General features: G+C 71.7%; 99 protein-coding genes and 1 pseudogene (1 of these 100 running past the window's edge). 36 read left to right on the top strand and 64 right to left on the bottom strand.

The genetic code is table 11. From position 1 onward, the window contains the following. Together PWG71_RS17455 and PWG71_RS17450 are read left to right on the top strand one after the other, a co-directional pair. Nucleotides 1-283: pseudogene (locus PWG71_RS17455) on the top strand (hypothetical protein); the annotation flags it as partial. A 172-nt stretch (nucleotides 284-455) separates the two neighbouring features. Next, the gene (locus PWG71_RS17450) at nucleotides 456-1,133 is read left to right on the top strand and encodes a hypothetical protein (protein WP_274810810.1); all 678 of its coding nucleotides are present in this window, start codon (nucleotides 456-458) and stop codon (nucleotides 1,131-1,133) included. A 189-nt stretch (nucleotides 1,134-1,322) separates the two neighbouring features. Here PWG71_RS17450 and PWG71_RS17445 read toward each other — a convergent pair whose 3' ends face one another. The 3 genes from PWG71_RS17445 to PWG71_RS17435 form a co-directional block, all read right to left on the bottom strand. Then, nucleotides 1,323-1,721 (bottom strand): spore-associated protein A, encoded by a 399-nt coding sequence (locus PWG71_RS17445; protein ID WP_274810809.1) that lies wholly within the window; start codon nucleotides 1,719-1,721, stop codon nucleotides 1,323-1,325. A 47-nt stretch (nucleotides 1,722-1,768) separates the two neighbouring features. Beyond that, a complete protein-coding gene (locus PWG71_RS17440; protein WP_274810808.1) occupies nucleotides 1,769-3,436 on the bottom strand; it encodes a serine/threonine-protein kinase in 1,668 nt (555 codons plus the stop codon). Between the two features lie 525 nt (nucleotides 3,437-3,961). After that, nucleotides 3,962-4,198 carry a hypothetical protein gene (locus tag PWG71_RS17435; protein ID WP_274810807.1) on the bottom strand — a complete coding sequence of 79 codons (237 nt, stop codon included), beginning with the start codon at nucleotides 4,196-4,198 and terminating at the stop codon, nucleotides 3,962-3,964. A gap of 98 nt (nucleotides 4,199-4,296) precedes the next feature. Between PWG71_RS17435 and PWG71_RS17430 the strand changes: the two genes are divergently transcribed. The 6 genes from PWG71_RS17430 (at nucleotide 4,297) to PWG71_RS17405 (ending at nucleotide 10,797) form a co-directional block, all read left to right on the top strand. Next, nucleotides 4,297-4,713 carry a hypothetical protein gene (locus tag PWG71_RS17430; RefSeq protein ID WP_274810806.1) on the top strand — a complete coding sequence of 139 codons (417 nt, stop codon included), beginning with the start codon at nucleotides 4,297-4,299 and terminating at the stop codon, nucleotides 4,711-4,713. 258 nt (nucleotides 4,714-4,971) lie between these two features. Then, nucleotides 4,972-7,290: a protein kinase domain-containing protein gene (locus tag PWG71_RS17425; RefSeq protein WP_274810805.1), complete on the top strand. Its 2,319-nt coding sequence runs from the start codon at nucleotides 4,972-4,974 to the stop codon at nucleotides 7,288-7,290. 813 nt (nucleotides 7,291-8,103) lie between these two features. Then, nucleotides 8,104-8,622 (top strand): hypothetical protein, encoded by a 519-nt coding sequence (locus PWG71_RS17420; protein WP_274810804.1) that lies wholly within the window; start codon nucleotides 8,104-8,106, stop codon nucleotides 8,620-8,622. A gap of 38 nt (nucleotides 8,623-8,660) precedes the next feature. Further along, entirely contained in the window at nucleotides 8,661-9,194 is a 534-nt protein-coding gene (locus PWG71_RS17415) for a hypothetical protein (RefSeq protein WP_274810803.1), read from the top strand. A 43-nt stretch (nucleotides 9,195-9,237) separates the two neighbouring features. Beyond that, nucleotides 9,238-10,227: a hypothetical protein gene (locus PWG71_RS17410; protein WP_274810802.1), complete on the top strand. Its 990-nt coding sequence runs from the start codon at nucleotides 9,238-9,240 to the stop codon at nucleotides 10,225-10,227. Between the two features lie 87 nt (nucleotides 10,228-10,314). Continuing rightward, nucleotides 10,315-10,797, top strand: coding sequence for a hypothetical protein (locus PWG71_RS17405; RefSeq protein WP_274810801.1), 483 nt, complete (start codon nucleotides 10,315-10,317; stop codon nucleotides 10,795-10,797). 75 nt (nucleotides 10,798-10,872) lie between these two features. Here the strand turns inward: PWG71_RS17405 and PWG71_RS17400 are convergent, their stop codons facing one another. Then, entirely contained in the window at nucleotides 10,873-12,627 is a 1,755-nt protein-coding gene (locus PWG71_RS17400; RefSeq protein ID WP_274810800.1) for an NAD+ synthase, read from the bottom strand. Between the two features lie 570 nt (nucleotides 12,628-13,197). Between PWG71_RS17400 and PWG71_RS17395 the strand changes: the two genes are divergently transcribed. Further along, entirely contained in the window at nucleotides 13,198-14,652 is a 1,455-nt protein-coding gene (locus tag PWG71_RS17395; protein ID WP_446725048.1) for an alanine/glycine:cation symporter family protein, read from the top strand. Between the two features lie 123 nt (nucleotides 14,653-14,775). Here the strand turns inward: PWG71_RS17395 and PWG71_RS17390 are convergent, their stop codons facing one another. From PWG71_RS17390 to PWG71_RS17320, 15 genes are all read right to left on the bottom strand, one after another. Further along, the gene (locus PWG71_RS17390) at nucleotides 14,776-15,264 is read right to left on the bottom strand and encodes a hypothetical protein (protein WP_274810798.1); all 489 of its coding nucleotides are present in this window, start codon (nucleotides 15,262-15,264) and stop codon (nucleotides 14,776-14,778) included. Nucleotides 15,265-15,282: 18 nt separating this feature from the next. Then, nucleotides 15,283-16,032 carry a hypothetical protein gene (locus PWG71_RS17385; protein WP_274810797.1) on the bottom strand — a complete coding sequence of 250 codons (750 nt, stop codon included), beginning with the start codon at nucleotides 16,030-16,032 and terminating at the stop codon, nucleotides 15,283-15,285. Further along, complete coding sequence (locus tag PWG71_RS17380; RefSeq protein ID WP_274810796.1) at nucleotides 16,020-16,418, bottom strand: hypothetical protein; 399 nt, start codon at nucleotides 16,416-16,418, stop codon at nucleotides 16,020-16,022. Before PWG71_RS17380 ends, PWG71_RS17385 begins: the two co-directional genes overlap by 13 nt. After that, nucleotides 16,415-16,900: a hypothetical protein gene (locus PWG71_RS17375; protein WP_274810795.1), complete on the bottom strand. Its 486-nt coding sequence runs from the start codon at nucleotides 16,898-16,900 to the stop codon at nucleotides 16,415-16,417. Before PWG71_RS17375 ends, PWG71_RS17380 begins: the two co-directional genes overlap by 4 nt. A 138-nt stretch (nucleotides 16,901-17,038) precedes the next feature. Further along, nucleotides 17,039-17,521 (bottom strand): DUF4913 domain-containing protein, encoded by a 483-nt coding sequence (locus PWG71_RS17370; RefSeq protein WP_274810794.1) that lies wholly within the window; start codon nucleotides 17,519-17,521, stop codon nucleotides 17,039-17,041. Between the two features lie 44 nt (nucleotides 17,522-17,565). Then, complete coding sequence (locus PWG71_RS17365) at nucleotides 17,566-19,155, bottom strand: hypothetical protein (RefSeq protein WP_274810793.1); 1,590 nt, start codon at nucleotides 19,153-19,155, stop codon at nucleotides 17,566-17,568. 34 nt (nucleotides 19,156-19,189) lie between these two features. Next, nucleotides 19,190-20,416, bottom strand: a complete 1,227-nt coding sequence (locus PWG71_RS17360; RefSeq protein ID WP_274810792.1) for a hypothetical protein — start codon at nucleotides 20,414-20,416, stop codon at nucleotides 19,190-19,192. Nucleotides 20,417-20,419: 3 nt separating this feature from the next. Continuing rightward, nucleotides 20,420-22,255, bottom strand: coding sequence for a type IV secretory system conjugative DNA transfer family protein (locus PWG71_RS17355; RefSeq protein WP_274810791.1), 1,836 nt, complete (start codon nucleotides 22,253-22,255; stop codon nucleotides 20,420-20,422). Between the two features lie 3 nt (nucleotides 22,256-22,258). Next, nucleotides 22,259-23,806: a hypothetical protein gene (locus tag PWG71_RS17350; RefSeq protein ID WP_274810790.1), complete on the bottom strand. Its 1,548-nt coding sequence runs from the start codon at nucleotides 23,804-23,806 to the stop codon at nucleotides 22,259-22,261. 10 nt (nucleotides 23,807-23,816) lie between these two features. Beyond that, the gene (locus PWG71_RS17345) at nucleotides 23,817-25,286 is read right to left on the bottom strand and encodes an SCO6880 family protein (protein WP_274810789.1); all 1,470 of its coding nucleotides are present in this window, start codon (nucleotides 25,284-25,286) and stop codon (nucleotides 23,817-23,819) included. After that, complete coding sequence (locus PWG71_RS17340; protein ID WP_274810788.1) at nucleotides 25,287-26,957, bottom strand: hypothetical protein; 1,671 nt, start codon at nucleotides 26,955-26,957, stop codon at nucleotides 25,287-25,289. A gap of 141 nt (nucleotides 26,958-27,098) precedes the next feature. Continuing rightward, nucleotides 27,099-27,503 carry a hypothetical protein gene (locus PWG71_RS17335; protein WP_274810787.1) on the bottom strand — a complete coding sequence of 135 codons (405 nt, stop codon included), beginning with the start codon at nucleotides 27,501-27,503 and terminating at the stop codon, nucleotides 27,099-27,101. 29 nt (nucleotides 27,504-27,532) lie between these two features. Next, nucleotides 27,533-27,874, bottom strand: coding sequence for a hypothetical protein (locus PWG71_RS17330; RefSeq protein WP_274810786.1), 342 nt, complete (start codon nucleotides 27,872-27,874; stop codon nucleotides 27,533-27,535). Continuing rightward, nucleotides 27,874-28,212, bottom strand: coding sequence for a hypothetical protein (locus PWG71_RS17325; RefSeq protein ID WP_274810785.1), 339 nt, complete (start codon nucleotides 28,210-28,212; stop codon nucleotides 27,874-27,876). Before PWG71_RS17325 ends, PWG71_RS17330 begins: the two co-directional genes overlap by 1 nt. A 9-nt stretch (nucleotides 28,213-28,221) precedes the next feature. Further along, a complete protein-coding gene (locus PWG71_RS17320; protein ID WP_274810784.1) occupies nucleotides 28,222-28,740 on the bottom strand; it encodes a hypothetical protein in 519 nt (172 codons plus the stop codon). 486 nt (nucleotides 28,741-29,226) lie between these two features. Here PWG71_RS17320 and PWG71_RS17315 point away from each other — a divergent pair, with 486 nt between their 5' ends. The 7 genes from PWG71_RS17315 to PWG71_RS17285 all read left to right on the top strand — a co-directional run bounded on the left by PWG71_RS17315 (nucleotide 29,227) and on the right by PWG71_RS17285 (nucleotide 38,267). Beyond that, entirely contained in the window at nucleotides 29,227-29,883 is a 657-nt protein-coding gene (locus PWG71_RS17315) for a hypothetical protein (RefSeq protein WP_274810783.1), read from the top strand. Beyond that, a complete protein-coding gene (locus PWG71_RS17310) occupies nucleotides 29,883-31,406 on the top strand; it encodes a C40 family peptidase (RefSeq protein WP_274810782.1) in 1,524 nt (507 codons plus the stop codon). Before PWG71_RS17315 ends, PWG71_RS17310 begins: the two co-directional genes overlap by 1 nt. A gap of 50 nt (nucleotides 31,407-31,456) precedes the next feature. Then, nucleotides 31,457-31,840 carry a hypothetical protein gene (locus PWG71_RS17305; RefSeq protein WP_274810781.1) on the top strand — a complete coding sequence of 128 codons (384 nt, stop codon included), beginning with the start codon at nucleotides 31,457-31,459 and terminating at the stop codon, nucleotides 31,838-31,840. Between the two features lie 117 nt (nucleotides 31,841-31,957). Next, nucleotides 31,958-32,929 carry an AAA family ATPase gene (locus PWG71_RS17300; RefSeq protein ID WP_446725047.1) on the top strand — a complete coding sequence of 324 codons (972 nt, stop codon included), beginning with the start codon at nucleotides 31,958-31,960 and terminating at the stop codon, nucleotides 32,927-32,929. Further along, nucleotides 32,929-34,056: a DUF58 domain-containing protein gene (locus tag PWG71_RS17295; RefSeq protein ID WP_274810779.1), complete on the top strand. Its 1,128-nt coding sequence runs from the start codon at nucleotides 32,929-32,931 to the stop codon at nucleotides 34,054-34,056. Before PWG71_RS17300 ends, PWG71_RS17295 begins: the two co-directional genes overlap by 1 nt. Continuing rightward, nucleotides 34,044-36,308: a DUF3488 and transglutaminase-like domain-containing protein gene (locus PWG71_RS17290; RefSeq protein ID WP_274810778.1), complete on the top strand. Its 2,265-nt coding sequence runs from the start codon at nucleotides 34,044-34,046 to the stop codon at nucleotides 36,306-36,308. Before PWG71_RS17295 ends, PWG71_RS17290 begins: the two co-directional genes overlap by 13 nt. Nucleotides 36,309-36,365: 57 nt before the next feature. Beyond that, nucleotides 36,366-38,267 carry a serine/threonine protein kinase gene (locus tag PWG71_RS17285; RefSeq protein ID WP_274810777.1) on the top strand — a complete coding sequence of 634 codons (1,902 nt, stop codon included), beginning with the start codon at nucleotides 36,366-36,368 and terminating at the stop codon, nucleotides 38,265-38,267. A gap of 4 nt (nucleotides 38,268-38,271) precedes the next feature. On the opposite strand, the gene PWG71_RS17280 is transcribed toward PWG71_RS17285, so the two are convergent. The 4 genes from PWG71_RS17280 to PWG71_RS17265 all read right to left on the bottom strand — a co-directional run bounded on the left by PWG71_RS17280 (nucleotide 38,272) and on the right by PWG71_RS17265 (nucleotide 43,295). After that, nucleotides 38,272-38,697, bottom strand: a complete 426-nt coding sequence (locus tag PWG71_RS17280; protein WP_274810776.1) for a spore-associated protein — start codon at nucleotides 38,695-38,697, stop codon at nucleotides 38,272-38,274. Then, nucleotides 38,694-40,952: a fibronectin type III domain-containing protein gene (locus PWG71_RS17275; protein WP_274810775.1), complete on the bottom strand. Its 2,259-nt coding sequence runs from the start codon at nucleotides 40,950-40,952 to the stop codon at nucleotides 38,694-38,696. The genes PWG71_RS17280 and PWG71_RS17275 overlap by 4 nt, the downstream gene beginning before the upstream one ends. Nucleotides 40,953-41,116: 164 nt before the next feature. Beyond that, a complete protein-coding gene (locus tag PWG71_RS17270; protein WP_274810774.1) occupies nucleotides 41,117-42,565 on the bottom strand; it encodes an outer membrane protein assembly factor BamB family protein in 1,449 nt (482 codons plus the stop codon). Between the two features lie 109 nt (nucleotides 42,566-42,674). Next, entirely contained in the window at nucleotides 42,675-43,295 is a 621-nt protein-coding gene (locus PWG71_RS17265) for a YigZ family protein (protein WP_274810773.1), read from the bottom strand. 92 nt (nucleotides 43,296-43,387) lie between these two features. Between PWG71_RS17265 and PWG71_RS17260 the strand changes: the two genes are divergently transcribed. From PWG71_RS17260 to PWG71_RS17250, 3 genes are all read left to right on the top strand, one after another. After that, a complete protein-coding gene (locus PWG71_RS17260; protein WP_274810772.1) occupies nucleotides 43,388-44,044 on the top strand; it encodes a helix-turn-helix transcriptional regulator in 657 nt (218 codons plus the stop codon). A gap of 33 nt (nucleotides 44,045-44,077) precedes the next feature. Beyond that, a complete protein-coding gene (locus tag PWG71_RS17255) occupies nucleotides 44,078-44,539 on the top strand; it encodes a DUF3291 domain-containing protein (protein ID WP_274810771.1) in 462 nt (153 codons plus the stop codon). A gap of 77 nt (nucleotides 44,540-44,616) precedes the next feature. After that, on the top strand, nucleotides 44,617-45,243 hold the full coding sequence (locus tag PWG71_RS17250) for a superoxide dismutase family protein (protein ID WP_274810770.1): 627 nt from the start codon (nucleotides 44,617-44,619) through the stop codon (nucleotides 45,241-45,243). 15 nt (nucleotides 45,244-45,258) lie between these two features. Here PWG71_RS17250 and PWG71_RS17245 read toward each other — a convergent pair whose 3' ends face one another. Beyond that, on the bottom strand, nucleotides 45,259-45,981 hold the full coding sequence (locus PWG71_RS17245; protein WP_274810769.1) for a YidC/Oxa1 family membrane protein insertase: 723 nt from the start codon (nucleotides 45,979-45,981) through the stop codon (nucleotides 45,259-45,261). A 78-nt stretch (nucleotides 45,982-46,059) separates the two neighbouring features. Beyond that, nucleotides 46,060-46,338 (bottom strand): DUF6412 domain-containing protein, encoded by a 279-nt coding sequence (locus PWG71_RS17240; RefSeq protein WP_446725042.1) that lies wholly within the window; start codon nucleotides 46,336-46,338, stop codon nucleotides 46,060-46,062. A gap of 228 nt (nucleotides 46,339-46,566) precedes the next feature. On the opposite strand from PWG71_RS17240, the gene PWG71_RS17235 reads away from it, so the two are divergent. After that, nucleotides 46,567-46,884: a hypothetical protein gene (locus PWG71_RS17235; RefSeq protein ID WP_274810768.1), complete on the top strand. Its 318-nt coding sequence runs from the start codon at nucleotides 46,567-46,569 to the stop codon at nucleotides 46,882-46,884. On the opposite strand, the gene PWG71_RS17230 is transcribed toward PWG71_RS17235, so the two are convergent. Together PWG71_RS17230 and PWG71_RS17225 are read right to left on the bottom strand one after the other, a co-directional pair. Then, nucleotides 46,874-47,839 (bottom strand): sugar kinase, encoded by a 966-nt coding sequence (locus PWG71_RS17230; RefSeq protein ID WP_274810767.1) that lies wholly within the window; start codon nucleotides 47,837-47,839, stop codon nucleotides 46,874-46,876. The genes PWG71_RS17235 and PWG71_RS17230 overlap by 11 nt on opposite strands. Beyond that, nucleotides 47,836-49,458, bottom strand: a complete 1,623-nt coding sequence (locus tag PWG71_RS17225) for an N-acyl-D-amino-acid deacylase family protein (protein ID WP_274810766.1) — start codon at nucleotides 49,456-49,458, stop codon at nucleotides 47,836-47,838. Before PWG71_RS17225 ends, PWG71_RS17230 begins: the two co-directional genes overlap by 4 nt. Nucleotides 49,459-49,706: 248 nt before the next feature. Here PWG71_RS17225 and PWG71_RS17220 point away from each other — a divergent pair, with 248 nt between their 5' ends. Continuing rightward, entirely contained in the window at nucleotides 49,707-50,087 is a 381-nt protein-coding gene (locus PWG71_RS17220; protein WP_274810765.1) for a RidA family protein, read from the top strand. Between the two features lie 332 nt (nucleotides 50,088-50,419). Here PWG71_RS17220 and PWG71_RS17215 read toward each other — a convergent pair whose 3' ends face one another. Together PWG71_RS17215 and PWG71_RS17210 are read right to left on the bottom strand one after the other, a co-directional pair. After that, nucleotides 50,420-51,076, bottom strand: coding sequence for a class I SAM-dependent methyltransferase (locus PWG71_RS17215; RefSeq protein ID WP_274810764.1), 657 nt, complete (start codon nucleotides 51,074-51,076; stop codon nucleotides 50,420-50,422). Nucleotides 51,077-51,169: 93 nt separating this feature from the next. Then, nucleotides 51,170-51,766 carry a TetR/AcrR family transcriptional regulator gene (locus PWG71_RS17210; RefSeq protein WP_274810763.1) on the bottom strand — a complete coding sequence of 199 codons (597 nt, stop codon included), beginning with the start codon at nucleotides 51,764-51,766 and terminating at the stop codon, nucleotides 51,170-51,172. 310 nt (nucleotides 51,767-52,076) lie between these two features. Here PWG71_RS17210 and PWG71_RS17205 point away from each other — a divergent pair, with 310 nt between their 5' ends. Further along, nucleotides 52,077-53,627: an MDR family MFS transporter gene (locus PWG71_RS17205; RefSeq protein ID WP_274810817.1), complete on the top strand. Its 1,551-nt coding sequence runs from the start codon at nucleotides 52,077-52,079 to the stop codon at nucleotides 53,625-53,627. Here the strand turns inward: PWG71_RS17205 and PWG71_RS17200 are convergent. Both PWG71_RS17200 and PWG71_RS17195 read right to left on the bottom strand, forming a co-directional pair. After that, a complete protein-coding gene (locus PWG71_RS17200; protein ID WP_274810762.1) occupies nucleotides 53,618-54,067 on the bottom strand; it encodes a GNAT family N-acetyltransferase in 450 nt (149 codons plus the stop codon). The two genes, PWG71_RS17205 and PWG71_RS17200, sit on opposite strands and share 10 nt — an antisense overlap. A 115-nt stretch (nucleotides 54,068-54,182) precedes the next feature. Beyond that, on the bottom strand, nucleotides 54,183-55,391 hold the full coding sequence (locus PWG71_RS17195; protein ID WP_274810816.1) for a cell division protein DivIVA: 1,209 nt from the start codon (nucleotides 55,389-55,391) through the stop codon (nucleotides 54,183-54,185). A 393-nt stretch (nucleotides 55,392-55,784) separates the two neighbouring features. Between PWG71_RS17195 and PWG71_RS17190 the strand changes: the two genes are divergently transcribed. Together PWG71_RS17190 and PWG71_RS17185 are read left to right on the top strand one after the other, a co-directional pair. Further along, nucleotides 55,785-56,342 (top strand): gamma carbonic anhydrase family protein, encoded by a 558-nt coding sequence (locus PWG71_RS17190; protein ID WP_274810761.1) that lies wholly within the window; start codon nucleotides 55,785-55,787, stop codon nucleotides 56,340-56,342. A 727-nt stretch (nucleotides 56,343-57,069) separates the two neighbouring features. Further along, entirely contained in the window at nucleotides 57,070-57,231 is a 162-nt protein-coding gene (locus tag PWG71_RS17185; RefSeq protein ID WP_274810760.1) for a hypothetical protein, read from the top strand. A 14-nt stretch (nucleotides 57,232-57,245) separates the two neighbouring features. On the opposite strand, the gene PWG71_RS17180 is transcribed toward PWG71_RS17185, so the two are convergent. The 4 genes from PWG71_RS17180 to PWG71_RS17165 all read right to left on the bottom strand — a co-directional run bounded on the left by PWG71_RS17180 (nucleotide 57,246) and on the right by PWG71_RS17165 (nucleotide 61,601). Continuing rightward, nucleotides 57,246-58,442 carry a sensor histidine kinase gene (locus PWG71_RS17180; protein WP_274810759.1) on the bottom strand — a complete coding sequence of 399 codons (1,197 nt, stop codon included), beginning with the start codon at nucleotides 58,440-58,442 and terminating at the stop codon, nucleotides 57,246-57,248. Then, the gene (locus tag PWG71_RS17175) at nucleotides 58,439-59,629 is read right to left on the bottom strand and encodes a sensor histidine kinase (RefSeq protein ID WP_274810758.1); all 1,191 of its coding nucleotides are present in this window, start codon (nucleotides 59,627-59,629) and stop codon (nucleotides 58,439-58,441) included. The genes PWG71_RS17180 and PWG71_RS17175 overlap by 4 nt, the downstream gene beginning before the upstream one ends. Before the next feature lie 87 nt (nucleotides 59,630-59,716). Next, nucleotides 59,717-60,565 (bottom strand): ABC transporter permease, encoded by an 849-nt coding sequence (locus PWG71_RS17170; RefSeq protein ID WP_274810757.1) that lies wholly within the window; start codon nucleotides 60,563-60,565, stop codon nucleotides 59,717-59,719. Between the two features lie 46 nt (nucleotides 60,566-60,611). Continuing rightward, complete coding sequence (locus PWG71_RS17165; protein ID WP_274810756.1) at nucleotides 60,612-61,601, bottom strand: ABC transporter ATP-binding protein; 990 nt, start codon at nucleotides 61,599-61,601, stop codon at nucleotides 60,612-60,614. A 609-nt stretch (nucleotides 61,602-62,210) separates the two neighbouring features. Here PWG71_RS17165 and PWG71_RS17160 point away from each other — a divergent pair. Next, a complete protein-coding gene (locus PWG71_RS17160; RefSeq protein ID WP_274810755.1) occupies nucleotides 62,211-62,876 on the top strand; it encodes a DUF998 domain-containing protein in 666 nt (221 codons plus the stop codon). A gap of 39 nt (nucleotides 62,877-62,915) precedes the next feature. Here the strand turns inward: PWG71_RS17160 and PWG71_RS17155 are convergent, their stop codons facing one another. Then, nucleotides 62,916-65,117, bottom strand: a complete 2,202-nt coding sequence (locus PWG71_RS17155; RefSeq protein ID WP_274810754.1) for a (Fe-S)-binding protein — start codon at nucleotides 65,115-65,117, stop codon at nucleotides 62,916-62,918. An 841-nt stretch (nucleotides 65,118-65,958) separates the two neighbouring features. On the opposite strand from PWG71_RS17155, the gene dnaK reads away from it, so the two are divergent. The 5 genes from dnaK to clpB all read left to right on the top strand — a co-directional run bounded on the left by dnaK (nucleotide 65,959) and on the right by clpB (nucleotide 73,062). Next, nucleotides 65,959-67,815 (top strand): molecular chaperone DnaK, encoded by a 1,857-nt coding sequence (dnaK, locus tag PWG71_RS17150; protein ID WP_274810753.1) that lies wholly within the window; start codon nucleotides 65,959-65,961, stop codon nucleotides 67,813-67,815. A 35-nt stretch (nucleotides 67,816-67,850) separates the two neighbouring features. Beyond that, a complete protein-coding gene (gene grpE / locus PWG71_RS17145) occupies nucleotides 67,851-68,579 on the top strand; it encodes a nucleotide exchange factor GrpE (RefSeq protein ID WP_274810752.1) in 729 nt (242 codons plus the stop codon). 129 nt (nucleotides 68,580-68,708) lie between these two features. After that, nucleotides 68,709-69,866, top strand: coding sequence for a molecular chaperone DnaJ (gene dnaJ / locus PWG71_RS17140; RefSeq protein ID WP_274810751.1), 1,158 nt, complete (start codon nucleotides 68,709-68,711; stop codon nucleotides 69,864-69,866). Between the two features lie 5 nt (nucleotides 69,867-69,871). Next, nucleotides 69,872-70,360, top strand: coding sequence for a heat shock protein transcriptional repressor HspR (locus tag PWG71_RS17135; protein ID WP_274810750.1), 489 nt, complete (start codon nucleotides 69,872-69,874; stop codon nucleotides 70,358-70,360). Between the two features lie 95 nt (nucleotides 70,361-70,455). Continuing rightward, entirely contained in the window at nucleotides 70,456-73,062 is a 2,607-nt protein-coding gene (gene clpB, locus PWG71_RS17130) for an ATP-dependent chaperone ClpB (RefSeq protein WP_274810749.1), read from the top strand. Between the two features lie 126 nt (nucleotides 73,063-73,188). Here clpB and PWG71_RS17125 read toward each other — a convergent pair whose 3' ends face one another. From PWG71_RS17125 to PWG71_RS17020, 22 genes are all read right to left on the bottom strand, one after another. Further along, the gene (locus tag PWG71_RS17125) at nucleotides 73,189-73,413 is read right to left on the bottom strand and encodes a DUF2283 domain-containing protein (RefSeq protein WP_274810748.1); all 225 of its coding nucleotides are present in this window, start codon (nucleotides 73,411-73,413) and stop codon (nucleotides 73,189-73,191) included. Between the two features lie 440 nt (nucleotides 73,414-73,853). Then, nucleotides 73,854-74,615 carry a DedA family protein gene (locus tag PWG71_RS17120; protein WP_274810747.1) on the bottom strand — a complete coding sequence of 254 codons (762 nt, stop codon included), beginning with the start codon at nucleotides 74,613-74,615 and terminating at the stop codon, nucleotides 73,854-73,856. 16 nt (nucleotides 74,616-74,631) lie between these two features. Then, nucleotides 74,632-75,972, bottom strand: coding sequence for an AAA family ATPase (locus PWG71_RS17115; RefSeq protein ID WP_274810746.1), 1,341 nt, complete (start codon nucleotides 75,970-75,972; stop codon nucleotides 74,632-74,634). Nucleotides 75,973-76,031: 59 nt separating this feature from the next. After that, nucleotides 76,032-76,805 carry an ABC transporter permease gene (locus tag PWG71_RS17110; protein ID WP_274810745.1) on the bottom strand — a complete coding sequence of 258 codons (774 nt, stop codon included), beginning with the start codon at nucleotides 76,803-76,805 and terminating at the stop codon, nucleotides 76,032-76,034. After that, on the bottom strand, nucleotides 76,802-77,539 hold the full coding sequence (locus PWG71_RS17105; protein WP_274810744.1) for an ABC transporter ATP-binding protein: 738 nt from the start codon (nucleotides 77,537-77,539) through the stop codon (nucleotides 76,802-76,804). Before PWG71_RS17105 ends, PWG71_RS17110 begins: the two co-directional genes overlap by 4 nt. Before the next feature lie 56 nt (nucleotides 77,540-77,595). After that, nucleotides 77,596-77,739, bottom strand: a complete 144-nt coding sequence (locus tag PWG71_RS17100; RefSeq protein WP_274810743.1) for a hypothetical protein — start codon at nucleotides 77,737-77,739, stop codon at nucleotides 77,596-77,598. A gap of 187 nt (nucleotides 77,740-77,926) precedes the next feature. Continuing rightward, on the bottom strand, nucleotides 77,927-78,094 hold the full coding sequence (locus tag PWG71_RS17095) for a hypothetical protein (RefSeq protein ID WP_274810742.1): 168 nt from the start codon (nucleotides 78,092-78,094) through the stop codon (nucleotides 77,927-77,929). A 37-nt stretch (nucleotides 78,095-78,131) separates the two neighbouring features. After that, nucleotides 78,132-78,875, bottom strand: coding sequence for a class I SAM-dependent methyltransferase (locus tag PWG71_RS17090; RefSeq protein ID WP_274810741.1), 744 nt, complete (start codon nucleotides 78,873-78,875; stop codon nucleotides 78,132-78,134). Between the two features lie 57 nt (nucleotides 78,876-78,932). Further along, a complete protein-coding gene (locus PWG71_RS17085) occupies nucleotides 78,933-81,467 on the bottom strand; it encodes a M16 family metallopeptidase (RefSeq protein ID WP_274810740.1) in 2,535 nt (844 codons plus the stop codon). After that, a complete protein-coding gene (locus tag PWG71_RS17080; protein WP_274810739.1) occupies nucleotides 81,464-82,372 on the bottom strand; it encodes a phosphotransferase in 909 nt (302 codons plus the stop codon). The genes PWG71_RS17085 and PWG71_RS17080 overlap by 4 nt, the downstream gene beginning before the upstream one ends. Next, on the bottom strand, nucleotides 82,369-83,064 hold the full coding sequence (locus PWG71_RS17075; protein WP_274810738.1) for a flavoprotein: 696 nt from the start codon (nucleotides 83,062-83,064) through the stop codon (nucleotides 82,369-82,371). Before PWG71_RS17075 ends, PWG71_RS17080 begins: the two co-directional genes overlap by 4 nt. Further along, entirely contained in the window at nucleotides 83,061-84,023 is a 963-nt protein-coding gene (locus PWG71_RS17070; RefSeq protein ID WP_274810737.1) for an LLM class flavin-dependent oxidoreductase, read from the bottom strand. The genes PWG71_RS17075 and PWG71_RS17070 overlap by 4 nt, the downstream gene beginning before the upstream one ends. 10 nt (nucleotides 84,024-84,033) lie before the next feature. Beyond that, complete coding sequence (locus PWG71_RS17065) at nucleotides 84,034-85,788, bottom strand: ABC transporter ATP-binding protein (RefSeq protein ID WP_274810736.1); 1,755 nt, start codon at nucleotides 85,786-85,788, stop codon at nucleotides 84,034-84,036. A gap of 108 nt (nucleotides 85,789-85,896) precedes the next feature. Continuing rightward, nucleotides 85,897-86,067: a hypothetical protein gene (locus PWG71_RS17060; RefSeq protein ID WP_274810735.1), complete on the bottom strand. Its 171-nt coding sequence runs from the start codon at nucleotides 86,065-86,067 to the stop codon at nucleotides 85,897-85,899. Between the two features lie 29 nt (nucleotides 86,068-86,096). Beyond that, nucleotides 86,097-86,267 (bottom strand): hypothetical protein, encoded by a 171-nt coding sequence (locus tag PWG71_RS17055; protein WP_274810734.1) that lies wholly within the window; start codon nucleotides 86,265-86,267, stop codon nucleotides 86,097-86,099. A 114-nt stretch (nucleotides 86,268-86,381) separates the two neighbouring features. Then, on the bottom strand, nucleotides 86,382-86,582 hold the full coding sequence (locus PWG71_RS17050) for a hypothetical protein (RefSeq protein ID WP_274810733.1): 201 nt from the start codon (nucleotides 86,580-86,582) through the stop codon (nucleotides 86,382-86,384). A gap of 105 nt (nucleotides 86,583-86,687) precedes the next feature. Next, nucleotides 86,688-87,632, bottom strand: a complete 945-nt coding sequence (locus tag PWG71_RS17045; RefSeq protein ID WP_274810732.1) for a T3SS effector HopA1 family protein — start codon at nucleotides 87,630-87,632, stop codon at nucleotides 86,688-86,690. Beyond that, nucleotides 87,629-88,747 carry a class V lanthionine synthetase subunit LxmK gene (gene lxmK, locus PWG71_RS17040; RefSeq protein WP_274810731.1) on the bottom strand — a complete coding sequence of 373 codons (1,119 nt, stop codon included), beginning with the start codon at nucleotides 88,745-88,747 and terminating at the stop codon, nucleotides 87,629-87,631. The genes PWG71_RS17045 and lxmK overlap by 4 nt, the downstream gene beginning before the upstream one ends. 275 nt (nucleotides 88,748-89,022) lie before the next feature. After that, a complete protein-coding gene (locus PWG71_RS17035) occupies nucleotides 89,023-90,012 on the bottom strand; it encodes an NAD-dependent epimerase/dehydratase family protein (RefSeq protein ID WP_274810730.1) in 990 nt (329 codons plus the stop codon). Nucleotides 90,013-90,334: 322 nt separating this feature from the next. Further along, the gene (locus PWG71_RS17030) at nucleotides 90,335-91,669 is read right to left on the bottom strand and encodes an RNA polymerase sigma factor (protein WP_274810729.1); all 1,335 of its coding nucleotides are present in this window, start codon (nucleotides 91,667-91,669) and stop codon (nucleotides 90,335-90,337) included. 178 nt (nucleotides 91,670-91,847) lie between these two features. Next, on the bottom strand, nucleotides 91,848-92,291 hold the full coding sequence (locus tag PWG71_RS17025) for a YciI family protein (protein ID WP_274810728.1): 444 nt from the start codon (nucleotides 92,289-92,291) through the stop codon (nucleotides 91,848-91,850). A 338-nt stretch (nucleotides 92,292-92,629) separates the two neighbouring features. Further along, complete coding sequence (locus PWG71_RS17020) at nucleotides 92,630-93,250, bottom strand: hypothetical protein (RefSeq protein ID WP_274810727.1); 621 nt, start codon at nucleotides 93,248-93,250, stop codon at nucleotides 92,630-92,632. Nucleotides 93,251-93,414: 164 nt separating this feature from the next. On the opposite strand from PWG71_RS17020, the gene PWG71_RS17015 reads away from it, so the two are divergent. Continuing rightward, a complete protein-coding gene (locus PWG71_RS17015; RefSeq protein ID WP_274810726.1) occupies nucleotides 93,415-96,132 on the top strand; it encodes a DUF4135 domain-containing protein in 2,718 nt (905 codons plus the stop codon). Nucleotides 96,133-96,142: 10 nt separating this feature from the next. Here the strand turns inward: PWG71_RS17015 and PWG71_RS17010 are convergent, their stop codons facing one another. Continuing rightward, on the bottom strand, nucleotides 96,143-96,682 hold the full coding sequence (locus tag PWG71_RS17010; protein WP_274810725.1) for a BTAD domain-containing putative transcriptional regulator: 540 nt from the start codon (nucleotides 96,680-96,682) through the stop codon (nucleotides 96,143-96,145). Nucleotides 96,683-96,948: 266 nt separating this feature from the next. Here PWG71_RS17010 and PWG71_RS17005 point away from each other — a divergent pair, with 266 nt between their 5' ends. Beyond that, nucleotides 96,949-97,167, top strand: coding sequence for a hypothetical protein (locus PWG71_RS17005; RefSeq protein ID WP_274810724.1), 219 nt, complete (start codon nucleotides 96,949-96,951; stop codon nucleotides 97,165-97,167). A gap of 29 nt (nucleotides 97,168-97,196) precedes the next feature. Here PWG71_RS17005 and PWG71_RS17000 read toward each other — a convergent pair whose 3' ends face one another. Both PWG71_RS17000 and PWG71_RS16995 read right to left on the bottom strand, forming a co-directional pair. Further along, nucleotides 97,197-100,055, bottom strand: coding sequence for an AfsR/SARP family transcriptional regulator (locus tag PWG71_RS17000; RefSeq protein WP_274810723.1), 2,859 nt, complete (start codon nucleotides 100,053-100,055; stop codon nucleotides 97,197-97,199). Nucleotides 100,056-100,471: 416 nt separating this feature from the next. Then, nucleotides 100,472-102,766 carry an AfsR/SARP family transcriptional regulator gene (locus PWG71_RS16995; RefSeq protein ID WP_274810722.1) on the bottom strand — a complete coding sequence of 765 codons (2,295 nt, stop codon included), beginning with the start codon at nucleotides 102,764-102,766 and terminating at the stop codon, nucleotides 100,472-100,474. A gap of 289 nt (nucleotides 102,767-103,055) precedes the next feature. Between PWG71_RS16995 and PWG71_RS16990 the strand changes: the two genes are divergently transcribed. Beyond that, nucleotides 103,056-103,433, top strand: a complete 378-nt coding sequence (locus PWG71_RS16990) for a nuclear transport factor 2 family protein (protein WP_274810721.1) — start codon at nucleotides 103,056-103,058, stop codon at nucleotides 103,431-103,433. A 257-nt stretch (nucleotides 103,434-103,690) separates the two neighbouring features. Continuing rightward, complete coding sequence (locus PWG71_RS16985) at nucleotides 103,691-104,332, top strand: OB-fold-containig protein (protein WP_274810720.1); 642 nt, start codon at nucleotides 103,691-103,693, stop codon at nucleotides 104,330-104,332. A gap of 27 nt (nucleotides 104,333-104,359) precedes the next feature. Here the strand turns inward: PWG71_RS16985 and PWG71_RS16980 are convergent, their stop codons facing one another. From PWG71_RS16980 to PWG71_RS16970, 3 genes are all read right to left on the bottom strand, one after another. Next, nucleotides 104,360-105,283 (bottom strand): hypothetical protein, encoded by a 924-nt coding sequence (locus PWG71_RS16980; RefSeq protein WP_274810719.1) that lies wholly within the window; start codon nucleotides 105,281-105,283, stop codon nucleotides 104,360-104,362. A gap of 344 nt (nucleotides 105,284-105,627) precedes the next feature. Continuing rightward, the gene (locus PWG71_RS16975; protein ID WP_274810718.1) at nucleotides 105,628-106,095 is read right to left on the bottom strand and encodes a hypothetical protein; all 468 of its coding nucleotides are present in this window, start codon (nucleotides 106,093-106,095) and stop codon (nucleotides 105,628-105,630) included. Beyond that, nucleotides 106,092-106,709, bottom strand: coding sequence for a hypothetical protein (locus PWG71_RS16970; RefSeq protein WP_274810717.1), 618 nt, complete (start codon nucleotides 106,707-106,709; stop codon nucleotides 106,092-106,094). Before PWG71_RS16970 ends, PWG71_RS16975 begins: the two co-directional genes overlap by 4 nt. Nucleotides 106,710-107,023: 314 nt before the next feature. On the opposite strand from PWG71_RS16970, the gene PWG71_RS16965 reads away from it, so the two are divergent. Together PWG71_RS16965 and PWG71_RS16960 are read left to right on the top strand one after the other, a co-directional pair. Further along, nucleotides 107,024-109,105 (top strand): flotillin family protein, encoded by a 2,082-nt coding sequence (locus tag PWG71_RS16965; protein ID WP_274810716.1) that lies wholly within the window; start codon nucleotides 107,024-107,026, stop codon nucleotides 109,103-109,105. An 11-nt stretch (nucleotides 109,106-109,116) separates the two neighbouring features. Beyond that, nucleotides 109,117-109,477, top strand: the 5' portion of a protein-coding gene (locus tag PWG71_RS16960; protein ID WP_274810715.1) for a DNA repair ATPase. It continues 4,658 nt past the right edge of the window; only the first 361 of its 5,019 coding nucleotides appear in the window; the start codon lies at nucleotides 109,117-109,119; its stop codon lies off the right edge, out of view.

Below are 109,477 nucleotides of genomic sequence, written 5' to 3'. Positions count from 1 at the left end.
GCCCTACTACACCGCCCACGAACAGGCCCGCGTCCAGGCCCGTGTCCAGGCCGAGGCGACCGCCCGCCTGCACCGGTGGAGCGCGCCCCGCACCCCCAAGGCCCCCGCCCCCGAGATGCGCCCGGCCGGACCGCTCGTCTCCGGACCGCGTCCGCCCGAACCGAGGCTCCCCGAGGGGGATCTGCTCGCGCCCACCCCGCCCCCGGTCACCTTCGAGGACCTGGCCGCACTCACCCGCGTGTGGATCGCCCAGCAGGGAAGCAAGGCGGGGGTGGGGGTATGAGGCCCACCCGTGTCCGGAGCGGCCGGCGGGAAGGCCGAATCGGGCACAAAGTGACCCGGGTCACAATTATCTCGTGGAGAGAACCAGGGACACGACGGCGGACACCAACCACATGGCCCCCTTCCCTCACGAGGAGGGCCCCTATCCCCTGTCATCACAGCCCGAGGTACACATGTTGAACTCCGTACGAGCCCACCGCACCGCCCTCGGCCTGGCCGCCGTCGGATCCGCACTGGCCCTGGCGGCCTGCGGAGGCCCCGCCCCCGCCGACGAGCCCGAGTCCACGGCGGACACCATCGAAGCGGAGGTGGAGGAGGAGCCCGCAGACGTCGACACCGGCGACTTCAACCAGGGCCCCATACCGAGCGAGAAGCCCGAACTCAACGAGAGCGACCTGCCACCGGAACCGGACAACTCGGCCCCCCTCGGCGAACGGATCGCGTGGGAGGCCCTGGAGCAGGTCTCCACCTTCGCCTCCATGACCGACCCGGACGCCACCTACCAGTGCCCGGACATCGCCGGCGAGGAGGGGGAGTCCGTGACCTGCACGGTGAACTTCCTGGGTGAGGAGTTCGAGTACAACATCGACATCCAGTCCTCCGGCATCCTCATCTCCTACGAGCAGGACCTGCCGGAGGGGCCGCTGGTGCGCGAGATGGTCGAGGACACCCTCCGTTGGGACGCCGAGACCGAGTACGTGCTCTGCGACATGGAATCAGACCTGGTCCGCGGCCGGACCAGCGAGGACGCGCCGTTCACCTGCCAGGCCCTGGACGAGGAGACGGGTGACGTAAGCGAATACACCCTGAGCATCTCCATGTACGGGGCGTACACCTTCTACCCGGCCTGATCACCCCGAACGGCCCCGCTCCGGCGGGGCCGTTCCCGTTCACGCAGGTGATCGGTGGCCGACCGTCCCGTTCGCCGACCGGCCCGCCACCGGCTCGGGTGGTCGGGCCGCGCGCCCCACGGTCCTCCGGACCGCCCCCGGCGCGGAGCGCGTTCGCGACTCGCGAACGCTCCCGCCGGCCGGACGCGGTCAGCCGCAGTTGGTGCCGTTCCGTACGATCCAGTCGTCGCCGATCCTGCCGCCCCAGTCCACGCAGTGGCCCGCCGCCGACAGGTACACCGGGCCCGCGTACTCGGTCCAGTCGCCCGGGTCGGTCTGCCAGGAGGTGGTGTCGCTGCGCTTGAGCGCGGCGTCCATGGACACGCGCGCCCCCGGGTCGGACCGCACCACCACGACGCAGTTCTTGCCGTTGGAGTTGTTGTAGGTCAGGAAGACCGTGCCGCCCGGGATGGCCGCCTCGTTGACCTTCCCGTACCCGCCGCCGCACTGGCCGCCGTAGACGACCGCGCCCACCGGGGCCGGGTTCGCGATCGTGACGATCAGGGCCAGTCCCAGCGCCGCCGCGACCCGGCCGGTGATCCTCTTCATCACGCTTCCCTCTCTTCGTTCGCCGTCCGTCGTCGTGTCCACCCCGGTCACCACGGCGGGGTCCCGGTGCCGCTGGTGCGGTGGTACTCGACCAGGCGGGTGATGGTCACCGTGCCGTCGGCCGCCGTCGTGTAGGTGACCTCGGCCTTCACGGTCCGGCTCCCCTGGTTCGCGTACCCGGTGAGCGCCGACGGGCTGGAGGACACCGAGCCCGCGCCGCCGTTGCCCACGCCGCCGCCCTGGCTCTGGCAGAAGCTCCAGGCGCAGACCACGGTGGCGCCGTCCAGCTTCGCGTACACCCCCGAGCCGCCGTCGGGTCGGAACGCGATGACGTGGTCGCCCGACGGCCTCGAACCCGACGCGCTCACGCCCGCTCCGACCAGTCCGGAGGCCGTGGCGGTCGTGCCCTCGTCACCGCCCCCGCCGTCGGAACCGCCGGCCTCGCCCTCGTCGGTCCCGTCCTCCTCGGACGGACCGTCCGAGGGTCCGTCCGACGCTTCGGTCTCCTCTGGGTTCCTCGCGCTCTTGGCGGAACCGTCCCCTTCGTCACCGGCGGCGCTCTCCACCGGGAGCGATGTCCCATCGTCATCGGACCGGTTCCCGATCAGCGATGCGTCGAGATGGCCGGAGAACACGGCTCCGCCCAGCCCGACGACCGCGAGCAAGAGCAGAGCGGCCGCCGTCACCACGAGCGCCGTCCAAGGTCTGGAACGCACCCGTTCCGCGACGTCCCGGGCCGGTGGAGGCACCACATCGAAGTGGCGTTCCTCCGGCAGACGCACACTCACCCAGGTGTTCTGGAGACTTCCCCCGACGACCTGTCCCACCCCGTCGGTTCCGCTGAACGACGCGACCGTCGCGCCCGGAGGGCTCGATGCCCGAAGTACTCCGGTCACCAACTCCAGAGCGGTGGGCCGCAGCTCGGCCTCCTTGGCCAGAGCACGGCGCACGAGGTCCGAGAGGGGTCCGGTGAACCCCTCCAGGTCGGGGTCGCCGCTCAGCACCCGGTGGGCGACCCCCGCCGGGTCACCCGTGCCGAAGGGGGGACGGCCCGTGGCCGCGTAGGCCACCAACGCCCCCCAGGCGAAGACGTCGTCGGCGGTGCTGATCCCCTCGCCCCGGTAGTGGGCCGGGCTGATCCAGCCGGGAGAACCCAGTAGCGAACCGGTGCGGGTCAGAGCGGTCTGGTCCAGGGCCCGGGCGATCCCGAAGTCGAGGACCCGCGGCCCCTCCGGGGAGATGACGATGTTGGCCGGTTTGAGGTCACGGTGGACCACACCGGCGGCGTGGATCTGGGTGAGCGCTTCGGCGACCCCGAGGGCGAGTCCGTACACGAGGGAGGCGGGCAGGGGCCCCTCGTTCTGGCGGACGTAGGTTCCCAGGTTGAAGCCGCGAACGAGGGGCATGGCCAGCCACGGCCGCTCCGCCCCGGTGTCGGCCGCGAGCAGGGGGACCGCGCAGGCGCCGCCCACCCGGGAGAGCGTCTCGACCTCACGGGCGAAGCGGCTGCGGAACTCGGCGTCGGCGGCGTATTCGGGATGGATCACCTTGACCGCGGCCAACGCCCCATGGGGGTCCACGGCGGCGTAGACCACTCCCATCCCGCCCGCGCCCAAGCGTTTGAGCGGTCGGTAGGGACCGATCACCGCCGGATCGGCGGAGGTCAGGTCGGTGGCGGTGACGGGCAGGGAGGCGGAGGTCTGTGCGGGGCGCATGGGATCCACGGGTGAAGGGGCAGGGGGCCGCGTCCCTCGCGGGCACCGGGAACATGGGATCACCGGGGGACGTACGGACACCGCATCCTAGCGACCGGACTCGACTCGAACGGTAACGAGTACACATGAACCGGACATGGGAACCGCCGTGACCGATACCGGTCACGGCGGTCGGGTCCGCGTTCGGAGAAGCGGTCACCGGCACTTCGGGGCGGGCGCCCGGGTTCCGCCGGAAGGGACGGGACCACACTGCCGTCGCCCTCCCTTCGAGGGGGCGTGAACGGAACCTTCGACCGCGTTCCCGGCCACGTGGTCGTCCACGTCCTGCCGGGGCGCGGGCGAGGTCGGCCCCGGGAGCCTCTCTAGGGCGTGTTCCGTGGATGCCGCCCGTCGCGAGCGCCGTCCCGGTGCGGCTCTCGCAAGGCCGAAGAAGGAGTCATCCCGGTGTGGCTGTCGACTGATGAGAACGCGGCGAGAGCTGTGCCGGGGCGTCGCGCAGCAGGGTGAGTATCCGCGGAACACGCCTTAGGAGGGGCTGTTCCCGTTGCGCTTCTCCTTCGCCCTGAAGGCCCTGCTGCGCTCGGCCTGGCGCCGGGCGTTCGGGTCGACGTCGGCGTTCGCGTGTCTTGTGAACCCGCGCAACGGGAAGTCCTCGCTCACCACACGGCGGCCGGATCTCGGATAGATGACCGACGTCGGGGCGTCGCCCAGGTCCTCCGCGCCCTTGTCCTCGTTCTCGCCACCGCGCTTGCCTCGTGCCATTTCACCGTCGCCTTCCTCCGCGAATCCGACAGGAACGGGTGCCGGATGTCATGCGAGCACCCCCACGTTCATCAAAGGCGAATTCCCACAACATCGCAATGATGAAGATCCAGCATTGGATTTCGCCATACGGGAGGGGCTTTCCGGCCTTCTCCCGGCACGTCCCTCAGTGCTACGCTCCGAGCCTCGTACGCGCCATCGCGCGCCCGTACGTGATCGGTGGCCCCGCAAGGCCCCGTCGGCTCCCCTGCCCCGTCGAGCCGGAGAAGACCGGAGATCACTCCGAACCCCGGGAAAACGAAGGTGAGTGGAACATGGCCCGCAAAGGCAAGTGGCAAGAGATCAAGGACGAGCTCAAGCGGAACCAGGAATCGCAGAAACCCACCAGCCTGACAGAAGCGATGAAGAAGTCGCGCGAGAGCACTCAGTCCACCAATCTCCTCTCGTCCGCCCGCAGGGCGCAGAAGAGCCAGCAAGGAGGAGGGCTGTTCGGACGGAAGGGCAAGAGCGCCTGACCTTCCCCGCCGGCATCGGGCCGGGGCGTGCCCCGCTTTCGGGGTGTGTACTAGGCTCGGCGCAGCGTTGTCGGGCACCGTGCCCCGACCCGGCAGCGGCCCCGGACCCACCTCCCCCTCCCGCCCGCGGAGCGCTCTCGGCCCCCGCAGGCGTCGCCTCGGACCGTGCCGGTCGACCCGATCCCCTCCGCGCGCCGGCGGGCCGTCCGTGCCGTCGGCCGACCGGGCGGAGGGACCCGCTGTGCCAGAAGGGACCCCATGATCCGGCAGGGTCGTCGCCGCGCCTCGTCGCAGCCCGTGATCTCGGGCATGCGTTCCCTGACGACTTTGTACCTCGGCGATCACTCGCTCCTGTACCGAGCCGAGCCCGAGTCGGGCGAGGCCCCCTTCGCGGTGAAGCTGCTGCGTCCGTCGACCGGTGCGGGGCGACCGGACGAGGCGGGCCTGTGGGAGGAGTTCTCAGCCACCGAGGGCGTGCAGCCACTGCTGTTCTCCGGCGTCACCGACGAGGGCCGCCCCTACGCGGTGACCGAGTACCGGCCCGAGGGCGACTACGGCGAAATCCTGGCGCGCGGCGAGCGCCTCTCCGTGGACGAGGTGCTCGCCGTGGGCGCGGCGGTGGCCGGGGCCCTGGCGGCGATCCACGCGGCGGGCTTCCTGCACCACGCGGTGCGCCCGGCCGACATCCTGCGCGGGGAGACCGGCCCGGCCCTGATCGACTTCGGTTCGGCTCTTCCGCTGGACCACCCGTTCCCACCGGTCTACTACACGCGGCGGGACCTGGACCACACGCCGCCCGAGGAACTGCGGGGCGGGGCCCCCTCCCCCGCCTCGGACGTGTACCGCCTCGCCTCCACGATGTGGGCGCTCCTGGCGGGGCACGCCCCGTTCGACGAGGTGCGGGAGGAGGCCGCCCCGCTGGCGGAGTACCGCGCCCGCATCCTCGGATCCGCCGTTCCCGCGCTCCGGCGGGAGGACGTGCCGGAGTGGCTGCGCGCGGTCCTGCGCCGGGCCCTGAAAGCCGACCCCGACCGCCGGACGTCCACGGCGGAGGAGTTCGCGGCGGCGCTGGCGGCGCGTCGGTCCCCGCCCGAGGGGACCGACGACCTCGAAGAGGGCCGGGCGGCCGTACCGCTCACCCAGGAGGGGACGGGGGTGGAACCGTCGACCCCCGCGGCCGACGACGACGGCTACACGGACGGGCCCGAAAGGGTCGTGACGCCGGGGGCCATCGGCACCGGGGAGCCCGCGCGATCGGCAGCGGGCGAGGCGGAGCCGCAGACGGAAGCTGCGGCCGACCCTTACCTCGATGACGGGTACGCGGACGAGCCCGAGGAGGAAGCGGGGACGGCGGCCGTTCTCGGGGAGTCCCCGTGGTGGGAGGCGGACGGCCGGGAGGCGACGGAGGAGACTCCTGGGCCGCCCGCACCGATCGTCGACGCCGGGCCGGAACCCGACACCCGTACCGATGACGGCTACCCGGACGACGGGTACCTCGACGACGGGTACCCCGATGAGGACGCCGACGCGGAGGTCCACGGGGGCCGTCCCGGCACACCGCTCCCCGGGGAGGGAGACCTCCCCGCGGTAGGACTCCCCCGCGCCCTCCGGACACCCCGGACGGACCCCCCGGACGCCGACGACGCCGAAGCAGCCGCCGAGGGCGGCGGTGCGCAGGTCGGTCCTTCGGAGCCCGAGAACGCCGCGACGCCTTCCGGCGCCGCCCCGAGCGTGGACACGGCCCGGACGCCCCGCACCGCCCCACTCCCCGAACCGGCTCCCGAGCGGACGCCCGCTCCCGCCGCTGTGACGCACGCAGCCCCCGCACGGCCGTCCCCGGCACCGGGCGTCCGACCGGGCGAGGCGGCGGGTTCCGGAGTCGGCACGCCCCCACCCGCGTCGTTCCCACCGGCGTGGAACGCGACGGGCGCGCCGGTGCCACCGGCAGCGGAGACGGCCGGCGCCCCGGCGGTGCCGCACCGACCCCAGCCGACCCCCCGACCCGCCCCTTCTCCCCCTTTCGACACCACCGATCGGAATCGCGTCACGCAGCCGTACTCCGACTGGGGCGGGCCCCCGGAGCGCGAGCGCGGGATCGGTGCCCTCGTCGGCCCGATCCTCATCGGCCTGCTGGTCGTCGTGGTGGTGGGAGCGGGCCTCGCCGTGCTCGTCAGGGGACTGGGCGGGCCGGATTCCCCGGCCGCGTCTCCGGAGGCGAGTGGAACCGGGGACACCCCGGGAAGAACGGAGTCCGGGGCCGCGGAACCGCCGGCGGTCGCCGACCCGGTCGCGGAACTGGCCCCCACGGACATCGGGCTCACCGACGACCTCGTGGCCGTGTCACTGACCTGGACGGACAACACCGGCGGCGAGAGTTCGCACGTCGTGGTCGGCGGCCCCGCCGACGCGCGGGGGACGTCGATGGCCCGTACCGAGGCGGGCGAGTCCTCGGTGGACGTCTCGGGGCTCAACCCCGAGGTGGAGTACTGCTTCCAGGTGGTCGCCGTCCATTCGACCGACGTGCTGGCCCCGTCCGAGGAGATCTGCACCGACCGGGGCGCGTCCGACGCCAACTGACGGCCGCGCCCCACCGGTCGGGTCTTCGGTCGAGGCGGCACCGGTGGCAGACCGGGCACACCATGGCGTGTCCGACCGGATGCCACCCGCTCCGCTGCTACCGGCCTTCGCGGGTATCACCCGCACGCCGATCTGCCATCACCGACTCACCAGATGGGACGAGCTCTCAGGCCTTGACCGCTCCCCAGGGGGTCGGCGGGGTCCAAGGACTCACAAAGACCGCTTCACCGCCCGTGAAGGGGGTCGAACCCGAACCGCCGGACCTCACGGGCCGCGGCCTCCGCACCGTTCCCGAATCCGGCTGCTCCGCGCCCGTCGGCCGGCTTCCGGATGCGGCACCGCCCGGGCGCCATGCCGACGGCCATCCGCGCGTACCGCACACCAGGGGCGTTACCCGTCTCCGCGAGCACACCCTCCTGCACCACGGCGTACGGATCGGATGGTTCGAGGGGCGAAACCGTGATGGCCCCCAGGTGGAGACGGGGTTGGGGCAGGTACCGCTGCTCTCGGCCACCGACGATGGCGAGCGGAAAGGGCTCCGGAAATCCGGGGTCGCGATGTGCTCTTCCCCCTTGGCCCGATCGAGCGAAAACATCCATCCGACCATGGGAAAGAAGACCTGAAGGGTCTATGATGTAGCCCGCTCTGCCACTTTGTCACCTATTCAACCAAGTTTCCCTTGGTGGACACCTCCCCGTGGCAACAGGGATCCCATGCCCCGGCCCCTTCCAACGGGACCGCCCGCTGCCTCGGCCGCAGGCGGGCAGGGCAGTCGCATGTCAGCAGACCGACGCGAAAGGAAGGGGTCCGTTCGTGGAACGACTACTGGCCGTCTTGGGGGAGACATTCTCGAACATCTTGACGATGGCCTCGTCGACACCGATCTACATGGGCATCGTAGGCGGTGCCCTGGCCCTCGTGTACTGGCAGTCGCACCGAGAGGCCAGGATCGAGAAGAACAATTACAAGGAACACCTGATATCAGGCCTGACGGACGAAGCGACCAGGGCGGCCAGGAGTGAGAAAGCAAAGAACACTCCCGCCTTCCTCAGAGTCGCCGATCTGAATAACATCTACCTTCAGAATGTCCTACAGGCCGCCACGACCATACGAAATGCAGTGGACAACAACGGACAGCGGCTGGCCAATTTGTGGTCCATACCTTTCCATCGAAAAGGAATGCAGAATTTCCTCGACCAGAAAGAGGGGCGCTCCAGAGTCGAGATTTTCAGACAGGGGCATGAAGAGGTTGCGAGACGTCATGGGGTAGCCTTGGGAGGAAAATCGGTCAGCACACGCTCCGACCCAGAAAACCGAAGGACAAAAATGTAAAGAAGACTACATTCCAGTGTGACTGAGAAACATTCCGGTTGGACTACTCGAAGATGATCTCGATGCTTTCTTTGATGTTCGCATGCGCACTGACCCTCTACCTTTTCCGGTTTCTGGCAACAGAATTCATGGCGAAGTCCGGGGCCCATCCCCGAAGGCTGGATGAATTCAGCGCGACCTTGACTGAACTCCGCCTCAAGAATCACCGTGAGAACGCCATCGTTTTTGGGACGAGTGCCGCCGACGAGAAGTACCTGATACTGGACAACATGCTTGCGTTGATCAATTTTCGAAGGCACACGGGCCCCTCCGAAACCGCCTCCGGCCTCTCCGGCGACGCCGATCGGAGGTTCTCCGAGTACGCGGGCATGCTCGACCGGCTCAATCAGGAGATCGCGAGGTCGGTCCCCGGCGCACGAACCCCCGCCCCGGACCACTACGCCATCCGGGATGACTCCGCTGGGAGCGTCCACGGCACCGATGCGATGAGAGTTCGGCTGATCCGCCTCACCCACATCGTCCTCATGGTGGCACTGGGACTTTTGGCCGCCGCTACCGCCGTCATCGGATAAGGGGCTTCGGCAGCTCTCAACGCCACTTCCATGGGAGAAAGTCTTGGCCGAACTACTGTCGAACATGAACTCATTGCTCACCGGAGGGGCCAGCACCTTAACGGCGATCCTGTCAAACCTCTTTTTCGCAGGCTTCGCCGCGTTCGTTGCGATAAGAGGAAAGAAATATCTGACATCCAAGGTGAAGAAGTCGGACCATTCCCTCCATGAGATCAACAGCGAAGCGCTGGTGCAGATCGAGGAGATCGCACGCCAGATCAACTCGGAGGTCTGGAACAGGCAGGAGTTCCCTCTCACCGAGCAGAACCTAAGGCAGGAGGGTGATTCGATCACTCTGGAGGCCGGCACCAATCTCCTCATTCTAGAGCGGCAACTGGCCCTGGTGGAGGATCGGGTCAAGGATCTCCAGAGCGCGGGTGCGACGAACCAGTCCTTCGAGGAGATGATGCACCCTGACAGCACCTTGGTGATCAATCCGGTGGCACAGGGAAGCCGGACGCTGTCTCAGGATGAAGCGACACGCACCGCACAGAGTATCGGGGCGGTGCGCGACAATCTCGTCCAGGTCGACATGTCCCTCAAGGAGTCCTACAAAATACTCGGATTCGATCTCAACGTCAGTGCACGAGATGCCATCAAGGAAGGAAAGCTTCCTGATTTCAGGCAATGGGTCGATGCTATTCTGGAGGACTATCCGAAGGTCGTAACCGATCTTGTGAAGAACAACGGTTTGGCGGCCGCGCACGCCGCCCTCGCCCTGGTGAAGGAGACCGGGCACTCCCCTCTGTCCGGGCAGGCGAGGAAAGAGGCGGTCGCGGAGATCATCGATGAGAGGCGGAGAGACGTGAGCGCGCGCGAGGCTCGCGGGCTTCCCCCGGCGGAATCGAATCCACTCGACATCCTGAGCAAACCCTCCAGGAAGGACAGGGCCAAGGACTCGACTGCCGCCCTGGGCACCTCCCTCTCCAGCGCTGTCAGGCGGGCCCGCTCCCGTATCGGTGGCGGGAACGGTGGCAATCGGGGCCGCAGCTGACGGGAGCGTGTCACCCACTGGTTTTCGGGTGCGTCAGCACGTCGACTGGCGCACCACTTCCGCAGACCCGCTCGGAGGAGCCCTGGAATGGATGTCAACCAATTCGCCTTTTACGTGTTCTTCTTGGTCACGGCCACCGTCGCCGGGAACGCCGTCCTGAGGATCCGCCAACGCGGCCTGTACGACCCGGGTCAGGCGATCGAGAATGGGAGGATGGCGAGGAAGCAGGCGGTCTCCTCGGCCGCGCTCCTGGAGAAGGTGGGGATCGCCGACCGCAAGCAACAGATCATCGAGGCACTCGCGGGTGACCGGACCGCATCCACCAGCGCCGAGGCGATCGCCGAGGAGGACCACGGACGTCGGGAACTGGTGTCCTTGCGGAAGAGGTTCGATGAACTGGAGTCCCACGTCCTGGCCGAACACGAGCACATCGACCGGGAGTTCGAGGAGGAGGCCGCCCGACACCGCCAACGGCGCCGCCGGGCTCTGAGCACCGAGATCGCCCTCCTGGTGCTGTCGGTGGCCGTGATGCTCGGGCTCGTCATCGCGGCGGCGCCGTACTTCGCATGACGCGCGGGGCCGTTCAGGCGGCGGGTACCACTCGAACGGCCTCCGGACGTGGTGGAACCGGATCGCGATGGTGCGTCAGGCCGGCCAGCGGCTGGTGATGGGCAGGCGCCGGTCCCTTCCCAAGTTGCGCTTGGTGATCTTGGGGCCGGGCGGGTACTGGCGGCGCTTGTGCTCGGCTCTGTCGACCCGGCGGACGACGTGGCGCACCAGATCCGGATCGAAACCCGCCGCTGTCAGCGCCGCGACACCCTGATCCGTGCCGATGTAGGCGTTCAGCAGCCCGTCGAGCACCTCGTACTCCGGTTGCGTGGGGATCTGATCGGCACTTCCCCAGCCATTGACCCGGTTCCGGTCGAGGGAGCGCTCCGGAATGGGCGGTGTGAGCCCGACACGCGTCGCCTCGGTGTTGCGCCAGCGGGCCAGTTCCCGGACCAGTGTCTTCCAGCAGTCCTTGAGCGGTGCGTAGGACCCCACGGCATCGCCGTAATGGGCGCACAGCCCGGTCGCCAATTCGCTCTTGTTGCCCGCCGCCAACACGAGGTGTCCCTCCTCACGCGAGAGGGCCGCGATGAGGGTGCCGCGTGCCTGCGCCAACAGGTTCTCCGCGCCGTCCGCGTTGGAGGCGACGATCGTCGACTCCAACGCGTCGACCAGGTGGTTCACCGGGTAGACGCGGTTGACGAGGCCCAGCTCCTTGATCAGCTTTCCCGCGTCCGCCATGGCCTCCGTACTGGATCCCTTCGCTGGCATGACCAGGGCGTGCACGTTCTCCGCACCCACGGCGTCCGCCGCGATCGTGGCCGTCAGTGAGGAATCGAGACCCCCGGAGACGCCCACCAGGACCGAGGAGAAGGCGTTCTTGCGAACGTGGTCGCGTACCCCCGTGACGAGAGCCGTGTAGACCTCGCCGAGATCGCTCAAGGGGTTGCGCCGGGGCGTCAGCACCGGTGGGCGCGACTCGTAGGGCACGAGCGGCTGCGTGGAGGCCGTGTACCGCACGATCCGGAAACCGCCCGATTCCGCCGGTGGTTCCGATGGGGCCGCGGTTCGGGGAAGGGACACATCGGTGACCAGGAGCGCCTCCTCGAATTGTGGAGCCCGGGAGACGAGGTCTCCCTCCGCGTCGACGATGAGGGAGTCGCCCTCGAACACCAGGTCGTCCTGACCGCCGATCATGTTGACGTAGCCGATGGCGGCTCCGATCTCACGTGCGCGCCGCTGGCACAGTGCGAGCCGCACGTCGTCCTTGTGCCGCTCGTACGGTGACCCGTTCAGAGTGATGAGCATCCCCACCCCGAGGACGGCCGCCGCCGCAACGGGCCCCCCGTCCTGCCACAGGTCCTCGCAAATGGCGAAAGCGATGTCGACGCCGTGCAGTCGCATTACCGGAAGCGTGTCTCCAGGGACGAAGTACCGGAATTCGTCGAAGACCCCGTAGTTGGGCAGGTGGTGCTTCGCCGAAACGAGCTGGATCCGGCCTTGGTGCAGCACCGCCAGCGAGTTCTGCGGCGCTCCCGAGGGTTGACCGAACCGGGATCCTCCGCCCTCTCGTCTGTTCAGGAAGCCGATGACCACCGGGAGGTGTCCGAGACCTTCGTCGGACAATCGGCTGGCGAGTGTGTGAGTGGTTTTTATGGAAGCGGAAACAAAACCGTCCCGCAGGGCGAGATCCTCTACCGAGTATCCCGTGACGACCATCTCGGGAAATACGACGAGATGGGCTCCAGCGTCGCTCGCCTGACGAGCGTAAGCGACGACGCTGTCGCAATTACCTTCCAGATCACCCACAGTCGGGTTGATCTGGGCCAGAGCTATACGAAGTTGTACCACAGGTGCGATCGTAGCGAATTAGTTAACATGGACGCAACATGTAACTTTTTTATAACATTGCGACCTGGCGCCGTCTCCGGCCATCCGTGAAAAACATCGATTATTTCACCATCCCTGGTGTGAGTGAGATAAGTCACAGGGGCTGTGGCCTCTGGAGCCCCCGCCCGAAGCCATTCCACCCCTCCCCCACGCGCAGCCCATCAGACCGAAATCGCAGCTCATGAGGCCTCCATGAAACTCAGGCCACCGCCCCATCGGACGAGGACGCTCCGGAGCGCGCCCAGGCGGGCGCTTCCGCCGTCACAGGAACAAGGTCATGCCGAAGTGTGATGAATCTTGCGGTTCGGGAGAGTTTCTTGTTATCTGTTCCACGGCCCGCACACCCTCATGGCGGCCTGGGCGGTTCAGTCGGTGATGATCTCGCCGAAAATGTGACCCCGCGCGTTCAGGAAGTAACAAAAAACACATATCGGCAAGACACCGCCCTGACCACTGCGGGAACTGAATCAGTCGCGGAGCGAGACAACGACGTCTCCGCCGACGACGAAGGGAAGTCCCCCTGTGGAAGCCATGAACATCGGCATCACCACTTTCAACGATGCCTTCTGGGCCTATCTGATCATTCCCGTCCTCATCATTCTGAGCGTGTACTTCACCGTGCGCTCCGTTGGTGTGCAGTTCCGAATGATCCCCGAGATGATCCGCTCGATGGGAGGAAAAACGGGACTGGCGGAGGACGGCCGCAAACCGATCTCCGCCTTCCAGGCCTTCACGGTCTCCGCCGGTGCGCGCGTCGGTACCGGCAACATCGCCGGCGTCGCCACGGCGATCGCGCTCGGTGGTCCCGGCGCGGTTTTCTGGATGTGGGTCATGGCACTGATGGTCGGCGCGGCGAGCTTCATCGAGTCGACGCTCGCACAGCTGTACAAGGTCCGCGACAAGGAGGGGTTCCACGGCGGGCCGGCCTATTACATGGAGTACGGGCTCAAGTCCCGCTGGATGGGCGTTCTCTTCGCCGTGATCATCACGGTGACCTTCGGAATCGTGTTCACGAGCGTGCAGAGCAACACGATCTCCGCCGCCATTTCCAACTCGGTCTCCACCGTGTCCGGTGGTGAGGGCTCGCCGTGGACCCCCTACGTGGTCGGTGCGGTGCTCGCCGTGTTCACCGCTGTGATCATCTTCGGCGGGGCCCGGCGCATCGCCCACGCGTCGACGATGCTCGTGCCGTTCATGGCGGGCATCTACATCCTCCTGGGCATGGCCGTCGTCGCTCTGAACGTCGACCAGATCCCGGCGGTGATGGTCGAGATCGTCACGCACGCTTTCGGAATCCAGGAGATCGCCGCAGGCGGCATCGGTACCGCGATCGTGCAGGGCATGCGACGCGGCATGTTCTCCAACGAGGCCGGCCTGGGCTCGGCTCCCAACGCGGCCGCCAGCGCCGCTGTGAGCCACCCCGTCAAACAGGGCCTCGTTCAGACTCTGGGCGTCTACTTCGACACCCTCGTCGTGTGTTCGACCACGGCCTTCATCATCTTGGTGTCCAACCCGACCTACACGGAGGAGGCCGGTCCGACACTGACCCAGAACGCGCTGGAGACCAACCTCGGGCCCTGGGCGCTCCACGTGCTCACGCTGGTCATCCTCTTGCTGGCCTTCACCTCGGTGCTCGGCAACACCTTCTACGGCGAGTCCAACATCGGCTACCTGACCAAGAAGCCGGCGGCCGTCACCGGCTTCCGGGTGCTCGTCGTCCTGGTGACCTTCCTTGGGGCGATCGGCTCGGGCGGCCTGGTCTGGAGCCTGGCGGACACGACCATGGGGGTCATGGCCCTGGTCAACCTCGCGGCGCTGGCCCTGCTGGCACCGATCGCGTGTCGCCTGCTGACCGACTACGTCAAGCAGCGCAAGGAAGGTAGGGACCCCGAGTTCACCAAGGACAGCATGCCCGACCTCACCGGTGTGCAGTGCTGGGAGCAGGAGGATCTGGACCGGCTCAAGGGGAACGTCGCGAAGGTCTGATCTCCACGGGACACGCCTTCCACCTCTCCGAGGGTGTGGTGCCGATACCGGTACCACACCCTCGTTCTCGTGTGCCGCCGGAGAGACGGACTCCCTGGTGTACCCGCCCCCGGGTCGACGCGGTCACAGTACCGCCGCCACCGCCGCGCCGACCGCGACTCCCGCCAGGAGCACGGCCGCTCCGGCGCACACGACGTCCAGCCACCAGGCGGTGGACCGCGCCCGCTCCGCGCGTGCCCGACGTTCGGTGAAGTCCGCACGCGTCCGCGCCAGCAGTCGCTCCTCCTCGGCGTCCAGTCCCGCCAGGTCCCTGTCGAGGTCCGCCACGAGTCGCACGGGATCGCCGCGCTCTCCGGCTCCGGCTCCTCCCAGACCGGTGCTCTCGCGCACCCTCGCCCCGGCCGTGTCCAGCAGCGCGTACCGGCGCTCCAAGAGGCCGTGTCGGATCTCGTACACCTTCCGCCGCTCGTCCGCGTCGATCCGCTCCGTCGGAGGGCCGGACCGATGCCCCAGCGCACGCCGGACGGATTCCGGTCCGACCCGGTAGCAGACCGCCACCGCCATGACGGCGACCAACAGTGTGATCACGTCACCCGCGCCCAGCAGACCCATGACCGCCCCCTCCACGTCTCATCGCTTCCGCCCCACGTTCTGCTCGCCCGCCCCGCGGACCGGTGCCGGAGCGTCCCGCCGGAACAACCTCTTCCGCTTCCGTACCGCCTCGGCCACACTCGTGGGGGGCGTGAGCAGGTCCTGCCCGGCCAGGACCTCACGGGTGCGTTCGTGGATCCGGTCCTCATCGACGCGGTCGGGGCCCAGGCTCACCTTGAGGGAAGCGACGTGCTCACCGCTGAACCCCGGGGCTCGAAGCGGACCGCTGAGCCCGTCCCTCTCACCGTTGGTGCGGTACCACTCCAACTCCTGGAGGTGCCGTCCCACGGAGGCCGCGGCCTCCAACGCGTCGCCACGGAGACGAGTGGTGTCGATCGTGGGTCCCGCCTCCGAGGCGATCAGCAGCCCTGACTCCTCCAGGCGGCGGAGGAGCCCCCGATGCCGCTCCAGAGCGGCGTTGAAGGACTGCGCCGAGCGCCGAGCCCTCGCGTTCGCGGTGCCCTGCTGCGCGTAGAGGTCCTCGGCCGTGCGTTTCAGGGTCCCCGCCATCCTCGCGCTCTTGACCTCCGCACGCAGCCGCGGCAGGTCCGTCTGCGCCTTGCTCAGGCGCTGGTTGGCCGCGGCGCGGATCCGCGCCGCCTCGGCCTCGGTGAGTTCCACCTTGGCCCGGCCGCCGAGGCGTGCCTTCACCAGGCTCCTGCGGAACACGACGGCCGCGGTCGTGACCAGGGTCGCCAGCGCCGTCCCGGCCGGGATCAACCACTCCACGGGGCGCTCCCCCCGGGCCGCGCTCCGGACCGGGCCGGACCGTCGACGTGGCGCGGGCCGAGGTCGGCGAGCGCGTCCCGGATCCTCCCCTCAGCCTCGTCGAACCCGCGTCGGCGGGTGTCGAGACGCGCGGCGGCCCCGTCTTCTCCCGACTCCGTCCGTGCGGCCACGGCGGTGTCGGACAACAGGTCGCGCCAGGCCCAGAGGTTCCCCGCGGCCGTGCCGAGGTCCTTCGCACGCTCCTGCTCCCGATGGGCTTCGGCCCACAGGCCCTCCTCGTCCGGGTCTCGCGGCGGAGAGATCCCGTGGGACGCCTGATGGCGGTTCAGCGCCCAGCGGGCGGTCAGAAGCAGGGCTGTCGCGAGTGCGATCACCAGGGCGATCATGCGCGCGCCCCCTTGCCCGACTCCCTCTTCGAGGTGGGGGCTCCCCCTCGCCGGAGCATCGGGGCGGCGGCGCGACGCGCGCTCCGCAGGGCTCCGCGCACGCCCTGGGGCCGGTTGAGCCGCAACAGCCGGTCCACCGCCCGCTCGGCGTCGCCCAGTGTCTCGAAGTGCGCCTGGACCCGCTTCTCCCGCTCGGCCGCCTCGTTCTCGGCCCGGCTGACCGTCTGGGCCGCCGCCTCCAGGTCCTTGCGCACCGTGGTGTCCGCCGCACGGTAGGCGTCCAGGGCCGCTCGAAGGGCGGTCGCTTCGAGCACGCTCGGGTGCTGCGACACCGCCAGGTCGTAGCGCTTGGCCTGCGCGAGTTTCCCGTCCGACTCGCCCCGGCCCTCCCAGCGTGCGCCGAGCGCGACCGAGGCGACCAAGAGGCTGGTCGCGCCGATGAAGGCGCTGCCGAGCGTCAACGCGACTTGCAGGGGGTCCACCGCCAGGCCTCTCAGGTCCCGCCCCGCCGTACGGTGGGGCGGGACCTGTCTACCGACGCGGCGGTACGAACCCCGTCCCCGCCGGGGTCCGCGCGGTGACGCCCCGGTGAACATCCAAGCGCGGGGCGTGGAGGGGGGTCACCACTCGTCCTCGAACCAGCCCTCGGGGGCGGGGTCGGCGGGCAGGGGGCGCGGTTCCTGGTGGCGCCGCGAGGTGCACTCGCGGAACGGACCGTTGTCACCGAGCAGGATGCCCATCTGGAAGTCCAGGTGGTCCCGGTACCAGATGGCCATGCCGGTGCCCGCCTCCCAGCGCAGCACCTCCCACGCGTGCCACAGCGCCTGGAAGCGCGACACCGCCTCGGCGTGCCGCCACCACTCCTTGCACCACCGGAACTGTCCACCCTCGGGACGGACGTAGACCGGGAGGAACCGCAGGCGCACGAACTCCTCGACGTTCTTGAACACCGGTTCGGGGGCCGGCTCGTCCTCGCCCTCCTCGTCCCCGGGGACGTCCACCCCGTCGAGCACGGAGGCGACGCCGGGAGCGTCACCGGCGGGCCACGCCTCCTCTCCGGGGGTCGCGTTCCCGTCGGTCCGCTCCTGCTGTTCGATGTCCATAGCCGGTGTGGTCCTCTTCGTCGTGGTCGTACGCGGCCGCCGCGTCAGCGGGTGGCGGCCGATCGGCGGTGCGAGGTGGTCGTCGTGTTGCGCTGGCGCCGGTGGACGACGGTCGCCCTCAGGACCGCCGCGTCGGCCTGGGTTCGGGTCCGGGGCAGGCCGACCGTGTCGCGGCGGACCGCGTCCGTGCGTCCCGCCCGGTAGGCGGCCCCCTGTGCGCGGGCCTGCTGGACACGGCCCCGATCCCGCTCACGCCGCTGCGCGAGGTTCCCCTCACGGGCCCGATCCCGCTCACGCCGCTGCACGAGGTTCCCCTCACGGGCCCGTTCCGGTCGGGCGGCCTCGGCACGGGCGACCGCACGACCGTTGGCCTCCACCGCCCGTTCCGTCTGCCCCCGGTTCTGCGGCAGGCGGGAGTCGGCGGTCTCCGGCCTGCGGTCGGCGGTGCCGGACACCGCTCCGGTGCGCAGGCGGGCGGCGTCCTCGTTGCCGGCCCGCACCACGGCGTCCCGACCCCGGGGCGCCTCGTTCACCGGGAGGCCCCTGGCCTTGTCCAGCGCGTAGAGGACGGCGTCCCCCTGGGGGAAACCGCTACCGGTGCCCACTCGGGCCCGGCGCTCGGCGAACGTCAGCCCTTCGCGGTAGCGCTCCTCGAAGCCCGGCAGATGGCGTTTGGCGTTGTCGATCATCGTGGGCACGGAATCCGCCGGGATCTTCCCGTCGAGGGCCGCGGCGAGGATCGACGCGGCGGGGCCGCGCAGCTCGTCGGCCTTGGCACGCGCGTCCTTGAACCAGGGGACGGCCTTGGCCCAGTACTCCTCCATGGTCTCCATGGGGCGGTTGTCGGCCTGCCACACCGCCCCCGCCAGGGCCGTGTTCTTGTCGATCCGGGAGGAGAGCGGGTCGCCCGCGAAGGCCTCGTCCTGGACGATGCCCTGCTCGACGGAGGCCGCGAGCTGGGGGTGCCGCCCGGCCATGGCCTTGGAGATCAGTGCCTCGGACAGGCGCGCCTGTGGTCCGACGGCGTCGCCGGCGCTCACGTAGAGCGCGCCGAGGTCGCGGGGGCGCAGCTTGTTCAGGTCGGAGCCGTCGAGGGCCCGCCGCCAGGACTGCTCGGGCGGTGTCCCCGGGAAGGCCCCCCTCTCCTGGAGGGCGGTGTGCGCGGTCGTTTCGAGACGCCCGCTCGCCAGGTCGTTCTCCAGGACCTTGCCCACGATGGCGTGATCGAGGCGGTCACGGACCTCACGGACCCGCAGCGGGTCCGCTCCGGGCAGCAGGGCGGCCGCGGCCCCCGGATCCGCGCCGCGGGCCAGGTGCACCGCGGCCTGGACGAGCGCCGGGGATCCCGCCACGTGGGTCTCGGGGAAGAACGCCTTCCCACTGCTCTGGAGTCGCCGTTTGCGCAGGTGGCCGTGGAGGGACGCCATGGCGAGCCACCCGGAGTTGGTCATGCCCCCGCGCCCGATCGAGGCTCGCATGGCGGCGGTCAGGAGGGCCTCGACGATGTCGCGCTCGCCGCCGCCGGACTCCGATCCGCTCCCCTCCCCCGGGCCGGTCGGACGTTCCCTGGTGCGGCGCCGGGACTCGGACTCCTCGTCCTTGAACCGGCCGGCACCGCCTGTCCGCTCGCTCATCCCTGGCCTCCCGTTCGGGGGTGTCCGTACCGTGTCATGCCCCGTTCGCCCTCCTGCGCGGCGGGGTTCCCGGGGTCCGCGCCCCGGGGCGACGCCGTGAGGGTGCCGCCGCGGCCTGCGTACCCGGAGCGGCCCCGCGGGCTCTGAGGCCGCGGGCGTGGAGCCGGTGGCCGGGTGGCACGGTCGCGGGGGCCGTGCCGGGCGCCGTACCGGAGACCGGTGCGGGAGCCGGGGCGGAGCCTCGGGCCATCGCGGCGGGTCCGAGCCGCTGTTCGGCCTGGCCTATTCGGTTCTGGAAACGGGTGGCGGCGCTGCTCCCCTGGTGGTGGTCCGCGCGCATCCGAGCACGCAACTGGAGCGGGGGCATCGGACGGCTCCGCAGATCCCGAAGCTCCGTGGAACGCCGGTCGAGATCGGCCAGGTATTCCGTGCGCGCCGCGCCGATCTCCTGCCGGGCGGCGGAGGCGCGTGTCCGGGCCTCCCGGTTGTTCTGGTCTCGCCCGGCACGGGCCCGACCGACCTCGGCGTCACCGGCCGCGCGGGCCCGGCCCACGAGGGCGTTCCCCCGGCGCTCGGCCAGGTCGACACGCCGGTCCCGGGCCTGCTCGGCGGCACGTACGCGCACGGCCGCCCGCGCTGGGGAGAGGGTGCGCGCCTCGAAGCGCGCACGCCGAACGCCCGCCTCTCCGGTTCGGCGCGCCTGGTCGGTGAGCCGGTCGGCACGGCGGCGGGCCGTCTCGACCCGGTCGGCACGGCGCCGCACCGCGTCCCGGACCGAGGCGTCGCCGTTCTCGCGGACGCGGACGACGTCGGCCTCCACTCGGCCCAGTGCCGCCGCGACCGTGCCCTCCGTCCTGCTCCGCTCCGTCTCGATCTCCTGGAGCCGCGCCCTGATCTGCCGGCGTTGCAGCGGACGCACCCTCCTGATCGACCAGCGCAGCGCGAGGAAGGAGAACCGCGCCAGCCGGAACAGCGCCTCTGCCAAGGCCTTGAGTATCGATCCCAGTGCTTCCCTCACCCAGGCGGTGAGCTTTCCCAACGCCCCGAGCGCGGCGACGGTCTCCGGGGCGACCTGGCCGCCGCCGCCCGGGAGCGGCGGCGGTGCCGGGACGCCCCCGCCCGGCCGGGGGGCCAACCCGGCGACCGCGTCCCGTGCCGGGGAGGAGGCCCCACGACGGTCCCTCCGGTCGTGCGGGGGCGGGTTCTCCGGCGACTGCGACGGCGACTGCGACGGCGACTGCGACGTGTCGGTTTCGGCCATGTCCTACTCCTTCTCCGCGACGGCCGCACCGCTACGGCGCCCGCCGTAGCGCTTGCGGGCACCTCCGGTGATGAGCGCCTCGGCCGCCTTGATCTCGGCGGATATCAGGGGGGCGCGGCGGTCCCGGTACCAGGGGAGCATCCGCAGGATGGTCGGTTTGGCGGCGGTGGCGAAGAGCAGGCAGTCGCCCTTGTCGATCCGGCGGATGTCCGAGCCCTGGAGGATCTCCTGCCGCCGCAGCTGCACCGAGTGGTTGCCCTTGCCCTCGCCGTAGCTGAACGACGTGGTGGACACGTCGTGCTGGCCGACGAGCTTGGACAGGGCGTCCACGATCTTGTGGTCGTCGAGTCCGGCGCCGAACACCTTGACCGTGGCGGCGGACCACATCGCCTCCATGCCGTTCTCCGTCCACACCCGAACGCCCTGGCGGTGGCTCTGGAGGATGGTGACCGGCACGATGCCCCGCGACCCCAGGTGGGAGTACATGTCGGGCAGGTCGGCGATCTTGCAGATGTTCGCGGCCTCGTCCAGGACCGCCACCAGCGGCGGGTCCAGGCGTCCGCCCTGCGCCTCGGAGGCCTGTTCACCGGCGAGGAAGATGGCGTCCGTGAGCGCCGCGATGAGGGGGGCGGAGGCCGCCCGGGACTTGCTGAGCAGGTGCAGGGTCTGCCGGGTGGTGACGAAGGAGCGCGGTTCGAACTCCGGGAAGGGATCGCCCTCCTGGGGTGTCACCCACAGCATGATCTCGGGGTCGTCCAGACAGCGGGCGGCGGTGCGCGCGGTGGTGTAGATGCCGTCGCGGGTCTCCGCGACGATGTTCTGCGTCTCGCGCAGGGCCTCCGCGTAGGCGGTGAACCCGTGGTCGAACAGTACGTCCACCGGCTGCGGGAGCTTGGTGTCGTGGAGCCACTCGCCGACCTCCCGCAGCGACCGGCCGTCCAGTGCGGCGGCGAGGATGAGCTGGGAGAGCAGGGCGCGGGCGGCCGGTCCCCACATGTCCTTCTTGGAGTCGTCGTCGATGGTGAGGACGAAGTGCCCGGCGAGCCGGTAGGCGTCCTCGACGCCGCGGACCTCCGCCAGCGGGTTCCACCAGAACTCCTGTTCCTGGTGGGTGATGTGCTGGGGGTCGAACAACCACACGCGTTCGCCCGTGGTCCGCTGCCGGATCGTCGCCGTGGCCGACCAGACGTCGGCCTTGTTGCTGGTGGCCAGCGCGGCTCCGGGCGCGTCCAGGACGTAGGGGATGGCCATGGCGGTGGTCTTGCCCGCTCGGGGTGCCATGAAGGCGAGGACGGTGTCCTCCCACGAGGCGAACAGGCGCTTGCCGACCCGGTCGCCGTCGAGGCGGACGTCCCCGAGCGCCAGCCCCACGTCGGCGTCCTGGAGCGACCGCCCCCGGGATCCGCCGAGGGAGCGCCGCCGCAGACGGACGGCCTTGTCGGCGGCTTCGGGACGGGTCAGCTCCGAGACGGTGTCGTTGTCCTTGTTCAGGGCGGTGACCGCGTCCGCCTGCCCGTACAGGGCGTCGCGCAGGCGGCGCAGGAGCCACCACAGCGCCGTGGCCGCCACGGCGGCCAGGACGGTGAACACCAGGACGACCGGGAGCGAGGGCACGCCCGGCCACACCTGCGCCGTGTCCCACATCAGGAGCGAGAAGGCCCAGAGGGGACCGAAGGGGGGCACCGTCCCGCCCAGCACCGACGCCACGATGCGGGCGGCCAGCCAGAACAGGAAGAACAGGGCGACCACGCCCCAGAGCGCGACCAACACCAGCAGGGGCGGCGCTCCCGCTGCCGCCGCCCCGCCCTTCACCTGGTACTTCGGACGTTCACGGGCCACGGTTCACTCCCTCCGGATCGCCTGGTCGGTGTCGTACAGGAAGAGTTCGTCGCGGGTGAGCGTCATCTGCACCGGGATGCCCAACCGTTCCGCACCCGTCTTGATCAGGTACTTGCCGCGTCCCGGGTGGCGGGCTCCCGGCTGCCAGGAGTCGGGGGAGGACCAGGAGGAGACCAGGCCCTGCTCGGGCGCGGTCATCGGGGTGATGCGGTTGACCGCCGCGAGTTCGCGCGGCGGCAGGCCCGCCAGGACGGTGATGGCGGAGCGGTCCACGAACCCGCGCGCCTTGGCCCGGTCCTCCTCGGTGGCGAGGGCCTCCAGGTCGTTGAGGGAGTGCGTCACCATGACCGAGGCCATGCCCTTGGAGCGGTTGAGCCGGGTCAGGGAGTCGGCGAACTCCACCAGGCCGGGCGCGCCGCGCAGCGCCCGCCACAGCTCGTCCATCACCCCGATGTAGGAGCGGCGCCGGATGACGCCGTGCTCGGCGAGCACCGCGGCCGCGTCCACCATGCCGAAGCCGTAGCTCCACGTGCAGAGCATGGCGGCGGTGAGGAGCTTGTCCCCGGCGGCGCCCACCCGGGAGATGTCGACGCTGATCCCCGGCGCCTCCAGGTCGAGCGGGGTGGTGGTCTCGGCGTCGAAGACCCCCGCCAGGGAACCCGTGCACAGCAGGCGGAGGGTGAAGACGAGGTCGTCGACGCGCTTGTCGTACTGGTCCCGGGTGTCGGCGCGGGCGAACGACCGCAACGAGTCGGGGCCCTCCTCCACGACGTTGAGCACGTCGATGACGGTGGGCTGGCGCCGTCCGGCGAGCCGCTCGTCCAGCAGGTCGATCGCCGCGCCGAGGACGACCTCCTCGGCGTTGGCGATCCGCCCCTCCCGGACCAGGGTGCACAGGGCCATGAGCAGGGAGATCCGGCGCGAGCGCACCTCCCAGCGCAACTTCTCCCGCTCCAGTTCGCTGAGTCGTCCCATGACCGTGCCCAGAGGGCCGGCGTCGAGCGGGTTGATCCGGTCCAGGCCCCGGCCGATGCGCACGACCTGGCCCCCGAGGTGGGCGATGAGGTCGCTGTAGTCGGGTTTGGTGTCGCCCAGGATGATCGCCTGGGAGCCGAACGCCACGGCGCCGGTGACCAGCCGCTTGACGAACGTCGACTTGCCCGTGCCCGGCTGGCCCAGGACGAAGCACCCGGGGTTGGTGATCAGCCCCGCGCGCAGCCACGCCATCGGGTCCAGGCAGACGACCTCTCCCGAGAGCAGGTCGCGGCCGATCGGGGTGCCGATCGCGGGCGGCTTGCTGCTGGTGACGAACGGGAACAGCCCGCACGCCTGCGCGGTGGTGGCCTGGTACTCGACGACGTTGGGGACGTTGGGCGAGGCCCCGCCGCCCCGGTGCCGCCAGCCGAGCAGGGGGGCGACGACCTCGCGCTCCCGCTCCGCCGAACGGTCCGGGACGGCCGCCTCCTCCTGCCGCTTGCGCTTGAGCCTCTTGCGCTCCTCCCGCTGCTGGCGGCGTTCCTGCGCCCGGCTCTGTCGGTCCACGATCGCCATCGGTCTCCTCCTAACCCATACCGCGCTGGACGAGGAACGGCGGGCACACGCCGAGGGGCAGCGTGGTGGCGAACGCGACGTCCTGGCTGCCCCAGGCCCGGCGCAGCCGGATCCGGGAGGTCTCGGCCGCCGACTCCGTGTGCGCGATCGCCTGCTGCATCCTCTGCTCGTCGTCGACGGTGGCCGTCGTGTACAGGCTCACCTGCACCAGCCCCGCGCCGCGCGTCTCCTCCTGGGCCGCCTGCCGGGCGTAGGCCAGGTCCTGCCGGTCCCGGGCGCTCACCCGGTGCCGGACCCGGAAGGACAGTTCGCTCTTGTACTGGGCGGCGGCGTTCTGCGCCTCCAGGGCCCGTGCCGCCGCGGCCGCCGGCCAGGGGCGGAACAGCAGGGTGGTGCGCTTGACCCAGCGGGTCGGCGAGAGCAGTTCGGCGAGCACCGTACTGGTGACGTGGGTGCGCGGCGCCTCCTGCCAGATCCAGGAGACGCTCGTGCCGCTGTCGTGGGTGTAGCGGTCGTGATGGGCCTCGGCCTCGACCGGGGTGGCGTCCGTCCAGTCGACGCTGCCGATGGTCTCGGGGGTCCGCTGCAACAGGGAGCTGAGGTCGTTGAGCGCCGTCGGGTCGTAGGCCGAGCGCACCATGGCGACGAGCTGCTCGGGGGTGGCCCGGCCCAGGACCGAGACACCCGAGCCGGCCAGGGAGGTCTCGATCTGGTTGAGGTACCCGTTGATCTCCACCGCGGCCTGCATGCGGTCCTTGGGTGCGGTCGGGAACCTGCGCGGGTCGTAGGTGATGCTGACGCGGGTCTCCACCTGGGCGCTGACGGTGGGCGCGTTGACGACGAGGTCGTGCATGATCTTGCGGGCGGCCTCGGGGGAGGCCGGGTCGATCTCCGCCTCGACCCGGTGGCGCAGCGTACTGCCCGGATCGGGCCGGGACTCGACCGTCACCGTGACCCACTGGACCCACGGCATGTAGCCGAGGGAGGCCAGCCACTGGTGCCAGCCCGCGACCCAGGTGTCGACGTCGGAGGGCTCGGCGAGCCACACCGAGTTGGACGACACCAGGACCGTCGCGGTCATGTGGCCCAGGCGCCGGTTCCAGGCCAGCCCGAACCGGCCCCCCTTGCCGTCCTCGCAGGAGAGGAGGGTGACGGGGGCCAGGACGCCGGGAAGCTGGAAGGCGCGCGGGTGCTCCACCATGACGCCGGCGCGGTAGCGGGTGTGCCCGAGGACCTTCGCCCACCACCAGCGCAGGCGGGTGAGCAGGAAGGCCAGCAGGGACTCACCCCGCACGGGCACGGCCGCCAGGACGAACGCCACGGCCATGACGGGCAGCATGTACATGGCCAGACGCGGCGCGAACAGGCCGGACAGCATCAGGATGATGAGACCTGCGAAGAGGACGAGGGTGGCGGTGAGACCGAGCCCGAAGAGCCCGATGCTGCGGCGCTTGCGCCACCCCCCGTACGTGCGAACCACTCAGCCCACCCCTCCGCCGACCCCGTCGGGCATCTCGGCGCTCCCAGATCCTCGGGGCCCCTCTGGGGCCCCGTTCTCTCCCGATCCCCCGGTCCCCCCTGTCGAGGAGGTCCCCCCGGTCTCCGGGATCGCCCCGTCGGAGGTGGTCCCCCCGTAGGAGTCGCCGCCTCCGGACGAAGACCCGCCGACGGCCCCGGGTGCGGACCCGCCACCGTCGTCGGCGCCGGTGGCACCGGTCGCCGAGGTGTGGGTCTGTTCCGAACCGGAGACCGTGGAGTCGACCGCTCCCGACGCTCCGGAGGCGGTCGATCCGGACCCGTCGGAGCCCGTGGAGTCCGACGCTCCGGAGGCGGTCGATCCGGACCCGTCGGAGCCCGTGGAGTCCGACGCCCCGGAGGCGGTCGACCCGGACCCGTCGGAGCCCGTGGAGTCCGACGCCCCGGAGGCGGTCGGGTCCCCGCCGCCGGTACCGCCGAGGGTTCCGGGTCCGCCCCCGGGGCCACCGCTCGCATCGCCCGCCCCCGAACCCTGCGTTCCGAGGGCGTCCCGATCGGCGGCACCGCTCGGTGGTCCTCCCTGGGCACCGCCGCCGTCTCCCTCGCCGAGGTTCCGTGACAAGGTGGCGGCGCGTTCGTTGGCACCGGCCGCGGACTGGGAGGAGGGAAAGCCCTGGGTGCCGCCGCCGGCCCCCTCGGACATACCGCCGCCACCACCCGAGGACCCATCGTTCCCACCACCGCCGCCGGTATCACCACCACCGCCGCCGCCACCGCCCAACAGGGAACCGGCGCCGCCGGTGGCGAGCGCCATCATCCACAGGGCCGGGGAGCTCATCAGCTTCATCAGCACGGGCAGCGCACCCGTCGCGAGGAGCATGACCGCCGCGCCCATGAGATAGCGGGGCAGGTCCTCGGTGGCCGAGGTATCGGTTCCGAGGATGACCAGCCCCGCCAGGTAGATCATCAACAGGAACGGTTTGTAGAGCAGGCACGCGAAGAGCCAGCCGATGATCTTCGAGAACATCTGCACGCCGGGGATCATGGTGCTGGCCGCGGCCAGCGGCAGCAGGCAGGCGATCAGGTAGACGACGGCTTCGAGCAGGGAGAGGACGATCATCTGCGTGGTGAGACCGATCATCACCGCCAGGCCGATGAGGAGGGTGACCGCCTGCCGGGCGGGCTCGTTGCCCTCGAAGCCGAGGTCTCCGAGATCGGAGCCCACCCGGATGATGCTGGGATAGACCTCGCGTGCCGTGTACAGGAAGTTGCGCTGCATCCCGTCGTGCCGAAAGGTCACGCTCTCGGTGACCATCCAGGTCAGCCCGTTGCCGAAGTTGACGAAGGCGTACACCAGGGCGAGGCCGCCGAAGGTGGCGACGATGACGGTCAGCAGACCGCGGATCAGGTCCATCATCGGGTCGATCCTGCGGGTCCAGAGCAAACGGATGGCGGCCAGCAGGATGCCCAGTGTCGCCAGGAAGAGGACCAGGGGACTGAAGATGTTCTGTAGGTGCAGAACACCTTGGTCGACGGTGGCGACAGGGCTGGTGGGGCCCGCGTATTCGCCGCGCACCGGTAGGGGTCCTCCACTGTGGATCATGAGACCGAACAGGCGATCGATGACGCCCTGTAGGCCTTCGCTGACCCACTTCTCCAGCGCGTTGCCCTGCATGCCCTCACCTCCTTGGAAGTCGTGGACCGACGCGGCTCGGGTGTCGCTCCGATCGGGTTCTCATCGCTCTGGGCCCGTGGCCGGCCCGGCCGTTGTCACAGGGGCGCTCCGCCCGGGTCACCGCCGCGTCCCGCGCGGACATCAGCACGACTCGACCCTTTTCTCCTCCTCCTCGTCGTCCTCGTCGTCCTCGTCGCCGGAACCGGCGTCGTGTTCCCGTGCGCTCTGTGCGTCGATCATGCAGGAGAAGATCTCTCCGAGGTCCCTCTGCGTCTCGTGCCGGGATCCCTGGAGCAGGGCCGCGGCCACCGCGGCACCCGCGATGAGGAGGACGACCCCGAGGACGACCCAGGGGAGTTCGGCCATACCTCGTGCCGCGATCCAGGGATCGCCCGTGAAGTTCGCGTGGATCATGCGGCCGGCGATGATGATGAGGGCGAGCACACCGAGGAGCGCGCCGAGACCGATCAGGTAACCGAGGACCTCGTTGCCGGAGCGCTCGAAGGACTGCATGGCCGACATGACCGGGTCCGCCTCTGCGGCCATCGCCGAAATCGGACCCCCGATCGGTCCGCTCATACGCCGACCAGGGTGGTCACGATGGGAATGGCGACCAGCATCAGGGAGATCCCCATGATGGTCCAGATGACACCGCTGACGCCCTCGGCCGCCGCCTCGGAGCGGCCGAGCCTGCCGGCCACCATCTTTCCGGCCGAGTAGAGGATGCCGAAGACCCCGATGACGACGACGACCCCTTGGGCCAGGTTGAGGAAGCGCCCGATGGGATCCCCGTCGGGATTCTGGCCGCTCATGCCTCCCCAGCCGGGCAGCCTCGGCTGCGGGTCCCAGGTGATCTCGGCCGGGAGAACCGCGGCCAGGTGGGCGGTGTCCGCGAGGACCGCGAGCGCACCCGCCATCAGCCGCCCCCCACCCCGGCGACGGCCCGGATGACGGGAACGGCGACGAGCATCAGGGAGATGCCCATGATGGTCCAGACCAGCCCGCCGACGCCGTCGGCGGCCAGGTCGGAGCGGCCGAACTTGCCGATGGCCATCTTCCCCGCGGCGAAGAGCACGCCGATGATGCCGATGACGACGATGACGCCCTGACCCCAGTTGATGGCCGTGCCGATCGGGTCGTCGCCGTCGTCGAAGTCGGGCAGTTTCGGGTCGGTCGTCCACCCGAAGTCCATGGGGACCATGGCCAGGTGCTGGGTGATCCCGGTCGCGGCCTGAAGGTATGCGTCCATGCTCATCCGTTCTCGTCAGCCCGCGGGGTGGGGCACGGGGGTCCCGGTCACCATCGTGATCCGCGCCAGGGCACGGGAGGCCTTCCTCGGCAGCGCCACCCTCGCCGCATCGGTCGCGTCGACGTAGCGCAGTCCCGGAACGAAGGGGAAGCGGATCATGCTCCCGACGCGCTCGCCGACCAGGCGCAGCCGCGCCGAGGACTCGGGGGGTTCGGGACCGGAACCGTCGGCCACGACCACCAAGGCCGCGGGGCGCAGCCCGTTGCGCTCCAGAACGTTGAGGACCTCCGCCAACCGCGCCGTCGCGGTGATGCCGTCCCGGGAGACGAGGATCAGGGGGCGGCCGAAGACGGCGATCAGGTCGCGCTCGGGCGTGTAGGACCCGAGGTCCCAGGGGGTGCCGAGCAGGGCGGCCAGGGTGGTCGTCCCCGCACCTCCGTGACAGCCGAGCACCACCGTTTCCCCGACGCGGTCGCCGGAGGCCACGGTGGAGGCGCCGCGCACGTCATCGGCGTCGATGGGTCGCCTCCTCATGTGATCTCCCCAGGTCGCTCGGTCCGCGATATCGGAGGGGCGGAATCCGACAAGATCGGAGAACGTCTCGCCACTCGATACTTCGCGATTCACAACGTCCGAAAACCGGAGTTCGCGGACAGGGGTAACGGACGGTGATGCTGCTGGGCCGGGGCGGGGGTCGCACAGCAGGCCATATATACCGCAATGCCACAAAACACCTCAAGTGACCAAAGTCACATTTGTTACTTTGCGCAATGACTTGTGTGAATCCCATGAAGGCGGCGCGAAAAAGGGACACGCCCCTCGTGGCCACCAAGAGGCATGAAATAACTCCGAAGTGTGATCAGACTTGGTCGATCACCACTCGGCACCAGGAGTTACACCCCGAACCCCTGACCCGCAAACAATGGAGCATTCAAGGGTTTATGCAAAAGTTACGGATTTTCACTCTGGGTCACCACATCCGGTCGCCTTAATCCATTGCCGTGCCGGGACGACCTCTGTATGGATGTACCGGATGTCCAGGAGCGGAACGGCGGGTCCAGCATGAGCGACTTCACCAGCGGCTCACGGGAGAAGGTGATCGTCATCGGGATCATCGCGACCCTGGTCGTCGCCCTCTTCCTCCTGTTCCGGCAGCTCGTGGGGGGCTCGGACACCGAGGAGCCGAGCACGGCCCCGGAGACCGCCATCGACGCCACAGGAGGGTCGGGAGAGGCCGTGGAGGACGTCATGGCACTCGTCCCCCACTCGGAGGAGGAGCTGAGGAGCGCCGCCGAGACCGCGCGGGACTTCGTCGCCGCCTACAGCGAGGTAAGGCCCGAGGAGACCGACGACGAACGCCTCTCCCGTCTCTCCCCGCTCATCGCCCAGGAGTTCTTCGGCACCGTCGAGGATCTCGTCCTCAACGCCCCCACCGGTGCGACCCCGCGCGACACTCCTTCGGAGCTGCGAGCATCGGCGAGGGTCACCGGCATCCGCCTCATCGCCCCCGATTCGGTGATCTTCGAGGTGGAGGTGCGCTTCCTGAGCGAGGCCGGTGACGACGGCGGCAACGATCCCGTGGCGTACGCGGTCACCATGGTCCCCGAAGAGGGCGGCTGGGGGGTCTACGCCTTCCAGGGCGCGGCCGTCGGCAACGAGGGCGAGGGGCGGCTCTGATGGCGGGTGTCCGAGGGATCGTCGGCGATCTGTGGAGACGCGCTCGTGACCTCCTCCTGCCCGAGGCCGGGCGGGACGGCGACCGGGGGTCGGTCACCGTACCCGAGGGAGGGGCCGCCGCCCGCGTGGGCGGCGGGGTGACCGCGCTCGCGGTCATGGGCGGCATCGCCTATGCCGCCACCATGTGCGGTCCCACCGGCGGTGTCTCGGCGAGCGACGTCGACGGAACCGGTTCCACGGGCGGCGTGGTCCAGGCCTCCGCCGTGTCACCGTCGTCGGGCGGCACGATCAAGATCAGCACGTACAAGGGGAATCCCGGAGAGACCATAGAGGTCGTGGTGGCCGTTCCCGAGAACATCCTGCGCATCCACCGCACCGCCGCCGACGCCTACGGCCTCCCCTGGGAGCTGATGGCCGCGATCGGCGCGATCGAGACCCACAACGGCCAATACGTCTCCAGTGATCCCACGTGGCACTCCGGCCTCGTCGAAGGGCAGCGCAACCCCTACGGGGCCGCGGGGATCGTCCAGTTCGGAGTCCAGGACCCGAACACCGGACAGGTCGGAGGACGGCTCGGCAGCGCCGGCAACGCCTGGGGTGGCAAGCCCAAGGAACGGGTCGAGGACCGCCGCTGGCACCACGAGGTCGGCGAGATGCCCGCGAACCCCCGGTACTTCGGCATCGACGGCAACAACGACGGGATCGTCAACGTCTGGGACCCGTGGGACAACATCACCTCCGGGGCGTTCCGGATCGCCTACTACGCCCGCCAGGCCGAGTCGCTCGGCTCGGGTGCGGTCTGCGGGCGGAGCGACCTGAGTGCCATGGAGTGCACGGTCTTCAAGCACAACCCCGCCAAGTGGTACGTCGACCAGGTGATGGCGGTGGCCCGTCACTACCAGAAATCGGGCATCGCCCCGACCTCGCCGTCGCTGAACATCGTCAACGCCTCCATGACCTCCTCGGGTTCGTCCCAGGACTGCGAGGAGCAGGGGGGCACCTCCCAGGCCGCGTTCCTGGGCAACGCGGGGCCCGCGCACCGGACCGCCGTGGAGTTCGCACGGGGCAAGATCGGGACCCCCTACGTGCTGGGGGCGACCGGGCCCAGTGCGTACGACTGCTCCAGCCTCGTGCAGGCGGCCTGGCGGGCGGCGGGTGTCCAGATACCCAGGACCACCTGGCCGCAATGGCTTCCGAACGATCCCGGCCATGTGTACACGGGCGCGACGACCGAGCGGATGGAAGTGGGCTCCCTGCTGGGGGGCACCACCGGGGAGGAGGCGCTGAACCGGTTGAAGGACACTCTGCAACCCGGTGACCTCCTCTTCTTCCACACCATCGCCTCCCAGCCGAGCCCTTCACACGTGGGCATGTACTCCGGAGGAGGGATGATGATCCACGCGCCGGGAACCGGGCGCCATGTCGAGGAGGTGCCCCTCTCCCCCGGCCGCCTGAGCACCTTCGTCGGCGCCCTGAGGATCAACCCGACCTCCTCCGGGGACCCCGACCGTTTCGACGCCTGAGAGCACGACACCCGGAGCACACCGGACTCCACGGAAAGGGATGATCCAGCATGGCCGTCTTCGTACCGTTCCTCGCCATGGCGGGAGGTACCGCCCTGCGGGCCGCCGGCAGCCGCGCCCTGGGCTTCCTCGGGACCCGGGGCGCGACCTGGCTCGCCGCCCGGGGCGGTTGGAAGGGCTTGGCCAAGGGGGTCGGCAAGGGCCTGCCCGGCTTCGCGGGCAATGCCTTCAAGTTCGCCGCCGGCGCGGCGGGCGCGGCCGCGGCCGCCGCGGGCACCGTGCTGGGCGCGGCCGGGGCCGCGCTCAGCGGTGCCACCGGACTGCTCGGCATGCTCGCGGGCGCCTTCGAGGGAGCGGCCTCGGGACAGAGTTACGGCATGTCCGGCCCGTCGTTACGGGGCAAGGGCAAAGCCGCCGGACCGCTCCACGCTTGACCCCGGCCCCGGCACATCCGTGCCGGGGCCGATACCCTCCCCTCCCCTTCCTCACCACCCTCCGGAAACCGCACTGTGAACACGCACGCCGCCACGGCCCCCGCCCTCCCGTTGACCATGGACGACGCGGTCATCCGCGCCGACCGGTTCGACGGCATCGCCGCCTCCGTCGAGACCGCCCTCCTGGGCAAGTCCGAGGTCGTGCGCCTGGCCCTGGTCGCCATGCTGTGCCAGGGGCACGTCCTCCTGGAGGACGTGCCCGGCACCGGGAAGACCACGCTGGCCCGAGCCGTCGCGGCCGTCGCGGGCGGCGAGTGGCGGCGCGTCCAGTTCACCCCCGACCTGCTGCCCTCCGACGTCACCGGCGTCACCATCTTCAACCAGGCCACCCGGGAGTTCGAGTTCCGGCCGGGCCCGGTGTTCGCCAACGTCGTCATCGCCGACGAGATCAACCGGGCCTCCCCCAAGACGCAGTCGGCCCTGCTGGAGGTCATGGAGGAGCAGGCCGTCACGGTGGACGGCGAGAGGTACACGGTGCCCTCTCCGTTCCTGGTCGTGGCCACCCAGAACCCCGTGGAGATGTCGGGCACCTACCGGCTGCCCGAGGCCCAGTTGGACCGTTTCCTCATGCGCCTCTCCCTGGGCTACGCCGACCCCGCCGCGGAGATCGCCATCATGCGCGGGGACGCCCTCACCTCCCCGGAGGACCTGAAGCCGGTCCTGGGCGAGGAGGACACACGGCTGTTGCGCGAGGACGCGCGCCGGGTGTTCGTCCACGACTCCGTCTACGAGTACATCCTGCGCATCGCCCACGCCACCCGTGACCGGGCGGAGCTGAGCGTGGGCCTGTCGACCCGGTCCACGGTGGCGATGGCGCGGACGGCGCGGATGTTCGCGCTCGTCTCCGGGCGCCCCTACGTGGAACCCGAGGACGTCAAGTACCTGGCCCGATCGGTCTGGGCGCACCGGCTGGTCCCCTCTCCGGAGGCGTCGATCGGCGGCCGTGGCGGGGCCGACGTGCTGGAGGAGGTCCTCCGGGACACGCCCGTGCCGCCGCCGGGACGCCCCGTGAGCCCGGTGGCCGGCTGATGCCGACCACTCGGGGCCGGGTCGTCGCCGGTACCGGTGTCCTGCTCCTCCTGATCGGTGTCGTCTCCGAATACCAGGAGTTGGCCCTGCTCGGGGGTGTGGCCGTGGTGGCGGTCGTCCTGGCCGTGGTGGCGGTGGGGCGGCCCGCGACCGTGACCGTGGAGCGGTCCCCCGCCGTGGTCCGCGTGTCCCCGGGCACCGCCGTGGACGTGCGGCTCTCCCTGCGCAACACCGGACGGCGCGCCGTCCGCGCGGTCGACCGCGTGCGCGACCACCGGGACGAGCGCCCGGTCCGGCCGCGGCGTTTGGCGGGCCGGGCCACCGCGGAGATCCACTACCGGATCCGGCCCGCTCGGCGCGGGCTCGTCCGACTGGGCCCGCTGCGCGCCGGCCGCTCCGATCCGCTGGGGCTGGCCTCGGCGCACCGCGACCACGGGGAGACCGACCTGATCTGGGTCCATCCCCGGTGGGAACCCCTCGGTTCGGTGCCGGTCGGGCGGCGGGCCGATCCCGACGGGGAGGCCGACGGCGCGCCCTCCGGGGCCCTGACCTTCCACACCCTGCGCGATCACGTCCCCGGTGACGACCTGCGGCACGTCCACTGGCGCAGTTCGGCCCGGCTGGACCGGCTCGTGGTGCGGGAGTACATCGACGTCTCCCAGCCCCGCCTGCACGTCATCGTCGACGACCGCCCCACCCCGGGCGGCGAGAATCGGTTGGACGAGGTGGCGAGTGTGGCCGCCTCCCTGGTGGGGACCGGTGTGGGCGCGTCGATGCACTGTGAACTGTGGCTGGTGAGCGGTCGGGGTCGGGACTCCGCCGGCGGACTGCCGCCCCTGCTCGACCTGCTCGCCGAGGCGGTCCCCTCACCGGACGCCGACCTGTCCGGGGCCCTGCGGCTGGCCGGGTCCCGGCCTGCGGGGGACACCGCGATCCTGGTCGGAGGCGCGCTCGACACCGCCGACCTGCGGTCCTTCGGCCGGCTGGAGCACCGTTACTCCTCCCTGGTCGCGATCGTCGTCGGCGCGTCGGAGCGGCCGGTCGCCCCGTCGTCGGTGACCCTGCTCTCCGCCGGGGACGCCCGGGGGTTCGCGAAGCGCTGGAACGGGGCGCCATGGTCACGCTGACGCGCGAACGCGCGGGGGTCGCCCCCGGCGAGGCGGACGGGGAACGCCGGGTCCCGCGGCCGTTCCCGGCCGTCGCGGGCCTGGCCCTGGCCGCCTCCGCCGGAGGTGTCGCCCTCGCCCCCGGGTACGCGACGCCGGTACCGGTGCAGGTCGTGCTTCCGGTGTGCGCGCTGCTCGCCGTGGTGGTGACGCTGGCGGCACGGGCACGGCTGCGTCCGTCCCTGGTGGTGCCGGTCGGACTCCCCCTGCCGTTGGCCGCCGTCGTCGTCTGCGCCGCCGTACTCCCCGGCCAGGGGACGGGTGTGGTCGACTCGACGGTGGAGGCGCTGCTGCACTCCGGCGCCCGGATCCTGACGAGCGCCGCGCCCACCCCGCTCAGCGTGGACACGCTCACGGCGCCGCTGCTGGCCACCTGGCTCACCGGGGTCGGCTCGGTGCTGCTCTGGCACGGGCGGCGACCGGCCCTGGCGATCCTGCCGGGACTGCTGTGGCTGGTGGGCGCGGTGGTGCTCAACGGTCCGGTGGCCCCGCCGGGGTTCCCGTCGATCGGGCTCGTGGCGGTCGCCTCGATCCTGCTGATGTCCGCCGTCTCCGACGAACGGTCATCGGCGGCGGTCGGGGGGTCGCCGCCCGCCGATCTGGAGGTCGAGGACGGCGACCCCGGGACGGTGCCGGGCGAACGCGCGGGCCGGATCCTGACGACCGGGCTGGTCACCGTCCTGGCGGCCGCCGTCACGGTGTTCGGCGGGCCGGTGTTGCTCGCGGACTGGGAGACCCGGCCGCACGACCCGCGCGCGTCCGTCACCCCGCCCCTGGCCCCCGAGGACGCCCTCAACCCGCTCGGCCACCTCTCCGAATGGGCGGCCGAACCGGACGTTCCGCTGCTCACGGTCCGTTCCGAGGAACCCGTCGAACTGCGCTGGGTGGCCTTGGCGGACTTCACCGGGACGACGTGGTTGCCGGAGGGGGGTTACCGGGCCGCGGGAGAGGTGCTCCCCGCCCCGGAACCCGCGCCGCCGCACGCCGTCCGGGTCGGTGCGGAGGTGGTCGTCGGCGACGGCCTGCCCGGGGGATGGGTCCCGGTCGTCGGGGCCCCGCACACGATCGACCTGCCCTCCGTGGGCCACGACGCCCGGTCGGGGGTCGTGGTGCTCAGGGAGGGCCGCGTCGCGGGCGCGGAGTACGCGGTCACCGGTGACGTGGGCGACTGGCGGCCGACGGAGCTGACCGTCGCGCACGTCCCGGCGGGCGCCGAGTTCGACCGGTACCGGGAACTGCCCGCCGGGGCTCCTCCGCTCCTGAACGACGTGGTCGCGGCGGTCTCCGGCCAGGGGCCGCCCTACGAGCGGGCCAGGCTCATCGCCGAGTATCTGCGGGAGTCGCACCACTTCTCCCCGGAGACCCCCGGCGGCCACGGGTACGCCCACATCGCGCGGGTCCTGGCGCCGCCCGGGGGGCAGGGCGGCGGGGGCACGTCCGAGCAGTTCGCCAGCGCCTTCGCCCTGCTGGCCCGGGCCGCCGGGCTGCCGAGCCGGGTCGTCGTCGGCTTCGGTCCCGGGGACGACGCCGGGGACGGCGCGCGCACGGTGCGCACCGGCGACGCCGTGGCGTGGGGCGAGGTGTACTTCGAGGGCTTCGGATGGGTGCCCTTCTCGGTGACCCCCGGGGAGGAGGGGGAGGACGCCCCCGAGGAGACGTCCACCGGTTCGGCCGGGGAGGACGACGACGAGGAGGCGGAGCGCCAGGGGGCACAGGGCGGCGGGGCCGACGATTCGGCGGGGCGGTCGCCGGGACGGGAGGACTCGTGGACCCGGCCGGCGCTGTTCGCGGGCGGGGCCCTGATCGTGCTCGCGTCGGCCATCCCCACGGCACGGCTGATACGGCGGTGGCGACGGTTGCGGTCCGGCCCGCCCGAGCGCCGGGTGCTGGGCTCCTGGTGGGAGCTGCGGGACGCCCTGCGCCAGTGCGGGGTTCCGCTCCCCGCCGGTCGGACGGTGGGCGAGACCCTCGCCGCGGCCGGCGACCTGCTTCCCGGGTCCGACCGGGCCGGGACCCGGGACGGACTGCTCCCCTTGGGCCGGGCGGTGAACTGGATCGGGTTCGCCGAGAACGCCAGGGTGAGCCGGGAGGCGGCGGCACAGGCCGCCGGTACGGTGCGGCGTTACTCCTCCGCTCTGCGCCGGACCCGCTCACGGGCACGGCGGGCGCTGTGGTGGTTCGATCCCCGGCCGTTGTTCTGGCGGGCCCGGTGAGGGCCGTCGCGGCATGGAACGTGAAGAGGCACAGGGGATCGTGAGGAGGGGCGGGGGATGGACGGGTCGAGGTCCGGTGGGAGCCTGATCGAGGGGTTCCACTCCTTGGAGGTGCTGCGCCGGAGCGCGAACGCCACCGTCTACCGGGCCGTCCCGGACGACGGCGGCGACCCGGTCGTGCTCAAGGTGGCGCGCACGGGCGGGTCGGCGCGGCCGGAAGTGCCGGACGACGTTCCCGGGGCGGTGCGCGTGCTGGCGGAGGGGAGTACGCGGTCGGGTCGGCCCTTCGTCGCCATGGTCCTGTACGGGGACGGCGACTACGCCGACGTCCTGCGCCGTCGGCACCCGCTTCCCCTGTCGGAGGTCGCGCGGGTCGGGGAGAGCGTGGCCGGGGCGTTGGGGGCGCTCCACGCGGCCGGGCTGGCGCACCACGCCGTGGAACCCTCGCACGTCCTGCTCGGTGACGAGGGGGTCGCGCTCACCGGCCTGGACCGGGTGCGGCCGATGGGAGCCCCCGGAGCGGCGTCGGATGCCGCCGCGCTGCCCTACACCCCGCCCGAGGTGATCGAGGGCCGGGCCCCGACCCCGGCCTCGGACGTGTACCGCCTCGCCGCCACCCTGTGGGAGCTGCTGGCGGGCCGCCCGCCGTTCACCGACGGCCCCACGGACCTGTTCGCGCTCAGGGAGCGGGTGCTCGGCGCCGTGCTCCCACCGCCGCGCGAGGATCTGCCCGGCGCGTGGTGGGCGGTGTTGTCGCGGGCGCTGGAGAAGGATCCCGGTCTGCGCCATCCCGACACGGCCGCGTTCGCCGCGGACCTGGAGACGGCGACGGTCGCGGTCCCTTCGGCGCCCGCGCCGGTGACGGAGGCGCCGTCCGGGCGGGAGACGCCCGCAGGACACCCGCCGTCCGCCGGACCCGCTCCGGAGACGGCCATGACGGAAACGCCCGTCGGTCCCCCGGCCCCGCGAACGGAGCCGCCGGTGCGCCCCGCGCCCCGGCCATCGTTCCCGGAGTCCACGGCGGTACCGGCACCGGACGGGCCCGCTCCCCGCGACCCCCGGCACGGCGTCGGCGAGCGGACCGCCCCGGCCTCACCGGACTCCTCCGGCACGAACGCGACACCACCCGCCCCCTCGGGGACGGGCCCCGACACGGGGGATCCCCGGCCCGGCACCACCGGCCCGACCGCGCCCGGCCCACCCGGCGCGACGGCGTCACCGCTCGTCGGGCCGCGACGGGACGGCGCGGTCCCCGCCGACCCCTGGCACGGCATCGTCGACCACACCGGCACGGCGTCCCCTCCCACGTGGACGGACGCGGCACCCCGCACGGGGCCGAGGCAGAGTGGGGGCGTCCCCCGGGACCCACGACACGATCCGCGACGGACACCGGCCGTACCGGCGCCCCTCGACCCGCCCCGGCGACCGGAGCCGTGGCGACCGGCCGCCGACGCGCCGCACGAGCGGGCGGACGGGTCCGCGCCCCGCTGGGGCGCGGTCCGGATCGCCGTGGCGTCGGCGGCGGTCGTCGTCATCGTCCTGGGCGTGGTGACGTTCCTCAACCCGGGCCCGGTGGCGTCCCTGCTGGGCGCGGTGGGGCTCATGTCCCGGGAGGAGCCGCCCGCCCCTGAGGGAGGCCTACCGGAGGCGTCGGACGTCCCGAACGCCGCCATCGACCCGGAGGCGGCCCCCACGGGGGTGACCCTGGAGGACTCCGGCGACTCGGTGGTCCTGACCTGGACGACGGCCGAGGGGGCGGAGTCGGCGCCCCATCACGTCGTGGGCGGGCCGTCGGGCGACACCCCGGCCTCGCTCGCCGAGGCGGCGGCGGGCACGGCCGAGGCCCGGGTGGAGGGGCTCGACCCCGAGGCGGAGTACTGCTTCATCGTCATCGCCCTCCTGGGAGGGGACACGATCGCCCACTCCGAGGAGGCCTGCACCGATCGCGGCGCGGGCTGAGGACTCAGCCCCCGCAGTTGACCCCGGTGACCAGGGTGGACCGCCCGTTGGCGGAGCCGGTGACGTCGACGCACGCACCCGGGGCCTGGACGTACACCGGACCCGTGGCCCCGTTCCCGGTGCTCCACCTCGCCCCACCGGCGCCGTCCGAACGGCGCAGGCCGACGTCGACGGCGCCGCTGCCGATGGTCACGGCGCAGTTCTGGCCGAGGTTGCCCTCATAGAAGAGGTACATCTGTCCGCCGCCCGGAATGGACCTGGGCCACCCGTCGGCGTTCCGCGTGTAGGTCTGTGCCCCCGCCGCGCTCTGCAAGTTGCAGATGGCGACGGGGTCGGCGGCCTGAACCGCCGAGGTCGGGGACAGCAGCGCCACCGCGACGGCTACCGCCAGGACACCGGCCCACGAGGCCCGGACCTTACGACGCATCATCTGAACTCCTGTTCGCAACGGGAGGGGCCGCTGGTGGAAGACTGCGCGACCGTGCCGTCCCCGGCCACCGCGACCACGGTGAACGCGTAGCAGCGGCCGGACGCTCCGCGCCCCATCGTGTGGGAGAGGGAGCCCCCTCCGGCCGCGTCGCCGGCCACCGTCACCGGTTGGAGCCCGCCGTCACCGCTCGGCGTGATCGTGTACCGGGCCGCGCCCTCCACCAGGGTCCAGGTGACGGTCACGTTGGCTCCGGAGACGCTGTGGCTGACGCTCGCGGGAGCGCCCAGCGCGGCCTCGGGCATCGTGAGCGGCCGGCTGCCGGTGGGGGCGCCGCTCACCCCGCCCTGGGTCCGCGCGGTGACGGTGAAGGTGTAGGTCTCGCCCGGGGTCAGCCCGGAGACGTCCGCGGACGTCCCGGTGGAGGTGCGGTCGCTGGGGTCGGTGCCCGAGGCCGCGTCGATGGTCACGAGGTAGTCGTGGGCCCCGTCCACCGCCGTCCAGGAGACCGTGGCGTTCTCGCTCCCGGTGGCCTGGGCCGTCACGGAGGCGGGGGCGCCCGGTGCCCGTTCGCCGGGGGTGACCTCCATGCTCTGCGCGGCGGGGCCGAGACCGTGGGCGTTGACGGCCCGGACCCGGAACCGGTAGGCGGTGCCGTTGGTCAGGCCGGTGATCTCGACCGTCAGTTCGTCGCCGCCGACGGTCAGCTCACCGTCGTTCCAGGTGATGTGGTACTCCTCCACCGGGGCGTCCGGGGAGTAGGCCTCCGGCCAGCTCAGGGAGGCGGACCCGTCGCCCGCGGTGGCGGACACGGGGGTGGGGGCCCCGGGGGGGCCGCCCTCGGGCTCGGGGTCCTCGGGTACCTCGGGTTCGGGCACCTCGGGCTCACCTTGTCCACCGCCCTGGCCCTCACCGGGCCGGTCTCCGGGCCCGGGGATGCCCGGCACGTCCGCCGGTCCGTTGTCACCGGGAACGGTGGCACTGGGCCCGGGGCCCGGGTCCGTGCCCGGCAGTGGGTCGGGCTCGCCGGTGTCGCCGAGTTCGGGCGCTCCGGGCGCGGGAGCGCCGTCCTCCTCGTCCCCGAGCCCGGGCGGCGGGTCGGACTTGTCGACGATGGTGGCCCGGCCGTCGGGGTCGACCACCGCGGCGACTCCGGTGCGGGGGGAGTTGATGAACAGGCGCCCCTCCCGAACCTCCATCTCCAGGGGTCCCTCCGCCTCGGGCAGGGTGACCGGGGTGAGCTCGACGCCCTCGGCGTCGAAGACCCGTACCAGGCCCTCGTCCGCGAAGGGCACGTAGACACGGCCCTCGTAGGCGACGGCGGTGCCGGCGCCCTCACCGACCGCGAAGTGCGCGGTGCGGACCGCGCCGTGCGGGTCGGTCACCGTGAGGACCTCGCCGGACCCGGGGAGGGTCACGGCGACCAGGTCGCCCCGGGTGCGGGCGGGCATTTCGGCGCCCTCCACCGGCAGCGGGGCGTCGACGGCCTCGGTGTCGCCGTCCGCGCCCAGTGTGACGAGGCGGTCGCCGGACCGATCGACCGCGAACGCCCCCTCGTCGAGGACCGTGAGGGAGAGGTCGGCACCGGGTTCGGCGACGGCGGCCGTCCGCTCGATGACCGCCTCGTCCCCGGGGATCTCCACGCCCACGACGGTGCCCTGCGTGGGCACCCCGAGCCAGAGGGTGCCCTCGTCGTCGAAGGCACCGCCGACCAGCGGGGCCGGGATCCTGAGCGTCTCACCGGTGGGCTGGAGGGTGGCGGGGTCGACCGCCTTCACCTCGCCGGAGGCACGGCCGATCACCACGGCGGCCTCCTCTCCGAGCACGAGGTCGAAGTCGCCCGCGCCCAGTTCGAGCACCCCGGAGAAACCCATCCGGAGCAGGTCCACCGAGGTGACCTTGCCGGTGACGGGATCGTAGAGGAGAAGGTGGTCGTCGTTCTGGACGACGCGGATGTCGGTGCCCGCCGACTCGGGCAGGCCGGCGACCAGGTCGACCTCCCCACTGTTGCCGTTGACGCGGGAGGCCTCACCGAGGGGGCTGGTCCACAGCCACACGGCACCGTCGGACATCTCGTCGGTGCGGCCGAGGGCGCCCGTACCGAGGACGGTGCTGACCAGGGCGGCGGTGAGGAGGACGACCGTCAGACCCGAGGCGTGGGCACGGGCCCGGTTCCGGAGGGAGCCGAACAGGCGGGCCACGGAGGCCTTACGGGAAGGGTGCTTCGGGGTCGCGGGGGATGCGGTGGAGGGGGCCACGTTGCTGCTCTCCCTCTGAGGGGTGGCGCGTGCGGGCGGCGGGCACCGAGAAGGCACCGGAGGGTGGGGGTCGGCGCGGGGCACGGGCCGAGCAGAGGACAGGGAAGTGTCTACCAGTCCCCGGGAAACCCGTCAATGCGGATTTTCATTGACGAATCGCACTCTCAGCTCGCTTCGGCGGACGGGCTCTCCGAGGGGTCCTCGGTGGGTTCGTCCGTGTCCTCCTCGTCCTGCGGAGGCGGACCGTAGACGAAGCGCTGGCGGTCCTGGACGAGGATGGCGTGCCCGCCGGCGGTGACCGCCTCGACGTGGGCGGAGAGGTCGTCGGCGACGACGTCCATGTCGAGGGCGTCCAGCACCACCTGGGAGTCGTTCTCGCCGCCCCGGGCGGCCCCGTAGACGTACCCGGCGTGGGTGAAGGCGGGGGAGAACGCGCCGCCCTCCTCCTCCAGCCCCCAGCGCACCTCGCCGGCGGCCAGGTCGATGGCGACCGCGGTGGCCGCACCGCTGGCCTGGGGCAGCAGGAAGGTCCCCGTGGTGGTGTCGTAGAGGCCGCCGGCCGGACCGGCCGGGTCGAAGGGGCCGCCGACGGGGTTGGGCCCGGGCTCCTCCAGGGTCCACAGCAGATCGCCGTCGGCGGGATCGTGGGCGGAGAGCACGGAGGACGCCTCGGTGCCGCTCCAGCGGACCACGAGGACGTCCTCCGGGGCGGCGTCCTCCTCCGGCTCCTCCTCGGGCTCGGGCAGCGGGAAGAGGCCCAGAACGCTGGGTTCGGGCAGGGATCCGGAAGCCGACAGGCCCAGGTCGTCGTCCTCGCCCGCGTCGACGTCCCACAGCTCCGCGCCCGGGTCGTCCGGGTCGAGCGAGCGGGCGTGCAGGGTGCTGTCGCCGGAGGCGAGCAGGACGGTGTCGGCCCAGGCGGCCACGGGGACGCCGAGTGCGGGGGGCTCCTCCGTGTCCTCCGGTTCCTCCTCGTCGGCGCGCTCCGCGTCCTCTTCGGCCTCCGCGTCCTCCTCCTCGGGTTCCTCGGGGGCGGCGAAGTCGTAGGTCCACAGCTCCGTGCCGTCGGCGGCCAGCACGGTGTACTCCCCGTGGGCCTCCTCCGGGGACCACTCCTCGGGGCGGCGCACGCCGACGCCGCCCAGGTAGAGGTCGCCCTCCACGGCGGGTTCCCACAGGGTGGCGCCCTCGGCGTCGAGGACGAAGGGGGAACCGTCGAGGTCGGACATGAGCAGCACGGGCGCGCCGTCGACGTCGGTGCCGAATCCTCGGAACCGCGCCTCGCCCTCCCACAGGTCGGCGCCGGTGGCGGCCTCCTGGAGCAGGTGGTGGTCGGCTCCTCCCGAGCTGATGAGGAAGGCGTCGCCCACGGAACCGATCCGCACCCCGAGCGGGTCGGCGAAGATGGCGTGGGCGTCGGCCTCCTCGCCGTGCAGGAAGCGGAGCACCTCGCCCTCGATCCCGGGCGGGGACTGGCCCTCGAAGGCGGTCGGGATCGGGGCCGGTTCCGCCTCGGGCTCGGGGGCGGGGGGTTCGGGATCACCGCTGCACGAGGTGGCCAGCAGCGCCGCGAGGCCGCAGGTGAGAGCCTGGGGCACCCGTGAGCTGCGCATGAACGGTTTCTCCCCACGAACGATGACGTTTACGGCAAATCCTAAGCCGGACGCCGGGATGCCGATACACACGGCCACCAGTCGTTACGGCGACGTGAACAGCCCCGGTTCAGGGTTCCACGTCGACGACGGTGGTGCCGCGCACCTCCAGGTCGGCCTTTCCCCCGGTGAGCTCGGCGAGGCGGACCTCGAAGTCGGACAGGTCCTCTTCGGGGAGCGCCACCTCGACGCGGACCCGGTCCTCGTAGGCGACGTCGCGGACGTGGAAGCGGGAGTCGCGCAGATCACTCTCCAGTCTGCCGCCGATGACGTAGTCGGTGTGCACGTCCACGACCAGCAGGCGACGGCGTTCCAGGACGCCGAGGGCGTCGATGGCGGTGGAGACGGCGTTGCCGTAGGCGCGGATGAGACCGCCGGCGCCGAGTTTGACGCCGCCGAAGTAGCGGGTGACCACCGCGACGGTGTCGGTCATCGCGCGGTGGCGGAGCACTTCGAGCATGGGGACCCCGGCGGTGCCGGCGGGTTCGCCGTCGTCGCTGGAGCGTTGGACGCCGCCGTCGTCACCGAGGACGTAGGCGGTGCAGTTGTGGCCGGCGTTCCAGTGCTCCTTGCGACGCCGCGCGATGAACTCCCGGGCGGCCTCCTCGTCGGACACCCTGGCCAGGGCGCAGATGAACCGGGAGCGCTTGATCTCCAGTTCGTGCTCGCCGTCGCGTCTGATCGTTCGCATGTCGCCTGTTCGGACGGGGTCTCGTGGGCGTCCCCAGTGTCCCATCCCCTCCGCGGGGCGCCGTTCGGGCGTCCGGCGCCGACAATGGGGTCATGGACGACTCCTCGATCGACGCCGCCGGCGCGCTCGCCGACCCGTTGCGGCGCGGACTGTACGAGTACGTGGTGGAGTCGGGCGGTGAGGTGGGCCGGGCCGAGGCCGCCGAGGCGCTCGGCGTCCAGCGGACGCTGGCGGCGCACCACCTGGACCGGCTGGTCGAGGCCGGTCTGCTGGAGACGGCGAGCAAACGGCTGAACGGCAGGGAGGGGCCGGGCGCGGGCCGGCCGGCGAAGGTGTACCGGCGGGCCGACCGGCAGGTGTCGTTGCACCTGCCGCCGCGCGACTACGAGTTGGCGGCGCACGTGCTGGCGGAGGCGGTGGAGCGGCACGGCGCGGAGGAGGCACTGCACGCGGCGGCGCGCGCGGAGGGGCTGCGGATCGCGCGGGAGTCGTCGGCGGGGTCGGTGGAGGCCCTGCTGCGCGAGCGGGGCTATGAGCCCGAGGCGGACCCGGAGGGGGAGGACGGGCTGCGGTTGCGCAACTGCCCGTTCCACACGTTGGCCCGGGCGTTCCCTCCGTTGGCGTGCGGGCTCAACCTGGAACTGCTGCGGGGGATGTTGGCGGGGGTCGGAGAGGACGGGGAGCGGGCCCGGATGCTGCCGGAGCCGGGCCGGTGCTGTGTCACCATCTCTAAAAACAAAAAAGATTGACATAGAAACCCCGGGCATGGTCCGATACCCCTCATGAGCGACCCCCGTCACCAGTTGGCCCAGTTCAACCTCGGGCTCCTGAAGGCCCCCCTCTCCGACCCCTCCATGGAGGGGTTCACCTCACGGATCGAGCCGATCAACGTACTCGCCGAGAGCGCCCCCGGCTTCGTGTGGCGGCTGATCGAGGAGGGCAAGGAGGACGCGACCGGACTCCGCCCGTTCGGCGAGGCGCACCTGGTCAACTACTCGGTGTGGGAGGACGTGGAGTCGCTGTGGGACTTCACCTACCGGACCGACCACCTGGACCTGTTGCGCGAACGGCGGCACTGGTTCGACCGCATGGAGGGCCCGTCCCTGGTCCTGTGGTGGATTCCGAGCGATAGCATCCCCAGTGTCGAGGAGGCCGGGAGGCGTCTCGACCTGTTGCGCGAACACGGCCCGACCCCCGAGGCCTTCACTCTCAGGACGCATTTCCCTCCCCCCTCGACATCCTGAATCCGCACCCGAGGTCATCGAACGATCGCTTTGGGTAATCTTGCGGACGACCGTCGACATCCACCGGGAGTTCCGTCATGCGCACGTCACCGCTCGCCGTAGGCGCCCTGACCCTGATCGCGATCCTCGCCACCGGGTGCACCGGGGAGGAGGGCGCCGGCGACGGCGACGGCTCCGAAGCGCCGCAGAGCCCGGCCGGGGTCCAGCCGACCGCCGCCCCCAGTGTCACCGCCGGGATCTTCATGCCTCCGGGGGAGAGCCGGGCGGCGATCACCTACGACGAGACCGCCGTGCCCGAGGGCGCCACCTCCGACGTCCAGGTGCGCGTCCAGGACGGCTCGACGTTCGTGCAGTTCAGCGGAACCGGCCTGGAGGCCGACCGCGACTTCGGCGCCCACGTGCACACGCGGCCGTGCGGGGAGGAGCCGGAGGACGCCGGTCCGCACTACCAGAACGAGGAGGACCCGGCCGCCGACGCGGAGACCCCCTCCACCGACCCGGCCTACGCCAACCCCGAGAACGAGGTGTGGCTGGACTTCACCACGGACGGGACCGGTGCCGTCACGGTCAGCGCCACCGTGCCGTGGGAGTTCCGCGAGGGCGGGGCCGCCTCCCTGGTCCTGCACGAACGGCACACCGCGACCGACCACGACGAGGCGGGCACCGCCGGTGACCGCCTCGCCTGCGTCAGCGTCGACTTCTGACCCCCGAGCGCCCTCTCAGGTGCGCGGGAGCGCCTTCGGAGCGGGCTCGGGGACCAGGCGGCGCAGCAGCAGCCGCTCCCCCAGGGCCCACGCCCCCGACGTGAGCAGGTACAGGCCCGCGGCCAACGGCACGAACGCCGCGAAGACCACCGTCAGGAACGGCAGGTAGGAGAGCGGCCCCTCGGCCATGCGGGCCGCCTCCGGGGTGGTGGCGGGCAGCGGCAGGAAACGGCGCGTCCCCCACGCCACGAGCGCCAGCAGCACCAGGAGCAGGCCGAACACGACCGCGCCCGACACCCCCGCCGCCGCCGGAGTGGCGCCCAGCGCCACCCCGGCCAGGGTGTGCGTCAGCAGGTCGGTGTCGGGGCCCTGCCCGATGAACACCCCGTACAGGGCGATGACCACGGGCAGTTGCGCCAGCGACGGCAGGCAGCCGGCCAGGGGCGAGGTGCCCGCCTCGACGTAGACCTTCTGCTGGGCGGCGACCCTCTTCTCCGGGTCCTTCGGGTACCGGGCGGCGATCTCGGCGAGACGGGGGGCGATCCGGGCGCGGACCTTCTCGGCGCGCACCTGCGCGACGCCGAACGGGACGAGCAGCAGCCGGACGGCGATGGTCAGCCCCACCACGGCGAGCGCCGCGGCCGGGGCGCCCACGAGGGGCGCGAACACGGTGGTGAGCACGGTCAGGACCGCGGTGAGCAGGGACATGACGACCGAGATCGGCCATACGGAGTACACGGAAGAGGACCCTTCGTCCAGAGGGAGAACAAGGACGTCGGGCCGTCCGGACGCGACGAGGGTCGGGTCGGGGACGGCCTACGGGGCCGTACCGGGTGCTCTGGGACGCGGTCTGCCCGCCGCGTCGGGATCGCGCAGGGCGGGCACCGCGAGTCGCGCCGAACGGCGGCGCATCGCGTCCGTCCGCCCGGCCGTGGTGTCGCCGACCGGCACCGGGACCGCGCCGTGCGCCAGGTACCAGACCACGGCCGCGCCCACCGCGACGAACAGCAGCGCCAGCGGGGCGGCCGGAAGGGCGTCGGGGGCCGGTCCGATGAAGAGGATCTCGAAGAGGGCGGTGAGCAGCGCGTTGAGCACGTGCCCCTCCCTCCGTCCTCGGTCCGCTTTCCGGAGAAATCCTAGCGATCACCGACATGTCCGTCGAGGCCGCATCCCTGAACAGGAGAAATCCGCCGACACTCCGTCGGGGCTCCCCTCGTTCACCGATCCGGTGTAGGTAAATGACCCCTGTAGCCACGTGACAGAGCGTGATCATGACCTCGCCGGGCGACGTACCGGGCGAGGTCGGCCGTGAAGGGGAACCCCGTGCCGATTCGCCCCGCGAACCTCGCCACCATGTCCGCCACCATCGCCGGAGCCATCGCCGGACTGTCGAACCGGGAGGACCAGGCGCCCCCGGTGCGGATCACCTTCGAGTCCGGCTATCAGCAGACCGTGGAGCACGGCGGGTGCCGCGCCCTGAAGACCGGACAGGGCGGGGTCACCGCGGTCTCCACCGAGGCCAAGGTCAAGTTCGCGCTGTTCTCCGGGACCAGCTGCCAGGGCAGCCGCGCCCTGGCCTCCGGTCACGGCAGCGTCAGTTTCGGCGACCCGGTCCTGGCGGGCGCCATCGTCATCGGCTGACGGTCCCGCCCGCGCGGATGTCGGCGACCTCCTCCGGCGGGCCCTCCAGGGTGTCGGAGCGCGAACGCAGCACCGCGCCCGCCACCGCGTGGCCCAGGCGCAGCCGCCGTTCCGTCGGGAGGCCGTCGAGCAGTCCGGACAGGTAACCGGCGGCGAAGGCGTCGCCGGCGCCCACCGCCTCCACCACCTCGACCTCGGGGGACGGCACGAAGACCGTCTCCTCGGCCGTGAAACAGGTCGCGCCGTGCTCGGCGTCCTTGATCACCAGCACGGGGACCTCCGGCAGCACCGCCCGTACGTCCTCCGCCGTGGGGGTGCCCCACAGGCGTTCGGCCTCGTCACGGCCGACGAACACGATGTCGGCGCGGCGGGCCAGGTCGAGCAGGATCGGGGCGGCCACCCGCGCCGGCCACAGCGCGGGCCGGTGGTTGACGTCGAAGGAGCGCAGGGAGTCGCCTCCGGCGCGCCGGTCCAGCAGGTGTTCGACGAGTGCGGCGGCCCGCACCGACAGGGCGGGCGTGATGCCGGACAGGTGGACGACGCGGGCACCGCGCGACCACACCCGGTCGGCGTCCGCGGCGGACGGTGCCGAGGCGGCCGAACCCGAGCGGTAGTACAGGGCCCCGGCCCCTCCCGGAGCGGTGTCCTTGACGTAGAGGCCGGTGGGGCGTTCGGGGTCGACGACCACGTCGCGCACGTCCACGCCCCGTCCGGCGACGGTGTCGGTGACGATGCGCCCGAAGGGGTCGTCACCGACCCGGCCGACCCAGGCGGCGGTGTGCCCGAGACCGGCCAGGGCGACGGCGACGTTGGATTCGGCGCCGCCGGTGCCCAGGGTGAGCCGCGCCCCGGCGACGAGGGGGTCGGCGGAGTGGAACACCGCCATGGTCTCGCCCACGCAGACGGCGTCGATGCCGGGTTCCGGGGCGGGCCCGGGGCCGGGGGGCGCGCTCATCGGCTGTTCCTCCGGACCGAGCGGCCCGGCAGGCGATCGGTCCGTCGTCCGTCCCGGACGGTGAACTCGCCGGCGACGAGGACGTGTTCGATGCCGACCGGGGTGAGCCGGGGGTCGTCGTAGGTGGCGCGGGCGGCGATGGTGTCGGGATCGAACACCACCAGGTCGGCGACCGCGCCGAGGTGGACCGTGCCCCGGTCGGCGAGGCCGAGGCGGCCGGCGGGCCGGGAGGTGAGGTGACGGACGCACTCCTCCAGTTCGAGGACCCCGAGTTCGCGGACGTAGTGGCCGAGGTAGTGGGGGAAGGTGCCCCAGCCGCGCGGATGGGGCTTGTCGCCGACGAGGATGCCGTCGCTGCCGGCGGTGTGGGAACTGTGCCGCATGATGGTGCGGATGTTCTCCTCGTTGCCGACCTGGAGCAGGCAGCCGCTGCGCAGTTCGTCGGCGACCAGGAGTTCCATGTACAGGTCGCCGGCCTCGCGGCCCCGCCGGGCGGCCAGTTCGGCGATGGACGCGCCGACCGCCCAGGACAGGGAGGGGTCGGCGGTGCCGGTGACGACGATCGCCGTCCAGTCCATGGGGACGCCGTGGTTGCCGTCGGTGCCCTCGACCTCGATCTCGTGGAGGACGCGGGCCCGGGTGGCGGGGTCGCGCAGGCGTCCGAGGGTGTCCGCGGTACCGCCGACCTGCGCCCAGCTCGGAAGCGGGGCGGCGAGGTAGGTGGCGCTGGCCCGGTAGGGGTAGGAGTCGAGGGTGACGTCGAGACCGTGGCGGACGGTGGCCTCGTCGATGGCGTCGAGCACCTCGGGGGCCCGGCCCCGGTTCTGGGGGAAGTTGACGTGGCAGTGCGCGAGGTGCAGGGCCACCTGGGCGCGGCGGGCGACCTCCAGGCACTCCTGGTAGGACTCGACGACCCGGGAGCCGTAGTTGCGGTGGTGGGGGCAGTAGTAGCCGCCGGCCGCGCGCACGGGTTCGAGGAGGGCGACGATCTCGTCGTCGGTGGCGTACATGCCGGGGGTGTAGGTGAGGCCGGTGGACAGCCCGTGGGCGCCGTCGGCCATGCCCTGGGCGACGATGGCCAGCATCCGTTCGAGTTCGTCCTCGGTGGGCGGTCGGTCCTCGCCGCCGAGTACGGCCATGCGGACGTTGCCCTGGGGTACGAGGTGCGCGACGTTGACGGGAGCGCCGGCGTCGACCCTGTCGAGGTAGCCGCCGATGCCGCGCCAGGTGTGATCGAGGTCGGGGGTGCCGTTCCAGCCGGCGAGCTGGGCGCGCAGTTCTTCGACGGTGCCGTCGGTGACGGGCGCGTAGCCGAGCCCGTCCTGTCCGATGACCTCCAGGGTGACGCCCTGGAGGACCTTGGCCTCGTGGCCGGGGTCGGCGAGGACGGCGAGGTCGGAGTGGGAGTGCATGTCCACGAAGCCGGGGGCGAGGACGCGCCCGGTGATGTCGATGACCTTCGCGGGGCCGGTGCCGCCGATGCCGGTCATCCGGCGGCCGGTGCCGGGCGGGACGATGTGGACGATGCGGTCACCCCGCAGGACGACGTCGGCGGAGCGGGAGGGGGCGCCGGTGCCGTCGACCACCCGACCCCCGGTCAATACGGTCTCGGACTGCACTGTTCCTCCGTTCAGGGGTACCGACCGGTCCGGTCCGACGAGCCGTGGGCCGGATATCGGTGTGACCCAAGATACGCTGCCGGGAACAAAATTGATAACTTTGTTGCCAGTAAGTGTGGTCCAGGCCGCCTCGATATTCGGCATGTGCACCAGTTCGCGCATACGCATGTGCATGCGCAAGAACACGGGTACAGGCATTATCGACGAGGCGGGACCACCGCGCGAGACCCGAGAGAAGGAGATCACGGATGTCCAAGAAGGCGGTCCGTACCGACAAGGCCCCCGCACCGGCCGGCGCCTACAGCCAGGGGATCGTGGCGGGCGGGTTCCTGTTCACCGCGGGCTTCGGTCCGCAGGACCCCGAGACCGGCGAGGTCGCCCCGACGGTCGGCGAGCAGACCGCGCAGGTCCTCGCCAACATCTCGGCGGTCCTGGCCGAGCACGGCCTGACCCTCGACGACGTCGTCAAGACCACCGTGCACCTACAGAACCTCAAGAGCGACTTCCCCGAGTACAACGCGGTGTACGAGCAGCACTTCAGCGCGCCCTACCCGGTCCGCACCACGGTCGGCTCCGACCTCGCCGACATCCTGGTGGAGATCGACGTGGTGGCCGAGCTGCGCGGCTAGGAACGCTCTTCCGCGCCCGTGGGCGCGAGGCCGCCCACGGGGTTCTGGAGGCCGGCGGAGTGACCGGCCGAGGCACGAGGACGTTCACGCAGCGGCCGAAGGTTCCCGTTCTCCGGGCGGCCTCGCACGAACCGAAGCGCAGCGGAGGTTCACAGGAGGCACGGCCGCCCACGGGGTTCTGGAGGCCGGCGGAGTGACCGGCCGAGGCACGAGGACGTTCACGCAGCGGCCGAAGGTTCGCCTTCTCCGGGCGGCCTCGCACGAACCGAAGCGCGGGGCCCAAGGAGCACACCCGTCCCGCCGTCCGTTCGGGCGGCGGGGCGGGTCGGGGGTCAGACCCGACGACGGGCGTGGACGACGAGGTCGTGGATGGTGTACTCGACCCCGTCGTAGACGGCCGTTCGCGGTCGCTCCTCCAGCGTGACCATGGCCCACCGCTCCCCCGGCAGCAGGTCCGCCATCTCCTCGGCCGTGTGGAACATCTCCGGCCACGGCGGACGCGGCACCCCGTCGGCGAGGTCGCGCAGCGCGTGGGAGACCAGCAGCAGCGTTCCGTCGGGTGCGACCGCGTCGGCCAGCGCCGGGAAGACCACGGCCCGCACCTTCGGGTGGAAGTGCAGGTAGTGCGCGGTCACCAGGTCGTAGGCGCCCTCGGGCGGCGCCCACACGGTGAGGTCGGCCTGACGCCAGGTGATCCGCGCGGCGGCTTCGGGCGAACGTCCGGCGGCGTGCGCGGCCGCCTTCTCCAGGCCCACCGCCGAGATGTCGATCGCCGTCACCTCCCAGCCGCGTTCGGCCAGCCACAGGGTGTCGGCGCCCTCGCCGCTGCCGACCTCCAGCGCTCGACCGGGCGCCAGGTCGGCCGCCTCGGTGACCAGTGCGGGGTTGGGATTCCCGCTCCAGATCCGCTCGGACGAGGCGTAGCGCCCGTCCCAGTACTCCGCGCCGAACTCCTCGGGCAGGGGTGTCTCGGTGTGCTCATGGGTCATCGTGGACCACCTCCACGACCAGCCTCACCGTCGGGCCGTCCCGCACGCCACTTCTTTGCCGTTCCGGCAAAGGACCGGAGGGGGAGCGGCGGGTCACTCCTCGTGGAAATCCGTCAGGCACAGATCGAGGATCGCCTCGACGCGGCGGGTGAGGTCCTCCCGTTCCTGGGCGCGCAGCGCCGTGGCCCCCTCCACCAGGCGGACCCGGGTGAGGCCGAGCATGACGACGGCGATCAGGGAGGCGTGCGCGCGGGCGTCCGAGCCCCCGCCGAGGTAGGCCTCCAGCGGGTCGATGAGGGCGCTGGTGATGCGGCCCTGGTAGACGGCCTGGAGGTCGGGGTCGCCCGCGGAGTGGTCCAGGGCGCGCTGGAGCGCGGTCCCCTCACCGTGCAGGCGGCTCACCGCGTGTTCGGCCAGCCGGCGGGTGAGGGATCCCCGGTCGCCCTCGATGAGGCCGGGGAAGACGCCGTCCTCGCGCAGGATCTCGGTGAGCAGGCCGCGCTTGGCCCCGAAGTACCGATTGATCAGGGCGACGTTGACCCCGGCGTGCGCGGCGATCTTGCGAGAGGACACCGCCCCGTAGCCCTCGTCGGTGAAGAGCTCCCGGGCACTGGCCAGGATGCGTTCCCTGGTCGCCTCACGGCCACGGGCGGGCCCGGCACCGCTTCCGGTTCCGTCCGTACGGTCCATCTCCACGCCTTCCGGTGGCCCTGCTCCGACTGTGCGGATTCCAGATTGACATTTCCGGTACCCGTTCGCCTACCGGAACGGTGGAGCGATACCGACTTGACAAGGTCAACAGCGTTTACCTATACCAGGAGGAGGACATCTCGCCCCCGGCAGCACGCCGCGGGGCCTTTCGCGTGTCCGGGATGAGGGGTCTTCGTTGGAACAGGCAGTGCACAGGACGACCATCGCCCCCACCCCGGAATCGCCGCCCGTCCCCGCGTTCGATCCCCACGCCCAGACCTTCCCTCCCCGCCGGGTCGTGCGGCGCATCATGGTCGGTCTCGTGCTCGCGATGCTCACATCGATGCTGACCAACTCGATCGTCGGCACCGCGCTGCCGACGATCATGGGCGAACTCGGCGGCCAGGACCGGCTCGCCTGGGTGGCGACCGCCGCCCTGCTCACCATGACCGCCTCCACCCCGGTGTGGGGCAAGCTGTCCGACATCTGGGGGCGCAAGCTCCTCTTCCAGATCTCCCTGGGCATCTTCATCGTCGCCTCGGTCGCCGCCGGGCTCGCCCAGGACATCGACTGGCTCATCGCCGCCCGCGCCCTCCAGGGGCTGGGCATCGGCGGGCTGGCCACGCTGCCCAACATCATCCTGGGCGATGTGGTCTCCCCGCGCGAGCGCGGCCGTTACAGCGGCCTCATCGGCATGGTGTTCGGGGTGTCCACGGTGCTGGGACCGCTGGTCGGCGGCTTCCTGGTGGACAGCCCGCTCGGGTGGCGGTGGTGCTTCCTGATCACCGTGCCGTTGGCGGTGTTCGCGTTCGTGGTCATCCAGTTCATGTTCACCATGCCGTTCGTCCCCCGCCGCGACTCCCCGGTGGACTACACGGGCGCCGCGTTGATCTTCGGAGCGGCGAGCACCGCGATCGTGCTGCTCAGCCTGGGCGGCACCCAGATCGCCTGGACCTCGCCCCTGGCGATCGGCCTGGGGGTCGGCGCGGTGGCGTTGACGGCGGCGGCGGTGCTGGTGGAGCGGCGGGCGCCCGAGGCGATCATCCCGGTCCGGCTGTTCCGCGACCGGACGTTCGTGCTGTCGTCGGCGGCGTCGACGTGCGTGGGCATGATGATGTTCGGCCTGATCATCTACATGCCCCAGTACCTCCAGATGGTGCACGGGATGAGCCCGACCGTGTCGGGGATGATGACCCTGCCGTTGGTGGCGTCGTTCCTGGTCACCTCGATCGGGTCGGGGTACGCGGTGAGCGGCAGCGGCCGCTGGAAGGTGTACCCGGTCGTCGGGATGGTCCTGTGCGTCGTCGGGTTCGTCCTGCTCTCCGTGGCCCACCTGGACCCCGGGCTCACGTCGGTGATCGCCGGTCAGGCCCTGGTGGGGCTGGGTTTCGGGCTGAACATGCAGTTGCTGCTGCTGGCGACCCAGAGCTCGCTGCCCACCGCGGACATGGCGGCGGGGACCGGGGCGGTGGTGTTCTTCCGCAACCTGGGCGGCGCGACGGGCGTGGCCGCGTTCGGCGCCGTGATGGTGGGCAGGCTCAACACCGAACTCGCGGCGGCGCTCGCGGCCGCCCGCGAGCGGGTGGCCGCCGACGCCGCGGCGGGGATCGACTCCGGGGCGGAGGAGACGGCGGCGGAGCTGGCCGGTGCCGCCGAGGCCGCGCAGGGGTCGCCGGAACTGGTGCACTCGCTGCCGGGGCCGGTGCGCGAGATCGTCGTGGGCGCGTTCGATCACGCCATGCAGGGGGTGTTCCTGGCGGGCGTGCCCATCGCCGTGCTGGGGCTGGTCGCGGTGGTGTTCATGCGGGGGGTGCCGCTGCGCGGCGGTCCCCGACCCGAGGCGGAGAAGGCTCAGAGGTAACGGCGGAAACCCGCGGACGAGTCGGCGAAGCCGAGGGTCTTGTAGAACTCGTGGGCCCCGTGCCTGCTCTCGTGGGAGAGCAGCTCGATCTTGTAGCAACCGGCCCGGGAGGCGCGGTCGACCGCGTCCTCCATGAGCGCCCGGCCGATGCCGCGGCGGCGCAGCTCGGGATCGACCACCAGGTTGTCCACCACCGCCCAGGGCTGGGCGTCGTGGGTGAGGTTGGCGATCACCAACAGGTCGAGGGTGCCGATGATCTGACCGCGCTGTTCGGCGACCAGGACGGTGCGGTCGGGGTCGTTCTCCATCCGGGTCCAGGCGCGTACGGCGGCCGAGGACATGCGAACGTGAGCGCTCTGCGTGTGGGCGGTGTCGCCGAGATCGCGAAGGAGACGCAGAATCGCACCGAGGTCGGACCTGATGGCCGCGCGGATAATCATGGCTGTCGGAATCGTAGCCGACCGCCTGCGACAAGGCGGACGTCCCCCTACAACCGGTCACAAAACACCAGGGGTGGGGACCTGGGTCCCCACCCCTGGAATCCCTACGCGAACGCTACGGCTTGCGGATCACCCGCACACCCTCGTCACCCGTGGGCGGCTGGTTCGGGCCGCTCTCCGGACGCCGGTAGATACCGGTGATGCCCGGGTCGCCGCCGGTCTCGGCCGGGTCCTGCGGGGCCTGAGGCGGCTGCTGCCCCTGAGGCGACTGCGGAGCCTCGGGCGCGGGGCCGGTGTAGCGGGCGCCCTGCGGCGGCCGGCCGGGGGCCTCGGCCTTGGGTCCCTGCGGACCCTGAGGCCCCTGGGCGTCGGGGCGCGGGGTGGGCTTGATGCGCACCGTGGCCTCGTCCGGGGCCGGGCCCTCGGGAAGCGAGTTGATCCGGATCGTCGCCTCGTCCGGAGCCGGGGCCTTGGGGGCCTCGGGCTTGGTCGGGTTCGGCTTGAACGACTCCGGGGCCTTCGCCTGCTCCGACGCCTTGGCGGCCTCGGGCTTGGGTCCGGTCGGCGCCCCGGGCCTGACCGGGGCCTTCGCGGGCTCCGGCTTGACCGGGGCGTCCGCCTTGGCCGAGGCCTTGGCGGGCTCCGACGTGGCCTTGGCCGGTGAGACGCTCTCCTCTCGGGTCAGGCCGGTGTCCATCGCGCCCGCCTTGTCCTCGGCGGTGACCAGGTCCGCCAGCGTGGAGTGCATGTCCCGCAGCCTGCGCAACGCCTCGGAGTGCGTCGCGGTCAGCGTGGCGAGCCTGCGGTCCGCCGTGTCGTGGATCTTCTTGGCACGCGACTCGGCCTCGCCCAGTCGGCGGTCGCCCTCCTGCTTGGCCTGCTCGCGGAGCTGGTCGGCCTCCTTCTTGGCGCTGGTGACCATCTCGTTGGACTCGGACCGCGCGGAGGTGATGATGCGCTCGGCGTGCTCCTCCGCGTCCTTGCGGAGCTTGGAGATGTCCTCCTGGGCCCGCTTCTTGGAGTCCTGGACCTCGGAGTCGACCTTGGTGCGGCGCTCCTGGGCCTCTTCCTCCGCGATGCGGAGGATCTCGGCCATGCGCTCGCTGATCTGCTCGTGCTCGGGTTTGGTCTGGGCCTTCTCCCGGGCGATCGCCAGATCGCGCTTGTACTGTTCGAGTTCGTCGTCCATGCGGCGCAGGCGCTCGATCAAGTCCTGCTTCTCGTTGGTCAGACGAACGAAACGCTCGTCGACCGACGCCTTGTCGTAGCCGCCCTTGCGCACCGTCGGGAACATGTCCTGTTGCAGTCCGCCACCCGGCAACATATCGCTCATGTGCCTTTCATGTCTTAGTACACCGTCATTGGCTGCACATCGCAGCAGGTGAGAGTTGCCCCGTACCCAATTGTCCGGTGAACACCCGTAACTTTGCGTAAAGCGTTACATGCAACGAGTGTCCTTTTTCACCACGACCTCGATCGCACGAGGGGAACGATCGAGCGCGGAGCGTCACACTGTGGACGACCGAACGACCACGGTAGGCACACGCCACGATGTCCCGTCAAGGGTCCCCGAGGGGACATCGGTGTGCGGCCTCCGGTCACGTTCTTACTAAGGTATGCGCGATCATCCCCGCGCGGGGGCGGAGCGGTCAACTTCACTCCCTCCCCCGCCGTCACGGGGGTCGACGCACACCCCACAGACAGGGAGGACGACGACATGGGCAGTGGGATCGAAGGCCGGCGGGCGGACGAGGGACCCCGCATCGGTCGGGCCGGGTTCGGCACACCGGAGATCCACCCCGACGCCTGGATCGCCCCGGGCGCCGTCGTGGTGGGCCGCGTCCGCCTGGGCGCCGACAGCGGCGTCTGGTACGGATCGGTGCTGCGCGCCGACACCGAGGACATCATCGTGGGCGAGCGGGTGAACATCCAGGACCAGTGCGGCCTGCACTCCGACCCCGGTCAGCCCGTCGTGCTGCACGACGATGTCAGCCTGGGCCACAGGGCGATGGTGCACGGCGCGATCGTCGAGGAGGGCTCGCTCATCGGCATCGGCGCGATCGTCATGGGCGGGGCCCGGGTCGGCAGGGGCGCCTTCGTCGCCGCCGGCGCACTCGTGCCGCCCGGCAAGACCGTGCCCCCGAACACCCTGTGGGCGGGCGTCCCCGGCAAGGTCGTGCGCGAGCTCAACGACGACGACCGGGCCGTCCTGGAGTACACCCCCGTCCATTACGCGCGCCTGGCCAGGGAACACGCCCGGGTCGACTGGAGCTGACGACGCGCCGAACGCCGATCGGGCCCGATCCGGTCCGGGGTCCGATGACCGCCTCGGGACCGGGGGTCCCGGCGGGAGAAACGGTGGACGGGGAAGGCGAGGACGGCGATCCGGAAGAGCCGCGCCCTCCCCGCCCGGCAGCGCCGCCGCCGTCATCAGGGGATCGGCGGGGAGTCGCTCGGCCGGATGGGCCGTGGGGGTGATGAAGACCACCCCCACGACCGGGCAGGGCGGGGTGACGGGGGAGATCATCGCCCCGTGGATCGCCAACGGGGTGGACGCCGGCCCGGCCGAGGGGGTCCCGCCCGGTTCGCCGGGGTCGAACCCCGGAACCCGTTCGTCACCCACCGAGCGCCTTCGAGCGGGCCGCCGGGACGACGTCGGGCGAAGGCGGACACGGCGGTCACCGCACCGCTCGGCACCTTGCGCGCGGTTCCCCGGCCCCGGGCCGGGGTCCCCGTACGCCCCGCGTTGTCGTCACCGCCTTCGCGCTCCACCTCCACACGAAGGCGAAGAGTGAGCGAGCGGTGACGGGGGTGATGGGTGAGCGGGTGATGGAGGGCCGTCCCCCTGGCCGGATCGGGTGAGCCGCGTGCTGGTCCTCCCGGGTCATGCGGGAGCCGGCGACCCCCGCGTACCCTGGAATCCGGGTACTCCCGACCGGACCGCCATGCCCCGGCGGGCCCCACCGTCCAGGACACCTCGTCGCTCTCGGGGGTGAACGCGCGTGGCCCACGAACCGCATCGGCCCGGTCCGCTCCACGATCACGTCGCACTCGACGAGATCGAGTTGTACGCGGAGGTGCTCATCGCGGCGGCGCGAGCGGACCGCCGGCTCGCCATGGAGGAACTCGACCGCGCCCTCGGGTTGGTCCCCGAGGTCGGCTGACCGGCGTCCCCACCTCACACGGGCAGGACGGCGCGCAGCAGGAACCCACCCTCCCTGGTGCGCGCGGCCGTCAGTCCGCCGCCCACGGCGGACAGCCGTTCGGACAGGCCGGTCAGACCGTTGCCGATGCCGTCGCCGCCCTGGCGGGCCCGGTCGTTGGAGATCTCCACGATCAGGGCTTTGCCCTCGGGCGCGTCCTCGATGAGGGAGAAGTCGATCCGGCACCAGGTGGCGTCGCTGTGCCGCAGCACGTTGGTGCCGCCCTCGCGCACCACCCACGCGGCCAGGGCGGCGATACCGCCGGTCTCCTCCAGGCCGCCCAGGACGTCCAGGCCGGTGACCTCGGTACGGGCGCCGGCCGTCTCGATGACACCGCGCACCGAGGCGACCTCTTCGACCAGATCCAGTTCCCGGTAACCGCTGACCGCCGAGCGCACCTGACGCAGCGCCTCCCGGGCCAGGTCGTGCACCTCGCGCAGTTCCGACTCGGCGCGATCGGGCGCCCGGTCGACGAGCCGGCCCGCCAGTTCGGCCTTGACCGCCAGCGCCGACAGGCTGTGTCCGAGCAGGTCGTGCATGTCCCGGGAGAATCTCAGCCGTTCCTCGGTCACCGCCAGCCGGGCACGGGCGTGCTGGCCCTCGACGGCCTGCCTGGTGATGTCCCACAACCAGATGGTGGCCATGGATCCCGAGGCCAGGAGCAGTGCCCAGACGATGGCGGCGACCCACAGGAACAGGTGGACGACGACGGGGACGCCGTCGTCGGCGATGAGGATCAGCGGCCACGGGGCCGCCGCCAACGCGAGGGTGACGACGACGGTGCGCTCCCGGGGGGCCGTGAACACGCCCACGCCCCACCAGGAGGCGATCAGTCCCATGACCATGATCGGCCCCTGGAGCAACAGCACGGTGGCCGCGAGCAGGACGAGCGATCCCCAGTAGTACCGGGGGTCGGGGATCCGCCGGCCGTCGATCCGATCCCGTAGCAGGATCAGGAGGAGCAGGCTCATGGGCAGGACGGTGGCCTCGGCCGCGAGGGAACGCCACAGGACGTACCCCGGTCCGCCGAGGGCGAGTTCGAGCAGGGGGATGCCCAGCATGACCAGCACCACGATGCCCATCGAGGACATGATCACCAGGCGCACGACGCGCATGCGGCGATCGTTCGCCGTCTCCTCGGAGGGGTCGTCGTGCTCGGCCCGGGGGCTCAACGCGTCTCCTCGGTGTCGGGGGGAAGGTTCGCGCGCAGGAGGAAACCGCCGCCCTCCGTCCGCGCCGACGACAGTGTGCCACCCTCCCGCCGCACCCGGTCGAGCAGCCCGCCACCGGAGACGGGCCCCTCCCCGGTTCCCGCGCCGGCCCGGTCGTTGGTCACCTCCACCACGACTCCCCCCGTGTCCGGGTCCCGGGAGAAGGCGATGCGGCACCGGGTGGCGTCGCTGTGCCGCACCACGTTGGTACCGCCCTCGCGCACCACCCACGCGGCCAGGGAGGCCTCCGCCGGAGAGGGGTCGAGGTCGGCCAGGCCGGTCACGGTGGCCCGGGTTCCGTCGGCCGCCAGCACCGCGGTGACCGAGCGGACCTCCTCGGCCAGGTCCAGTTCCCGGTAGCCGCTGACCGCCGAACGCACCCGCCGCAGCGCGTCCCGGGCCAGCGCGTGGACCTCGGCGGCCTCGTCCTTGGCGAGCCCCGGGGCGTGGGAGACCGCCCGCGCCGCACGCGCGGCCCGGGTGGCGAGCAGGGACAGGTCCTGGCCCAGCAGGTCCTGGAGGTCCCGGGAGAACCGCAGGCGTTCCTCGGACACGGCGAGCCGGGCCTTGGTCTCCCGCGCGGAGACGGCCTCCCGGAGGATGTCCCACAGCCAGAAGGTGACGACGAAGCCCAGGGAGAGGAGTCCTCCGTAGACCACGGCCATCAGCCAGATCACCGGGAACGCCTCGACCGGGGTCTCCCGGTACAGGAACGGCCAGGCGATCCACGGCAGCAGAACGACCCACAGCGTGCCGACGTCCCTGCGCCACCGGTCCCGGTAGAGGTGGAACATCACGGCCCACCACGAGGCCAGGGCCAGCATCGCGTGGCTCTCGACCCGGATGGCCCCCGCACCCGCGCAGGCCAGGACCACGATCACGAGGTACCGGCGCCCACCGGGATCGCCGTGTCCGCGCAGGCGGGCGAGCAGGGGGGACACCGTGGCCGCCGCGACGGCCGCGAAGAGGAGCAGGGAGGTGATCGGCATCCAGAGCGGACGGCCGTTCACGTAGGCGTGGATCAGGTCGATCCCCGGTGACAGGAGGATCACCATCACGGCGGTGAACACGGAGGAAGCGGTGATCAGGCGTGCCCTGCGCAGGTCGCGGCGCCGATCGGCGCCGTGGGTCGCACCGCCCTCGTTCATCTGGTCGGATCTTCCTGATCGGGGAACGCCCGCCCCGGGCGGGGCGGGCGGGTTCCGCGGCGGTGGGTCGGGGCGCCGCCCGTCCGGTCAGGGCTGACGGGGGTCCCAGCGGAAGTAGCGGACCGTCAGCACGAGGAACAGGGCGCTCCAGGCGAGCAGGATACCGATGGTGGGCAGGGCGGCGACCCACAGCTCCAGGATCCCGGCGGGGGTGGCGGACTCGTACCCGGAGAAGACGTCGTAGCCCGTGTAGGAGGCCTGGGCGAGGCGCCCGGCGGCGGCGGTGGGCAGGTAGCCGAGCATGTTGACGACCCGGTCGGGGAACATGCCGGTCGGGATGATGTTGCCACCGGTGAACAGCAGGAACATCATCGGGACCATCGCGGTCATCTGGGCGGATTCCGCGGTGCGCGCCAGCGGGGTGATGAGCAGGCCCAGGAAGCTCATGGAGACGGCGCTGAGCAGGACCGACAGCAGCAGCATGACGGGGTCCTTCGGCAGCGCGCCGGAGACGACGGCCAGCATGACGACGCCCAGGACGGAGATGGCCAGGGACATCAGGACCACCATCAGGGTGATGGACCCGAAGAGCGCGCTCCTCGGTACGCCGCTCACCCGCATCTGCTTGAGCACCAGGGACTCGCGGCGGGCGGTGAACACGTTCGAGGGGTGACCGATGCCGATGATCAGGCCGACGCTGCCCAGCGCCGCGATCAGGGCGAGGTCGGCGGTGGTGATGTCACCGACGACGGGGTCGCCCGGCATGTTCAGCGGCACGAGGAACATGAACACCGCCAGACCGAGGAACATCCAGGCGGTCTTGTACCGCATGAAGAGGGTGAACTCGGTGCGGGTCAGGCGCAGGGTCTGACGTAGCGGGCTCATGACGGGTCGGGCGGCGGCCCGGGTGGTGGGCTCGGTGGTCGCGGTGCTCATGGGGTGCTCCAAGGGGGAAGAAGAGGGTCGGATGGCGGTGGGCGGGTCAGTCCGCGGCCAGGTCGGTGGCGCCGGCGACCTGGAGGAAGACGTCCTCCAGGGAGGCGCCGCGCACCTGGAGGTGGCGTAGGACGACGCCGCGCTCGGCGGCCCAGGCGACGAGGGCGGCGACCACCCGGTGGCCCCGTTCGGCGACGTCCGCCCCGGTGACCGTGTAGGTGGCCCACAGCCGGCCGTCGCGGGTCCGCACACCGACGGTGCTGTCGGGGAACGCGGGAAGGTCGTCGGTGCCGATCTCCTCGGGCATCAGGAACCCGATGCGGTCGCCCCAGGTGGCGAGCACTCCCGCCAGGGTCCCCTCGACCCGGATCTCGCCGCGGTGCATGATGGCGAGCCGGTCGGCGAGCCGCTCGGCCTCCTCCAGGTAGTGCGTGGTGAGCAGGACGGCGACGCCGCGGCTCTTCAGTTCGGAGATGATGCGCCAGGTGGTGTGCCTGGCCTCGGGGTCCATCCCGGTGGTGGGCTCGTCGAGGTAGAGGACCTCGGGCCGGGCGATGAGGCTCTGGGCGAGGATGAGCCGGCGCTTCTGGCCGCCGGAGAGCTGACGGATGGCGATCCCGGCCTTGTCCCCCAGGTCCACCAGGTCCAGGATCTCGTCGACGTCGCGCGGCTCCGCGGTCAGGTCGTGGGTGAGGGTGATGGACTCCCGGACGGTGAGGTCCTCCATGAGGCCGTTGCCCTGGAGGACCGCGCCGGTGCGGCCGCGCAGGGCGGGGGGCTGGTCGTAGGGGTCGGTCCCGAACACCCGCACCGTTCCGGAGGTGGGCCGCCAGAAACCTTCGAGGGTCTCGATGGTGGTGGTCTTGCCGGCCCCGTTGGTACCGAGGAGGGCGAACAGTTCGCCGGGGCGGATGTCGAAGGAGATGCCCTTGACCGCCTCGAAGTCGCCGTAGTGCCGGCGCAGATCGCGGACCACCACCGCCGGCTCGTCGGCGGTGGGACGGTCGCTGGGGAGTTCGGTGTGCGTCGTCGTCATGGCTCCAGATTCGCGGAATCGGAGCTCCGGCCACAGACGCCGTTGTCACCGCTTCGATGTGGGAATCCACCGGTGCCGACGATGACGGATGTCATATGCGCGGGGTGCCGCCCGCACACGCCCCTTCCTCACCGCGTGCGGGCGGCAGCACCCCGAGGAGACGCTCGGCGTCCTCAGGGGGTGCTGGTAAGAGTTCTACACGAAAAGCGGAGACCGCGGGGAGCGAACGCCATTCCCGGAGAAGTTTCATCCAATGGAAGTGTCATCTCGGATGATCTTTTCTCGGGAAGCAACGTCCAAAGGTCGATTTCCCTGGTGAAAACACGTGGGAGGAACACCCGGAAACCCGCTTCCATCCACCCAAAGGGCCGGCTCCGACGTAGCGGCCGCACGGTTTCCGGCCTTTCCCCGACCGCGGATATACGGGCCCGTCGTCCGAGGTCCCGTAAACCGACCGTTATGTGAGGTGACCGGGCTCCACCGCGTTCCGGGCGCCGATGTCCCCCTCACGGGAACGGCGCGTCCGACCGGACCCGGCCACCGGCGACCTTTCCGGGCCCTCCGCGCGGAATCTATCGTTGTCACCACCTACGACGACGAAGGATGTCCATGTCACCCAACCGCGCGCTCCTGTGGTGCGGGGTCGCCGCCGGCCCCCTCTTCCTGGCGGTGGCCACCCTCGCGGGCGCCCTGCGTCCGGGCTACTCCCCCATGCGTCATCCGGTCGACTCGCTGGTGCTCACCGGCGCGGGCGGGGTCCAGGTGACGAACTTCCTGATCACCGGGGCGCTGCTGACGGCGTTCGCGGTCGGCGCGTGGCGGGAGCTGAACCGGACCGGGCGGGCCGGACCCACCCCGTGGTCGCTGGGCCTGTCCGGGATCGGTCTGATCGGCTCCGGACTGTTCCGCGCCGACCCCGTGGGCGGGTACCCCGTGGGGAGCCCGGAGGGATCGGTCCACACCGTGTCGGGCATCCTGCACGACACGGCGTCGACGCTGTTCTTCTTCGGGCTCCCGTTGGCCTGCGTGCTCTTCGCGCTGCGCGCCCTGGGCGACCGCCGGCCGGTCGTGGCGGGGTACTCGGTGCTCACCGCGATCGTGTTCTTCGCCTGTTTCCTGTGGGCGGACGCCGGCTTCCGGCAGAACCCGGAGCTGCTCTTCGTCGGCGGGTTGTACCAGCGGACGGCCCTGCTGGTCGGATTCGTCTGGATCGCGGTACTGGCCCTGCTCCTGCTGCGGTCGGAGAAGGCCGAGGGGCCGGTCACCGCACGGTGACCGGCCCCTCGGGACAGGGTTCCCCCTCGTGGAGGTGGACTAGGCGTCGGCGGGCTCCGCCTTCTGGGGCTTGTCGCCCTTGATGGAGCGCAGCAGCAGCTGGGAGACGTCGACGACCTCCAGGGTCTCCTTCGCCTCGCCCTGCGACTTCTTCTCGTTGATCGCGTCGCCGAGCATGACCTGGCAGAACGGGCACGCGGTGGACACGGTGTCGGGGTTGGTCGTCAGCGCCTCGTCCACCCGCTCGGTGTTGATGCGCTTGCCGATCCGCTCCTCCATCCACATGCGGGCGCCACCGGCGCCACAGCAGAAGCCCCGTTCCTTGTGGCGGTGCATCTCCTGCGTCTTGACGCCGGGCACCTTCGCCATGATGTCGCGCGGAGGCGTGTACACCTTGTTGTGGCGGCCCAGGAAGCAGGGGTCGTGGTAGGTGATGTTCTCGTCGATGGACTCGACGGGGGTCAGCCTGCCCTCGTCCACCAGCTTGGCCAGCAGCTGGCTGTGGTGGACGACCTCGTAGGTACCGCCGAGCTGCGGGTACTCGTTGGCGAGGGTGTTGAAGCAGTGCGGGCAGCCGGCCACGATCTTGGTGACGCCGGCCTCGTTGAGGGTCTCGACGTTCTGCTGGGCCAGCATCTGGAAGACGTACTCCATGCCCAGGCGGCGGGCCGGGTCACCGGTGCACGCCTCCATGCCGCCCAGGACGGCGAACTTGACGCCCGCGATGTCCAGGAGTTCGGCGATGGCCTTGGTGGTCTTCTTGGCGCGGTCCTCCAGGGCGCCGGCGCAACCGACCCAGAACAGGTACTCGGTGTCCGCGTCGAGCTTGTCGTCGACGACCCGCACCTCGACCGGGTTCTCCTGGGAGGCCAGCTCCTCGATCCAGTCCATGCGCTTGTCCTCGGACATGCCCCACGGATTGGCCTTGTTCTCCAGGTTCTTCAGGAGGGTGTTGGCCTCGGACGGGAAGTTGGACTCGACCATGACCTGGTAGCGGCGCATGTCGAGGATGTGGTCGATGTGCTCGATGTCCACCGGGCACTGCTCGACACAGGCGCCGCAGTTGGTGCAGGACCACAGCTCGTCGGGGTGGATGACGCCACCCTCCTCCTCGGTGCCGACCAGCGGCCTCTCCAGGAGGGCGAGGACGTCGACACCGGCGTGGCTCTCGTCGGGCTTCTCCGCGAGGGTCTCGGCGTTGATGCCCTGGAGCAGGTACGGGGCCTTCTCGTAGGCGTGCCGCTGGAGGTCGAGGATGACCTTCTTCGGGGAGAGGGGCTTGCCCGTGTTCCAGGCGGGGCACTGGGACTGGCAGCGACCGCACTCGGTGCAGCTGGTGAAGTCGAGGAGGCCCTTCCAGGTGAAGTCCTCGATCTTGCCGGCGCCGAACGGGTCCTCGTCGGGGTCGGCCTCCTCGAAGTCGAGGGGCGCGGTCACGTCCTTGTTCATCATCTGCTTGGCCGCGCCGAGGGACGGGGTCCCGTCGGCGTTGCGCTTGAGGTAGATGTTGACCGGCGCGATGAAGCGGTGCCAGCCGACGCCCATGGTGAGGTTGCGGGCCAGCACCATGAAGAACGCGTAGCTGATGATCAGCTTGAAGGCGGCGATCAGGGCGATGGCCGGGTCGGCCACGGCCGCGTCACCGGGCAGGACCGCGCCGAGGGCGTGCGAGATCGGGGTGGCCCAGACCGGGAAGGGGAAGGTCTCGGAGGCGACCTTGAATCCGCGGATCGCGAAGATCGCCAGGAGCAGACCGATGATGTACGCCTCGACGTAGTACGCGGTCCAGTGCTTGGAGTGCATGAAGCGGGACTCGCGGCCGATCCGCTTCGGACTGTTGATGATCCGGTAGGCGGTCAGGCCGAGGATGCCGACGAGGCTGGTGCCGGCGATGAACTCGATCGCCAGGCCGTACACGGTCCAGTCGTAGATGATCGGCAGGTGGAAGTGCGGGTCGAAGACCTCGCCCTGCGCCTCGATCACGGTGAAGACCAGCAGGGGGAACGAGACCATCACGAACCAGTGGGCCACACCCACCCAGGGTCGCTTGAGCATCCTGCCGTGGCCGATGATCTCGATGATCGCCATCGTGAGCCGTTGTCCGAACGGCCCCTTGCGATCGGCCTCCACCGGTCGGCCCACACCCACGGTCCGCACGATCTGGCGGATGGCCAGACCGAACATGGTGAAGGCGACCACGGCGAGGACCGAGGTGATGACTCCCAGTGTCAGGTACAACATCGCCCGTGGCCTCCCATCCTGCTGCGTCGGCCGGTGCGCCACACACCGGCGGTCGAGTCTTATGTTACTAGCGGGTAATCGCAAGGCGGCCATCGGCTCTGCGGGGAACCGTGACCACGCAGGGGCAACGCTAGTGACTCCCGTCGCAACAGAACCACGCGGGTCCGTACCAATTCCCTCGTGACACGCGTTCCGGACCCGGCGCACCCCGTGAGCGCCCCCCGACACCGGCCATTCCATCGCCCGCCCGCACCACTCGGCATCGGTCATTCCACCGGTCGCGCATAAAGCACGCTACGCGACATATCGGACATCAGATCGTGCCCGTCGGCCAGAGCCGGCGGGCACGCGGCGGGAGGGGCGGGACGCAGACCCCGAAGAAGGCGCGGGGCGCCTCGCGCGGGGCCGTGTACACGCGCACCCGGGGGTCCTCCGACGACGGCGGGAGGGCACGGCGAGGGGCGGACCGAGCAGAGCGTGACGGGTGTCGGCCATGAGCCGGCCGAAAGGGGTCCGGAGGGCGTTCGCGTCCATGTCCTCGACGCCACGCCGGGGGCCGGGGCGGTCGGGGTCGCGCGCACGCTTCTTCCGGGTGGTGCGCACCACCCCGGTCGGAGGTCGGGGTGCACCCTGAGTCGCGGTCAAGGATGCCCCCGGGTTCACCCGGGCTTCCGTCATCTTCCTCGTGAAACCACCCCACACCGGGAACAACCTCGCCTGGTCGGTCGTTGTCAGGTCGTAGAAAGTAACTTGAGTCCGGTCGACTCAACTGACTTGACATTCTTCGCCGGACGAAGCAAACTTACGCCTGAACGACTCAACTTTGACGGAGGAAGCAACCATGGCTCGTGCGGTCGGAATCGACCTCGGTACGACGAACTCCTGTGTCGCGGTCCTGGAGGGTGGCGAGCCCACGGTCATCACCAACGCCGAGGGTTCCCGCACCACCCCGTCCGTCGTCGCCTTCGCCAAGAACGGCGAGGTGCTCGTCGGCGAGGTGGCCAAGCGCCAGGCGGTCACCAACGTCGACCGGACCATCCGCTCGGTCAAGCGCCACATCGGCACCGACTGGTCGGTGAAGATCGACGACAAGACCTTCAACCCTCAGCAGATCAGCGCCTTCATCCTCCAGAAGCTCAAGCGCGACGCCGAGTCCTACCTCGGCGAGGACGTGGCCGACGCGGTCATCACCGTCCCCGCGTACTTCAGCGACTCCCAGCGCCAGGCCACCAAGGAGGCCGGCACGATCGCGGGCCTCAACGTCCTGCGCATCATCAACGAGCCCACCTCGGCCGCGCTCGCCTACCACCTGGAGAAGGAGGACGAGGCGACGATCCTCGTCTACGACCTCGGTGGCGGCACCTTCGACGTCTCCCTGCTGGAGGTCGGTGACGGCGTCGTGGAGGTCAAGGCCACCAACGGCGACAACCACCTCGGCGGCGACGACTGGGACCAGGCGATCGTCGACTGGCTGGTCGAGAAGTTCAAGAACTCCAACGGCGTCGACCTGTCCAAGGACAAGATGGCGCTCCAGCGTCTGCGCGAGGCCGCGGAGAAGGCCAAGATCGAGCTGTCCAGCTCCAGCGAGACGCAGATCAACCTGCCCTACATCACCGCTTCGGCGGAGGGCCCGCTGCACCTGGACGAGAAGCTCACCCGCGCCGAGTTCCAGCGGCTGACCGCCGACCTGGTCGAGCGGACCAAGATCCCGTTCCAGCAGGTCATCAAGGACGCCGGGATCAGCCTGGACCAGATCCACCACGTGGTCCTGGTCGGCGGCTCCACCCGTATGCCGGCCATCGTCGAGCTCGTCAAGGAGCTGACCGGCGGCAAGGAGCCCAACAAGGGCGTCAACCCGGACGAGGTCGTCGCCATCGGCGCCGCGCTCCAGGCCGGCGTGCTCAAGGGCGAGGTCAAGGACGTCCTGCTGCTCGACGTGACCCCGCTGTCGCTGGGCATCGAGACCAAGGGCGGCGTGTTCACCAAGCTCATCGAGCGCAACACGACCATCCCGACCAAGCGCTCCGAGATCTTCACCACGGCCGACGACAACCAGCCGTCCGTGCAGATCCAGGTCTACCAGGGCGAGCGCGAGATGGCCCGCGACAACAAGAAGCTGGGCGTCTTCGACCTGACCGGTCTGCCCCCGGCGCCGCGCGGCGTCCCGCAGATCGAGGTGGCCTTCGACATCGACGCCAACGGCATCGTCAACGTCACCGCCAAGGACCTGGGCACCGGCAAGGAGCAGTCGGTCACCATCTCCGGTGGTTCGGCCATGTCCAAGGACGACATCGACAAGATGGTCCGCGACGCCGAGCAGTACGCCGAGGAGGACCGCAAGCGCCGCGAGAGCGCCGAGGTCCGCAACAACGCCGAGTCCCTCGTGTTCCAGACCGAGAAGGTCATCAAGGACAACGAGGACAAGATCCCGGCGGACGTGCGCTCGGAGACCGAGGCCGCGCTGGGCGAGCTGAAGACCGCCCTGGAGGGCTCGGACGTCGACGCCATCCGCTCGGCGAGCGAGAAGGTCGCGCTGGCCAGCCAGAAGATCGGTTCGGCGATCTACAGCCAGAACCAGCAGGGCGGCGCCGACGGCGCGGCCGCCGGTGAGTCCTCTGCCTCGGACTCCACCGACGACGCCGATGTCGTGGACGCCGAGATCGTCGACGAGGACAAGGACAAGGGCGACCGGTCCTGACCGTCCGGGCCGAGAGGAAGGAGGGCACGTCGCACATGGCGCTGTCTGACAACACGAACGGCACCACCGGTGACGGCGAGGAGCGCCAGGGCCCGGTGATCCGCGACAACCGTCGCATCGACCCGGAGACCGGGGAGGTGCGCGAGTCCAAGGCGGAGGAGACCGCCGAGGACACCGCGGAGGAGGCCGAGGGGACCGAGGACATCGAGGGCGTCGAGATCCCGGACACCCCCGAGCAGGTGGTGTCCGAGGCGATCAACGCCGACGAGCGTGTCGTGGAACTCACCAACGACATCAAGCGGGTGCAGGCGGAGTACTCCAACTACCGCAAGCGCGTCGAGAGGGACCGGGCGGTCGTCCGCGAGGTCTCCACCGCCCAGGTCCTCGGTGAACTCCTGCCGATCCTGGACGACATCGGCCGGGCTCGTGACCACGACGAGCTCAGCGGCGGGTTCAAGGCGGTGGGCGAGGCGCTGGAGGCCACGGTCACCAAGCTGGGCCTGGAGCGGTTCGCGGAGCAGGGCGACGAGTTCGACCCGAACGTCCACGAGGCGCTGACCCTGATCCCGGTCCCGAACATCGCCGCCCAGACGGTGATGGAGGTCTTCCAGCCGGGGTACCGGTTCGGGGAGAGGATCCTGCGCCCGGCCCGCGTGGTCGTCGGTGACCCGATCGACGGCGGCGAGGCCGCCGAGGCCGGGGAGAAGCCCTCGACCGGGGCGGACGAGACCGCTCCGACCGGGAACGGTGAGAACGGCGAGTAGCGGGGACACCCGTAGGGCTCCGGCCGCATCCGACGGGTGCGGCCGGGAGCCCGGCCCCGGGCCCGCCCGGCCCGGGGCCACCTGGCAACATCGGACGCGACCTGAGCAGCGGGAGAAGGCACCCAGTCGATGAGCACCAAGGACTACCTGGAGAAGGACTACTACAAGGTCCTCGGAGTCTCAAAGACCGCCTCCAAGGACGAGGTCAAGACGTCCTACCGCAAGCTGGCACGCGCGAACCACCCTGACGCCAATACCGGCGACCCCCAGGCGGAAGAGCGCTTCAAGGAGATCTCCGAGGCGTACAACGTCCTGTCGAACGACAAGCGCCGCAAGGAGTACGACGACGCGCGCTCCCTGTTCGGCGGTTCCTACCGACCCGGCGGGACCGGCCCGGGCGGGTTCGACATGAGCGACCTGTTCGGCCAGGGCACGGCCGGTTCGGGGGGTGGCGGCGAACGCCTCAGCGACCTGTTCGGCGGACTGTTCGGCGGCCGGGGGCGCGGCGGGACCGCGACCCGCAGCCGACGCGGCACCGACGTGGAGACCGAGACCGATCTGAGCTTTCGCGAGGCCGCGGAGGGCGTGACGCGCTCCTTCCAGCTGGCCAGCGACGCACCGTGTCCCACCTGTAAGGGGACCGGCGCCAAGGCGGGCACCGCCCCGCGCATGTGTCCCAAGTGCACGGGCACCGGACACGAGAACACCAACCTGGGCGGCTTCTCCCTGTCCGAACCGTGCAGCGAGTGCAAGGGGCGCGGGCTGGTCGTCGACGACCCCTGCGTCACCTGCCACGGCAGCGGCCGGGGCAAGAGCACCCGCACCATCCAGACGCGCATCCCGGCCGGGGTCGCCGACGGGCAGCGCATCCGGATCAAGGGCAAGGGGGCGCCGGGGGAGAACGGCGGCCCGGCGGGCGACCTGTACGTCGTCGTTCACGTGAAGGAGCACCCGGTGTTCGGCAGGAGCGGCGACAACATCACCATCACCGTTCCGGTCAGTTTCCCGGAGGCGGCGCTCGGCGCCGACGTGCGCATCCCGACGATGAGCGGCTTCCCGGTGACGGTGAAGGTGCCGCCGGGGACGCAGAACGGGCACAAACTGCGGGTGCGCGGCAAGGGCGCGACCCGCAAGGACGGCACGACGGGGGACATGATCGTCACCCTGGAGGTCACCGTCCCCAAGAACCTCAACGGTGACGCCCGCGAGGCCCTGGAGAAGTTCCGCGCCGCGACCTCCGACTACGACCCGCGCGACGATCTCGAAGCGCGGGCGAAGGGGGCATAGGACCGATGAACGACTCCTTCGGTGTCGACGCGCCGGTCTACGTGATCTCGGTGGCCGCAGAGTTGGCGGGGATGCACCCGCAGACGCTGCGGCAGTACGACCGGTTGGGGATCGTCTCCCCCGGTCGGACCTCCGGACGCGGCCGGCGCTACTCCATGCGCGACGTGCAGACGTTGCGCGTGGTGCAGCGGCTGTCGCAGGAGGAGGGCATCAATCTGGCCGGGATCAAGCGGATCCTGGAGCTGGAGCACGAGGTGGAACAGCTGCGCGAGCATGTCTTCCACCTCGCCAACGAACTGGAGGCGGCTCGTCGGGCGGTGGCCCGGCGGGCGCGTCCACCCCGCCCCGAGGGCGGTCCCGGAGTGCCCGGCGAGCTGGTCCGGCGCACCCGCGTGACGATCTTCAACACCGCCGAACCCACCGGTGACGGTCCCCGGGGCGACTCCGCGCAGGAGGGCCCCGAGCGGGAACGCACCGGTGACGATGAGGCCTGAGCGGTTCTGACGGGGCTCCGCACAGCGGCACGGGGGCACGTTCGACCGAGCGACATCACTCTTCGTGACACTACTTGTGAAAGGAGTCACCGGACATGAACTACAAGCTCACCCAGAAGAGCCAAGGGGCCCTGTCGGTGGCCATCCGCAGGGCCACCACGGACGGCAACCCCCAGACCGAACCGGTGCACCTGCTGGCCGCGCTGCTGGAGCAGGCCGACGGCATCACCCGTCCCCTCCTCAAGGAGGTGGGCGCGGACCCCCACCTGCTCAAGGACAAGGTGGACGCGGCCATCGACGCGCTGCCCAAGGTGTCGGGGTCCACGACCGCGTCACCGAGTTCCTCGCGGCAGCTCATCGTCTCCATCAACACCGCGGCCCAGCGGGCCGAGCGGATGGAGGACGAGTACGTCTCCACCGAGCACCTGCTGGTGGGTCTGGCCACCGACGGCGGTGAGGCGGCCCGGCTCCTGCGGGAGGTCGGCGCCACCCCCGAGGCCCTGTTGGAGGCCTTCGAGCTGGTGCGCGGCAAGGGCCGGATCACCACGGAGAACCCCGAGGAGACCTACCAGGCGCTGGAGAAGTACGGCGTCGACCTCACCGAGCGGGCCCGCGAGGGCAAGGTCGACCCGGTGATCGGCCGGGACGGCGAGATCCGGCGGGTCATCCAGGTGCTCAGTCGGCGCACCAAGAACAACCCGGTGCTCATCGGCGAGCCCGGTGTCGGCAAGACCGCGGTGGTGGAGGGCCTGGCCCAGCGCATCGTCGCGGGCGACGTGCCCCAGTCCCTGCTCGGCAAGCGGCTGATCAGCCTGGACCTGTCGGCGATGGTGGCGGGCGCCAAGTACCGGGGCGAGTTCGAGGAACGGCTCAAGGCGGTCCTCCAGGAGATCAAGGACTCCGACGGCCAGGTCATCACGTTCATCGACGAGCTGCACACCATGGTCGGCGCGGGCGCCGGCGAGGGCGCCATGGACGCCGGCAACATGCTCAAGCCGATGCTGGCCCGCGGTGAGCTGCGCATGGTCGGCGCGACCACGCTGGACGAGTACCGGGAGCGGATCGAGAAGGACCCCGCGCTGGAGCGGCGCTTCCAGCAGGTGTTCGTGGGCGAGCCGTCGGCCACCGACACCATCGCCATCCTGCGCGGCCTCAAGGGCCGTTACGAGGCGCACCACAAGGTGCAGATCTCCGATTCGGCGCTGGTGGCCGCCGCGACCCTGTCCGACCGGTACATCACCGCGCGGTTCCTGCCGGACAAGGCCATCGACCTCATCGACGAGGCCGCGTCCCGGCTGCGCATGGAGATCGACTCCAGTCCGGTGGTGATCGACGAGCTGCGGCGCACCGTCGATCGCCTCAAGATGGAGGAGATGGCGCTGGAGAAGGAGTCGGACGCGGCCAGTCGGCAGCGCCTGGAGCGGCTGCGCTCCGAACTCGCCGACCACCGGGAGCGGCTCGACGGCCTGGTCGCCCGGTGGGAGCAGGAGAAGGCCGGCCTCAACCGGGTCGGTGACCTCAAGGGGCACCTGGACGAGCTGCGCACCCGGGCGGAGCTGGCCGAGCGCGAGGGCGACTTCGCCACGGCGTCCCGGCTGATGTACGGGGACATCCCCCAGCTGGAGAAGCAGCTGGAGGAGGCGTCCCAGGCGGAGGAGGCCACCGACAAGGGCGCCACCATGGTCAAGGACGAGGTCGGCGCCGACGAGGTCGCCGAGGTCGTGTCGTCCTGGACCGGCATCCCCGTGGGCCGGCTGATGGAGGGCGAGACCTCCAAGCTGCTGCGCATGGAGGACGAGCTGGGCAAGCGCCTGATCGGCCAGCGGGCCGCGGTGACGGCGGTGGCGGACGCGGTGCGGCGGGCCCGGGCCGGTATCTCCGACCCCGACCGGCCGACCGGTTCCTTCCTGTTCCTCGGTCCGACCGGTGTCGGCAAGACCGAGCTGGCCAAGGCGCTGGCGGAGTTCCTGTTCGACGACGAGCGGGCGATCGTGCGCATCGACATGAGCGAGTACTCCGAGAAGCACACGGTGTCCCGGCTGGTCGGCGCGCCCCCCGGGTACGTGGGGTACGAGGAGGGCGGTCAGCTCACCGAGGCGGTGCGCCGCCGCCCGTACACGGTGGTGTTGCTGGACGAGGTGGAGAAGGCCCACCTGGAGGTGTTCGACACCCTGCTCCAGGTCCTGGACGACGGTCGTCTGACCGACGGGCAGGGGCGGGTGGTGGACTTCCGCAACACGATCCTCATCCTCACCTCCAACCTCGGCTCGCAGTTCCTGGTGGACCAGACCCTGGACGAGGCGACCCGTGAACAGCGGGTCATGGACGTGGTGCGCACGACGTTCAAGCCCGAGTTCCTCAACCGGCTCGACGACGTCATCATGTTCGACGCGCTGTCCATCGAGGACCTGACGAAGATCGTGGACCTCCAGGTGGAGAAGCTGGCCCGCCGGCTGGCGGACCGGCGGCTGGAGCTGGAGGTGACGCCGGGGGCACGGGAGTGGCTGGCCATGACCGGCTACGACCCCAACTACGGCGCCCGGCCGCTGCGCCGCCTGGTGCAGTCCTCGATCGGCGATCCGCTCGCCCGTGAGCTGCTGTCGGGGGCGCTGGCCGAGGGCGACACGGTGGTGGTGGACGTCGGCGAGGCCGCGAGCGGCCTGACCGTCGCGCCGCGAAAGGCCGACGCCCCGGCGTCATAGCCGGGGACCACGTGATCCGAGGGGCCGCCCGTCGGGCGGCCCCCAGGGGTCGGACCCGCTCTCGAAGGTCGGGCCGCAGAGGCCCGGTATCCGAAGCACGCGGGTCCGGGCGGCCCCTCTCCTCCCTCACTCCGCCTCGGCGGTGGCGAGTACCTCCGGGGGCAGGACCCGGGCGGCGCCCAGCACCTCCACGCCGAGCAGGAAGCCGCGCGCGTCGAAGTCGAGGATGATCTCGCCCTCGGGGTCCGGGGTGCGGATCGAGTGCCGTTGGACCTCGGCCTCCCCGTCGCCGATGTGGTCGACGACGGTGATGTAGGCCGCGTCCGCCTCCGCGTCGTAGCCGATCCTCATGCGTTCCCCTCTTCCGGGCCTGCTCCGGCGCGCATGCCCCGGCTCGGCCCTCGGTGACGGTGACGATGTCGCCGGGACCACCCCGAACGCGGGTCACCGTGGTCCGCGCCGACGACGAGCCATTCTCCCCCGCCACGGGCAGGGGGCGCGGCGTCTTCGTCGTCACCGGTCGGTGGGCCCGGCCGACGGCCGTTCCCCCGCACCGTCGGGCAGGCCCACCGCCGTGACCGTGCCGCCGGGGCCTCCTCCCGGCACCGGCCCCGTCCCGCCACCACGGGAGTGCCTCATCCTCCCGCCGATGCCGTGCCACCCCTTCTCTCCCGGGTGAGGACCGTTCGACCGGCCCGCCGCGCCGAGTCGGCGCGGCGGGCCGGTTCGCCTTTCCCCAGGTCCTCCCTGATGCCGTGCGGCCGCCGCGTGCCGTGTCGGCCGCACCGCTTTCAGTCCCGCGGCTCCTCGGTGTCCCGGGCCCGGGACCTGGACCTGGACCGCAGCGAGGGCAGCAGCACCATTCCGATGACGATGGCGATGCTCACCCACAGCGCGTACTCGTCGATGGTGACGATGAGGTCGATCGCGCGCTCTCCGAGGGCGTATCCGGCGGCGACGACCAGGCCGGTGATCAGCAGCGCTCCCAACAGGTCCAGGGCCAGGAAGGTGCCCAGGCCCATACCCGCCCACCCGGCGGTACCGTACACCAGCGCGCTCGGTACACCCGGGATCCGGGCGAACACGACGAGGAGGCCGAGGATCCACCGGTTGGCGGAACGAAGCCGCAGGGCCAGCCGTTCGGCGCGCTCCCCCGTGGAGAAGAAGCCCACGAAGCCGGAGCCCCACTGCCGTCCGGTCCACCAGAACAGCCAGTCGAGCTTGGCCATGCCGACGACCCCGGCGACCACGGCCAGCCAGATCGGGTAACGGCCGGCCTCGGCGAAGGCGGCGACCGCCCCGATCGCCGCCTTGCTTCCGGTGGCGAGGGAGAGCAGGACCGGAGCCGAGGCGATCATGAAGGGGCGCAGCGGCCACAGGACGAGCATGAACAGCATGGCTCCGCCGATGGCCCACATCAGCGCCTTGTCGGTTCTGGTGGCCTTGCCCTTCCACGGGAGGGGGGACGCGGCGGACCCCGCCGCGTCGGTCGTTCCCTCGGGTTCGTCGGTGGGGGTGTGCGGAGCGGGGCTCCCGCCGGGTGTGGTGGTCATCTGTCCATTCTCGCAATCACGTTCCGGGCGTGTACGGACACGGTCGTCGGCGACGCGCGTCACGGGGTTCGGTCGGTGAGCCGGTCCGGTCTCGGATCAGGACCCGCACCAGGTGGGGCACCCGGAATCGGCCCGCCCCCTCCGGATGGACGAATCCGGCCGCCGAGAGGGCGTCGACGCGCCGTCCGCATTCGGTCAGCCCGCACCCGAGGGTGCGGGTGAGCTCCTCCACGGAGGCGGATCCGCCCGTCCCGCACATCGAGACGAGGGCCTCGTGCTCGGCCGGGGTCAGTGCCAGGAGTTCGGACGTCATCCGGTCGCGCATGCCGGGCCGGCCGGTATGCGAATCCAGGACCGTGAAGGGGTCCTCCCGCAGGCAGCGCACCAGGGTGCGCGGACCGTAGAGACCGAGCAGGGGGGCGGCGAGCCGGAGGGCCCCCGGGACCCCGCCGAGAAGCCGGCAGATCTGCGCGATGGCCGCCATCTCCTCGGAGTCCCCGGGGAGGACGGACAGGTCGTCCTCCAGCAGGACCCGGGCCGCCGGGGACGCCAGGATCCGCTCGGGGACGTCACCCGGTTCGGGGACGGCCAGCGGGAGGAGGGGCAGGACCCGTTCTCCCGCCACCTGGTAGGGCCGGACCGAGGTGTAGAGGATCCGCAGGCCCGCGCACTCCCCGAGCAGCCGGGACACGGCGGCGCCGTGGGGGGCACGCCGCACCCCGTCCAGTACCAGGAGGGCCGGCAGGTCGCCGATGAGCCCCGCCAGCCGGGCGAGTCCGCCGCGGGCGGAGGGAGCACCGGTTCCGAAGAGGTCGTCGACGGCGGTGGTCATCACCCGGTGGAGGGAGCCGCGTGGGGTGGACCACTCCGCCACCCCCTGCCGGGACAGTCGGTGCCAGAGCATGAGGACCCCGTCCTGCCGGGCCCGGTCGGCGACCTCCGCCGCCAGCCGGGTCTTGCCCACCCCCGGTGCGCCGGTGACGGCGATCAGTCGTTCGCCGCCCGTGGTGGTCCGGGAGCGGAGCAGGTCCATGACACGGTCCCGTCCCGTGAACGTGCCGACGAACATCGGCGCGGTGGGAGCGGCGGGACCCTCCTCCGTCAGGGCGGGTCCGCCCCGACCCGAGGCCCGTTCCAGATCCCCGCGGGCCTCGGAGTCGAGGCGCAGGGTGTCGGCGATGAGCCGCAGGGTCTCGCGTCGGGGGTTCAGCGTGGCACCGCGTTCCAGGTCGCGAATGGCGCGGATGCTCACCGTCGAGAAGTCGGCGAGCTGTCGCTGGGTCATCCCGGCGCGCGTCCGGTGGTGCCGGATGATGCCGCCGAGACACTGGACGTCGTCGGGGACGGCTACCGTCATCTGCTTCCTCCTTGGCTTCGTCCCGGTGAGGAGAGCGGTGGGGCCGCCCTCCGAGGCGCTCAGGCGATGTCGCGGCGCAGTGTGGTCGCGGAGGCGACCAGGGTGAACAGGGCGACGTACCCGAGCAGGGTCAGGGCCGCGATCCAGACCGGCAACAGGTCACCGCCGAGGCCGAACTCCGAGAGGTCCATGCCGGTGTCGTAGAGGGCGGCGACGGCGCTGCCGGGCAGCCACTTGGTGACGTCGGACAGCGGGGGGATCGCCGTCAGCACCGGTTCGACGAGCATCGCCCACAGGACACCGATGACCAGGGCGCCGATCTGGTGGCGCACCAGCGTTCCCAGGGCCAGACCGAGCAGCGCGTAGAGCACGTACCCCGTCAGAGAGCCCATCAGGATACGGGGCACCTGGTTGTCGGCCAGGTGGAGGGAACCGCCGGAGAGCAGGATCGACGGGATCAGCACCGCCGAGGTCAGGGCGATGGCCACCACGCCGAGGAACACACCCGTGCCGGCCGCGGCCACCAGCTTGGCCGCCACCACGCGGCCGCGTCGCGGTTCGGCGAGGAAGGTGGGGGTGATGGTGCGGTGCTGGAACTCCGTGGTCACGGAGAGGATGCCCAGCACCATCGCGAAGATCGCCCCGGTGGCGGCCTGCGGCCACGCCCAGGGGGCGAACCCGGGATCGTCGCGTCCGGGCAGCCCCTGCATCCCGGCGGTGGCGACCACCATCGCCAGGGACAGGCCGATCCAGGCCGTCATGCACAGGAGCAGCACCCACCACGCGGAGGTGGTGAACGTCTTGCGGAGTTCCGCTCTGATCAGGTTCTTCACTTGGTCCCTCCCAGCTGGGGCACGCGCGCGCCATCGGAGTCGGTCAGGCGCAGGAAGGCGTCGTGCAGGCTCTCCCCGGCGCCGGTGAGTTCGGACAGTCCGCCCTGGGCGACGAGGCCGCCCCCGGAGATGATCACGACCTTGTCCACGGTCTGTTCGACCTCGGCCAGCACATGGCTGGACACGAGCACGGCGACGCCCCGATCGGCCAGGCCGCGCAAGAAGCGCCGGAGCCAGTCGATGCCCTGGGGGTCCAGGCCGTTGGCGGGCTCGTCGAGGATGAGCACCTTCGGGTCGCCCAGCAGCGCCCCTGCCATCGAAAGGCGCTGGCGCATGCCGAGGGAGTAGGTGCCGACACGCCGTCGCCCGGCCTCGGTCAGGCCGACCTCGGCGAGGACCTCGTCCGCGCGGGTGTGGGGGATCCCCGCCGTGTCGCACAGGACCCGCAGGTGGTTGCGGCCGGTGCGGCCGGGGTGCAGGTTGGTGGCCTCCAGGACCGCGCCGACCAGCTTCGTCGGCTCGGTCAGCTCGACGTACGGTCGACCGTGGATCAGGGCCGTGCCGGCGTCGGGGCGGACGAGCCCGAGCAGGCAGCGCAGTGTGGTGGTCTTCCCGGCCCCGTTGGGGCCCAGGAAACCGGTGACCGTTCCGGAGTCCACGGTGAACGAGACGCCGTTCACCACCGTGTGCCTCCCGAAGGACTTGGTGATCCCCTCGATGCGGATCGCTTCCATCTCATCGCCTCCTGTCGTGTGTCGGATGGCCGGTGCGGCCGGCACTCGGGAGCGGCTCATCGTCCCGTCAACGCCCATCGCGTGAGCGCGGTCGCGAGACGCACCCAGGGGGACCACCGGCGCGGCCCCAGGTGGTGGGCCTCGTCGAGGAACCACTCGAATCCACGGCGTTCGTCGGACGAAGTGGGGTGGACGCGCATCGCCACTCCCTCCTGTTCCTGTGGGCGGAATGTCAACACCTTCACGGTGGCACCGGGCCCTCACAGGGGGATCACACGATCCGCCCTGCTCCAGGGGGTTCGCGGGGCCCGGAGGAACGGGAAGGGGGCCGGTCCGTCGGACCGACCCCCCGGATCATCGTGCCGCGCCCCCGCTCGGGGCGGGACCTCAGTCCCCGCCGCCACCGCCGGCGTCGGCGGAGTCGCCCATGGCGGCCGCCGAGCCGTCACCCTTGCCGGTGCCGCCGGAGGGCAGCTTCCGGCCGACCACGTAGACGGCGATGATGGTGAAGACGACGAGGGCGGCCGCCGCCGCCAGCATTACCGGATTGTCCATGTTCGTTCCTCGGTCTCTCGTTCCAGGAGGGCAGGGGTCAGACCGTCACCGGCTCGTACACCGAGATGTGCCGGTGGGAGCGGTGTTCGAAGGCCGACCCGAGCCAGTCCTCGTAACGCTCCACCAGACGCATACCCGCGACACGCGCCATCAGATCCAATTCGGCGGGCCAGGCGTACCGGCTGATCTCCGGCGTCTTGCGCAGCTCGCCCGAACGCAGGTAGGCCTGCCCCAGAGCGGCGATCTGGTTGACCTTGTCCACCTGGATGCTGCACAGCAGCAGGGACTCCCGGTCCAGGTGCTGCACCATGGTGTCCATACCGGTGGGCAGGGAGTGGAAACGGGTGGGCTCGTAGACCTCGATCACGAGCCTGCCCTCGTCCTTGAGGTGCCGTCGGGCGTTCTCGAAGCAGGCGATCTGCTGCTCCTGGGAGGGCACCATGAACAGGGTGTTGATGGCGATGAGCACGGTGTCGTGGACGCCGCCGCAGTCGACCGTGGTGAAGTCCCCGAGGGCGGAGGTGATCTCCCGGTCACCGGCCTTCTCCATCAGGACGTCCAGCATCCGCTGTGAGGCGTCCACCCCGTGGACCCGCAACCCCAGGTCGGCCATGGGCAGGGCGATCCGACCGGTGCCGACGCCGAACTCCAGGACCGACCCGCCCTCGGGGGTCCGGTCCCGCACGAACGCCGCGGCCATGCCCGCCTCGGGGGTCTCCGGGTAGATCAGGTCATAGATGTCGGCGAGTCCCTCGCCGTACACGGACGGGTCGATCCGCATGTTCCGCTCCTCCTCGTGCCACCGGTCTGGCTTCACGTACAGGAATAGCGGCGGCGGCTATCCCTTCCCTATTCCTCCGGCTATCACCTGGGGGGACACCGCACCGAGGAGGACTCCGCCGAAGGCGTCCTCCCGGAAGAGGGCCCGGGTGGCGCGCGCCACCCCGGGAACGGTCACGGCGCGCAGTTCGGCGGGGATCCGCCACAGCCAGTCGGCGTCCCGTCCGGCCGACAGGACGGACACCAGAACGTGGGCCAAGGTCGTGGGCGAGTCCAGGGCCGAGAGCATCTGGGAGACGCAGTACACCCGGGCCGCCTCGACCTCGGTCCCCCCCGGCGGCTCGGTGACCGCCAGGCGGGCCTGCTCGCGCAGGTCCTCCGCCACCCGGTCGGCGAGTTCCGTCCGCACCCTGGCGCGGACGTAGACGCGGGGACGGTCCAGAAGGACGTCCCGGCCGACGACCGCCGCGTAGAGCCCCTCGGTCCGTCGCGCGAGCCGGGAGGCGTGGTAGCCGCCGAAGACCGCGGTGGCCAGGTAGCGTTCGGCCTCCGTGGGCCCCGCGACGGGCTCGGGGGCCGACAGGCCGACCCACACGTCCCGGGCGCCGGGGACCGGCAGCCGTTCCAGTCGGGTGCCCGGGTCGACGGGCACGGGGACGGCGCCGCCGCCCGGCCACCGCTCCAGAGCCGTCCGGGCCCGCTCCGCCACCGGCCCGGGGTCGAGGTCGCCGACCAGGGTCAGCACGGCGCCGGGCTGGGAGAGCATGCCGCGGGCGATGTCCTCGGGCCCCGGGGCGGTGGCGGTGTCGTCCGCACCGCCCAGCCACAGCAGCCGTTGGAGGTCGTCGAGGGTGCGTTCGCTGGTGCGCGGGACGGGCGGGACGGGGCCCCGGAAGCGCAGGCCGTCGGGCAGGACAGCCAAGGCCAGGACGTCGACCCACGCGGTGATCCGGGCGGGGTCGACGGCTCCGGACACCATCAGCCACTGGCCGTCGGTGGACACGGTGAGCCCGCCCCGCAGGGAGCGCCGGGCGGCCTCCTCGCGGATCCGGTCGGATACCGCCGCCACCAGCGCGTCCACCGCTCCCGGCCGCGACCAGCCGACGGCCCCCAGGGGGATGCGGGCCCGCACCTGAGCGGTTCCGGTGCGGTCGTCGTGGACGGTGACCACCCGCGTGCCGGTGGCTGTGCGGACCTGGGCGTGTTCGGGCACCGCGACCTCATCCGCCGGCCCCGGCGGGGGCGGGGTGCGGGGTCCCCGAGGGGTGCGGGCGAGGACGCGCGCGCCGGGTCCGGTCGGCGCGGTCCGGGACGCCGGGGCCGGCGCCGGCCGGGTCCGTTCCGGTCCCGGGGCGATGACGAGCGCGGCCACGGGTGCGCGGGCGGCGTCCCGGGCGGCACGGGCGACGGCGCTCCGGTCGGTGCGGTCCAGCAGGTCGGGGATCTCGCCGACCGTCTCGGCGCGTCCGAAGAGGATCTCGGTGCGCCCCAGGGCCCGGCCGTGTTCGACGAGGGATCCGTGGTGTTCCCGGTACTCGTCGACGAGGGCTCGGACGGTGTCGGGGACGCCGGGCACCGCACCCGTGCCCCAGGTGTCCAGCAGGGCGCGGAGCCGGTCGAGCCGGGCCTCGGGCGAGGTGTCGGCGGGGAGCACCCCGCTCAGGACCATGGCGTCGGGGGCGAGGGCGTCGAGCGGCGCGAAGAAGCCGCAGGCCGCGCCGAGTTCCGAGGTGCCGTCGGGGGCCCGGTGGGCGTCCTCCACGAGCCGGGCCAGGACCATGTGGGCGACGTATCCGGGCAGGTCGGCGGAGGGGTCGGGCAGGGGTAGGCCGAAGGCCACGGCGGTGGCGGGGATCCTCGGTTCGGTGTGGCGCGCCCAGCGGTCGGCGACCGGCGGCGGTTCGGCGGTGTCGGGCACGGGGACCCGCTCCCGGGGTGGGATGTCCCCGAAGTGGCGGTGGATCGCCGCGAGGGCGCGGCCGGGATCGAACGCGCCGGTGACCGTCAGGACGGCGTTGCCCGGTGTGTAGTGGTCGTGGAAGAAGGCGGCGCAGTCGTCCACGGTGACCGAGCGCAGGGCATCGGCGTCGCCGTACCCGTCGTGGGCGTTGGCGTGGCGGGAGTACATGACCCCGGGAAGCAGCGGCCAGGGCAGTCCGCCGTAGGCGCGCCCCCGCGTGGCCCGTTCGATCTCCTCGGCGACCTCCTCCAGTTGGGCGGAGAGCCCTTCGGGGGTGAAGGCGGGGGCGCGCATCCGGTCCGCTTCGTGGAACAGCACGCGCTCCAGCAGGGGCTCCGGAACCACCTGGTAGTAATCGGTGTAGTCCTGGTGGGTGGTCCCGTTGACGATGCCGCCCACCTCGTGGACATGGGTGCGGAAGGTGCCCCGGGGGACGCTCTCGCTGCCCTCGAACATGAGGTGCTCGAAGAGGTGGGCGAAACCCTCCCGGCCCGGCGGCTCCGCGCGGAAGCCCACACCGTAGTGGACGGCGACCGCCACGCGGCTCCAACGTCGGTCGGGGGCCAGCAGGATCCGCAGTCCGTTGTCCAAGCGGGTGCGGAGGAACCCGCCCCGTCGCATGCGCGTGTTCACTTCGCCTCCGCGTCGATGAGGTGCCCCACGAAGTCGGCGTACTTCGGGACCAGGTCCGGCGCCGCTTCGGTGTAGGTGCTGAAATCATGCGTGTGCAGGACGGTGCGCAGGGCCGCCCAGCGGTACCAGTGGGGACCGAGATCGTCCCCGTACCCCTCGAAGAGGGCGGTGAGGAGCGGCTGCCAGATCTCCCGTCCCCGGCCCATCTGCCAGGCGAGTTCGGTCAGCTCGCCGACGGTCCAGCCGAGATCGAAGACCGGGGGGCCGGCGGACAGGTCCTCCCCGGTCAGCAGGACGGCGGCGGCGCCCTCCCCGCCGGGGACGAGGGAGCCCAGCCCCGGGGCCCCGTGGCAGAGGGCGGGTGCGGCGGCCAGGAGTTCCCCGTACCAGTCCCGGAGGAGTCCCCACCGGCGATCGCCGAGCCGTTCCCGGGCCGCGCGGCCCGCGGCGTCCACGCGCTCCGGGGCCGGGTCCGCCAGCCACCGGCCGAGCCGGTCCAGTCCGCGGGGACGACCGAGGGCGGCCGTCCCCTCCGCGGGGGTGATCCCGTGCAGGTGTCGAAGCATCGCACCGAGTCCGCGCAGGTGGACGGAGAGCCCCGGTCCGCCGCCACCGTAGAGGAGACGGCCGGCCACCGTGTCCGGGCCGAAGGCCCGGTACAGGCGCCCCTCCCCCACCGGGGTGCCCAGGGCCAGGCGCAGACCGCCGACCCCTTCCACCGCCGCCGTCTCCAGGGCGGGGTCCGCCGAGATCCGGGCCGGGGCGAAGGGGGCGGGGGCGTCCGGGCCGGGCCGGCGGACCCACACGAACCCGTTCTCGTCGCGGCTCACCGTCGTGCGCAGCAGGCGTGTGCCGTAGGAGCGCAGGACGGTCCGGTCCTCCTCCGCCTCCAGAACGTCGATCACGTGTCCCTCCCGGTCCCGACCGGCGCGTCGGCGGCGCCCTCGACCGTGTCGGGGGCGCGGCCGGCGGCCAGACGCTCGTGGAGCGCGGACAGCTCCGTCAGGCAGTGGGGGAACAGGGCGGGCGCCCACGCGTCCCGTCGGCCCGTGGTGATGCTGACCCCGGGTTGCGGGGGGACGACCACCACGTTGGGGCGGCTTCTCAGGACCCGCAGGTGCTCCTGGTGGGCGGGGCTCTGCGCCCCGCCCGGCGGCAGCGCGGGGGCGATGGCGATCGGGGCCGTGGTGCACTGGGAGGCGAGCAGGGCGGGCGAGTCGCCCCGGCCGAGCGCGAACCGGGCGGTGAAGTCGAAGGTGGCGGGGAAGATCAGCACGGCGTCGGCCCACTCGGCGAACTCGACGTGGTGGGCGGTACCGTCTCCCTCGGGCCAGACGTCGTCCCGGACCTCGCCGCCGAACCGGCCGCCGACCGCGTCGGAGGTGAGGAAGCGCCGCGCGCTCGGAGTGAGGACCAGGCGCACCTCCAGATCCTCGTGGTACAGACGCAGCCAGGTACCCCAGAACGGCAGGTCCGCGGCGGACACCGAGCCGGTGACGACGAGCAGGAGGCGGGAGAAGGGCAGGGGGAGCGTCGGATCCGGCTCGGCGTCGGCCGACGGGGCGGGCGCTCCCCGGGACTCCGGCGGGACGTTCACCGTTCCACGCCCTTCAGGATGGCCTCCAACTCGCGCAGCGCGGTGGCCGCGCCGTGGAGCTGGCAGACGCCGCTCACGTTGAGAACGACCTCGTCGGCGCCGGCTTCGTGGTAGGCGTCCAGGTCGCGGGACACCTCGTCGCCGGTGCCGTAGAGGAACGCCCTGCCCTTGATGAGCGCCTTGGCGGCCTCCTCCGGCCGACGCACGTCGACGTGGATTCCGGACCGGCCCAACATGTCGACGTAGTGCGGAAGGGACATGTGGGCGAGGTTGCTCGCCAGGGCCAGACGGACCGGGTCGCGGTCCTCGCCGGCCAGGGCGACAGGGGTCATGCACACGATGCGCGGCATGGGACGGCCCGCGCGCTCGGCCCCTTCGCGCACGGCGGGGACGATGGTGTCGCGCACGTAATCCGAGGTCGTCAGCCAGGTGATCACCGTGTCGGCGACCTCGCCGGCGAGACGGGCCATGCCCGGCCGCAGGACACCGAGGCCGACCTCCACCGGCGGGGAGGGCAGCGAGGGCAGCCCGCCGGAGCACTGGAAGTACTCGCCGTCCACGTCGACGGAGCCGCCGTCCAGGAGACCGCGGACGATGGTGACGTACTCCCGGGCGGCCTTGATCGGGCTCCGGTAGGCCCGAGGCATCAGGCCGTCCTGGAAGATCGCGGCGGCGGGTCCGAAGCCGGCGACGAACGGGTGGCCGGTGATGGCGGCCAGGGTACGGGCCTGGAGCGCGGCCTCCATGGGGTGGCGCAGCGGCATCAGGGTCACACCGGTCGCCGAGGGCACCCGGAACCCGGCGGCGGAGACCGCGGCGAACATCTGGTGGGGGTCGACGGCCGTGGTCTGTCCCTGCCACAGGCGTGCCGCGGAGGTCCATTGGACCAGCGCCGCGTACGGCAGGAGCTGTTCGGGCCGCAGGGGGGCGACGGGGGCGAGAACGGAGTAGTCGGGCACGGTCGGCTCCTTAGATGAGGGAGGGCTCGGGGGCCGTGAGCGTCTGGCCCTTGACCAGGGCGGCGTAGGACGGGCAGTCGTCGAGGAGCCGGTCGTGGGTGCCCTGGTCGACGACGCGCCCGTCCTCCATGACGATGACGTGGTCGGCCTGGCGGACGGTGGAGATGCGGTGCGCGACCACCAGGACCGCCCGGTCCCGGGCCAGCTCGTCCACGACGGAGCGGAGTCTGGCCTCGCTGAGACTGTCGAGCTGGGAGGTCGGCTCGTCCAGGAGGACGAGGCGGTCGTCGGACATGAGCGTCCGGGCCAGGGCCAGGCGCTGGCGCTGGCCGCCCGACAGGTCGGTGCCGTTGCCGAGGCGGGTGTCCAGACCGTTGGGAAGGGCACGGACGACGTCGTCCAGGGAGACCTTCTCCAGGGCCCGGTAAAGCTCGCCGTCATCGGGGACGGTGGTCAGTCCCAAGGTGAGATTGGTGCGGATGGTGCCGCGTAGCAGGGTGAACCGCTGGTCGACGTAGCCGATGTGTCCGCGCAGTTCGTCCAGGGGCCAGGCGCCGTGGTCCCGGCCCAGAACGTCGATGCGACCGGCGTCGGGCTCCATGAACCCCTCGATGAGTCCCAACACCGTCGACTTGCCGGCGCCGGAGGGGCCCACGATGGAGGTCAGACCGCGTGCGGGTACGCGCAGATCGACGCCGCGCAGCACCGGCTCGTCGTCGTAGGAGAACTCCACTCCGGTGAAGTGCACGGCGTTCCCTCGGGCCGCGGGGTCGGTGGGGGCGGTGGAACGGCCGCCGCGGTCCTCCTCTTCCAGGTCGAACACCTCGTTGAAGCGTTCGCGGGCGGCCAGGCCGGCCTGGAGGGTGGAGAATCCCGAGACCGCCGTCATCAGCGGCGTGGCCAACTGGAGCAGGTACATGAGGAAGGCGACGAAGGCGGCCAGGGTGAGGTCGCCGCCGACGAGCCGCACACCACCGCCGATGAGGACGCTCACCAGGGCGATCTGCTGGCCGAGGTTGAGGATGGGGGAGAGCATGCTCTCCAGGCGCGCGACGCGGATCTCCACGCGGCGGACCCGGTCCGCCTCTTCGTCGAGTTCGCCGAGCACCCGGTGCTCGGCGCGGCCGGCCTTGATGATCTGGAGGCTCTCCAGGGCGTCCACGAACCGCTCGGACAGGGTGCCGAGCGCTCCTTGGAGGACGGTGTAGTGGCGTCGCAGGGCCACGATGACCGCACCGACCGCGACGATCGCGACGGCGAACGCCGCCAGGGTGACGAGGAGCAGCACCCAGTCCAGGATCGCCATGATGACCATGGTCCCGAGGAGCATGAGGAACGCCATCGGGAGCTGGACGGGGCCGACGTCGATGGCGCCCTTGACGCTGGCGGCGTCGGCGGTGAGACGGGTGGCCAGGTTGCCCGTGCCCAGGCGCTGGGTGTCGCGGATCCGGGCGCGGAACCCGTGTCCCATGGTCCGCACGCGCAGGCGGTAGATCATGCCTTGGGCGGTCCGGGCCAGCAGGTAGGACGACAGGGAGGAGGTGACGGTGGCCCCCAGTCCGATGGCGACCAGACCGATGCCCCAGACCAGCAGGTCCCCTCCGGTTTGGAGCGCGGAGATGAGTCGGGCGGCGACGAGCGGCAGCACCAGGGTGGCGGCGCCCGATACCAGGGCCAGCAGGGCGACGGCCGCGACCGTACCGCCGTTGCCCTTCACCAGTTCGGGGAGGATTCTGTAGTGGTTGCTCGGTACATCGTTCGCCATATCGCGACTCCAAGCGTTCGGTCCGGGGTCGGCCCGGGGGACCCGGCCCGCCGGACGGGGGGAACCGTCCGGCGGGCCGTCAGGGACGGGTGTTCTGGTCGGAAGCGGTCAGCAACCGCTGTCGACGGTCGCCTTGCTGGCCAGGTAGCTGACGGTGAAGGCGCAGAAGGTGGTGGTCGCGGCGGGGGCCTCGGTCCGCGACTCGACGCCGATGTCCTCGGAGTCGGCCCATGCCCGGTAGCCGGACACCAGCTCCACGATCTCGTTCGACTTGTCCATGGGGACCTTCTCTCGTGCCAGAACGGTGGTCAGCAACCGTCCTCGACGGTGGCGCGCGTGAACATGTAGCTGACGGTGAAGGCGCAGAAGGTGGTGGTCGCGGCGGGGGCCTCGGTCCGCGACTCGACGCCGATGTCCTCGGAGTCGGCCCAGACCTGGTATCCGGACACCAGTTCGACGATCTCGTTCGACTTGTCCATGGGGGGAACTGTTTCCTTTCAGGGGGTGGAAGGTGCGCCGGCCGTTCCGGCGCACCGTTCTTCCTTCTCTCGTGTCGGCCTCGGCCGTCGACGCGCCCGCGATGCGGGCGGGGATCAGCAGCCGTTGGTCAGGGTGGCCGCGGAGGCGCCGCTGACGACGGAGATGCAGACCTTGGAGCTGGCGATGGAGGCGGCGCAGATGGGCGAGGTGCTGGCGGCGGGGGCCGGGCTGTTGGCGTCCACGTTGACCTCGGTGGCGTCGGCGTAGGAGGCGTAGCCCTCGACCAGGTTCAGGATCGCTTCGTTCTTCTGCATTTTCTTCATCTCCTCGTTCGATGGTTCTTCTCTGGTGTGGAAACAGGGGACGGGGTTCTCACCGCATCCCCTGCAACCGCCCCAGAGGGGGGTGCGGGTATCTCCCTAAAGGTGCTCGGAGGCGTTGCGCGCGGGGTTCCCGAATTCGACGTTCGCCTCGGCGAACTTGCGTCGGGCGACCTTCGCCAACGGCTCCCCCTCCTCGATCGCCTCGATGAGGGAATCGACGATCAGGTAGGCCCGGTGCTGGCCGAAGCTGAGGCCCTGGAACGCCTTGCGGGCGTCGGCCGGCTCCCAGGCCGTCGCCAGGCCGGGGGCCAGGCGTTCGGCGAAGGCCGGCGTCTCGTCACCCAGTTCGGGGGAGCCGGCCAAGAGGTCGACGATGCCCCGGGTGTGTCCGGCCGACTCTTCGGCGAGGTAGACGACCAGGGCGTCCCTGCGCGGGTAGAGGGCGGGGGTGGACAGGACCTTCGTCCGGTAGAAGGCCCCCGATCCCTCCAGGTGGGGCAGGAGGCGGCGCCACACCGTCTCGGCCCCCTCGATGTCCCTCAGGTGGAGGTACACCCGCAGGATCGCCCCGGCCCCGCGCGAGCTGCGGGTGCCGTCCACGAAGAAGAATCCGGGCGACAGGAGCGCACGGTAGGGGCGCACCCGCACCGGTACCTCCTCACCGGGGACGGGGGTGTCCGCGTCCGCCAGCGCGGAGAGCGGGACGCGCACCCGCACGCCCTCCCGCAGGACGACGGCGTGGTCCTCGCCGATCCCGAGCAGGGGCAGGCGCTCCCGGGTCCACTCGTGGGGGACCGCGTCGGCCAGTCGCCGCTCGAACCCCTTGTCCCGTGCGTGGTAGGGCAGGGCGGGCTCGTCTTCCCCGCGGCCGGCGTGCAGGACGTCGTAGACCTTGGCGGACAGCTCCTTGCGCAGTTCGTAGCGGCTCGTGGCGTGGACGGAACGGCCGTCGACGGTGGCCGACACCAGGTCGGGGTCGATGGTGATCCGGTCGAACAGCCCCGCCACCGGCGGGGGGAGGGTGAGAGTGCTGGGACTCATCCGATCTCCTCGAATCCGAGAACCGCGCCGAAGCGGTCCGGGGTGATCAGGGCGGAGCGGCCGACCCCGGCCGCCGCGCGTTCGATACCCGTCAACTTGGTCCTGCGGGCTGCGCCGGCCAGCAGCCGGTCGATGGTGTGCCATCCGGCGAAGGCCGTGGCCCGTTCGACGAACTCGGCGTCCACCTCGGGGCGGACCCCGCGGTACCCGCGCCAGAAGGCGTTCACCACGGGGGAGACCCGTTCGATGCCCGCCATGCCCCGGGCGAGGATCTCCTCGTGGGAGATGTCGTCGACGATCGGCGGCTGGCCGCCGCGGTCGGTGACGATGTCGAGGATGCAGCGGTAGAGCCATTCGCCGGCGAAGGCCCCGACGTCGCGGGCGGCGTCGCCCAGGCGGAACTCCTCCCAGTCGGCGATGTGGACCCGGTCGTCGGAGATGAGGAGCTGATCCATGCGGAAGTCACCGTGGACGGGGGTCCGGGGCGCCAGGGCCTCGCGTTCGCGCAGCCGGTGGACCGCCTCGGCCAGGGGTGCGTCCTGTTGGAGCAGGCGCCAGGCCTGTACCTCCGCGAAACTGAGGGTCTCGAACAGGGCCGAGGGCAGCGCGGTCAGCAGGACGGTGGAGGGAAAGACCGAGGGAGAGGTGTCGATCTCCGCGTCCGGGGAGACGGGGGCGGAGTGCACCGTGCCGAGCGCGTTCCCCACTCGGCGGGAGATGTCGGTGGTGAACTCCTCGTCCACCATCAGCTCGGCGCCTCCGTGCGCGGCCGCGACCGCCTCGTAGACGACGATCCCGGTGTCGGTGTCGTGTCCGAGCAGGTCGGGGACGGGGAACCGGTCGGTGTCCGCGAATCTCTGGAAGGAGGTCAGGCGGCCGAGGCGGGTATCGCGGTCCTCGCCCAGCAGCCGCTTGACGAAGACGCGCCGGCCGGTGGTGGTACGGCCGATCCAGACGGCGTTGCGGCCGGCCGGGGAGACCAGGTCGTCACGGACGAACCTGCCCAGTCCGAGTCGGTCGAGGAAGTCCTCCACCTCGGGTGACCCGTCGAGGTCGATAGGGGCGAATTCCGGTTCCTTCTTCCCGGTCGCCGGTTCCTTCATTGCCAGAGTCACGAAAACCCCTGCGGTGATCGCACTGCTCTCGAACGCGAAGCGATTTCTCGTTCCGCGGTCCCGCTTCCGGCGGGCTCGATGAGAACGATGCCGGACCGGAAGGGCGGGGAAAGGCAGGTTTCCGGGGCAATGGAGAGGCGGTATCGGCGCGTTTCTGCCGCTTCGACGAAGAACCTGAGGTCAGAGGGGTGCGATCGACCGGGAGAAGGGTGCGGAAGAAGGGGGACCACCTCCGTTCGGAGGCGGTCCCCCCGTGGCGGGAGCGGTGGAGGAGGTCAGCGCGTCCCGGCCAGCAGCCGTTCCTCCGCGCCGTCGGGCAGGCCCACCGGCGGGCGGTCGGGCCGTTGCGGGGCGACACCGCCGAGGGAGACCAGCCACTCCCAGGTGTCGGCGACGGTCTCGGCGACCGGCCGACAGCACAGCCCGGTGGCCAGTGCCCGGGAGACGTCGTTGTCGTGCAGGGCGGCGTGCGGTTCGCCCGGCGGAACCCACACCGGAAGCTGCGACCACGGCTCCACCCCGGTCCGGGCGATCAGCTCGGGGGTGAGCCACACGGGTTCGGCGTCGGAGCCGGTGGCATCGACGCAGGCCGCGAGCAGGTCGCCCATGGTCGCGTGTCCGGCCGGGCTCACCAGGTTGTGCGGACCGGACACCCCGGACGCCGTGGCGTCCAGGGTCCACGCGGCCAGGTCGCGGGCGTCCACGTACTGGAGGGGCAGGTCGGCGGGCCCGGGCGCCGGGAAGGGGCCGCCCCGGGCGATCCGGTTCAGCCACCAGGGCAGTCGGCCGATGTTCTCGTGGGGGCCGAGGATGAGCCCGGCCCGCGCGGACAGGGAACGGTCCCCGAAGGCGGCCTCGACGGCCAGCTCGCCGCCGCGCTTGTCCGCCGGATAGTCGGTCCCGTCGGACTCCGGGTCGGCCTGGACGGTGGGCCAGGTCTCATCGGAGCCGGGGTCGGAGGGGTAGGCGTAGACGGAGCAGCTGGAGATGTAGGCGTAGCGGCCGACCCGGTCGGCCAGCAGCCGGGCCGACTCGTGGACCACGCGGGGCGCGGCCGACCAGGTGTCGACGACGGCGTCCCACTCGCCCTTCTCCAGTGCGCCGAGGCCGCCTCCGGTCAGCCGATCCCCGTGGAGCGCGGTCGCGCCCCGGGGAGCGGTGCGGCTCCCCCGGTGGAACACGGTGACGTCCCACCCCCGCTCCAGGGCGTCCTCGACGATCGCGCGTCCCACGAATTCGGTGCCGCCCAGTACGAGAAGTCTCATGACCGGCAGTCTGTCCGGTCCCGCCGGAGCGCGCCAGGGTCTCCTGCCACGGGCAGAATCAAGAGCACCACGGCGGCCCCCTGGCCGGACACGGGCGAGGAGTCCGCGCACCGCGCCGTGGAGGGGCGGCGCGAACCGGCCCGCGAGGGCCGTCACCGGCGGGCCCCGCCCGACCCGATCATCGCGGCCACGGCCGGGACCCACGGGGCGACCGTGCTCCACCACGACGGGGACCACCACCTGATCGCGGATGTCACGGGCCGGCCCGGCCCGTGGACCGTCCCGGCGGGCACGCCCCGATCCCTTCCGAGGTCGACCGCCGTCAGTCCTCGTCCTCCGGTTCCCGCACGTCCTTCGCGGTGACGACGGTCCCGAGCGCGACGGTCGGCGGCCCCGTCGCGGCCACGCGGGCGGCGCGGTCCGCCAGCAGGACGCGTTCGCGTTCGTTGCGGGTGAGGGCGGCGGCGCGTTCGAACTCCTCCCGGGCCTCCCCGGCCCGACCGAGACGCTCCAGCAGGTCGCCGCGGACGGACGGGAGCAGGTGATAGCCGTCCAGGGTCGCGGAGTCGCGCAGGGCGTCGACGATCTCCAGGGCCGCCTCCGGGCCCCGCGCCATCGACACCGCCACGGCCCGGTTGAGCTCGACCACGGGCGAGCCGGTCTCCCGGGCCAGGGCCAGGTACAGGGCGGCGATGACGGTCCAGTCGGTGTCCTCGTAGGCGAGGGCCCGCGCGTGTTCGGCGGCGATCGCCGCCTGGAGCGCGTAGGGGCCGCGCGGCTGTGAGGGATCCGGCGGCAGCGACAGCATCAGCGCCCTCATGCCCCGTGTGACGAGCATCCGGTCCCACCGCGACCGGTCCTGGTCGGCCAACGGCACGGGTGACCCGTCCGGGGCCACCCGGGCGCGGAACCGCGAGGCGTGCAGTTCCATGAGCGCGAGCAGCCCGTGGACCTCGCGTTCCCCGGGCAGCAGCCCGGCGAGCACCCGGCCCAGCCGCATGGCCTCCTCGCACAGTTCGGGGCGGATGAGGTCCTCCCCCGAGGTCGCCGTGTACCCCTCGTTGAACACCAGGTAGACGACCTCCAGCACCGAGGCCAGGCGGGCGTCGCGGTCCTCGCCGAGGGGCACCTCGAACGGCACCCTCTTGGCGGCCAGGGTGCGTTTGGCCCGCACGATGCGCTGGGCGACGGTGGTCTCGGGGACCAGGAAGGCGCGGGCGATCTCGTCGGTGGTGAGCCCGCCCAGCATCCGCAGGGTCAGGGCGACCCGGGCCTCGGTGGACAGCACCGGGTGGCAGCACACGAACATGAGCTTGAGCAGGTCGTCGCCGTAGTCCTCTTCGAGGACGGCGTCGAACTCGGCCCGCCCGTCGTGTTCGACGATCTGCCGGCCGAGTTCGACCATGCGGTCCTGGAAGCGTTCGTCGCGACGCCAGCGGTCGAGGATGCGGCGTTTGGCGACGGTGGTCAGCCAGGCCCCGGGACGCTCGGGCACCCCCTCCTCCGGCCACTTCTCCAAAGCGCTGACCAGCGCGTCCTGGGCGAACTCCTCGGCGAGGCCGACGTCGCCGACCATCCGGGTGAGCGCGGCGACGAGGCGGGCCGACTCGATGCGCCAGACCGCCTCCACCGCACGTCGGGCATCGGTGTGACTCACGGGCCCATCAGAGCATCACGGTCCGTGCCGCCGCAACCCGGACGGACGCCCCCCTGAGGTCACGGTCGCGTGCGGTGGCCTCCCCGGACGGGCCGACGGATCAGGTGGAGGACGGCCGGTCGGCGTCGGTCACCCCGTGGGCCGGGCCCACCGGAGAGGCCACCGCGCATCCTCACGGTCAGCCCTCGTGGGCCTCGTGGGCGTTGTGCGCGCGCAGTTCGCGCTCGCGCTCCTTGAGTTCCTCGGGCATCTCGTCGCCGAAGTCGTCGGTGTCCATGATGCGGCGCAGCACCAGGTTCATCTCGGTGGGGTCGCCCGCCGGGGGGTGGGGGCAGCGCTTGGCCCACTCCACGGCCTCCTCGGGCGAGGACACCTGGATGATCCAGTACCCGGCGATGAACTCCTTGGCCTCGGCGAAGGGGCCGTCGGTGACCCTGGCCCTCCCGTCGGAGAAGGTCACCCGGGTGGCCTCGGTGGAAGGGGCCAGACCGTCCCCGGCGAGCAGCACGCCGGCCTTGACCAGCTCCTCGTTGTAGGCGGCCATCGCCGCGAAGATCTCCGGGTTCATCTCGACGTTCGCCTCGGCCTGCGGGTCGGACATGATCGACATCATGTAACGCATGGTGTTCGCCTTCCGGATGCCGTGGGGGCCTCTCCCCCGCTCTCACCCGTTCGTCGAACGGGGTCGGCCCGGATCGACATCCTTCCCGAATTTTTTTCCGCGCGTGTGAAGTCGGCGCGAAACCCGCCACGCATGATGGTGTTCGTCGGACGGGGGACGCCTCCGGCCGGCGCCGCCGGAAGGAGCCCGGGTGATCGGCGACGCACGTCACCGGGGTCCGTCCGCCGGCCCGTTCCTCCGGACCGGAGCACCGGAGACCACCGCGACACCGCGGGGACGGGGCATCTGGAAGGGCGGCCCCACCGGTCGTCCGGGATGCCCCTCCCCCTTCTCCGTGGTCAGGCCCGTCTCCGACCACCCGACCCGGAGGCGCCACGGGACGCCATGTGAACGGGGACGGCGGGACCGGCCAGCGCGGAGAGCCAGGACCGGCTCAGGGAGACCGTGGCCGGGTCGGCGCCACGCCGGATCAGCTCCTCGCTCAGCTCCGGATGTTTGATCATCCGGTCCGCCCGGGTCATGAGGCCGACGTCGCCGCGGAGCAGGACCGCCCGCACGACCGCGCCCTCGACGTCCGCCCGGGTGTCCGCCGCGAACGGGCTGTGGGAGGTCGGCAGGAAGGGGCCGGTGTACCGGTCCAGGGCCTCGTCGAGCCGCCCCTCCCGCACGAGCCGCAACAGGTCGAGGACGTCGAAGCGAACCCCCTCGCCGAGCGTGTAGCAGGCCCTCCGCTTGTCGTAGCGGACCGGGACGCCCGCCTTGCGCGCCCGCATGGCCAACGTCGGCAGACTCGACGGGGCCGGCTCGGCCTCGAAGAGCTCGACCACCACCCGGTCGCGGTGGACGCATCCGTTCGACAGCGCGATCAACGCCGCCAGTTCCACGGCCCTGCGGTTGACCACGCTCGCACCGTCGACGGTGCATCGGCCCAGCGTCGCCACATCGACGGTCGTCGCCATATCACTGCCTCCTCCGGTCGCCGGGACTCCGAGAGGTCCCGTCCCGATCCCACGGGACGACCCTCCCCCGCGCCCCCATCACCGGGTTATCGCTCGCCTATCGGCGCGCGGTCGGACGTGATGGCGGCGTGAACACCCGTCGGGAGACTGGCCACGGAGCACCGGTGCGTCACGGGACCACCGGTCGGAACCTCGACGTCGGGGAACGGGAGTCGATCATGGAAGGACGGTGGACCGTCGCGGAACTCCCCTGGTGGCGGGCATCGCACGAGGACGCGCCTCCCCCGGACGCGCCCGCCCCCTGGGTGCGCCGGGCCGACGACCGGCTCGCGCTGGGCAGGGACTCCTCCCGTCCGAGGGAGGGGTTCCTGGCCGACGCGGACGCGGCCGGTCTCCTCCGCCCGGCGTTGGACGCGGTCCACGGCCACCAGCGGGCCCTCCACGACGGGGTCGCCCGTCTGGTGCGCGACGCCGATCCGCGACTGGCCGGGCTCCCCGGGATCCTCGCCGGGTCGTGGCCGGACGAGGAGCTGAGCCGTCTCATGACCCCCACCATGGCCCTGGAGACGCAGCTGGCCGGACTCACCGGGCGGGTGCGGGGGGACGGTCGCGAACGCTTCCGCGCCTTTCTGGAGCTGCTCTCCGAACCCGGTTTCCAGCGCGACCTGTGGGAGGAGTACACGGTCCTGTTGCGCCGGGTGGCGGGCCTCCTCTCCCGGTGGGAGCGGGCCCGTCTGGCCCTGGTCCGCCACCTGGTCGCCGACCTGCCCGCCCTGGAGGACCTGTGCGGTTCCCGGCTCGCCCCCGTGGACGGGGTCGACTTCGGCTCGGGGTACGTCCGTCGTCCGGGCGGCCTGGCCGACGCCGTCGTCTCCTTCGGGGAGGTACGGCTGATCCACCGCCGCCATCCGCCGGACGCCGCACTCGTGTGGGCGGGGATCGTCGACTGGTTCAACTCCAGGGGTCCCGCGCACCGGTTGGTCACCGCCCCGGTCCTGCGCCGACCCGACCACGGCTGGACCGTCCGGCTCGGACACGGGTCGTGTCCGGCGGAAGAGGCGGACGCCTTCTACTGGAGGTTGGGGGCCGTCACGGCCCTGGCCCACGCGCTGGGCGACCGGGCTCCGCGTCACCGGGACCTCGTCGCCCACGGCGCGCACCCGGTGCTGGTGGACGCCGAACCGCTCTTCTCGGGTACCGCACGGGCACCCGACCGCCCGATGCGCGCGCCCGAGCCCGTGGGCGGGGGCGAGGACGCCCCCCTCGACGAGGACCTCCGAGAGGACGAGGAGCACCTGCCGGACGTCGACGGACGCCCCCTCCCCCTGGACGGTCACTCCCGGGTGCTGGCGGACGGGTTCGCCTTCGCCTACGACTCGCTCGTGGCCGACCGGAGGGCCTGGGCGTCGGCGGAGGGCCCCCTGGGCCGGCTGCCCGAGGCCCGGCTGCGCCACGCCCTCTACCCCGCCGCGTTCTACGCCGGGTTCCTGGACGCGGGAGACCGTCCGGACGTGCTCCGCGACGGCCGCACCAGGGATCTCCTGCTGCCCAGGCCCGTGCCCGGCCCCGGCGACGCCCGGCTGTGGACGGCGCTGATCCGCTCGGAATCGGCCGACCTGCTCCGGGGCGACCTGCCCTGGCTCTCCGGTCGGGCCGGCTCCACCGACCTGGTCGACGGTGAGGGAAGGGTCGTTCCGGGTGCGCTCGCCGAGGCTCCGGCCGTGTCCGTCAGGCGTCGCCTGGGCTCCCTCGACCGGCACGACGTCGGCGGACGGGTGGCGTTCGTGCGCCGCACCGCCCGCGACCTGTGCCCCGCCGACCCCGGTGTCGCCGATCCGCGCCCGGCCGATCGTCCCCTGACCGGGGACACCGCCCTGGCCGCCGCCGTGGAGATCGCCCGAGGCCTGTCCCCGCTGGATCCCGGGGTCGGACCGTTCCTGACCCGGGTCGCCCTCCTCAGCGGGCTGCCCGAGCTGTGGGCCGCCGCCGAGACCGCCGCCGACCGCGTCGCCTCGTCGCGTTCCGCCTCCCGGGACACCGGCTCCCCCGTCCGGGCCGGGGCCGTCGTCCTCCACCTCGCGCACGCGCACGCCGTCCACGGCCGCGGGTCCTGGGCGGCGGAAGCCGAGGCGCGTCTGCCCCAGCTGCGCCGGCACGCCGACACGGAGGTCACCGGCGGTCTGTTCGGCGGGCAGGCGGGTACCGTGCTGGCCGCGTTGGCGCTGCACGCCGTCCACCCCGGCTCCGACGCGCTGGCCGTGGCCGACCACGTCGCCTCGGCGCTGGCCGAACGCGCCCTCCGGCTCGACCTCCCACCCGGCATGGCGACGGGCGGCACGGGGATCCTGCTCGCGTTGACCCGCATGGACGCCGCGTGCCCGGACTCCGGTTACGGGGACGCCGTGGCGGGACTCGCCGCCCGTGAGCGGGACCTCTGGGAACGGCGGACGCCCACGGACACCTCGTGGTGCCGGGGCCTGTCGGGGATCGGTCTGTCCCGGCTCGCCCTGATCTCCCGCACGCGCGAACCCTCGGTGCGCTCGGCCGCGCTGGAGGACCTGGCGTTCGCCGAACGCGTCGTCGGCGCGGCCCTGGCCCCCGACGGTCGGACCCTCCGCTCCATCGGGGACCACGGCCCGTGCCACGGGGACCTGGGGGTACTGGAGTTCCTGGTCGGCGCCGCCGGGCGGCACGGCCCCGAGGCCGCGGAGGGGCCGTTGCGCGCCGCCGCGGCCCTGTGCGCCCACGGTCGCGCGCACGGGTGGCACCTCACCTCGGGTGCCACCGGGCCGCTGGGCGGCCCGGCCGGGGTGGGGTACGGCCTGTTGCGCCTGGCCTTCCCGCACGACGTCCCCTCCCTCCTGGTCCTCGAAGCGCCCTGATCCCCGTCGCCTACACCGCCGCCCCGGTCATCGTCCCCATCGGCGCCGCGACGTGCCGGGAGAGCTCCCGTTGGACGGCCGGGTGCCGGACGACCCGGCCGGCGGCCGTCAGGAGGCGGGTGTCGCCGCTGTCCATGACCGCCTCCACGACGCGCTGCTCCAGGTGGGCGCGGGTCTGGACGGCGAAGGGGCTGTCGCTGCGGGCCAGGAACGGGCCCTTGTAGAGCTCCAGTGCCTGGGCGACGTAACCGTGGGACAGCAGGAACAGGAACTCGACGACGTCGCAGCGGATCTCCTCGCCGATGCGGTAGGCGCCGCTCTCCCGCTCGTACCGGACGTCCAGGCCGATCCGACGCGCGCGCATCGCGAGGGTGGGAAGGCTGGAGGGGGAGGGGTCCTCCTCGAAGAGGACGGCGGACAACCAGTCCCGGGGAGCGGCGCCGTCCGACAGCACCAGGGCGGCGGCCAACTCCGCCGCCCGCCGGTGGCGTACGGGCCGGCCGTCGACGCGGCACCCCCCGAGGGTCTCCAGCATGGGAACGTCGTTCATCACCACTCCGCTTTCCAAGGCGATCCGGGCCCGGTGCCCCGGGATGTCCTCCCGCGATCGGTTCCCCACGATCATCGGAAGGGGCGGCATCCACGTGCTATCCACCACCTATTCCGAGTGGTGACGGCCCCCTGTCCGGGACGGTCCGGGCTTATCCGGGCCGTGCAATGGGGCGAATAGCTCCGCGATAGGTCTTCGGCCGGGTGATGGCACAGGATGTCGGTCATCCCCCCGGACGACGGGGCCGACACCCTACGGAGGTCATCATGCGAATCACCAGGCTCGCCCTCGCCCTCGCCGCCGCCGTCACCCTGTCCTTCGCCGCGACCCCCGCCTCCGCGGCCGTCAACGGCCTGCCGAGCGTTCCCGGCGTCCCCGGCGGCCTCCCGAGCATCCCCGGCGGCCCCGTGTGCGACATCCAGGGCCTGCCGCCCATCCCCGTGAAGCCGCCCATCGACTGCGTCCAGGACCGCTGGGAGAAGTGAGCGGCGATCGGTGACCCGGGGCGGAGCGCTCAGCCGAGGTCGGCAAGGACTGCGGCCACCTCGGCCCGCTCCCCTTCTTCGCGGAGTTGCTCGAACCCGGCCAGGGAGCGTTCCAGGAGCTCCCTGGCCTCTGCCGTCCGTCCGGCCTCCGCGCAGGCCGTGCCGAGATCGCGCAGCACCATGGTCTGACCGACCAGGTCGCCGATCTCCTCGACGATGCACAGCACGCCGCGCAGCCGTTCGACCCCCTGCTCGACGTCTCCCTTGAGCAGGTCGAGCTGGGCCAGCCGACGGAGCACCTGGGCGCGGGCACGCGGGTCCCCCGTCCGCCCGGCCAGGGTCAGGGCCCGGTCGAGTTCGTCCCGGCCCCCGGCGTCATCGCCACCCCGGCCGCGCAGATACCCCATGAGCATGAGGCTGCGCCACTGTCCGCCCAGGTCGCCGACGGTGACGAAGTCCGTCATCGCCTGTTCGCACAGGCCCAGCGCGCGCTTCTCGTCACCGGCCTCCGCCACGAGGGCGGCCAGGGCCCGGCGGGCGATCGCCTGTCCCCGCACCTCTCCCAGGTCGGTGTACTCGGCCAGGGCCTTCTCCAGCAGGACGGTCCTGGCCGTGTTGTCGTAGCGGTGGCTGAGCGCCTCGCTGACCGTGGCCCACAGGGAGGCCATGCCCAGCCGGTTGCCCCGGGCGCGCACGAACGGTTCGGCCCGGTCGTGGAGTTCGGCCAGCTCGCGCATGGAGCCGCGGCGGGTGAGGAACACCGAGAAGCCGACCAGGAGGTCCCAGCACTGTTCGTCCATGCCCAGGTCGACCGCTTGGAGGACGACGTGGCGGAGGTTGGCGCGTTCGCTCTCCAACCAGGAGTAGGGGTCGCGCAGGACGCGCTCCACGTATCGCGCGGGCGGCGTCCACCGGGGCGCTCCACCGCGCACGCGCAGGTACTCCCCACCCACGACCGCGTCGTTGGCGGCGTCCAGCAGGGCGAGCCAGCCCCCCATGAGTCGTCGGACCGCGGCGGCGCGGGCGTCGTCGTCATCGGAGCGCGCCGACCGTTCCCTGGCGTAGTCGCGCACCAGGTCGTGGAAGCGGTAGACGGGCTCCCCCGCGGGGTCGACGCCGACGATGTCCAGGAGGTGGGCGTCGACCAGCGGTTCGACGATGTCGGAGGGGAAGGGGCGGTCGTCGTCGAGCAGGGCGGCCGCCGACCACATGGGGATGGTGGGGCCGTCGACCAACCCGAGCAGGCCGAAGGCGCGGGCCGTCTCGCGGTCGAGGCCGTCGTAGGTCATCGAGAGGCTGGCCCGCACCGTCATGTCGCCGTGGGCGAGTTCGTCCAGCCGGTGCCGTTCGTCGGCCAGCCGGTCGACCATCGACGTGAGCGTCCAGTGGCGTCGGGCGGCCAGGCGCGCGGACACGATGCGCAGCGCCAGGGGCAGTCGGCCCACCGCGCGCACGAGGGCGCGCGCGGCCTCGGGTTCGGCGGTGACCCGGGCCTCTCCCAGTACCTGGGAGAGCAGCTCCAGCGAGGTGTCCCTGGACAGGGTGTCCAGTTGGACGAGGGTGGCGCCGGGCAGGCCGGTGAGGTTGGTGCGGGAGGTGACGAGGACACCGCACCCGGGGCCGGCCGGGATCAGCGGGAGGATCTGGGACTCGGTGGCGGCGTCGTCCAGGACGATGAGCGCCCGGCGGGTGGCCAGCAGGCCCCGGTACATGGTGGCGCGCTCGTCCATGTCGTCCGGGACGGCCGGACCGGGCACGCCCAGCGCCCGCAGGAAGCGCCCCAGCACCTCGTTCGGGCTCAGCGGGGCGTCCCGGGTGGCGCGCATGTCGCAGTAGAGCTGACCGTCGGGATAGTGCTCGGAACCGAGCCGGTGGGCGATGCGCACGGCGGTGGAGCTCTTGCCCACGCCCGGACGACCCAGGAGCACCACGACCCTGGTCCCGGCCCTGGAGTCGACCAGGGTGCGCTCGACCTCCCGGATGGTGTCCTCGCGACCGACGAAGTCCACCGTGTCCGTGGGGAGCTGGAAGGGGGCGACCCCGGTGCCGAAGGCCGTGCCGACGGCCCCGTCGCGGCCGGTGTCGTCCGTGCGCGCGGCGCGCCCCTCGGCGGCGTACGCCAGGGAGGGGTCCCCGGCGAGGATGGCCCGTTCGAGCTCGCGCAGTTCGACGCCGGGTTCCAGGCCCAGTTCCTCGATGAGGAGTTCGCGGCCCACCCGGTGGACCTCCAGGGCCTCGGCCTGGCGTCCGGACCGGTACAGCGCCAGCATCAGCTGGGCCCGCAGGCCCTCCCGCAGGGGGTGCTCCTCGACGAGGGTGTTGATCTCCCCGATGAGGCGTTGGTGCATACCGAGGTCGAGTTCGATGGCCAGGTGGGACTCGACGGCGGCCATCCGCTCCTCGTCGAGGTGGGTGGCCTTGACCCGCAGCGCCTCCGCCCCGATGCCGCTGAACGCGGGACCGCGCCAGAGGCCGACCGCCGACCGCAGGAGCGCGGCCGCCTCCTCCGCCCGGTCCTCCCGGACGAGGGCGGTCGCCTCCCGGACCCGGGCGCGGAAGACGTGCGCGTCCACCGTCTCGGGGTCGGCGCTCAGGACGTACCCGGGCGGGCGGGTCTCGATGGTGGCCCCGATGGGCTTGAGCAGGGTCCTGAGGCGGGAGACGCAGATCTGCACCTGGGTGCGGACGGTCTCGGGCGGATCGTGCTCCCACAGGGTGTCGACGAGCTGGTCGGTGGAGACGACGCGGCCCAGTTCGAGCAACAGGACGCCGAGCACGGTCTGCTGTCGGCCGGCGGGTACCCGGACGATGCCGTTCGGTCCGCGCACCTCGATGGGGCCCAGCACGCGGAAGACGATCCCCCCGTCGCCCTCGCGCGCGTTCCGCATCGTGATCACAGAACCCCAAACCGTACTAATGACAACACGAACAGAGGCGATCCACGAAACGCACTTATATCACACGCATTACCGTAAGACCGGTTTTCTCACAGGTCGCGCAAGGGCCGGGACCGGCGCAAATGAGAAGTCATCACCGCCGCACATTCACCTTTTCCGAACTCCAGGAAGGGCCGGCACGGAAAACCGGACGCGAGGAACTGCGAATATGACACTACGTGCCCCGATGATCACTCGGCAGCCGGTGGCGGGCGTCGCGGCGCCCCCTCGGAAACGGGGGATAGCGAACGGATAGGGAAGGGACAGCGTACCTTCCTAGCTTGGGTCCCCTAGCCGAATCGTCCTTCGGGAGGCCCGATGCGCACCGCCGCCCCGACCCGCGCTTCCACCCGTCCCCGCCACAGCGTTCAACGGATCGCCTCCCGGGAGAGGGGATGAGGGCCCGGGTGGGCCAGACCACGCAGGGCCAGGACCCGTCCCCGTTCGTCGCCGTGGCGCGTGAACACCTCCAACGCCCCCTCCTGCGCCCGTACGCGCTCGGCGTCGTCGATCCCCTCCACCGCCGGCGCGACCACCACGGCCAGGACCGCCTCGCCGAAGCGGTCCCCACCGGCGCGCACCGCGGACAGGGCGATCCGGTGCACGTCCGCGAGCTCGTCGAGGAGGCCGCGACGCACGAGGAAGGCGGCCGTGCCCGCGGTCAGCTCCCAGCACTGTCCGTGGGCTCCCACGGCCGCGGCCTGGGCGATGGCGTGCCGGAGGTTGACCCGTTCGCCGTCGAACCACGCCTCGGGATCGGCGACCGCGCGCCGCACGTAGTCCTCGTGGGGCCGCCACCGGGGCGCGTCCCCACGCGGCGGCCGCCGGTGATCGCCGCCCCCCTCGCAGACGGCCGCGTCCAGCAGGGTCAGCCAGCCGCCCAGCACGCGTCCGAGACAGGCCCGGCGGTCCCGGTCGACGGTCGAACGCCACAGCCGTTCCCGCGCGTGGACGCGCACCAGGTCGTGGAAGCGGTGGATCGGTTCCCCCGCCAGGTCGGTCCCGACCACGTCGAGCACGTAGGCGTCCACGAGCGGGCCGGAGAGCTCCGAGGGGCGAGGCCGGGGATCGTCGAGCACGGCGCCGATCGCCCACGCCGGGACCGTCGGCGTCTCCATCACGCTCGCCAGGGTGAACGCCCTGACCTGCCGGTCGTCCAGACCGTCGTGGGTCGAGGGCAGGCTCGGCCGGACGGTGAGGTCCCGATGGGCGAGTTCGTCCAGCCTCCGGCGTTCGTCGGCCAGCCGCTCCACCATCGCGGCGATCGACCAGTGCGGCCGGGCCACCAGGCGCGCCGCCACGACCCGCAGCGCCAAGGGGAGCCGACCGACCATGCCGACCAGCGTGCGGGCCGCCCCGGTCTCCCCCGCGACACGCTCGCGGCCGATCACCTCGGCCAACAGGTCCAGCGCCTCCGCCTCCGACGGCAGGTCCAGTCCGACGACCCTCGCCCCCGGAGGGGCGGCGAGACGGGATCGGGAGGTGAGGATCGCGCCGCAGCCCCGACCCGTCGGCAGCAGCGGGACCACCTGTTCGGCGGACGCCGCGTCGTCCAGGAGCACGAGCACCCTGCGGTCGGCGAGGACGTCCCGGTAGAGGGCGCCGCGCCCCTCCGCGTCCGGCGGGACGTCCCGGTCCGGCACCCCCAGGGCGCGCAGGAAGCGGCCCAGGACCTCCACCGGGCGGACCGGTCCGTCGCGGCTCCCCCGCAGGTCGCAGTAGAGCTGCCCCTCGGGATGGTGCTCGCGGGCCAACAGGTGGGCGACGTGCACGGCCGTGGCGCTCTTGCCCACGCCGGGTCGGCCGACGAGCAGGACCGTTCCCGGGCCGTCGTCCCCCCGCACCACGGCGTCGCGAACGGCGGCGGTGGCGTCCTCCCGGCCGACGAAGTCCGCGATCGGGTTGGGCAGCTGGTAGGGAACGGCCCTCGCGAGGGCGATCCGTCGGGCGGGCGGGCGTCGGATCGCCCGTCTGGGCGGGACCCCGTGGTGATCCCCGACCAGGATGTGCTCCTCCAGGACGCGCAACCGCTCGCCGGGGCCGCTGCCGCGCTCGGCGAGGAGGAGTTCGCGGCCCACCCGGTACACCTCCAGGGCGTCGGCCCGTCGCCCGGAGCGGTACAGCGCCAGCATGAGGCCGGCGCGCAGCCCCTCGTGCAGCGGATACGCCTCGACCAGGTGGCCCAGTTCGGCGGCGATCTCCCCGTGTCGGCCCAGCCCGATCTCGATCTCCGCCCTCGCCTCCAGGACGTCGAGGTGCTCCTCGTCCAGGCGGGCGGCGCGTTCTCGCAGTTCGCCGCAGTCCACCCCGCTCAGGGCGGGGCCCCGCCACAGGGTCTCCGCCCGCCTCAGGGTCTCGACGGCCGCCGGGAGGTCCCCGCCCTCCCGCAGTCCCCGGGCCTGTTCGACGAGTCGCCGGTACACCGGGAGGTCGACGGCCTCCTCCGGAACGGCCAGGACGTATCCGGGCGTCCGGGTGTGGATGACCGCCCCCGTGGAACGCAGGAGGCGGCGGAGTCGGGAGACGCAGATCTGCACCTGGGTGCGGGCGGTCTCGGGCGGGTCGTGCTCCCACAGGGCGTCGACGAGGTGATCGGTCGCCACCACGGTCCCCACGCGCAGGAGGAGGGCGGCCAACACCGCCTGCTGCCTTCCGGGCGGCACTCGTACGGGACCTTCGTCCCCTTCTGCGAGAAGCGGGCCGAGAACTCCGAACCGCACTCTCCCCTCAGCCGGATCGTTCACGGCGCACCCAGCTCCTCAAGGCGAATCGGACTCTGCGGAAGTCGACATGAGTGCCGACCCGGAAGTTATCACAGCGTGTTCACGGCACCGAAAAATCGTGGAGAACACCGATCGACGAATGCGGTGTTAGGGATATGCGCGCATATGCGGAGGGAAATGACCATGGCCTTTCGGCGGCAGGCGTACCGAGGGGCCGGGGAGGTGACCCGTGCATCGCGCTGAGGAGGGCGCCCTCGACCCCGGCGAACGGATCATCCGGGTCGGCGTCGAACACGTGCTCCTGCTGTACGACTACACGGACCGCGGGGACGTCGACGGATGCCTGTCGCTCCTGGACGAGCACGTCGGGCTGCGGCATCCGCGCGTCCCGACGGCCAGTGGCCGCACGCGGGTCGAGACCGTCCTGCGCGAACGGCTGGCCGGACGCGGGCTGCACCGGGTGGAGCGGGTGCGCGCGTTCGGAGGGATGCTCTTCGTCACCGGGGTGTTCGCCGAGACGGCGAGCACGCGCCCCCTCCCCTACCTCGACGTGTTCACCCTCTCCGAACACGGGCTGGTCGCCTCGTGGCACCGGATCCCCCGGTGACCGGTTCCGATCACCGGGCCCGGCGTCGGCGGTTCGCGAGGCGGCTCCGGGGCCCTCCCCCGCCGTGGATCCGCGTCTTCGGGGGAAGGATGACCTCCGCGTTCCGGGGACGGTGGCCGGTTCCGGCCGACGCCGGTCACCCTGCGCCGTCCTGAACTGGGGCGTTCGGTAGAGTTCCGGACACGGTCCCCGTCCTGACGGCACGTTCCTCCCCCGAGTGCCGCCGGGGATCCCGGACGCGAAGGAGTGTGACCCGCGTGGGGTTGTTCCTCGGCACGGCCCTCGGCTTCCCGACCGTGCTCCTCACGCCCATGCTCCTCGTGATCGTCGTCTACTGGATCATCGCGGCGGTCGGCCTGGCCGACGCGGAGGCACTCGACTCCGTGGACGCCGAGGGCGACCCGGTCGGGGCGAGCGCGGTGATGGGCCGACTGGGCCTGGGCAAGGCCCCGGTGACCGTGGAGATCACCATGCTGGTGCTCTCCGCCTGGTTCGTGAGCATGATGGGCGGGATCGTGGCCAGTCTCTTCACCACCCCCGGAAGCGCGCCGGCCTGGGCGTTGGGCGCGGTCGTCCTCCTCATCGCCGTGATCGCGGCGTGGGCGTTCACCAGCGGCGCGGTGATGGCCCTCCAGCGGTTCCTGCCCAAGCCGAAGGGGTCGTCCAAGCGCGAGCTGGTCGGCCGGACCTGTGTGATCAGGATCGGCACCGCGAGCGAGACCTTCGGGCACGCGGAGATCCTCACCGCGGGCGGGGCCTCCATCACCATCCCGGTGCGGACCATCGGCGGCGAGTCGCTGCCCTCGGGGAGCACCGCCCTGATCTTCGACCACAGCGACGAACAGGACGTGTTCCTGGTGACCCGCTTCGATCCCGCCCTGGACCCCGGCAGGGACTGATCCGCCGTCCCCCGGGGCGGCGGACCGTCAGTACGGGGGGCGCCCGTAGTAGGCGGTGAAGATCTCCTCGTGGAGCCGGTCGGCCGCCTGCGAGCGCTCGTGTCCCGGGCCCCAGCGGCCGTGGGCCTCGCGGCGCAGCCCGTCCAGGAAGGTGAGCGCGCCGGCCGCGTCGTACACCGCGATCGTCCGGGCCGCCTCGACCCGGTGATGGTGCAGTTCCTCGGGGTCGGACCCGCGCAGCCCCTCGACCAGCTCCAGGTGGGCGCGCACCGCCTGGTCGGCCCGGTCGACCTGGCCGGCCATGGCCGTCATCAGGGCGTGGATCGCGCCTTCGCGCAACCGGATCTCACCGTCGGGGTCGACCGTGGCCGGGGCCGGACGGGCCATCAGGCCCTGCATCTCCTCCAGCGCGTCCCGGTGGCGTCCCCGGTCCGCGAGTCCGGCCGCCCGGAGCAGCCGGCGTCGCCGAGCGGTCTCCGGGTCCAGGGGGAGAAGGACACCGGCGGCGATGACGGCCAGGGCGCCCAGGCAGGAGACGAAGCCGCCGACGGACGGCCGTAGCCGCAGTTCCCCGCCGCCCGCGTCGGCGAATCGGCCCACATCGGCGATGTCGACGATCGACCAGGCCAGCATCAGCAGACCGACCAGGGTGAGCAACGTCCGCTGGGCCGGTCCCGGCGCGCGGAACCGGCACAGCAGCGCCAGGAGCACGGCCACCAGGGCCGCGAACGCCAGCAGCAGGCCGTCGCCGCCCTGGAGACCGGCGCGGGAGCCGAGTTCCACCACTCCGTCGGGGGTGGTCCGGGAGCCGTGGACGACCCGGTCCGCGTCGGGTCCGCCCACCCACGGCAGGAGCAGGCCGGCCAGGGCCACCAGGACGGAGCCGCCCAGGGCGAGCGGGAACCACGGAGAGGTCCCGCCCGAGAGCCGGGCGAGCAGGAGCCTCCACACCGGGGTGTCCGGTGCGGGCGGTCCCTGCGGTGGGGGACCCTGCGGCGACCCCTGCGGGGGAGGGTTCCGCAGCGGGGGTCCCTGAGACGGGGGTACCTGAGACGGGGGTCCGGGAGGCAGGAGGTCGGGAGGCGGGGCGCCCTGGAACGGGCCGGGGACCGCCCCCGGGTACGGCTGACCCTGCGGCGGCGGACCCTGCGGTCCCGGCGGGTCCTGTGCGGGAGTGCTCTGCGGCACGGGTCCTTGGAACGGACCGGGGGCGGCCCCGGAATACGGCGGACCCTGCGGCGGCGGACCCTGCGGTCCCGGCGGCCGCGGACCTTCGGAGGGTGGGAACGGAGGATTCACGACGCGAGCCTCACGATCGGTGCGATCATCTGGGAGCCGCAGGCCCACGCGGTGACGGGGACCATGACCAGGCCCAGGGGCGTGAGCGCCCACCGCAGCACCGCCAGACGGGTGCCGCGCAGCAGGTGGGACAGGTACAGCGGGGCCCCGGACAGGAGCAGCAGCAACGTGGCGATGGAGAGGGCGGACCGCGCCGCACCGTCGCCGGGGGCCGGGAAGACCGGCGCGAGGAGGCTCTCCGACGCCAGCCAGGACACGAACCCGCCCAGCGAACCGATCCCCGCGGTGACCGTGGAGAACACGAACGAGACCACGAGGTAGAGCGGCACGCCGATCGCGAGCATGGTGAGCAGGCAACCGACGTCGGCGTCCCGGTTCCGCTGGGCCTCGGCCTCCTCCAGCTCGTTGATGCGGTGCATGTGCCTCGCCGCGTCCTCGGCGATCGGGTCGAAGTACGCCATCATGCCCCCTGGGCCGTGGTGGTGATCCGTTTGGCGGCACGCCGCCGCCCCAGAGCGGTGACGAGCGCGACGACCCCGGAGGACAGGGCCAGCGCGAACACGATCAGGGCGGGCGTCGCCGTGGTCTCGCCCACCGGTTCCCCGACCGCGAGGCGGGCGTCGTCCAACGAGAGCTCCGACTCCACGTACAGGACGTGCTCACCGGGTTCGAGGTCGATCTCCGCCATCCCGAACCCCCACACGGCCGTCCCGTCCACCTCGGCGGTGTAGTCGGCGAGGCCGTTGACGAAGCGGACCGCGTCGCCGTCCGGCTCGGGCTCCACCCAGATCCCGATCGAACGCTCCGCCGACGGTGTCAGGTGCCAGGGATGGCCTTCCTCCGTACGCGGGAACTCCAGGTACAGGACGCGGGTGTCGGCCTCGTCGACGGTCAGCTCGACGGTGTGGGGTTCCTCCGCCGGAGCGCGGTCCAGGTCCTGTGCCCGGAAGCCGTCGCGGTCACCGGCGGACCAGGCCAGGGCCATGAAGAGGAAGCACCCGAACCAGAGGCCGAGCGCGATCGTGTACCACCACCGCGGCGGCCCGGTGGGGGTGAAGTACGGGGGGCGACGCGTCATGGAACCGTCCCGGATGTCGAGCGGGGGACACGGCGTGTCCGGTGCGACCAGTATCCCCCGAGACCCCCCGGTTCAAGGCGTTCATCAGCGGAAAGCCACGGTAGTGAGACCTTTCACGGGCGGTGGCGGCCCGCCCGCCGACCGTGACCCTTCGGGTACGGGGAACCGTTCCGGTACAGATCGCGTCCTATGCCACGAGCGCACCCCCCCGGGACCATCGCGGGCCCCACCTCCCTCGCCCGCGACCCCCTCCCGACAGGCCCCTCCCGGCCACGCTCGACCCCGCACGGTCACTCGCAGAAAGGCCCCCACACGTGTTGCTGAGCGCTCCATCCACAGGTCAGGAGGCCGCCGACGCGGCCTTCCTGACCTTCGGCATCGCCCTGGGCGTCGCCCTCCTCGTCCTCATCCTTCTCCTCGTCTTCATCCTGAAGATGTTCAAGAAGGTCAAGCAGGGCGAGGCGCTGATCATCTCCAAGACGCGCGACGTCCACGTCACCTTCACCGGAGCCGTGATCCTGCCGGTCCTGCACAAGGCCGAGTACATGGACATCTCGGTCAAGACCCTGGACCTGGACCGGCGCGGTCGCGACGGCCTCACCTGCAAGGACAACATCCGCGCCGACATCAGCGTGAAGTTCTTCATCCGGGTGAACGAGACGGAGGAGGACGTCAAGCGGGTCGCCAAGGCCATCGGCACCGAGCGCGCCAGCAACCCGGAGACGCTCCAGGAACTGTTCAACGCCAAGTTCGCCGAGGCGCTCAAGACCGTCGGGAAGCGCTTCGACTTCGAGGAGCTGTTCACCCACCGCGAGGAGTTCCGCCAGCAGATCGTCGAGGTCATCGGCTCGGACCTGAACGGTTACGTCCTGGAGGACGTGGCCATCGACTACCTGGAGCAGACCCCGCTGCACCAGCACGACGCCAACAACATCCTCGACGCGCAGGGCATCTCGAAGATCACCGAGCGCACCGCGACCGAGCACAAGCGCACCAACGCCTTCGAGAACGACCGCCGCAAGGAGATCGACCGCCAGAACACCGAGACCTCCGAGACCCTCGCCGAGCTGGAGAAGCGGCGCGAGGAGGCGGCGGCCAAGGCCAAGCGCGAGATCGAGATCATCAAGGCCCGCGAGGAGGCCGAGACCGCCCGCGTCCAGGCGGAGGAGCGGCTCAAGTCCGAGGCCGCGAACATCCGCACCTCCGAGGCGCTGGGCGTCCAGCACCAGAACCAGCAGCGTGAGATCGCGGTCGCCGAGAAGAACCGCGAGCGCGTCATCGCCATCGAGACCGAGCGCATCGAGAAGGACCGGATGCTGGAGGTCATCGGCCGCGAGCGCGAGACCGAGCTGAGCCGGATCTCCAAGGACAAGGAGGTCGAGGCCGAGAAGCGCGAGGTCGCCGACGTCGTCCGCGAGCGGATCGCCGTCGACCGCACCGTGGCCGAGCAGGAGGAGGCCATCAAGCGTCTGCGCGCGGTCGAGGAGGCCGAGCGCGAGCGTCAGGCCATCATCATCCACGCCGAGGCCGAGGCGCAGGAGCGCCTGGTCAAGGACATCAAGGCGGCCGAGGCCGCCGAGGCCGCGGCCAAGCACAGGGCCGCCGAGGAGCTGACCCTCGCCGAGGCCCGTCAGCAGGCCGCCGAACTGGACACCCGCGCCAAGATCCGTCTCGCCGAGGGAGTCCAGGCCGAGGCCGCCGCGCAGGGCCTGGCCGACGTCCAGGTCCGCGAGCAGGACGCCGCCGCCATCGAGAAGGTCGGCACCGCCGAGGCCGAGGTCTCCCGCCTCAAGGCCGAGGCCGAGGCCAGGGCCGTCCAGGCCAAGATGCTCGCCGAGGCCGAGGGCATCGAGGCGAAGCTGCGCGCCGAGGCCGCGGGCCTCACCGACAAGGCCGGCGCCATGGCCGCCCTGGACCAGGTCAGCCGCGAGCACGAGGAGTACCGCCTGCGGTTGGAGGCCGAGAAGGAGGTCCGTCTGGCCGGCATCGACGTCCAGCGTCAGGTCGCCGAGGCGCAGGCCACCGTCCTGGCCACCGGCCTGGAGAACGCCGACATCAACATCGTCGGCGGCGACGGCGTGTTCTTCGACCGCATGGTCAACTCCATCGGCTTGGGCAAGGCCGTGGACGGTTTCGTCGGCAACTCCGAGACGATGCGGGCGCTGGGCGGCGACTGGCTGAACGGCGAGGGCGACTTCGTCGGCGACCTCAAGAAGGTCGTGGCGTCGCTGGACACCGAGGATGTCAAGAACCTCACCGTCTCCGCGCTGCTGCTCAAGCTCATCAACGCCGACAACGGTGACAACGGCAGGCTCAACGGCCTGCTCACCACGGCCCGCTCCATGGGCCTGGACCAGTTGCCCGTGAACGCCCTCGCCCCCACCGTGAAGCAGTGAGGTAGTCCTCCGTGACCGAGGCCCTGTCCCAGGAGACCGCAGGCCCCGGGCCGGACGCCGTCGACGAGCGGGCGCTGGACGCGGGCACCTACGAGGTGCTCCGCGCCCGGCTCCGCGAGCAGACCGGTGAACTGGCCCGCCGGACCGAGGAGCTGAACACCCGGCGGTTGAAGGTGTTCGGCGGCACCGAGCTGACACTGCTCGGCACCGAGCGCATCCGCACCGAGCACAACTGCACGCCGCGGGACGTCGTCAGCGTGGGCCGTTCCGTCGGCGCGGGCGCCGACGGCGGCACCGGTGACACGATCCTGTTCGGCTACAACGTCTTCATCGGCATGCAGCGGGAGACGCACGTCCCCGACGTGTTCTCGC

Origin of the sequence: Nocardiopsis sp. N85 (assembly GCF_028882275.1) — a bacterium.
GTDB lineage: Bacteria > Actinomycetota > Actinomycetes > Streptosporangiales > Streptosporangiaceae > Nocardiopsis > Nocardiopsis lambiniae.
This window is presented reverse-complemented; position numbering and strand designations above follow the sequence as displayed.

Bases quoted from the DNA above. Each gene is read 5' to 3' on its own strand.
- PWG71_RS17210 (WP_274810763.1), bottom strand. From the start codon at position 51,766: ATGGACCGTACGGACGGAACCGGAAGCGGTGCCGGGCCCGCCCGTGGC.
- PWG71_RS17025 (WP_274810728.1), bottom strand. From the start codon at position 92,291: ATGCGTTACATGATGTCGATCATGTCCGACCCGCAGGCCGAGGCGAAC.
- PWG71_RS17120 (WP_274810747.1), bottom strand. From the start codon at position 74,615: ATGACCACCACACCCGGCGGGAGCCCCGCTCCGCACACCCCCACCGAC.
- PWG71_RS17335 (WP_274810787.1), bottom strand. From the start codon at position 27,503: ATGGCCGCAGAGGCGGACCCGGTCATGTCGGCCATGCAGTCCTTCGAG.
- PWG71_RS17305 (WP_274810781.1), top strand. From the start codon at position 31,457: ATGGCCGTCTTCGTACCGTTCCTCGCCATGGCGGGAGGTACCGCCCTG.
- PWG71_RS17395 (WP_446725048.1), top strand. From the start codon at position 13,198: ATGAACATCGGCATCACCACTTTCAACGATGCCTTCTGGGCCTATCTG.
- dnaK (WP_274810753.1), top strand. From the start codon at position 65,959: ATGGCTCGTGCGGTCGGAATCGACCTCGGTACGACGAACTCCTGTGTC.
- PWG71_RS17005 (WP_274810724.1), top strand. From the start codon at position 96,949: ATGCGAATCACCAGGCTCGCCCTCGCCCTCGCCGCCGCCGTCACCCTG.
- PWG71_RS17260 (WP_274810772.1), top strand. From the start codon at position 43,388: ATGGACGACTCCTCGATCGACGCCGCCGGCGCGCTCGCCGACCCGTTG.
- PWG71_RS17060 (WP_274810735.1), bottom strand. From the start codon at position 86,067: ATGGACAAGTCGAACGAGATCGTGGAGCTGGTGTCCGGCTACCGGGCA.
- PWG71_RS17370 (WP_274810794.1), bottom strand. From the start codon at position 17,521: ATGGACATCGAACAGCAGGAGCGGACCGACGGGAACGCGACCCCCGGA.
- PWG71_RS17360 (WP_274810792.1), bottom strand. From the start codon at position 20,416: ATGGCCGAAACCGACACGTCGCAGTCGCCGTCGCAGTCGCCGTCGCAG.
- PWG71_RS17000 (WP_274810723.1), bottom strand. From the start codon at position 100,055: ATGCGGAACGCGCGCGAGGGCGACGGGGGGATCGTCTTCCGCGTGCTG.
- PWG71_RS17055 (WP_274810734.1), bottom strand. From the start codon at position 86,267: ATGGACAAGTCGAACGAGATCGTCGAACTGGTGTCCGGATACCAGGTC.
- PWG71_RS17125 (WP_274810748.1), bottom strand. From the start codon at position 73,413: ATGAGGATCGGCTACGACGCGGAGGCGGACGCGGCCTACATCACCGTC.
- PWG71_RS17050 (WP_274810733.1), bottom strand. From the start codon at position 86,582: ATGCAGAAGAACGAAGCGATCCTGAACCTGGTCGAGGGCTACGCCTCC.
- PWG71_RS16975 (WP_274810718.1), bottom strand. From the start codon at position 106,095: ATGATGGCGTACTTCGACCCGATCGCCGAGGACGCGGCGAGGCACATG.
- PWG71_RS17250 (WP_274810770.1), top strand. From the start codon at position 44,617: ATGCGCACGTCACCGCTCGCCGTAGGCGCCCTGACCCTGATCGCGATC.
- PWG71_RS17200 (WP_274810762.1), bottom strand. From the start codon at position 54,067: ATGATTATCCGCGCGGCCATCAGGTCCGACCTCGGTGCGATTCTGCGT.
- clpB (WP_274810749.1), top strand. From the start codon at position 70,456: ATGAACTACAAGCTCACCCAGAAGAGCCAAGGGGCCCTGTCGGTGGCC.
- PWG71_RS17170 (WP_274810757.1), bottom strand. From the start codon at position 60,565: ATGAGCACCGCGACCACCGAGCCCACCACCCGGGCCGCCGCCCGACCC.
- PWG71_RS17155 (WP_274810754.1), bottom strand. From the start codon at position 65,117: ATGTTGTACCTGACACTGGGAGTCATCACCTCGGTCCTCGCCGTGGTC.
- PWG71_RS17450 (WP_274810810.1), top strand. From the start codon at position 456: ATGTTGAACTCCGTACGAGCCCACCGCACCGCCCTCGGCCTGGCCGCC.
- PWG71_RS17330 (WP_274810786.1), bottom strand. From the start codon at position 27,874: ATGGCGGGTGCGCTCGCGGTCCTCGCGGACACCGCCCACCTGGCCGCG.
- PWG71_RS17230 (WP_274810767.1), bottom strand. From the start codon at position 47,839: ATGAGCGCGCCCCCCGGCCCCGGGCCCGCCCCGGAACCCGGCATCGAC.
- PWG71_RS17010 (WP_274810725.1), bottom strand. From the start codon at position 96,682: ATGAACGACGTTCCCATGCTGGAGACCCTCGGGGGGTGCCGCGTCGAC.
- PWG71_RS17425 (WP_274810805.1), top strand. From the start codon at position 4,972: ATGATCCGGCAGGGTCGTCGCCGCGCCTCGTCGCAGCCCGTGATCTCG.
- PWG71_RS17285 (WP_274810777.1), top strand. From the start codon at position 36,366: ATGGACGGGTCGAGGTCCGGTGGGAGCCTGATCGAGGGGTTCCACTCC.
- PWG71_RS17135 (WP_274810750.1), top strand. From the start codon at position 69,872: ATGAACGACTCCTTCGGTGTCGACGCGCCGGTCTACGTGATCTCGGTG.
- PWG71_RS17100 (WP_274810743.1), bottom strand. From the start codon at position 77,739: ATGCGCGTCCACCCCACTTCGTCCGACGAACGCCGTGGATTCGAGTGG.
- PWG71_RS17440 (WP_274810808.1), bottom strand. From the start codon at position 3,436: ATGCGCCCCGCACAGACCTCCGCCTCCCTGCCCGTCACCGCCACCGAC.
- PWG71_RS17265 (WP_274810773.1), bottom strand. From the start codon at position 43,295: ATGCGAACGATCAGACGCGACGGCGAGCACGAACTGGAGATCAAGCGC.
- PWG71_RS17105 (WP_274810744.1), bottom strand. From the start codon at position 77,539: ATGGAAGCGATCCGCATCGAGGGGATCACCAAGTCCTTCGGGAGGCAC.
- PWG71_RS17280 (WP_274810776.1), bottom strand. From the start codon at position 38,697: ATGATGCGTCGTAAGGTCCGGGCCTCGTGGGCCGGTGTCCTGGCGGTA.
- PWG71_RS17380 (WP_274810796.1), bottom strand. From the start codon at position 16,418: ATGATCGCCCTGGTGATCGCACTCGCGACAGCCCTGCTTCTGACCGCC.
- PWG71_RS17065 (WP_274810736.1), bottom strand. From the start codon at position 85,788: ATGGCGAACGATGTACCGAGCAACCACTACAGAATCCTCCCCGAACTG.
- PWG71_RS17390 (WP_274810798.1), bottom strand. From the start codon at position 15,264: ATGGGTCTGCTGGGCGCGGGTGACGTGATCACACTGTTGGTCGCCGTC.
- PWG71_RS17215 (WP_274810764.1), bottom strand. From the start codon at position 51,076: ATGACCCATGAGCACACCGAGACACCCCTGCCCGAGGAGTTCGGCGCG.
- PWG71_RS17095 (WP_274810742.1), bottom strand. From the start codon at position 78,094: ATGGACAATCCGGTAATGCTGGCGGCGGCGGCCGCCCTCGTCGTCTTC.
- PWG71_RS17195 (WP_274810816.1), bottom strand. From the start codon at position 55,391: ATGTTGCCGGGTGGCGGACTGCAACAGGACATGTTCCCGACGGTGCGC.
- PWG71_RS17295 (WP_274810779.1), top strand. From the start codon at position 32,929: ATGCCGACCACTCGGGGCCGGGTCGTCGCCGGTACCGGTGTCCTGCTC.
- PWG71_RS17350 (WP_274810790.1), bottom strand. From the start codon at position 23,806: ATGGCGATCGTGGACCGACAGAGCCGGGCGCAGGAACGCCGCCAGCAG.
- PWG71_RS17430 (WP_274810806.1), top strand. From the start codon at position 4,297: ATGATGAAGATCCAGCATTGGATTTCGCCATACGGGAGGGGCTTTCCG.
- PWG71_RS17340 (WP_274810788.1), bottom strand. From the start codon at position 26,957: ATGCAGGGCAACGCGCTGGAGAAGTGGGTCAGCGAAGGCCTACAGGGC.
- PWG71_RS17205 (WP_274810817.1), top strand. From the start codon at position 52,077: ATGGTCGGTCTCGTGCTCGCGATGCTCACATCGATGCTGACCAACTCG.
- PWG71_RS17045 (WP_274810732.1), bottom strand. From the start codon at position 87,632: ATGAGTCCCAGCACTCTCACCCTCCCCCCGCCGGTGGCGGGGCTGTTC.
- PWG71_RS16970 (WP_274810717.1), bottom strand. From the start codon at position 106,709: ATGACGCGTCGCCCCCCGTACTTCACCCCCACCGGGCCGCCGCGGTGG.
- PWG71_RS17090 (WP_274810741.1), bottom strand. From the start codon at position 78,875: ATGCGGATCGACCCGTCCGTGTACGGCGAGGGACTCGCCGACATCTAT.
- PWG71_RS17300 (WP_446725047.1), top strand. From the start codon at position 31,958: ATGGACGACGCGGTCATCCGCGCCGACCGGTTCGACGGCATCGCCGCC.
- PWG71_RS17115 (WP_274810746.1), bottom strand. From the start codon at position 75,972: ATGACGGTAGCCGTCCCCGACGACGTCCAGTGTCTCGGCGGCATCATC.
- PWG71_RS17165 (WP_274810756.1), bottom strand. From the start codon at position 61,601: ATGACGACGACGCACACCGAACTCCCCAGCGACCGTCCCACCGCCGAC.
- PWG71_RS17320 (WP_274810784.1), bottom strand. From the start codon at position 28,740: ATGAGGAGGCGACCCATCGACGCCGATGACGTGCGCGGCGCCTCCACC.
- PWG71_RS17405 (WP_274810801.1), top strand. From the start codon at position 10,315: ATGGATGTCAACCAATTCGCCTTTTACGTGTTCTTCTTGGTCACGGCC.
- PWG71_RS17325 (WP_274810785.1), bottom strand. From the start codon at position 28,212: ATGAGCATGGACGCATACCTTCAGGCCGCGACCGGGATCACCCAGCAC.
- PWG71_RS17365 (WP_274810793.1), bottom strand. From the start codon at position 19,155: ATGAGCGAGCGGACAGGCGGTGCCGGCCGGTTCAAGGACGAGGAGTCC.
- grpE (WP_274810752.1), top strand. From the start codon at position 67,851: ATGGCGCTGTCTGACAACACGAACGGCACCACCGGTGACGGCGAGGAG.
- PWG71_RS17445 (WP_274810809.1), bottom strand. From the start codon at position 1,721: ATGAAGAGGATCACCGGCCGGGTCGCGGCGGCGCTGGGACTGGCCCTG.
- PWG71_RS17315 (WP_274810783.1), top strand. From the start codon at position 29,227: ATGGATGTACCGGATGTCCAGGAGCGGAACGGCGGGTCCAGCATGAGC.
- PWG71_RS17435 (WP_274810807.1), bottom strand. From the start codon at position 4,198: ATGGCACGAGGCAAGCGCGGTGGCGAGAACGAGGACAAGGGCGCGGAG.
- PWG71_RS17160 (WP_274810755.1), top strand. From the start codon at position 62,211: ATGTCACCCAACCGCGCGCTCCTGTGGTGCGGGGTCGCCGCCGGCCCC.
- PWG71_RS17310 (WP_274810782.1), top strand. From the start codon at position 29,883: ATGGCGGGTGTCCGAGGGATCGTCGGCGATCTGTGGAGACGCGCTCGT.
- PWG71_RS17220 (WP_274810765.1), top strand. From the start codon at position 49,707: ATGTCCAAGAAGGCGGTCCGTACCGACAAGGCCCCCGCACCGGCCGGC.
- PWG71_RS17190 (WP_274810761.1), top strand. From the start codon at position 55,785: ATGGGCAGTGGGATCGAAGGCCGGCGGGCGGACGAGGGACCCCGCATC.
- PWG71_RS17290 (WP_274810778.1), top strand. From the start codon at position 34,044: ATGGTCACGCTGACGCGCGAACGCGCGGGGGTCGCCCCCGGCGAGGCG.
- PWG71_RS17035 (WP_274810730.1), bottom strand. From the start codon at position 90,012: ATGAGACTTCTCGTACTGGGCGGCACCGAATTCGTGGGACGCGCGATC.
- PWG71_RS17175 (WP_274810758.1), bottom strand. From the start codon at position 59,629: ATGAACGAGGGCGGTGCGACCCACGGCGCCGATCGGCGCCGCGACCTG.
- PWG71_RS17270 (WP_274810774.1), bottom strand. From the start codon at position 42,565: ATGCGCAGCTCACGGGTGCCCCAGGCTCTCACCTGCGGCCTCGCGGCG.
- dnaJ (WP_274810751.1), top strand. From the start codon at position 68,709: ATGAGCACCAAGGACTACCTGGAGAAGGACTACTACAAGGTCCTCGGA.
- PWG71_RS17255 (WP_274810771.1), top strand. From the start codon at position 44,078: ATGAGCGACCCCCGTCACCAGTTGGCCCAGTTCAACCTCGGGCTCCTG.
- PWG71_RS17020 (WP_274810727.1), bottom strand. From the start codon at position 93,250: ATGGCGACGACCGTCGATGTGGCGACGCTGGGCCGATGCACCGTCGAC.